Genomic DNA, 110,304 nt, shown 5'->3' on the forward strand with positions numbered 1-110,304 from the left:
AGAAGCCGTCGCAGGTCGCGCAGGCGCTGACGCCGCGGCCCAGCAGCGTCTCCTCACCGGGAACGCCGAGGTAGCGGGCGGCGGCACCCATCGCGAGGATGACGGCGTGGGCGTAGTAGGTCTCGCCGTTCGCGACGACCTTCTTGACCGTCCCCGTCAGCTCGACCTCGTCGACGTCCTCGGTGCGGATGTCGGCGCCGAACCGCTTGGCCTGCTCACGCATCTCGTCCATCAGGTCCGGGCCCATGATGCCCGCCCGGAAACCGGGGAAGTTCTCCACCTCGGTGGTGGTCATCAGGGCGCCACCGAACTGGGTGCCCTCGAACAGCAGCGGCTTCAGTTCGGCGCGGGAGGCGTAGACCGCGGCGGTGTATCCGGCGGGTCCGGAGCCGATGATGATCAGTTCGTGGACCGAGGTCGGAGTAGTCATGCGGGCCTTCCGGGAGGTGGTGGACGTTGTCTCGCTCAACACCAGAGTAGGGGGTGATGTTCCCGCAGCGACGCCGACCGGCGACGAACATCACTTCGGCGGGCGCCGAGGAGGTGGCCCCCGCGGGGCCGATGGTCGACAATGCGGGCGATGAACTCCACCGGATCGGGGGGTCGGCCCCGGAACCCCCGCATCGACGCCGACGTGCTGGCTGCCACCCGCGAACTGCTGCTCGAGGTCGGATTCGACCAGCTCAGCATCCGCGCCGTCGCGGCCCGCGCCGGTGTGAGCCGGGCCGCCATCGGACGCCGATGGGACTCGAAGGGGCAGTTGGTGCTCGACGCAGTGCTCGGAGTGACCCCCGACCTCGCCCCGTTCGAGGGCGCCGACCGGGAGGGCTGGATCCGGTGGGTGGTCACCGGCAGCTCGGAACTGTTCCGGCAACCCGAGGTCAGGGCGGCCGTCCCGGGACTGCTGGCCACGCTCCGCGACCACGACGAGCTGCGGACGACGCTGTGGCGGACCTTCGCCGGACCGGCCGTGGAGCTGTTGCCGGGGCCCGCGTCGACCGGTGGCGGCCCCGGTGACCCGGACACCGCGCGGGCACTGCTCGCCCTCGGCGCCGGAGCCGCGATGTTCCTGTCGCTGATCGCGCCGTCGGAGGACACCGACGAGGTGCGTGCCGCGATCCTGTCGATCCTGCTGCCGGTGGCCGACACCTCGGCGTGAGGGCCGGGTTCAGCCGATGTCGGCGCGAGCCAGGGTTGCGGGATCGTTTGTGCTGCAGGTGGATCCGACCACCAGAGCGGTGATCTTCGGGGCCTGCGGTCCGGCCGTCAGCAGAAGGGTGCCCGCAATCCCGCGGAGTTGAACGGGTCCCGATCCGAGCAGCTGGGTGTCCGCGTCGATTCCGTTGGCGCGCAGGCATTCCGACAACCGGGCAGGATCCGAGAGGCTACCGAGGTCGGTGTTGCCGAGCACGGTCAGTGCCGCGGCGGCGCCCAGGTCGTCACCCAACTGGACCGTCGCCGGATCGGCGAGCACCGCACCGGTCGGGGCGTCCGCGGACCGGTGCGGCTCCTCGGCGCTCGGCCGCAGCAGGGTGACACCGGCGATCGCGAAGACCACGAAGGCGGCAGCGACCGCGGCGGCGACCCGAACCGGGTTGCGCCGCCGGGCCGGCAACTCGCTGACCGATGCACCCGACTCGGCCACCCGTGGAGGCTCGGACTCCAGTGCGCCGCGGATCCTCGCGAGCACGTCGGGCGGAATCGGTGGCGGAGTGGACTGATCCGCGCGCAGCGCGCCGAGCTCGGCGCGGACCCGGTCCAGCGCGGCGAGGGTGTCGCGCGCGGCGGGATCGGCAGAGGCTGCCTCCCACAGGCGGCTCGCCTGCTCGGGGGAAAGCACGTCGCCGTGCAGATCGGCCAGTAGTTCGGGAGTGAACGGGGGGCGAAGCGCGTCACCCTCGGCGACCATGACACCTCCCGGCTGCGATCGATCTCGATTCAATCCTCACACACAACATGCTTCACACGGATTAGACCCCGGGCGCCCGGGTTTGGTTCCGTTCCGGCTTCATGTACTCGAGCTGCTGCGCCAGTTTCACGCGAGCCCGGGAACACCGGCTCTTGACCGTCCCCGCCGGAACGCCGAGCAGTGCGGCGGCCTCCGCCACCGAATGCCCCTCGAGGTCGACGATCACCACCGCTGCGCGCTGCTCCGGAGGCAGCATCGCGAGCGCATCCTCGATCGCCAGGACGGTCTCCCGGTCCGCTATCACGTCCCTGCTGTGCGCGGGCTCGGGATCGTCGTCGCTCAACGGCACGGTCGGCCGGGCCTTGTTGCGCCGGATCCGGTCGAGGCACGCGTTGACCACGATCCGGTGCAGCCAACTCCGCACGGCCGCGTCCTCGCGGAACGACCCGGCGGTGCGGTGCGCGGACAGCAGCGCCTCCTGCAGTGCGTCCGCCGCGTCCTCGGCCGTGTAGCTGGTGCGGCGAGCCGTCTGCCACAGATGGTCCTGATGTCTGCCGAGCAGTTCTGCAAATGCATGCGGGTCCCCAGCCGCATGCGCTGCCAGTAGCTGGGCATCCGTCAACCCCGCTCCGGCGATCCCCCTGTAGATTCGCACGCGCGATGCTAACCGACCGGGGGGTCTCGAGTCATTCGGGCGAGCCGTTGGCCGCGGGGCGGCCGAGGGATTGGCAGACGCGCCCTATCCCGCGGTGAAACCGACTTCCGCGATCGAAGTCTGGTTCTGGCCGCTGTCCGTACCGAGCTTGGTGATCCACACCAGCACCCGGCTGGTGCTGCCGTCCGCGGTCACCGGAATGTCGGTCACACCGTCGACGAGGGTGGCCCGTCCGATGACCTGGGTCTGGTCGAGCGTGGGGCGATCACTCGGCGCGCTGCGGATCTCCACGACGGTGCCCGGGCTCGGCGAGGTGATCGACACCTCGGACAGCCGGGCGGGATCGGTCAGCGTCACGAGCAGACCGACGCCGTTCTTGAAGCTCGGGAACTGCTCGAAGTAGGCGTCGGTGCTCCACTCGGTCTTCGGGTCACCGTCCACGGCGAGGCGGGCCGTCGTCGGATTGTCCGCGGACCCCTGCGGTGAGAACACGGTCGCGCCGGCGGGGGTCACCGGAGTCGGGGCCACCGCGGGCGCGGTGGCCGACGCCGACGCCGGCTCCGATGCGGCGGTGGTCAGGCCGATGTTCTGCTCGGTCAGCGGTTGATCGGAATTGCTGCCCGCGAACAGGTTCGCCAGCCACCAGCCGGCCAGGGCGAGCACGATCACCGTCAGCACCCCGAGTGTGGTCAGGGCGATCAGCATCCGGTTGCTGCGTGCTCGCTGGGACTCGGGATCGGCCTCGTCGGGCAGGCCGGGACCGCCCACGCCGGCCGGGCGCTGCCCGAGACGCAGGGCAGGCATCATGTCGGTCTTCTGGTCGACGACCGACGCCTGGTCGAGGATGTGCTGCACCGTCGCGGCGGTACGGATGCCGCCACCCTGCTCGAGCGCGCGGACCGCGACCGCGGAGATCTCGAACGGAACCTCGGGACGCACGACTCGCGGTTCGATCGGGGCGCCGTCGGAGGTCCGGTCGGCGAGCTTCATGCCGCCGACGGAGTTCACCGGACGGTCGTCGGGTGCCGGCGGCGCCGACCCCGATTCGGGTGCCGGTGCGGGTTCGCCGAGCGGCCAGCGCGCGGTGATCAGCGCGTACAGCATCGCGCCGAGCCCGCGGACGTCGGACGACGCGTCGGCGTCGGCGAGGGTTGCGGGGAACGCGAGGACGGCGTCGCCGTCGGCGGAGATCCGGACGCGGTCCGGGTGGTCGATCGACAGTGCGCCTCCGCCGCGGTGCGCGGCCTCCGCCGCGGACGCGAGCGCGCGAATCGCACGCGCCGCACCGACCGGCGACGGATTCGTGTCCGCCATCTCGCGCAGGGATCGGCCGGGTGTCCACTCGGCGACGACGATGCCGCCGGAGCTGCCACGCACGACGTCGAGGACGCGGGCGAGACCCGGCGAGTTGATGCGGCCCAGCCGCAGCGTTCGGGACAGCACCGCCTGCGGGCCCTCGGTGGCGGAGCTGTCGGCGCCGGCGCGCTGCTCGGCGTCGACAAACGTCAGCGCGACCTCGCGGTCCAGCTTCGTGTCGTGGGCCTGCCAGAACTTCAGGCCACGCGCACCGCCGTGCGGAGCGAGCAGCCGGTAGCGGCCACCCGCAACGGACGCGCCCGCGATCAGCTTCGGGCCGCGCGGTGCGCGGCGCGGCGCGCCACCGTTGCCCTCACCGACACGCAGCGGCGGCAACTGGGGCGAGCCGATCGGAATGACACCGGTGTCGACGGTGAGGTCCCGTTCCCGGCGGACCGGGCGGTCGGCGGCGCGCTTCGCGTCGTCCCTGTCTCCGGGCCTCGACTGGGGTGCGCGCTCTGCCGGGTGGGAGGAAGAGGATTCGGGTGCGCGCGGGGCCGGTGCCGAGGCCTCCACCGTGGAATTGCCGGCCTGGCCGCCGGCAACGTCTTCGTCGCTCACCCTCGCTCCTTCGTGCAGCTCGTTGGAATCGTCCGAGATCGGCGCCCCGGCACGCCGGGGACCAGGGTACGGGAGTTGTCCGCCGTCGCCGCGTTCCACCGGAACACGTCCGATCACCGGGAGCAGTTCGGTCTCGGCCTCGTAGATCGACACCGTGTCCGCGGGGGCGGCGACGCGCTGCTTCGGTGCCCGCCCCAGTACCCGCCTCGCCAGTCGGGAAACGGCCACCGTGCCCGCCACGACCTCGGGGATCCCGGCGATTCTCAGCAGGGTGAACGTCACGCCGAGCATGATCACGGCGCAGATCCCGACCTGTACGAAAGCGCCGGGGCCACCGAACCGGTCACCGAGTTCGTCGAGGCCGAGGAGCCGCTCGATCGTCAGCATCGCGATGCCGCCCGCGACGGAGGCCACGACCACCAGGACGGCGGTCTTGCCGACGTTCACCATCCGCAGCGAGCCGAGGCTGCGGTGCAGCAGCACCCCGCCGATCACCGCCCCGGCGGTGAACCCGAGGCCGTTGGCGACACCGAGCAGGCTGACGACCTGCTGATCGTCCGATGCCACTACCGGCGCGAGCATCGACAGCCCGACCTTCACCCCGGTGATGCCGAGGATGATCCAGGTCGGGGTCCATGCCTGCTCGCGGGCGTAGAACACCCGCAGGTGGATCAGGACGAGGGCGTACGGGATCAACGTGAACGCCGACCAGCTCACGGCGTGGCCGAGGCGTTCGGCGTCGGCGGCTCCGAAGTTGCCGTAGCCGAACAGGGCCTGGCCGACCTGCGGTCCGGCGAAGGTGAGGAACCCGACGACCGGGACCAGCGAGACCATCGTCAACCGGGTTGCCACGGACAGATCGTCGACGACGGCGGGCGTGTTCTCGTCGGCCGCGTTGCGGCTCAGTCGCGGCATGATCGCGGTGAGGACGGTGACGCCGAGAATGCCGTACGGCAACTGCAGCAGCAGCCACGCCTGCTGGTAGATGACCGGACCCGCGGAGTCCACGTTCGCGGCGATGCGGGTGCCGATCATCAGGCCGATCTGACTGATCAGGACGTACAGCACGATCGCGACGCCCATGCCCGCGAACGTCCTGAGGCGATTGTCGATCCCCCACAGCGGTTTGAGGCTGATGCCCTGCCGTCGGATGGCGGGCAGCAGCGTGACGACCTGCACCACGACACCGAGGGTGAATCCGACACCGAGGACGAACAGTCGCGTCGTGGTGACCTGGTCGCCGCCGGGCAGCAGCCAGTACAGACCGAGCACCACCAGCACGGTCAGGTTGTTCAGCACCGGCGCCCACGCCCCGGGCCGGAACACCTGGCGGGTGTTGAGCACGGCCGTCAGCAGCGCGGAGAGCCCGTAGAACAGGATCGCCGGCAGCAGCAGGTACGCGAAGTTGGTCGCGAGCTGGTCGTCGACCTTGCCGTCCTGCGGGAGGAACAGTCTGGTCAGCAGTGGCGCCGCCAGGACGGCGGCGACCGACACGGTGCCCAGCGTCGCGACGGACAGGGTGAACAGCCGCCGGACGAAGGCGGCCCCGTGGTCGTCGTCCTCCTTCTCCGCCCGCACCAGGACCGGCACGACGATCGCGGTCAGGACCGCACCGAGCACCAGCTCGGAGATCATGTTCGGCATCGTGCTGGCGACGGTGAACGAGCTGGCCGCGGCGGCGCCGAGCGACGTCAGCAGGAGCACCTGCTTGAGGAACCCGGTGATCCGGCTGACGAGCGTGGCGATCGCGATCGAGCCGGTCGACGCGATCAGCCTGCGGTTCGAGTTGTCGGGCTCGTACGAGGGCTCGTCGTCGTGCTCGGGTGCCGGCGGGGGTGCCTGACGCCCCTGCGTCGGTGTCGCCGGTGTCCGCGCCGACTGCAGTGCCGCTGTCGGTGCGGACTGCCGTGCCGCGACCCGCGGGTCCGGCTGCGGCGGCAGGTACCGAGGTTCCTGGGGCTGCGGCGGGTACGCGGGTGCCTGCCGTGGGTACGGCTGCGGCGGGTACACCGGAGTCTGCCGGGGATGCGGCTGCGGCGGATACGGACGCTGCGGCGGCTGCTGTGGTCGAGGCGGCACGGGTCCGGGTGCCGCGGCCGGTCGTTCCCACGGCGCCGCGGGCGACTGCCGGTGCTGCGGGCGGTCGGGGCGCGGCCCGCTCGCGGGGTCGGTGCCGACCAACGGCTGCGCCAGCTCCGGGTCGTTGCCCGGTGGTCGTCGCGTGCTGCCCGTCATCGGCCTTCGTACCCTTCGTCCGCCGGATCCGGCTGACCCCGGAACCGGTGCCAGAGCCGGCGTCCAGCAAGCAACAACAGTAGTGCGCCCGCACCGGCGGTGATCAGCGCCAGCACCTTGCCGTACGAATTGGACCGAACGGACACCGACGTCGACTCCCCGAGTTCGCGGCCGTTCGTGGTGGTCAACGCGACGTCGACGACCATCTTGCCGGTCTCGGTGACCTGCGCGGGGACCTGGAGGGCGCGGCTGCCCCGGGCGGGCAGCGGCTGATCGCCGATGTCGGTGATCGTCATGCCCGGCGGCGCCGACAGTCGCAGTCGGACGGTGATCCCGATCGGCAGGTCGTTCCGCGCGACGAAGAGCAGGGGGCTCTGCTCGGAGGCGAGGGTGTACGCGCCGCCCGGTGCCAGGACCGTCACCGAGTCGTAGACCCGGTCGAGTGCCGCGCCGACCTGGGTGACGCGCTGTTCGGCGGCGGCGGTCGCACGGTTCGGATCGCCTTCGCGGCGCCCCGATGTGCTCAGCGCCCGCAGCAGGTCCTCCTCGAGCGGGGCGGTGAACCGATCCGGCGTCAGCGAGGACTGCGGGTCGTACACGAGCGTCTCGGTCAATGCGTCGATCTCCGGCGCCTGCGCCGCGGCCCCCTCGACGACCGCGGCCGGAGCGCCGTCCGGGTCCGCCTGGTCGGGAAGCTCGAGGTCGGCCGCGGGTGGTGTCGCGGCCCGCTCGACCAGCTCGGGCAGCGTGCGTGGCGTCGCCAGCCCCGACCGCAGCAGCGTCGCGACCGTGGACAGCACAGCCCGCGCCTCCTCGCCGTCGGCCGACCACTGTTGCGGCGGCACCAGCGTCAGCGGACGTGGACTGGCGTCGGTCAGGCGTTCGGCCGCGCTGCGGCTCGTCAACGACGTCCAGGTCAGCGCGCCGAGAGCGTCCTGCAGGCGCGCGGTGCGGGAGTCGTCGGCGAGGTCGTAGCGGGCCGACTCGGGGGTGAACGTCGGGGTCTGCGGCGACGACCCGACCGCGGCGAGAGCGGTCGCGGCGGACACGTCGAACAGCGCGGCGTCCAGCGGCCCGCCGTTGTTGCCACCCGCGAGTGGCACCTTCGCCTGCGTGGTCGGTTCGGTGACCGCGTTCGCGGCGAGCAGGGTCACCGGCCCGAGCCCGGGCAGCGTCGTCGCGGCGGGGGGGTCGAGCACTCCGGAATCCGGCCAGGTCAGCCCGCGCAGCGAGGTCACGCCGAGGATCGCGTCGACGATGTCGGCGGGCCGCTCGAGTGCGCGGATCGTCAGTGTCGGGTCGGCGAGGCGGGCCAGCGCGGTCAGATCGGTCTGCGCGAACGGGACGGCAGTGACGCAGAGCCGGGACGCGAGTTGACGGAGCCGGTCGAGCCAGTCGACCGCAGCGCCCTGGCCGGTGCCCGCGCGCGCGGGTCCCGTCGGGTCGGCGGGGTTGTCGACGACGAGATAGTCGCGGGTCATGTTCGCGACGGTGATGAGCAGGTCCGGGTCGACGGCCAGGCACACGCTGTCGGACAGGCGGCGGTCGCGGTCCAGGTCTGCGGAGGTGGCGAACTCGGCGGCGGCGACGAGCTGTTCGAGTCGACCGCCCGGCGCGAGGGAGGTCGCGAGGTCGTCGTCGACGAGGCGGACCGGCTCGTCGGTCGATCCGGGGAGTCCCGCGGCGAGCCGGGGCCGGTCCGCGAGCGGCCAGAGCAGGGTCACCGCCACCGGATCGGTCGTGGACGGGGGAACCGGAGCGGCATCGACGTCGGTGGGATCGCTCGCGCTCGGGTCGCGGGGCAGTCCGAGGACGGGCAGCAGAAAGCGTGCGTCGTCGAGTCGGGCGGTGCCCCCGTACTCGGGTGTGCCGTTGACGTTCACCAGCAGCGGGTACACCCCGGGCTCGTCGATGTGCAGCGACAGGTCGTCCGTCGAGCGCAGCGGCAGCGACAGGGAGAAGGACGTGGACTGCCCGACGTCGAGCCGGTCGTCGACCTCGGTGAACTCGCCGACGATGTCGAACTCGTCCTGGCTGGCCTGCAGTACGGTCCGCAGCCGGTCGGTGGTGTCGACGGCCGGAGCCCGCTGCAACCGGACCTGGAGGTCCTCGACCGGCCGGTCCCCGATGTTGGTGAGGTGACCGGTGACCGTCACGTCCGGGGAGCTCGACGTGGTGACGGTGCTCGGCGACACCGTGTCGACGGACAGCGCGACGAACTGCTGCGGCGAGCCACCGGGCGCCGGGGTGGTGGTCTGGGCGGCGGCGACGGACGCGGTGTGTGCGAGCGGTGCGGCCACGGCCAGTGCGGTCAGGGTCGTCGCGGCGAGGCGACGCAGGGCCTTCCTCATCCGTTCTCTCGGGTCCTGTCGCCGAGGGGACGGTCCGGATCGGCGGGGTGGCTTCCGGTGTGCTCGTCGAGGTTCCCGCCCTCGGACAGGCGGGCGATCAGCTCCCCGGCGACCTCCGCGAGCCGGCGCTCGTCGGCGTAGGCGAGCCGCGATTCGAGTTCGGACAGGGGCACCCACGCGACCTCGGTGACCTCGACGTCCTCGTCGGACAGCTCCCCACCCTGGAAGCGCAGCAGGTAGTGGTGCACGGTCTTGTGGACGCGCCGGCCCTCGGTGACGAACCAGTAGTCGATGCTGCCGAGGGACGCGAGGACCGTGCCCCGGATGCCGGTCTCCTCGGCGACCTCGCGGATCGCGGTCTCCTCCGCGGTCTCGCCCTGCTCGATGTGCCCCTTCGGCAGCGACCACAACAGCCGCCCGCGGCGGTCGGTGCGTCCGATCAGTGCGGCGGACTGCTTCTCCACGGGGCCGTCGAGACCGTCGACGACGAGGCCGCCCGCGGACGTTTCGCGGACCGTGCGCATCCGCGGGTTGGTGCGGTCACCGTGCGCGCCGCGACGCCGCGGGTTGCGGCGACTGCGATTGGCGCGTTCGGCAGGAGACACCCAATCGATACTAGTTGTCTCCACAGGGTCACCGACGCGTCCCACACCGGCGGCGGTCCGGGGGATCGTCGCGGCGCCGCTCCCGGCTCGGCGGGTGGCACGGCATCGGTAAGCTGCACAGTCGTGGTTTCCCCAACTCCCGACGTCGAACGTCGTTCCCGGCTGCTGGCGGCCGCCTCCGTGACCCTGCGTGGTCTCGCGGACGTGCTGACCCCGCTCGGGGAGCGGTTCGCCGCCGCCGGTCACGAGCTGTACCTCGTCGGAGGCAGCGTGCGGGATGCGGTTCTCGGCCGCCTGGGAACCGATCTGGACTTCACCACCGATGCCCGCCCCGAGCAGGTTCAGGCCCTGTTGAAGGGTTGGGCCGACAACCAGTGGGACACCGGCATCGCGTTCGGGACGATCAGCGCCGCGAAGGACGACCAGCAGATCGAGATCACCACGTTCCGCACCGACGCCTACGACGGGGTGACGCGCAATCCGGAGGTCCGGTACGGGACCAGCCTGGACGAGGATCTGGTGCGCCGCGACTTCACGGTCAACGCGATGGCCGTCCGGATCGGCGCCGGGGGCGAGCAGGAGTTCGTCGACCCGCTCGGCGGGATGGACGCACTGCTCGCCGGTGTCCTCGACACCCCGGCCGCCCCGGAGATCTCGTTCAACGACGATCCGCTGCGGATGCTGCGGGCCGCGCGGTTCGTCTCCCAGCTCGGGTTCTCCCCGGCGCCGCGGGTGCACGACGCGATTGTGGCGATGGCCGACCAGATCGACCGCATCACCGCCGAGCGGGTCCGCGCCGAGCTCGACAAGCTGATCCTCGGCGAGTACCCCGTCGAGGGCATCGACGTGATGTGCGAGACCGGCCTGGCGGAGCGGGTGATCCCGGAGATCCCGGCGATGCGGTTGGAGATCGACGAGCACCACCAGCACAAGGACGTCTACCAGCATTCGCTGACGGTGCTGCAGCAGGCGATCGACCTCGAGGACGGCGACCCCGACCTGGTGTTGCGTTGGGCGGCGATCCTGCACGACATCGGCAAGCCGGGCACCAAGCGCAACGAGCCGGGCGGCGGCGTCAGCTTCCACCACCACGAGGTGGTCGGCGCGAAGCTGGTGCGCAAGCGGATGCGGGCGTTGAAGTACTCGAAGCAGATGGTCGAGGACGTCTCGCACCTGGTGTTCCTGCACCTGCGTTTCCACGGGTACGGCGACGGGCAGTGGACGGACTCGGCGGTGCGCCGTTACGTCACCGACGCCGGTGAGATGCTGCCGAGGCTGCACAAGCTGGTCCGCGCGGACTGCACCACCCGCAACAAGCGCCGGGCATCACGTCTGCAGGCCACCTACGACGATCTCGAGAGCCGCATCGTGCGGATCGCGGAGCAGGAGGACCTGGCGCGGGTACGCCCGGATCTCGACGGCAACTCGATCATGGCGCTGCTCGGTCTCAAGCCGGGACCGGACGTGGGGCGGGCGTGGACGTTCCTCAAGGAACTGCGCCTCGACCGCGGTCCCCTCTCCCGCGACGAGGCGGAGGCCGAGTTGCTGGCGTGGTGGGCGTCGCAGCCGCACTGACCGCCGCTCAGCCGCCGAGTTCGGCCCGCACGAGATAGACGTTGTAGCTGTCCCACTCCGACATCGTGAAGTAGAGGTCGTCCGCGGTGGACCACGGGTGGATGAAGCCGCCGTACATCTTCGGGTAGTCGGCGGAGCGCACGAGCGGGACGCCGGCGGTCCAGGTGCCCTGCGGGCTCGTGGCCTGCCGCAGGACGACGGCGCCGGCGACGGTGTCGAGGTAGCTCATCTGCCACAGGCCACGGGATTCGTCGTAGCGCACCGACAGTTCGGCGGCGGTGTCGCGCACGATCGGCGTCGGCCGCGACTCCCCCACCGGCGTCCACTGCCCGTCCACCCAGTACTGGTAGGCGGTCTTGTTGAGCAGCTGGTCCTTCGGCGTCCTGGCGACGGCGACGCTGCCGAGGCGGCCGTTGGGTGTGCCGAACAGGTACACGTGATCGCCCGCGGGGACCATGCCGGCGACCTGGAAGTTGTTGAGGCCGAAGATGTTCTCCCACCGGGCGTACGGGTCCTTGGTCCACGTCGACCCGTCGTCGTCCGAGTAGGCGATGCCGCCGTAGTTCGTGTACCACATGCCGGGGACGATGCTCCAGCGCCGGACCGACATGTAGCTCAGGTACTGCCGCTCGCCGATCGCGAAGCCCGAGGTCGGGATGGTGGTGGTCTCCCAGTTCTTGATCTTGCGGCTGCCGAGGATCTCGGCGGCGTGGCATCGGCTGTCCTGCACCATCGAGTCGATGGTGAGCCCGTCCGACAGGTCGGTGTCGGTGCTGTGCCCGAGGACGTTGGACCGCCAGTCGTCGCCGTTGGCGCCGGGCGGCGCCCAGTCGGCGCCGAAGGTGTCGCCGAACACGATCGACACCTCACCGGGCTTGGACTCCCACGTGATCCCGAGGTCGGTTCCGTCGACCTGCCAGCGCTTGTCGGTCCGGTTGATCGACCCCGGTCCGGTCAGCTGGGCGACCAGCGTCGTCGCGCCGACGGTCGCGGCGGGTGGTGCGGCCGTCACGGGTGCCGGCTCGACCGGGGGTGCCTCGGGAGCCGGCGCGGGCGGAAGTGGTTGCGCCGGGCCGGGAACGGGGATCGGGATGGGCTCGATGTCGGGCGCGATCGAGAACCGCGGGACCGACGAGTCGTCGGATCCGGTGGACCCGAACGAGGATCCCGAGGACGACGACCCCGAGGACGACGACCCCGAAGACCCGGAGCCGCCGGCCGACCCGGACGACCCGGAGCCGTCGGGACTCTCGGGCGCCGGGTCGGTCAGGTCGGGGCACGGGTCGGCGCAGGGGTCGGCGGGCAGCGGATCCTGCGCAACCCGCGTCCGGTCCTGTGGCGGGTCGGGCACGGGCACGGTGACGAGCTGCGGCCACGGATACCGGATGTCGATGTTGCCGGGCAGCGGGGAGCCCCCGGCATCGGCGACGGCCGACGGGTCGAATCCGGTTTCGCCGCATGCATTGATCGGTGCGCCCGGCGCCGCGCTCGCGGGCGGTGCGGCCACGATCGACCCGGACACGGTGACGGCAAGAGCGCCCAGCGACACTGCGATACGGCGGTACATCGAGTCCCCTCGTGGTCCCCGGTCGGATCGGACCGACCGTCCGGTCAATCTAACAGCGGGACAACCGGCCTTCTCGTCACGTCGTGCGTTCGGTGGACGGGTCGGGCGGGCTGTCCGAGCCTTCCGACTGCACGAACACGTTCGGGATCGTGGGCCCCGTCCGGGCACGGAATCGGCAGGACACCGTGAAGGATGGGCCCCATGGCACACGTACAACGGTTCGACCACGTCGGGATCACCGTCGCGGACCTCGACTCGGTGACGGCGTTCTTCGTCGGACTGGGTCTCGAGGTGGAGGGCACCGGATCCGTGCAGGGCGAGTTCGTCGAGACGGTCTGCGGAATCCCCGGCGCGCACTGCGAGATCGTCATGCTGCGGCCGCCCGGCGGCGGGTCCCGGATCGAGCTCTCGAGCTTCGTCACGCCCGACCACGTGCCCGGATCGCCGACGGCGATGGCCAACGAGCTCGGGTTGCGCAACGTGTCCTTCGAGGTCGGCGACCTCCGGGCGGCCGTAGACGCGGTGGCCGCAGACGGATACGGGCTCGTCGGCGGCATCGGCGAGTACGAGAACAGCGTGCGGATGGCCTACGTGCGTGGGCCCGAAGGGATCATCGTGTCCCTGTTCGAGCAGATCGGCTGACCGCGCGTCACCTGTCGATCCGTCGGAACCGGGCACCGACTCGCGGCGTCCTACACGTATGGACCTGGTGGAGTACGGATTCGGGACGGGCGTCGGCGAGGTGCAGATCTGGGAGTCGCCGCCGGACCTCGACCTGGGCGGTGCGGGTGGTGTCGACGCCGTCGCCCTCGACTTCGACGGCGACGGGTGGCGTGACGACGCGCTGTGGGACCGCGACGGCGACGGCCGTGCGGATGTGTCGGTCCTCGACGTGGGGGCGGACACGGTGCGGTACTTCACCGATCCCGACGGTCACGGGACCTGGGCGGTGGAGGTGCCGTACCCGGACGCGCAGACGGGTCCCGCATCGGTCGCCGGGCACGTGTCCGCTCTCGAAACCGTTGCTGCCGAATCGGACTCGGGTCGGTGGGCGCCGGTGGACTTCACCGATGACGGTTCCACGGACGACACGGCGGTGGACACGGACGGCGACGGTGTGCCCAACGCCGTCGTCGTGTCCCGCGGCGCCGCCGCGGAACTGTTCGTCGACTCGGACGACGACGGGACGATGGATCTGCGGCTGGTCGACTCGGACGGCGACGGACGGGTGGATCGCCGCGCGGACTCGGTGGTCGATCGCGACGCGGAGTCGGTGGTCGAGCACTGACGCGGACGGGACGCCGTGGCGCCCCGTCCGCCTGTGGTGACCCGGAGCGTGTGCCCCTACGAGCCGGTGCTGCCGGTGATCAGGCTGCTGCCCGCCACGCTGCCCTGACTGCTGCCGGTGAACAGGCCGCTGCTGCCGCCCTCACTGCTGCCGGGCGGGTTCGCGGTCGGCGGATACCGCCGGTCGACGATGTCGAAGGCGTTGGGTTGCCCGGCCCGGTACAGCGCGACGTCCGCGGCCTTGAACGGTTCCCACAGCAGCTGTCGGAACCGCGGGCTGATCTCGGCCGGGGCGTGGGCCGAACCGGAGGCGTGCAGGACGGCGTTCGCCGCGAGCCGTCCACCCTCGTTGGCGCTCTCCATCGACGAGACGTTCATCTGCGTCTTGATCCAGTCGCCGGCGAGGAACAGGTTGTCGATCGCGGTCGTCGCGTCGGGCCGGTCGTACCAGGATCCGGGGTTCTGGATGAAGATCGGGTCGTTGTAGGCGACCTGCGGGGTACCGGCGCCGGTCAGAGCCGGGTCGATCATCCACGAGTGGAGCATGTCGTCGGTGAGCCGCACACCGCCCTTGCCGTGGACGTGGGCCTTGATCTGCGCCCAGGACTCCCGAGCGATCTCCTCGAGGGTGGACTGGCGCGCGGTCTTCCCGTTGAGGGTGCCCGGTACGTCGAATTCCGAGACGATTGCGGACAGCACGTCCTCGACGGTCCCGTCGCCGTACGTGGTGAGGGGCCGTTTCCATACCTGTGCCTCGCTGATCGAGGTCAGCGACCACGGCGAGTCGACGTACGAGATGTGCCCGTTGACGATGTCGGCGCGTTCCTTCAGGAAGAACTGCAGTCCGACCATCCAGGCGTTCTGCAGTCGGTGGACGCCGGCCAGGGTGGGGTCGGCGGCGAGGATGTCGTCGGACAGGATCGCGCCGAACTTCTCCAGCGGGATCGCGGAGACGAAGTGGTCGGCCTCGACGGTCTGCGGTGCACCGGAACTCAGGGTGACGGTCGCGGACCGGATACCGGTGCCGTCGAGGGTGAGCGACGACAGCCGGGCCCCGGTGTGGAACTCGACACCGAGGGACCGCAGGTGCGCGATCCACGGATCGATCCACGCCTCGCTGGTGGGCCCGTTGAGTACCCGATCGTTGCCGCGGTCGTCGTTGTCGTTGTTGATCCCGAGCAAGGACCAGACGTACTCCTCGCCGACCAGCCCGATGGAGTGGGCGCTGCAGTTCGCGGACTTCGTAGCGACCAGCGACTTGATGAAGCCGTCGCCGAGGAAGCGGTTGTACTCGGGTGACGAGTTCTCCAGCTTCGCGAAGTCGGTCCACGTCATGTACTCCCACTGGCCGAGCTTGCGTTCGTCGCAGCTGGTGACGTACACGACGAGCCGTTCCGCCGCGAACAGCGCCTCGTGGGGTGGCAGCCGGAAGAGGGTCTGGAAGACAGCAACGCAGGAGTCGATGAACTGCTGGACCGACATCGGTGGCTGCGAGAAGGGCAGTGGAAGCGGGAGCGGGATGGTCAGGTTGGCGCGGTCCTGCCCGGCGATCATCGCGGCGTTGAGCCGGACGAGGTTGTCCCACACTCCGTTCCTGTTACCGGGGAAGGGGATTCGTCTCAGCGTGTCCGGAAGGTTGTGATAAAAGCCGAAGAAGCTCCGGAATCCGTGCTCGCCGGGAAGTGGTACCGCCCCGGAATCGGGTGCGTAGATGCTGCGCGTCTTGCCGCCGAACGCGTCGAGTGCCTCGTACACCGTGACCCCGAAGCCGCGTTCGGCCAGTTCGTGGGCGACGGTCAGGCCCGCCGGCCCGGCGCCGAAGACGGCGACCCGTTTGCCGGACGGTGACGGTGCGGTGCGTGCCCCCGCCGCTCCGGCCCGTCCGGGGCCGAGTGCGGTGAGCGCGCCCGCGGCCACAACCCCCGTCGCCGCGTGTTGCAGAAACTTCCGTCGAGATTGATGTCCCCCGAATGTCATCGAACCTCACAGTGCTCGGAGCGGCCAGAAGATCGGTCCGCTCAGGATCGGATACCGCATTTGGCGATAACAAGTTAACGCCAATTCTCCCCGGATGGAATAGCCTTCTGCCCCGCAATGTGGGACGAGCCGCGGAAATGTGCCCCGGTGTTCAGGACTGTCGACGGGAGTTGGCGCCGACGGCGACGAGTCCCAGCGCGTACACCGCGGCGCCGGCGAACACCAGGCCCGGGGTGTCGCCGTCGGGAGCGACGACGGTCGCGGCCACGGCGAGGGCGGCGAGGAACGCGATGTTGAAGACGGTGTCCTGGAGCGCGAACACCTGACCGCGCCGGGCGTCGTCGATGTCGATCTGCATCGCCGCGTCGCCGGTGAGCTTGACCGTCTGGCCGGCGACGCCGAGCAGGAACGCCCCGATCAGCAGGGCGCCCTGCGTCAGGGTCGCGATGAACGTCACCTGGACGACGAAAGCCGTTGTCAGACCGAGAACCACGGTGCGGGTGCGGCCGATGCGCGGGATCAGCAGCGGGGTGGCCACCGCGGCGAGCAGCATGCCTGCGGCGGTGGCGCCGACCGCGACCCCGAAGCCGGCGAGCCCGGCGGGCATGGCGTCGTCCGAGGTGGGGGCGCGCAGCAACAGCACCATGATCAGGGTGTCGATGCCGAACACGACTCGGTGTGCGCCGATGCCGATCATCGCCGTGGTCACCCCGGGGGCCTGCCACACCGCAGTGGCCCCGACTCGCAGGCCGGCGGCGACCGCCCGCACCGTGTCTGCTCCCGTCCCGGCGGTGGCCGTTCGGGTGCCGGGTCCGAGGCGTTGCGCCGCGAATCCGGCCGCCGCGACGGCGCCGACGAGAGACCCGAGTGCCGCGACCGCGACCGCGACACCCGAGCTGCGGTCACTGCTGCCGAGGATCCCGATCACCGTGACCGCCGCGCCCGCGCCCGCCGCCGAGACGCCGGACCCGACCGTAGCGAGAACGGAATTGGTTGACACCAGCCAGGATTGGCGGACCACATGGGGCAGGGAGGCGGACACCCCCGCGAGGACGAAGCGGCTGACCCCGACGGACGCGAGAGCGAGAAGCAGAATCGGAGTGTTCGGTGCACCGACCAGCAGGCAGACCGAGGTCGCCAGAATGAAGGTGCCCCGCAACAGGTTTGCCCACTTCAGGACGGCGCGCCGGTCCCAGCGGTCGAGGAGGGCGCCGGCGAACGGGCCGATCACCGAGTACGGCAGCAGCAGTACTGCGAACCCGGCGGCGATGGCGAGCGGGTCGGTGTGCCGCTCGGGGTTGAACAGGATCGCGCCGCCGAGGGCCGCCTGGAACATGCCGTCGCCGAACTGGCTGGCGAAGCGAACGGTGACGAGCCGGCCCAGGCCGGGCGTCGCCCGGATCGCGTGCAGCAGCCGCCGGTGGGCGCCTCCTGCGTCCTGAGTCTCGTCAGTTCTGCCCACCGCCGGACCCTACCGCGACCGGCGTGGCCAGCCGCTTCCGCCACCACGCGACGGTCGTGGCCATCGCCTCGGGCAGCGGGGTCGGCGTCAGGCCCAGCTGCCGTTCGCTGTGGGTCGAGTCCATCACGAACGGACGCTCGAACTGGTACAGCATCTCCGCGAGCTCCCGCGTCGGCCCGTGCACCCGGCCGAGAGTCCGCAGCGCCCACCCCGGCAGCACCCCGATCCCGGGGTCCGCGATGCCGGCGGCGTCGGCGACGGCCTGCACCATCTGCCGCTGCGTCACCGCCGGTCCGGTCGGGGCGTGCAGCACGGTGTTCCACAGCGCGCGGTCGTCGGCCGCGGCGATCATCGCGGCGGCGAGGTCGGGAACGTAGGTGAACGAGTGCGGGACGTCGGGCGAACCCATCACGCGGACCGTGCGGCCGGCCAGGACCGCCGAGACCATCCGCTCCCCACCGTGCGCCGTCAGCACGCGCGGACCGAAGAAGTCGGACGCGGCGACGCTGACCGTCGGGGTCGCGGATCGTTCGCGGGCCCGGAGGAGCTCGGCCCGGACCCCGGGCTTGCCGATGGTGGCGGTGCGCGGGGTCGACTCGGTGATGGGGCCGTCGACGGGCCCGTACGCGTACAGGCTCTCCGGGAACACCACGACGGCGCCGGCGCGGCCCGCGGCGGCGAGCACGGCGGCCTCGGTGCCGGGCAGTTCGCGTCGCCAGGCCGCGGCCGAGTACGCGGAGCCGTGGGTGCAGTGGAACACCGACGCCGCGCCGTCCAGTGCGTCGTCGAGTGCGCCGGGCACCGAGACGTCGACGCGGCGGCGTTCGATCGCGGGGTGGTCGGGTCCGGAGCCGGAGCGGGTGAGCAGCAGGACGCGGCCGCCGCGGTCGGCGAGCCGGGTGGCAACGGTCCAGCCGACGGGACCGGCACCGGTGACGACGTGGTACATGGGGTTCTCCTCTGGTCGGGGGCTCTCGTCGATTCGAGAGCGCTGCTCTCTTTTCGAGGATGAACCACCCCCGGGCCCGTGTCAAGAGCACTGCTCTCGAAAGTTGACAGTGCTCGCGCCCGGCGTCAGGCTGACACCGTGACCGGAACCCCACGGCAACGCGCCCGCGAACGCACCCTCGCCGACATCACGCGGATCGGCCGCGACCACCTCGCCCGCGACGGCGCCGCCGCACTGTCGCTGCGCGCCGTCGCCCGCGACCTCGGCGTCGTGTCGTCCGCCGTCTACCGCTACGTGGCCAACCGGGACGAGCTCCTGACGCTCCTCGTCGTCGAGTGCTACACCGAGCTCGGCGACGCGGTGGACGCCGCGCTCGCGGCCGCGTCGGACGACCCGGCGGCGAAGATGCGGGCACTCGGTCACGCCGTCCGGGACTGGGCGCTGCGTGAACCGGCGAGCTACGCACTCCTCTTCGGCAGCCCGGTGCCCGGCTACCGCGCCCCCGCGGAACGGACCACCGGACCCGGCACCAGGGTGATCACAGCCCTCGCCGGGATCATCGACGAGGCGTACCGAGCCGGGAAACTGCGTGAGGTGCACCAGTTTCCGATCGCCGATCGGTTCCGGACGGATGCGCAGCGGATTCGCAGCGAGCTCGATCTCACGCTGCCGGACGAGGCGCTCGCCCGCGGCGTGTTCGGCTGGGCGGCACTGTTCGGGGCCGTCGGATTCGAGGTGTTCGGGCAGTACGGGCCGGACACGTTCACCGACCCGCGGGCGCTGTTCGAGCACCACGTCGCGGTGCTCGTCGACACCGTGGGTCTCTAGCGTGGTCACGTGCTCGCGGTCACGGTGCAATGATTGTGCGGTGGATCCCGCAGACGAACCCGACGACCGGACGGCCTCGACGGAACCGGCGGTGCGTCCGGGCAGTCTGCTGGTCGCCGCGACCGATCTCACCGAGCCCACGTTCCGGCGGACCGTCGTCTACATGATCGAACACAACGACGCGGGCAGTCTCGGCGTCGTCCTCAACCGGGCCAGCGACACGGCCGTCCACGCCGTCCTGCCGCAGTGGGCGCCGCTGTGCGCTCGGCCGCAGGCACTGCACATCGGCGGACCGGTCAAGCTCGACTCCGCGCTGTGCCTGGCGACGCTGCGCACCGGCGCGAGCATCGACGGCGTGAGCGGGCTGCGCCGTGTCCACGGCCGCGTCGTCATGGTCGACCTCGACAGCGACCCCGACACGGTCGGCCCGCACGTCGAGGGGGTGCGCGTGTTCGCCGGCTACTCCGGCTGGACGATGGGGCAGCTCGACGGCGAACTGCAGCGCGACGACTGGATGGTGGTCTCGGCGTTGCCCTCCGACGTCCTCGGCCCGCCACGGGTCGACCTGTGGGCGCAGGTGCTGCGCCGTCAGCCGCTGCCGCTGGCGATGCTCGCCACCCATCCCATCGACGTCGCGCGCAACTGAACTGGGCCCGCGCGAACGCCTGCTGAACCGAGCCGCCCGGCGATACCGTGGTGGGCGGGAGGTGGCGAATGCCGCAGGACCAGGCGGAGTTGATGCGCGTACTGTACGGGGAACACGCTGCCGCCCTGTGGCGCTACGCGATGCGGCTGACCGGGGACCGGGTACAGGCAGAGGACGTCGTCCAGGAAACGCTGATCCGGGCCTGGCAGCGGCCGCACATCCTCGACCAGTCCGAGCGGTCGTCGCGGGCGTGGCTGTTCACCGTCGCCCGCAATCTGGTGGTCGACGAACACCGCAGCGCGCACGCGAAACGGGAGTTCGGGACGGACCGGCCACCGGAGCGGCCGAGTCCGGACGACACCGACGCGGCCCTCGATTCCTGGCTGATCACCGACGCCCTCGCCCAACTCAGCGCCGACCACCGTGCGGTCCTGCTGCGCGCGTACTACCGCGGGATGTCCACCCGGCAGATCGCCGACGACCTGGACATCCCCGACGGCACCGTGAAGTCGCGCCTGCACTACGCGCTGCGGTCGCTGCGGCTGGCCCTGCAGGAAATGGGGGTGACGCCGTGACCACCGACCGCGACACCTACGAACGGTGGGATGCCGCACACGTGCTCGGTAGCCTGGACGCCGACGACCGCCGGGCCTACGAGCGGCACCTGGCCTCCTGCGACACCTGCGCGATGGCGGTGGCGGAGGTTGCCGGCCTGCCCGCACTGCTCGGTCGGGTCCCCGCGCACCAGGCCCTGGAACTGGACAGCGCGAAGGATCCGTCCGCCGTGGTCGTCGCGTTGCGGGACGGGGCCGTCGGTGACCCGCCGCCCGACCTGCTGCCGCGACTGATCGCCCGGACGCGGCCACGTCGTCGCTGGGGCCGCGCGCTCGGGGTCGCGGTCGTCGCCGCCCTCGTGGTGGCGGCCGGGGTGGTCGTGGTCTCGGTGTTGCCCATCCAGCCGAGTGGGCCGTCGGCGAACGCTCCGCAGGGTCCGTCCGCGCCGGTGACGGCGCAGGCGATGGAGCCGGTCGTGCCGAGCCCGATCACCGCGGACGTCTCGGTGATCCCGCAGGAGTGGGGTACCCGCATCGACGTCGTCTGCCGCTACTCGGCTCCGCCCGGCGGCGGGTACGGCACCGAGCGGTCCGAGTTCGAGATGGTCCTCACCGACCACACCGGCGCCACCACCCGCCTGGCCACCTGGAGTGCCGCGGCGGGCGAGACGGTGACGCCGTCCGCGACCACCAGTGTGCCGATGCTGTGGATCGACCGCGTCGACATCCGCTCGGTGGCAACGGATCAGGTGCTGCTGACCAGCACCTTCTGATCGGGCCGGCATCGGTTCACAGCGAACTCACATCCCAGAATCAGTGTGATTCATACCCTGGGTCGGTGGCCGGACGCGACCTACCGTCTGCGAGGTACCCACGACTCGTCGTCGACGGAAGGCCCACCATGTCCGAAGCCACCCTGACCAAGCCTGCAGCCGCGCAGTCGATCTCGCGGCTTCGTGTCCCCGAGGTCGAAGAACTTCCCACCGGTTTGCAGAAGCAGATCGCGGATCTGACCCGCCAGCTCGGATACACCCCCAACTGGCTCCGGGCCCTCGCAATCGGTGGCGCGCACACCGAACGGTTCGTCGACTACCTGCTGCCCCTGCTCGACCGGAACTCCGGTCTGCTCACCTACGCGGACCGTGAGCTGCTCGCGACCGTCGCGTCGGGCGAGAACGGTTGCAGCTACTGCCGTCTCAACCACGCCGGCAGCCTCGGCGAGGCCCTCGGAGACCGGCGCCTCGGCACCCGGATCGCCCTCGACTACCGCGAGGTCCGCGAACTCACCCAGCGTCAGCGGGTGCTCTCGGAATTCGCGAGCAAGCTGTCCCTGCACCCGAACGAGGTGACGGACGCCGACATCGAGGGGTTGCGTGCACTCGGACTGTCCGACGAGGAGATCTTCGAGGCCGTGCACGTGGTGTCGTCGTTCGCCGCGGCCAACCGGTTCACCATCTTCCTGCAGGTCACCCCCGACGACCAGTTCTTCGGCTGAGGAGCACACGAATGTCCGCACCCACCGACCTGCGCATCTCCCGGTTGCGCGTCCCCACACCCGCCGAGCGGACGCCGGAGGTGGCCCGGTTCTTCGAGGCCACCGAACGCCGTGAAGGTCACATCCCGAACTGGCTGTCCGCATTCTCGTTGGGGCAAGATCACTTCCAGCGTCTGAACCGCTACCTCTTCCCGCTTCTCGAGGGCTCCGCCGATGCTCCCGGCCGGCTCACGCTGCGTGAGCGCGAGATCCTCGCGACCATCGTGTCCGTCGACAACGGCTGCGCGTACTGCCACACCCTCCACGTCGACGGGTTGGGCAAGGTGCTGGACGACCACTGGCTCGCGCATCGTGTGGCGCTCGATCACCGTGAGGTAGAGGAACTTTCGGAGCGGGAGCATCTGCTCGCGGATCTGGCACTGGTCCTGACCCGGACGCCCGGCGAGGTCTCGGACGACCGGATCGAGGCCCTGCGGGAGGTCGACCTGTCCGACGAGGACATCTTCGAGGCGGTGCAGATCGTCTCGATCATCAACGCGACCAACAGGATCACGCTCGCGCTCGGGGTGCTTCCCGACCGGCAGATCTTCGCCGACCACGGAGGGCACCATGACGGAGACCGTTGACCTGCAGCTCACCACCGACGCCGCGGGCCGGCGCCGCGTGCTGAGCGACGACCTGTTGGCTCGCCTGCACGCACGGGCCGCCGACTACGACCGCGAGAACCGTTTCTTCGCAGAGGATCTCGACGATCTGCGGGAGGCCGGCTACCTGCGTTCGGCGGTGCCGGTCGAGCGCGGCGGGCTGGGGCTGAGCGTCGACGAGGTCAACCACGAGCAGCGCCGGCTGGCGTACTGGGCGCCGGCGACGGCCCTCGGCGTCAACATGCACCTGTACTGGACCGGTCCGGCCGCGGACCGCTCCGCGGCCGGGGACACGTCGGTGGACTGGCTTCTCGACGAGGTCGCGGCGGGCAAGGTGATCGCCGCGGGACACGGCGAGCCCGGGAACGACGTGGCGATCGACGACTCCACGACCCGCGGTGTCCGGGTGGACGGCGGCTACCGGATCACCGGACACAAGATCTTCACGTCGCTCTCCCCCGCGTGGGACTGGCTCGGCGTGCACTTCCGCGACGACACCGACCCGGACGCGCCGGTGATCGTCCACGCGTTCGTGCCGCGGACCGCGGCGGGTGTGCGCACGGTGGAGACCTGGGACACCCTCGGGGTGCGGGCGACCGCCAGCCACGACACCCTCTTCGACGACGCGTTCGTCGACGAGCGGCACGTCGTCGACGTGCATCCCGTCGGCGGTGTGCCCGGGCCGTACGTGCAGGGCATCTTCCCCTGGGTGCTGCCCGCGCTCGGCAACATCTACCTCGGAGTGGGGCGGCGGGCACTGGACGTGGCGATCGATGCCGCGTCGACGCGCACCGCGCTCAGCCTCGGTGGTGCGGCGGTCGCGACGAATCCCTTCGTGCAGTACCACGTCGCGGAGGCCGAGCTGATTCTCGAGGGCGCGACGGGTCAACTCGACGATCTCACCGCCGCCCTGGCCTCCGGCCGCGACCTCGGCGACCGGGCGCTGCTGAAACTGTTCGCGGCGAAGGAGAACGGGACCCGGGCCGCGCGGGCGGCCACCGATCTGGCACTCGAGATCGCCGGCGCCGGGTCCATCCACCGGCGCAGTGAGCTCGAACGGCTGTACCGCGACGTCCGCGCCGGTGCGTTCCACCCGCCGAACAGCGACGCCGCGCGCGACTACATCGGCAAGTTCGCCCTCGGCCTGCTCTGAGCCGAACCCCGCAAGGCCGATTCCCCCGCCGGTTCGACGTCTCCGGAACCGGCGGGGAACCCGGCCGGTTCAGGCGGGCCGGGCGGCGTCGGCGAGGGAGTTGAGCGCGCCGGCCATTTCCTCGGCGCGGGCGGTGGTCACGGTGAGGCGCTGTCCGTCGGCTGCGGTGACGACCAGTGCCGGTCCGGTCTCGGTGACTACGCCGTAGTTGCCGCGCCCACGCACGCGCAGTCCCCAGCCGCCGAAGTCGCGGAACGGCGCGACCTCGGTGACCTCCGCGCCCTCGAGTTCGTCGACGCCGTACCCGAGGGCGCACATGCCCATGTTGAACACGTGCAGTCCGGACTCGTCGACGACGACCCGGTACCGCAGCAGCCCGATCACCAGCGCCGCGACCGGTCCGAACACCGCCAGCAGCCACCACGCGTCCGCCAGCCGGCACAACCCGACCGTGACCAGCCCGGCCGCCACGGCCAGCACGACGGTGTTGGGGGCGCCGAGTCCGATGCGATCGACGATCGGCAGTGCGAGCGGGCCGCGGGGCAGGCGCGGGTCGGGTCTGCCGGTCGCCGGTCGACGTTCCCGGTGGTCGCGCAGCAGCGACGCCCCGAGCACGCCGACCGCGCCGCCGACGAGCACCCCGACCGCGATCCAGGTGGCCGAGAAGCGGGCCTGATCCGGTGCAGCGACATCCAGGTGCGCGGACAGCAGACCGATCCACAACGCGAGCATCAGCCCGGTGACGGCCGATCCGATGATCAACATCGCCCTCCGCATCACCAGCAGCGCCTGGGCGAGGGCCGCGATCGCGCTGGCCCCACCACCGATCACGGCGATGACGATGGCGACGGTCCAGGCCGCGGATCCGGTGTCGGTGAAGCCGTCCGGTACGGCGCCACTGAAGTGGACGGCCAGCGTCGTGGGGAGGCGAGGGTCCCACACCCGGGCCGTCACCAGAACCGTGGCCGCAGCGACGATCGGGACCACGACGCCGAACACCACACCGGCGGGGTCGAACGACCTCGATTCGCTCATGCCCGCCGATTCAACCAGTCCGTGGACGGCCGGGGAGCGAACCCGCAGGGCTCGGTGCGGCCGGTGGGGCTCAGTGCGGCTGGCAGGCACCCTTGAGTGTGCAGGACCCGCAGGAGTCGACTCCGCAGTCCGCTGCGGCGGCCCTGTCGGCGGCCGATTCGCTGACGAGCGCGGACGTCGTGGCGGCCTCGGGCGCGCTGCCGCAGCCACAGGCGTCGCCGCAACCGGCAGGTGCGGCGGCCGCGGCCGTACGGGCACCGACGGTGCCGCCGTAGCCGGCGATCATCAGAGACGCGAGGACGGCGACCGCGGCCAGAGCCAGGCCGCCGAGGGTGCCGAGCGTCAGGGCGCCGATACCGCCGATGACCAGCAGCACCGCGGCCGCGGCCAGGGTCGGCGCGGCGATGCGGTTGGCGAGGCGGAAGGTCTCCTCGGACGCGAGGGTGTCGGGAGTGCGGACCCCCGCCCACCGGTTGCGCGGCAGGCGGCCGGTCATCCCGGCGGCCGCGACCCCTCCGACGACGACGGCGACGGCGAACAGCACGCTTGCGACGATGAGCACGACATCCAGGGTACGGCGGGGGCCGTCGGCGGGCTTCTCGAGGGTGACGCTTTAGGCTGGTGTCGGGAATCCCTGCCCGAAACCGGGTGCGGTGCCCCTGACAGCGGAGCCAGGAGTGGGCCGGGACCACGACCGCGGGCTCCATCAGCCCCCAGCGCAGAGAAGACAGCGAATCAGTGACCGAGTCAGTGCAGCAGCCAGGCGGCGACGCGACCCCCCAGCACCGTTACACCGCGGATCTCGCGGGCCGTATCGAGGCGCGCTGGCAGGAGCGGTGGCGCGAGCGGGGAACCTTCAACGCCCCGAACCCGGTCGGTGACCTCGCCGGCGAGCTGCCCGCGGACAAGCTGTTCGTCCAGGACATGTTCCCGTACCCGTCCGGTGCCGGCCTGCACGTCGGGCACCCACTCGGCTACATCGCGACCGACGTGTTCGCGCGGTTCCACCGGATGCACGGCCACAACGTGCTGCACACCCTCGGCTACGACGCGTTCGGTCTGCCCGCCGAGCAGTACGCGGTGCAGACGGGCACGCACCCGCGGACCACCACCGAGGCGAACATCGAGAACATGAAGCGGCAGCTGCGCCGGCTCGGTCTCGGGCACGACGAGCGTCGCAGCGTCGCGACCACGGACGTGGACTTCTACCACTGGACGCAGTGGATCTTCCTGCAGATCTACAACGCCTGGTACGACACCGACCTGAACCGGGCCCGCCCGGTCTCCGAGCTGGAGGCGGAGTTCGCGTCCGGCGCCCGCACCCCTGCCGACGGACGCGCGTGGGGCGAGCTGTCGGACGCCGAGCGCCGCGCCGAGATCGACTCGTACCGCCTTGTCTACCAGTCCGATTCGATGGTCAACTGGTGCCCGGGTCTGGGCACGGTGCTGGCCAACGAGGAAGTCACCGCCGACGGCCGCTCTGAGCGCGGCAACTTCCCGGTGTTCCGGAAGCACCTGCGGCAGTGGATGATGCGGATCACCGCCTACTCCGACCGCCTCGCCGACGACCTCGAGTACCTGGACTGGCCCGAGAAGGTCAAGTCCATGCAGCGCAACTGGATCGGCCGCAGCCACGGTGCGCGGGTCAGGTTCGCCGCGCATCGCGAACACGGCGCTGCGACCCCCGATTACGACATCGAGGTGTTCACCACCCGCGCCGACACCCTGTTCGGCGCCACGTACGTCGCGCTGGCTCCGGAGCACGAGCTGGTCGACCAGCTGGTCGCCGATGTCTACCCGGAGGGCACGGATCCGCGCTGGACCGGCGGCGCCGCGACCCCGGTCGAGGCCGTCGCGGCCTACCGCGCCGCGATCGCCGCGAAGTCGGACCTCGAGCGGCAGGAGAGCAAGGAGAAGACCGGTGTCTTCCTCGGCTCCTACGCCGTCAACCCGGTGAACGGGCACAAGGTTCCGGTGTTCATCGCCGACTACGTGCTCACCGGCTACGGGACCGGCGCCGTGATGGCGGTGCCCGGCCACGACCACCGCGACTGGGAGTTCGCCACCGAGCTGGGGCTGCCGATCCTCGAGGTCATCTCCGGTGGTGACATCACCACCGGTGCCTACTCCGGTGACGGTCCGCTGGTGAACTCCGGCTTCCTCGACGGGCTCCCGGTGGACGAGGCCAAGAAGGCCGTCATCGCGCACCTCGAGGCCGACGGCCGCGGCGTCGGCACCATCCAGTACAAGCTGCGCGACTGGCTGTTCGCCCGGCAGCGGTACTGGGGCGAGCCGTTCCCGGTCGTGTACGACGAGCAGGGTCAGGCCCACGCGCTGCCGGATTCGGCTCTGCCGGTGGAGCTTCCGGAGGTCGAGGACTACGCGCCGGTGTCGTTCGACCCGGACGACGCGAGCTCGGAGCCGTCGCCGCCGCTGGCGAAGGCGTCCGACTGGGTGAACGTCGAACTCGATCTCGGTGACGGGCTCCAGCGCTACCACCGCGACACCAACGTGATGCCGCAGTGGGCGGGCAGCTCCTGGTACCAGCTGCGCTACATCGACCCCACCAACCAGGATTCGTTCTGCGCCAAGGAGAACGAGCAGTACTGGATGGGTCCGCGTCCGGAGCTGCACGGCCCCAACGACCCGGGTGGTCTGGACCTGTACGTCGGCGGTGTCGAGCACGCGGTGCTGCACCTGCTGTACTCCCGCTTCTGGCACAAGGTGCTCTTCGACCTCGGGCACGTCAGCTCGTCGGAGCCGTACCGCCGCCTGTACAACCAGGGCTACATCCAGGCGTACGCGTACACCGACAGCCGCGGTGTGTACGTGCCCGCCGCGGACGTCGTCGAGTCCGACGGGAAGTTCTTCTACGAGGGCGCCGAGGTCAACCGTGAGTACGGCAAGATGGGCAAGTCCCTGAAGAACGCCGTTGCTCCGGACGAGATCTGCGAGGAGTACGGCGCCGACACCCTGCGCGTCTACGAGATGTCGATGGGTCCGCTGGACACGTCGCGGCCGTGGGCGACGAAGGACGTCGTCGGTGCGCAGCGGTTCCTGCAGCGCGCGTGGCGTGTCGTCGTGGACGAGGAGTCCGGTGCAGTGCGGGTGACCGACGCGGAGCCGTCCGAGGACACCCTGCGGGTGCTGAACAAGGCGATCGACGGCGTCAACGCCGACTACACCGCGCTGCGCGACAACACCGCCGTCGCGAAGCTGATCGAGCTGACGAACCACCTGACGAAGGCGTACCCGGACGGGGCGCCGCGGGCGGCGGTCGAACCGCTGGTGCTGATGCTGGCCCCGGTGGCCCCGCACGTCGCGGAGGAACTGTGGTCGCGGCTCGGGCACGAGACCTCCCTCGCGCACGGCCCGTTCCCGACCGCGGACGAGAAGTGGCTGGTGGAGGACTCCGTGGAGTACCCGATCCAGGTCAACGGCAAGGTCCGCAGCCGCATCACCGTTGCCGCGGACGCGGACGCGAAGACCATCGAGGCGGCCGCCCTCGCGGACGAGAAGATCGTCGCCTTCCTCGACGGCGCCGACCCGCGCAAGGTCATCGTCGTCCCCGGCAAGATGGTCAACATCGTCAAATAATCGGCGTGTCGGCAGCCCAGGATGAGCCTCTCACCTGGGCTGCCGCCGCTACTTGGCGTCCGCCTCCGGGGTGTCGGTCCCGCACTGGTCCCGCACCAGTGCCTCGTCGACCGCGACCCGTGTGCGCTCGTCCTCGCCGGGCCACAGATGCGCGTAGACCCCGAGTGTCGTCTCGGCTGATTCGTGCCCGAGGCGCTCCTGGACGGTCTTCACCGACGCGCCAGCGTGGATCAGCGCACTCGCGTAGAAGTGCCGCAGCGAGTGCCAGGTGACTTCGTCGGAGACCCCGACCCGTTCGCGGATGGTCTTGAGCGCCCCGCCGACCGTGGCCGACGACCACATCCGGCCCTGCGCGGTCCGGAAGAGCGGCATGGCCCGGTCATCGCTCGGGTTGTCACGGAGCTCCTCGGCCAGTGCTTCGATCGCGATGGCGGGCAGCGGGATCACCCGCCGGGCCGCTGGCGTCTTCAGGCGTGACCATGTGAACGTCGAGGTGCCGGATTTCGACTGTTCGACGATCGACGCCTCACGGCGCAGAAAGTCGACCGAGCGGATTCGCAGGCCTGCGATCTCACCCGCGCGGAGTCCCGTCGCCGCACCGACAACGATCATCCGTGCGAACGTCGGATGCGCGGGCGCGTGACCATCTCCGGACTTCCCTCCTTGACGTGCCGCGTCAGCAAGACGCCAGATGTCAGCGGCGGACACGAGCTCGCCACGAGTGACGGCATGCGCCGTGTCGCGCTTCGCTGAGCGCTTCCCCACCCCTGCCGCCGGCGACTTCAGTAGCAGCCCGTCGGAAACGACCATGTTGAAGAATCCGGCGAGCTGGCCCGACCAGTTCGAGACGGTGTTCTCCGCAACACCTTTGCATCCGGGCTTCCACGGCCGCCCCGTTTCCAGTGCTGTCTTCCAGGCCCGGATGTCCGACGCCTTCACCGCTCCGATCGGGGCATCCTCAAGGCGGCCGAGATTGCGACCGATGAGCTCGCGGATCTTTCGTGTGCCATCAGACTCGGCGGCCTTCTCCCATGCCTGCCAGAGTTGGCCGACGGTGACCTGCTGGTCCCGCGGGTCGATCCACTCACCGCGGCGCAGCTCGCGAAGACGCTCCCCGACCCATGCCGTGGCCTCCGCTTTCGTGTCGAAGGTCTTGCTGAGCTCGCGGCCATCGGCGCCGTAGTACCGACCGACCCACCTGACTTTGCCGTTACGTGTCCGCTTCTGGACCTTCATTAGGACCTCACCGCCTGCAACGCGCTGTGAAGCACCCGCGTACCTGCCCCTGTCATGCGCCCCATTCCGGACCGTCCTCGTCGGGCGCCTCGGCGACCTCGTCCCACCGGTCGCGCATGTCGCGACCCTTGGTGGATCGCTTGCAAACGATGGCTTTTTCTGTAGCGATCAGTGTCTCGATATCGATGTCGTTCTCAGGCTGTCCCACGTTTGGAGCCTCCTTCGGTGTAACGACTCAGTGCACCCAATCACAGTCTGTGAGAGCGGATTCGATCTGCGTTCGCTCGTCTGGCGTGAGCGATGCGAGGCGGACATTCAGCGTGTGGTGGTCGGTCCAGACTTCGTCCACGAGTTCCGCGCCGGCGACTCCCCGGCACCAGCGCAGCGCATCGATCAATGCGTCGATCGTGATCAGATTCCGGGCCGCCAACTTGTCGACAAGTGCCTCTTCGCGAGCGAGGAGCACCTCGTCAATCGGGGCGAAGTCGCGGTCGACGTGCTGAGTCTCGTGCTCGAGAGTGCTTCGCTTGGCTGCCTGGGTCAACCGAGGGTCGAGGTAGATCGTTGTCTCCCCGTCCCAGAACCCAGCGACGCCGTCGGGAAGGGTGTCGTCCCAAACAATGTCGATGTGCGGGTAGTGGTCTCGCAGCTTCCGCCACGGGTGATGCCGCTTACACACCTTCATCAGGCGTCTCCGGGTACATCTCCTTCTTTCGCCGAGATGCTGCGCCGCGTGCGCTCGTCAGGGGCGCACGCCGCTCTGGCAGCTTGTGCACCGTCGCGGATGGCTTCTTCTCTGTCGAACCGTGGGCTTTCAGCAGTCGGACTCGACGCGTGACTTCCTCTGTGAGCGGCACGATGTCGATGGTTCGAAGCAGCTCCTGCTCGCCGACCCGGACCTCTGTCAGGCCTGCTTCATCCTCGGTGATGAACTCGGCTTCGACGAGCGCCTCGAGAACGTTCGCGTGGTACGCCCGAGCGATCTTGACCACGAACTCGGGGTCAGCGTTGGCGCCCTTCTTCCAGCGGGAGAAGTTCGAGGCGCTGATGCCGGCTCGTTGCGCGGCCGTCATGGCGTTGTCGTCTCCCATGAGTCGCTGAAGGTAGATCCACCATCGGCTGTCTGTCATGGCCGCGACGGTACTTGCAACGTTGCAAGTCTGCAAGTCAATGCAGCACTGCAATGTGTACTTGCACAACTGAAATTCTCGAGTTATCGTCAGTTGCAGCAGCGCACACAGCGATTGCAGCACTCGAATAGGAGCAGGTCAAGTGCAGAAAATTTGTACAACCCGCATCCGTGACGAGTGGGTCGAGGAGCAGCTCGACAAGTACGGCACTTTGACCCGACTGGCAGAGAAGTTGGACGTCGATCTATCCACTGCGAGTCGATGGATGAGTGGTCGGCACGAAGCGTCGAACCGGTGCATCGGAACGGTGCTCATCAAGCTAGGCGTCGATTTCGACACGGCCTTCATTGCAACGGTCGAAGAGGCCAGACAGCGACGCACCCGCGTCGCGAAGCGACCCACTCGCACGGTCGCCGCGTAGCGGCCACGCACAAGATTCCCCCGCCAGGTCCACGCCTGGCGCGCTCTTTCATACCTTCACAGCGGAGAAAAACTGACCTGGCGAGCCCGTCGCTCATACACCTGCCCATTGGTTCAAAGGTGCATACCCGCAGCAACATTCGACACTGCGGAGGCAGCGCGACGACCGATGCCGCCAGGTCCCATGCGCCCGACATCCGGGCGCAAGTACGTCTCACGAGACCGAAGGAGACTGACATGAAGGTGCCACCTTGAGCACCGCCACCATCAGACCCGCCCTGACGGCGGGACAGATCGCCGAAGCGCTGTCCATGAATCCGACGTCGGTCTACCGACTGTTTGTCCGGAAGGACCACCCCCTCCCCCACGTGCGAACAGGAGACAACGCCATCCGGGTCCGCGCAGACACGTTCGATCAGTGGCTCCGCGAGGAAGAACAACTGTCTGTCGGACAGGTCGCGAAGCGGCGGAGGAAGTGACAGGCGCAGCCCACGAAGAAGGCCGCCAGCTGGTGCAACAGCTGACGGCCACGACAGAGATTGGAGATCACATGTCCTCGACAGACTACTCGACCCCGGGCCTCGCGCTGTTCGGCGAGCCCGTCACGGTCGTCGGCTACATAAAGCCGGACAACAACTTCCAGCAGGAGATCGCAAACGAGCACGGCGTGCTGTGCGTCGTCGCATACGCCGACCACCGCGAGGCCATCACCCTCACGGGAAACCTGCAGCTGGTGGCCGCATGAGCGATCTCGAGCTGTTCCGATACGAGTCAACCGAACTGCGTACCGTCGTCATAGATAGCGAGCCGTGGTTCGTCGCTACCGACGTCGCCCGGATCCTCGAGTACCGCGAGGCGTACGACCTCACACGGCGCCTCGACGCCGAGGATAAGGGTCCGCGCTCAATGCGGACCCCCGGCGGATTCCAAGAGGTCACCATCATCTCTGAGGCCGGGTTCTACGTCGCGATCCTTGGTAGCAAGTCGGCCAGGGCGAAAGCAGTCAAGCGCTGGCTGACTCACGAGGTGCTGCCGTCGATCCGGAAGACCGGGTCGTACAACACGGCGCCCGCGCTGACCGGGCCCGCGCTGATGGCGGCCGCGCTCGTCGAGGCACAGCAGACCCTCGCCGCGAAGGACGCGCAGATCGCGCTCGACGCACCGAAGGTCGCGTATCACGACGAGTTCGTCACCGACGCCGACCTTCTCAGCTTCCGCACCGTCGCCTCCACCCTCGACATCGCGGAGAACGTACTTCGCGGAGTCCTGATCGACCGCGGCTGGATCTACCGCGAGCAGGCGACGCGGTGGTCGGAGTCGAAGCAGTGCAAGGAGACGATCAACCGGTACTCCGAGTACGCGCACAAGAAGCCGTACTTCCGGCGGGTCGAGGAGCACAAGGCGCCGCGGTTCGCTGGCGAGGTCATGCACACGCTGAAGATCACCCCGGCCGGGGCCGAGGCGATCGCGCGGATGGTGCCCCGTTGGACCGAAGGAGACGCAGCGTGATGACCCCGGACCAACTCCGCGCGCTGGAAGATGGCCCGCTCAACGCGATCATCGGCATCATCGGCGCGGTCGGCGTGCTGAACGACATCGTGACGGCCGAGCTGTTCGATGCCGACGCGCGGCAGGCCGCGGCCGCCGAGCGCACTGACGCGACTCCGATCCCGTACTCGGTGGTCGACCCCCTCACGCGCGACGACGTACGCGCCGTCGCGCGTGAGGAGATGGACCGCGCCTACCTCGATGCCAGGTCGCCGGCCTTCCGCCGACTCCGTGAGCTGGACGTCGAGATGCAGGAACTAGTCAATCACGGTGATCGGAGCGCCAGCCGTCACGAAGAGCCGGTGCCAATCGCCTTCGTGGGACAGGGAGATGTAGGCCCCCTTGGCGCTCCCGTCGCTGACCTTCGTCAGCATGGCGGTGATGGCGTCGTACTCGGTGGGGTTGATCGAATAGGTGATCCCGTTGTAAATCAGGCTGGCCACGATGCTTCTCCCTCTGTTGGTGGTTGTGGTGATCCCACAGTAGGAGACGGGCAGGTCGCCGGGGATGCGTACACATCCCCGGCGGCTGTCTCCGATGGCCCGGACCCGCGGATCCACTGGAAGGTCGGGAAGGTCGCGAAGCGGCTCGACATCTCCAAGGCTGGGGTGCACGACCTGATCGACACCGGCCGGCTGGACTACCTCAACTTCGGCACCGAGACCGCGCCGAGGATCCGCGTCCACGCCGACGACCTGCAGGCGTTCATCGATCGGCACGCGTTGTGAACCGCACCGACTGGATCATCCTGGCCGCGATCATGATCACCGTGGCGGTGACGGTCGCGGTGGTGGCCGCCGTCAGTGTGCTGGTCGGCTACAGCTACTACGGGACCTAGACGTGATCGACTTCTTCGGAGCGGTCCTCGCTTTCACGCTCATCGTCTCGCTCGCAGTGTGGCGCGCCCGCCGCTGACCTGACCCCAAACCTCATTCACGCAGGACGCCACCTGCGCTGACCTTCCGCGCCCAAAAACACAGGGAGCCAACCATGTTCAAATTCTTACGGCGTAAAGCTGACCGCCCGTCCACCCCGCTCGACGTCCTCGGCGACGCCCCCGCGATGTGGCCGACCATGCCCGACGGCGACCCGGACTCCGACCTCGCCGGTGGTGTCCCGGCGTCCGAGCTGATCGCGCGCCTTCGCGCCGAGTACGCCGAGCAGGTGACGGCATGATGGCCAAGGTTCGCGACCTGCTCGTCGAGGCCCGGGCTCACCGCGACGCCGCATCCGAGGCGGTCCAGGAAGGTAGCCGCGCCGACGCGCTGTACCGGCTCGGCCTGCTCGACGCGCTGTTCGACCAGATCGAGCTGATCGCCTGATGGCCCGCCGATTCGATCCCGATATCGACGACCCGGCCGAGTAGTGGGACGACGAGGACCCCGGCGCTGCCGCCGACCGCGCGTACGACCTCACCCCCTACAAGAACGGAGAGACCGAATGACCGGCGTGGCCTGGGACTGCAACCACTGCAAGAGGACCCGGCAGGCGCCTTGCTACACCGCATGCCCGGAGGCTGACAGCTACTCGGCGGCCGAGTTCAAGGCGGTCCGCGTCCGCGAGTCCAAGAAGTCGATCGCCGAGCAGCTCGGGGGACGGCCGTGAGAACCAAGGCGTGCCTGGGCATGGACCCGGAGATCTGGTTCCCCGTGAACGGCGGGGCGGCCCCGGCGAGTGCCCGCAGCCGGCGCGACGCGGAGGCGGCCGCCGCGATCTGCCGACGCTGCCCCGTGCAGGAAGGGTGCGCGGACATCGCGCTCAAGACCGACGCACGTCACGGTGTGTGGGCGGCGGTGTGGCTCGACGACCCGGACGTTCCGTGGAAGGAGACCCACGCGACGCTCGCGCGCATCGCCGGTGTCGAGGTCCTCGAGGTGCCGCCGACGGCAGCCGATAGTCCCACCGAAGGACTGCCGGACAGCGTCATCCGCTACCGAGAGTGGCGGGCGGAGGGCGTCAGCAACGAGCGGATCGCGCAACGGCTGGGCGTGAAGGTCGAATCGCTGCGGGTCGTCGTGCGGCGGCACGGCGTCGACTGGATCGGCGAGCCGTGGGAGATCCGGCTGGCCGAGCGGCTGGACGAATTGATCGCGGCGGGTGAAGCGTTCTCGGCGAACGACTTCCCGAGGATTCCTGGGATTTCCGGACTGCTCAGCGGAGCCATGTACGGCGGTCGAATCAAGCGGGTCGGGTCGGTTCGGAGCGCGAGCCACGGCGGGAAGATCGGCGCGTACTGCGCTGTCGCGGAGGCCGGGGCGGTGGTGCCGGTATGAGCGACATCGTCGACGTCGCCGGGTTCTACGACGGCATCCCGGATCACGTGTACCACTCCGACAAGGGCTCGCTGTCGTCGTCCGGTGCACGGAAGCTGCTGCCGCCGTCGGCCCCGGCGATCTTCCGGTACGAGCGGGACCATCCGCCGGCACCGACGAAGGCGTTCGACCTCGGGCACGCCGCGCACACCCTCGTCCTCGGCGAAGGCGGCGAGCTGCGCATGATCCCCGAGGAGATCCTGTCGTCGAACGGCGCCGCGACGACGAAGGCCGCGAAGGAGTTCGTCGACCAGGCGCACGCCGACGGCGCCGTGCCGCTCAAGCCGGACGAGTACCAGCAGGTGCACGAGATGGCGGCGGCGGTGCGCACCAACCCGTACGCCGCGGCGCTGCTCGCGACCGGCGTGCCGGAGCGGTCCCTGTGGTGGCAGGACCCCGCCACCGGTGTGTGGCTGCGAGCCCGCCCGGACTGGACCACCGCGGGTGCCGATGGTCGGCCGATCCTCGTCGACTACAAGACCAGCACCAGCGCGAACCCGGACGACTTCCGGTCGTCCGCAGCGAAGTACGGGTACCACCAGCAGGCGCCGTTCTACCTCGACGGCATGTCCGCGCTCGGTGTCCACGACTGCGGGTTCCTGTTCATCGTGCAGGACAAGACCCCGCCCTACCTCGTGTCGGTCGTCGAGCTGACCGCGGACGCGATGCTCGCCGGTCGGGACCTGAACCGGCGCGCGATCGACATCTACGCCGAGTGCATGGCCACCGACACGTGGCCCGCGTTCGGCGACGGCATCCACCTCATCGACCTGCCCAAGTGGGCGTACTACCAAGCAGAGGAGATCCTCCGTGTCCGCTAGTCCAACCCGATACCAGCCGGTAGCCGCGGCGCCCGTCGCGCAGACGGGTGTCAGCCAGGCCACCGCGATCGAGCAGTCCCGCGCAGTCGCCGAGGTCCAGGCCGCGGTGTTCGTTGCGCAGCAGAACCGACGCAACAAGGCGTTCGCCGTCGCGGAGATGCGCGAGGTGTGCAAGCAGAAGTCGGTCGCGGACCGCGCGTTCTTCCGGTTCCCGCGCTCCGAGGGCACCGTGTCGGGCCCGTCGATCCACCTCGCCCGCGAACTCGCCCGCTGCTGGGGAAACATTCAGTTCGGCGTGTCCGAACTCGACCGCGACGACGTCAAGGGCGAGAGCGAGATGCAGGCGTTCGCCTGGGATCTCGAAACGAATGCGCGGAACTCGACGACCTTCATCGTCCCGCACAAGCGCGACACGAAGCAGGGTGTCCGGCAGCTGACCGACATGCGCGACATCTACGAGAACAACGCCAACAACGGCGCCCGCCGCCTGCGTGAAGCGATCTTCTCGGTCCTGCCCGGGTGGTTCATCGAGGAGGCGCAGGAACTGTGCCGCGCCACGCTGCAGGGTGGCGGCGGTGTTCCGCTGCCGCAGCGGATCGCGAACTCGATCGCCACGTTCGAGTCCATCGGCATCACCCGGGACCAGCTCGAGCAGACTGTCGGCCGCCCGTCCGAAAAGTGGACCGAGCACGACGTCACCGACCTCGGCATCACCTACACCTCGATCAAGAACGGCGAGCTGAGCAAGGACCAGGCGTTCAAGCCTCAGCAGTCGACCGTCGTGGTCGAGCCCGCCGCGATCGAAGAGGCGCTGGCCGAACAACAGCCGGAGCCGCCGCAGCAGCCCGCGGCGACCGAGGCGTCGGCCAAGGAGCCCGCCGCGACGAAGAAGCCCGGTGCCCGACCTGCCACCGCGACCGACCAGCGGAAGCTCGCCGAAGCGTTCCAGGAGGCCGGGGTGACCGACGACCAGATCGACTCGTTCCTCCGGACCCGACTCGGCCGCGACGTCAACGACGAGGCACCGATCACCCGCGACGAGGTCGCCGCGACCGTCCAGTTCCTCAAGGCCGGCGAGGAACCCGTCACCGAGACCACCCCCGAGTAGCGCCCATCACCCGAAGGGAAACCCATGTCCGACAACGAGAAGACACCGGACGACGAGAAGGTCGTCCGCCCGTTCGCCGACTTCCTCCGCGAAGCCAACCGCGGCCGCGTCCACGACGAGCTCACCACCCAGTTCCACGAGGTGCTCGCCGCCGTCAAGGACACCGGCAAGGTCGGGTCGATCACGCTGACGCTGAAGATCTCGAAGCAGAAGAAGACCAGCATGATTGAGATCTCCGACGACGTGAAAGCCAAGGTCCCGCAGCTGGATCGGCCCGCGCAGGTCTGGTTCCTCGACGGCAACGGCAACCCGACCCGCAACAACCCGGAGCAGTTGGCGTTCGAGTCCATCGCCCCGGTCCCGGACGCGAAGCCGTCCATCGCACCCATCGCACCCATCGCCAAGGAGGCCTGACCCATGACCAGCACCCACACCACCGAAGCCGCTGCCGTCGCCGAGATCGTTCGCGCGAGCTGGGACCGCGCCGAGACGATCGCGCCTCACACGGATTCGGTGCAGTCGTTCGTCACGCGGGACAACGAGCGCCGCGAAACCGACTCGTTCGAGCGTTACCTCGGCGTACCGCGGCGCCCGCGCGGCACGACGAGCGTGATCGACGTCGACAGCTTCGCCGCACTCGTGGAGCGACTCGGCACGCCCGACACTGTCCTCTTCGCGAACCAGCCGAAGAGCACCGTCACCGCGATCGTCAACTACGACAACGGGTGGCGGGACCACCGCCTCGCCCTGAACCTCGAGCTGTCCCCGGAGTGGCTGCACTGGGCCGGTCAGGACGGGAAGCTGCTGCGGCAGGTGCAGTTCGCCGAGCACATCGAGGACGGTCTCGCGTCGGTCGTCGAGCCGCCGGCCGCGGACCTGCTTGAGATCGCGCAGACGTTCCAGGCGAAGCGGTCCCTGCAGTTCGAGTCCGGCACCCGGCTGAACTCCGGTGACGTGCAGTTCCGGTTCCACGAGGAGACGTCGGCCGGCGCCGGACAGGCGGGCGACATCGCGATCCCCGAGACGATTCGGCTGCAGCTGCCGCTGTACCGGAACGGAGCGATCTTCCCGGTGACGGCCCGGCTGCGGTACCGCATCGCGCAGGAAGGCCTGGTCCTCGGGTACAAGCTCGACCGCCCGGATGACCTGCTGCAGGCCGGGTTCACGGAGGTGGTCGGGAAGCTAACCGAGCAGCTCGGCGACGAGTACCTGATCGTGCACGGCGTCGCACCCGAGCCGGTCCGGGAGATCTGACCCGCCCACACCGCACCGCCGGCCGGGCGGGGACCACGAACCCCGCCCGGCCCGCAGGCCCCATCCATCCCGGCACCAGGAGACCCGACCATGAACGGACCCGACGCAGGAAACGAGCTGGCCGCGCTGAAACGGAAGCTCGCCGACGCCGTCGAACTCGCCGACGAGTGGACACGCACCGGCCACAAGGTGCGCACCCGCTGCGCACGAGACCTCTTCCGAGTGCTGAAGAGCGACGCCTCGCCCAGAACCGTCCGGACAGCAGACGAACTCGATGCGCTGCCCGCCGACACCGTCATCCGGAACAGGCTCGACGAGATACTCGTGAAGAGCGGCGAACTCTGGTTCGAGCCGGGATACGACTGGGACCGCTTGGTGGACCTTCCCGCCCGCATCCTCTACCTCCCCGCCGACGAGGCGGCCGACCGGTGACCGCCGCCGACTACTGGCTGACCGTCGTCTGCCACCTGCTGACCGGGCAGCCGCTCGGCCTCCGCTACCTCGCCATCCCAGGAGTGCTCCGATGATCAACCCGCACGCCGACCCCGGGTCGGATCCCGCCGACGAGTGGACCCATCGAATCCGTCAGACCGTCAGCCGCCGGAACACCATCCGCGGCGTGCTCGCCGAAGTCTGGCGCGAACGCGATCGGCAAGACGAGCAGTGGGGAGAGCAGAACCACCCCAACGGCACCGGAGGCGCCGGCCACCGAGCCAAGGCCGTCGATGCTCGCCTGCGCTGCCAACTCGCCGCCGAGCTCGGCCTCGTCAGCTTCCGCGACATCCTCGGCGAGGAGGTCGCCGAGGCCTTCGCGGAATCCGATCCGAAGGCGCTGCGCGCCGAGCTGATCCAGGTCGCCGCCGTCGCTGTCGCGTGGGTCGAGAAGCTCGACCGCGAGGTGCAGTGATGGCGCACCCCGGCTGGTGGTGCGTCGTCGAGATCGGACAAGGCGGCGGAGTACCCGACACCCTCCACGGCCCCTACTGGGACGAGGACGAAGCCTCGTCGATCGCCGAGACGCTCACCGACGACGCACGGAAAGCCGGTCGCCGTGACCGCTTCTTCGCGTGCGCACTCAACCCCAGCGAGGAGGACTGATGACCGACCTCGACACCACCGCACTGCGCACCGCGGTTCGGCATCCACGCGTCACCCCGTGGGCGGCCGGGACAGTCCTCGCCCTGTGCGACGAGATTGACCAGCTGCGGGCGGAGAACGGTGCTGCCCGCGGTGAGGCGACGGCAATGGGGGCTTACGCCCGCGAGATGAAGCAGGGCGTGACCGTCCGAGACGCCGCCCTCGACCGCGTGCGGGCGCTACACCGGCCGGTCGAGGTTGAGCCGAGCGACACGATCTGCGGCGAGTGCTCATACCGGCTGTCGAACGGCAGGTACTTCGGGAAGGTCGAGGACTACCCCTGCCCGACGATCCGCGCCCTGGACGGTGCGCCATGACCGCGCACCCGACCTGCGTCCGCTGCGGACGACGCGTCCAGCACCACGGAATCACCTGCCACAACTGCCGTTTGGCTGAGAAGGAGATGAACGCATGAGCGAGAGCCCCTGGTGCTACCTCGACGCACCAGCCCTCACCGACCTGGACCTCGCCTCTGTGCTGGTGTGCGAGATCCTCGACACGCCATACCTCGTCGGGTCCTGTCTCGACCGGCCGGACTACCGGGACGTCGACATCCGAGTGATCCTCGACGACGCGAGGTTCGACGCGCTGTTCCCGCGGCCGGCCCTCGACCCGCTTCGGCACCTGATCGAGAAGGCACTCACCGAGCACTACGTCACGGCCACCGGTCTGCGGATCGACTTCCAGATCCAACGGCAGACCGAGGCGAACGCGAAGTATCCCGGCGTCCGGCACCCGCTCGGGGTGTACCCCATCAACAGTGGTGGCCGCTGATGGCCCGCACGTACCCCGCGAAGCGGGCCCGGATCGCGGTCGAGGAAGACACCGCCGGTGAAACCGTCGGTGGTGACACCTTCGTCCGGACGTGCCGCGTCTGCTTCAAGGTGATTGTCGCAGGGCAGCGCATCGTCGACGTCGAGGGCGAGTGGGCTGCGCACGCGCGCTGCGCCGACGCCGGGGAGGCACTGCCGTGATCGACACATCTGCACTACGGGCAGTAGCGAACGATGCGCTCCAGGATGAGAGCGCACGCGAACGGTGGTGGGGCGCACTCGCCGGAGTGCTCGCCGACGAGATCGACGGACTGCGAGCCGAACTCGCGACCCGCACCGAGCCTGAATCCAAGGAGGACGAAGTGAGCCCGAAGACATTCCGCAAGAAGCCTGTCGAGATCGAAGCGATGCAGTGGGACGGCGCGGTTCGGCCGCACCTCCCGATTGCGAGCTGGATCAGGGAGAACGGCGGGGTCTACCGCTGGTCTCCCAGCCTGGGCGGTCGCCAGTACCTCCAGATCGAAACGCTCGAAGGCGTCATGACATGCAGCCCCGGCGATTGGGTCATTCGAGGCGTCAAGGGCGAGTTTTACCCGTGCAAGCCCGACATCTTCGAGGCGACATACGAAGAGGTGTCCCATGTCTGACCCGACCCCCTCCCGCCTCGTCCCCGACGACCTGCTGCCTGCCGCGAGGCTGATCTCCTCCAAGAAGGACGGCGACAACTACGGCGGCTGGGGATCGTTCAAGCAGGGCCGAGGATCGCTGTGCTACGGAAACCGCGACGTGCAACTGGATGAGATGCGGCAGCGCGCAAAGCATCACGCGCACCTCGCCGCCGCATACGAAGAGCTGGCCGAATGGCTCGCCTACGGAGACGACGAAGACGGCAACCGGCGCGACGAGGACGCGGAGTGGGAACCATGAGCCAACTCGCACTGTTCGACGACGGCATCGACACCGAAATCCCCGCATGGAAGATCAATTCCAGCCACCTGGGCCGTGAGATCTGCATCGCGGGCCGCTGGGCGCGGCTGCGCTGGCTCCTCCATCACGCATCCCGAGGGACGGTGGAGATGCAGACCGTAGACCGCAACGGCCCCGGCCACTGCCTGGTGGATCGCGGGTACCTGGTCGGCGTACGAGCCGAGGAGGTACGGCCGTGACCGCAGTGGCTGACTGGTCGCACACGTTCAGCGCGTGCGAGTTGGAGCGCTCCGGACACTGCCTGGGTGAACGTCACGATCGGTGCGCTCACAGGAATGGGGGCCCGCAGGAGGGTGGCGTTGCTGGCCGCAGCTTCGTTGGAGTGCGGGTGCGCGGCCGGAAGCTGACCATTGAATGCCCACCGGGCTGGCCCGTCCTGCTCTCGCCGCACATCTGGCGCTGCTCGTGCGACTGCCACTCGAATCCACCGGAGCCAGTGGAACTGACGCTGTGGTGACCCGACCAACCTGACCGATTCCAGCCCTGAAAGGGGGTGACCCCCAACCATGTCCGCCCTACCGGTCGCCGAGCGCGACGAGTCACCTCAGCCGTGCGACAGGTTCGACTGGGAGCGCGTGGTGCGCCGCGTGTCCATGCCGTCCGGGGTGAAGTTCGTGGCCCTCGCTCTGGCGACCTACGCGGACGGCGACGGGTCACGGATCCGGCCGTCGAATGCGCGTCTCGCGGCCGTGCTCGAGAAGTCCGAGCGGACCGTCGAGAGGGGGATGTCGTGGCTCGTGTCGGCAGGGTTCGTCTCGATCACGGCGCACAGAAATCGGCATGCGGGGCTGGCGACCGAGTACCGGTTGTCGCTGCCGTCGGATGTGCTCGACCGGGTGGTGCTCGACGTGGAGGACCGGGCCGGTGGACCCGTCACGGGTGCCGGGTGATGGACACGTCAACCCGACATGGGTGTCGTGTGGACAACCTGTTGACAACTTGTGGACAACCCTGTGGAAGAACGCCTTTCAACCCGACATGGGTGACGGGTCGAGAAGGGATCAACCCGACACCGGTGACGTTTCAACCCGACACCGGTGTCGCCCATTACCCGACACCCATGTCGGGACACCAGTACATACACCAACCACTTACCAGTACAGAGAGAGCAGTTGGCTTGTGGATAAATCTCACCAGCGCGCGCAAGCGACCGACCCGACAACCCGATCCGCGACCATCCCGCTCCCGTGGTCGAAGCCCCCGATGTCGATGAACGACCGCATGCACTGGGCGCAGAAGGCGAAGCTCACGAAGACCATCCGCCAGACCACCGCGACCCTCGCCCGCGCGCACCGCATCCCCACCGGCCTCGGCCACGTGACCGTCGCCCTCGTCTACCGACCGCGCGCCAACCGCCGTCTCGACGCCGACAACATCGCCCCCGTCCTCAAGGCGGCCTGTGACGGTCTCGTCGACCACGGCCTCGTCCCCGATGACACCCCGCAGTGGATGACCAAGCACATGCCCGTCATCGCTCCGGCCCAGAAGGGCGCAGGAGGCGCGATGTGGCTCGAACTGACATGGGAGGACCAATGACCACCAAACAGCCCGCAGAATCGATCTCAGGCTCGAGCGAGATCCCGTACGACGAGATGCGTGCCATCCTCGGACTCCCCAAAGTCAAGTACGACGTCGAGCGGGAGCGCGTCCGCGCGTTCCTCTCCGGATCCGCCGGCCAGCCGTACTACCGCTGGAACGACGCCGCCGACCCGCTACGCATCCCCGACGAGGGATTCCGAATCGGATGGACCCTCCCCGCCGCACAGAACGTGCGCACCGGCGGCCGCGACAACCCGCAGATCCGCGGGTACACCGCGGACACCGTGATCGTCGACGAGCTCGCGCCCGGCGAAACACCGCAGCAGCACCGCCTCACCCTCGTTGCTGCCTTCGACCGCCTCACCGAGCAGATACGAAGCACAACCGAGCTCATCGAACGATTCATGAACGACACACGCCCACAGCAGAAGCCGCCTATGTGGGCCATCGACCCCGCACACACCCGACGCAGGAGGAACCGATGATCGTGCACAAGACCACCACCGGCCTCCGACGACCCTCGCCGTTCGATCGAGGCGGCAATGTCGGTGACTGGGTTGCCGCCGTGTCGCCAGTCCTGCATCCAACCCCCACGCTCTCGGAGTCCGGGTGGCGCAAGTTGCTGCACCTCATGGGATTCGCACTGCCTGAGGAAACCCAGGCCGACTACACACTCGCCGGACCCAAGGAGGCACCGTGACGCAGGCAATCCGAGCCGTCGCATCGCTCATCTGCTACGTGATCGCGATCGGGAACGTGGCCCAGGTGTCATCGTCGTGGAAGGCGGGCAGCTGGGGGTGGGTCGCATTCTACATCGCCGGGGCCGCCGCGCTCACCTACTGGGGCGGGCATCACTTCAGCGAAGCGGTGAAGCGGGAGGGTTCGTGACGCACTTCTTCCTCGACGAGGACGGTCAGGCGCGCCTACTTGGCCTTCTCGATGAGATCCCCGAGGTCGTGGATGCACTCGCAGGGCTCCGCGGCGACGGCTACCGGCAACGGATTTCGTACGAGCCGAAGGTGACGGGTGGCGGCGGGGAGGCGCCGCTGCCGTACGACACTGGCGCAGGGGATGCCGCCGACGAGCTGCACGCTGAGCTCGCATCGTGGGTGCGCCTCACGCTCGACCATCGCGGCCAGGAGTGGGGAGGCGGGTCGACGGCGCTCGCGCTCGCCCGTTGGCTGCGCGAGCACCTCGTTGCGCTGGCGATGACGCCTGGCAGCGAGGAGGCGCCGGCGGGCATTGGACGAGCCGTGCGCAACGCGCGCCGTGTGGCGCGAATGACGGCCCGGCCGGAGGATTGGCGGATGCGGTCGGTGCACGTCGCTCGCAATGCGCAGCTCAACGCTCGCGGGATCGAGCAGGCAGCGAAGGAGCTCGGCCCGGAGTATGCGCGCCTCACCGCCGACCGCGTGCGAAACCTGAAGCGACGGGACCGAATCAAGCCGATCCGGGAGATCGACGGCGAACTGATCTACCGTCTCGGCGAAGTGATGGAAGCGCACCTGGCAGCGAAGACGAGAAGGGGCACAGCATGACGATCGTGGAGTTCCTGCTCGAACGAATCGACGACGACGAGGAGATCGCCCTCGCTGCAGCCGGATGGGACTCATCCGGCCGGGTCCGCGACGCGGGTCTCTGGCACCGCGAAGGCGTCAACAGTGTGACCAACAGCTGGGGTCGGACGGTCGTGCACGGGGACGGCACACCACCGGAAGACTCACAGGCTGAGCACATCGTCCACAACGACCCGGCCCGCGTGCTGCGAGAGTGCGCGGCGAAGCGGGAAATCCTGGAACACCACCGCCCGGTGGACGCCGGACTGTCGCAGTCGAATGCCTGCTACGGCTGCGGCACCGCAGGCCCCTGCGGTGACTACATCGCGGAGGACATCAGCGACTGTCCTGTTCTCACTTCCCTCGCCGCCGTCTACTCCGACCACCCGGACTATGACCCGACGTGGAGCGCTTGACTCCTTGTCCGACCCCCCGTGATACGCTGCCGCTGAAAGCGAGTTGTGCCCTACCGGTGCAGCTCGCTTTTCGCGCATCCACCCCACGGTCACCCGGGACAACCAGGCGGCAGCTGCCGGATGGCGCGCACACCCTGGTAGTCCCGGCCCGTACGGAGCAGCCGCAGGCGCCCGACGGGAAACCCCGCCCACGCCCACTGCCAACGCGGTCGGTGTGGGCGGGCCCGAACTCTCGCCCTGTCGTTCACGTCACCACCCGCACGGCCAACTCTGGTCTTACGAACGTGCACCGGTGGAACGAAGCGGACCACACCCACACAGCCCCGTGACACGGGCCGGCGAGCTGCGCCAGGGCGAGACTCACTCCACCGCGGGAGGTCACGATGCAGACACCCCAAGACGAACTCGACGACCTCCGCATCCACTGCACCCGCGAACGCCGCGCCTGCAACATGCCCGCCGTCATCACGCTCACCGAACGCATCGACAACCTGATCCGCAACCAGACGAGGGAGACCCCATGAGCCAGACGCCCACGATCGGACGAATCGTCCACTACCACCACGGCGACGGCCGCACACTCGCCGCGATCATCACCGAGGTCTACGCCGACGCGCACGTCGCACTCACGATCTTCCAACCCGGCGCACTCCCGGGCTACGCCACGACCGGCACCGACCCGAGGTCCCCGATCGCGCGCATCCCGCACGCCGACGAGCCGACGCCCGGCCACTGGAACTGGCCGCCCCGCACCTGATGGCCGACGCGCGCACCACAACCGAGCGCGGGCTCGGACACGCGCACCGCAAGGACCGCGAACGCCTGCTTCGGGCACACGTCGACGGGACTCCGTGCTGGTGGTGCAACAGACCAATGCACCGAGACCCAGCGAAGAACTGGGACGGCCGGCCACTTGAAGCGGACCACAGCCTCGCCCGATCGAAGGGCGGCACCAAGGCTGACCGGCTCCTATGCAGCACCTGCAACCGATCCCGCCAGGACGGCAGCCGAGACCATCAACGTCCCGCACTCCGCGAACGACCGCGGCCGCAGGTATTCCCATGGCCTGACCTGTAAGCCTCCAGTCACCCTGCGACCCCCTACCGGAAATATCCGGAGGGGGTCGCCAGGTGACCGCATCTCATCCCAGTCACCTATCTCTCTCCGGCGTTTTTTCCACCACGCCCACCCCGCGACGGGAGGTGATGCCACGTGGCCACACAGAAGCCGCCTCTGCGTGCTGTCGCCGCCGACGAGACCGCGCCGCCGCCGTCGAAGCCGATGTCGGTCGTGCAGGCCGCGAAGTCCGGCACCCATCGGGATCTGCTGGTGGCGATGCGCGATCGGATCGCGGAGACCGTCACGAACGCGGGCTGCCCACCGCGTGACCTGGCATCGCTGACGAAGCGGCTGCAGGACATCGCGGACCAGATCGAGGCGATCGACGCTCGGGAAGCCGAGGAGGCCCCGGGCCACCGTCTGCGCGATCTGGAGGCAGCGTTGCGCGAGATCAATCCGGAGCACCCGCTACTGGCAGGCATGGTCGATGACCACTTCGACGCATCCGCCATCTGAGCGGAAGCTGTCCGATGTCGCTCGGCACCTGGTGATCCCGGAGGGGATCGTCACCTCGCAGTTCCCGCGGGTGTACCGACGCCTGCAGGACGTCGGTGTCTCGTTCGATCGATGGCAGCAGGGGTTCGGTCAGATCGCGCTCGGGTGCCGGGAGTCCGGGAAGTACGCCGCGTCGATCGGTGGCGTGGTCGCGTCGATCCCTCGTCAGGTCGGCAAGACGTACACCGTCGGCAACCTGATTATCGGAATGTGCCTGGTGTTCCCGGGACTGCGGGTCATCTGGACGTCGCACCACAACCGGACGACGACCAACACATTCCGGTCGATGCAGTCGATGGTGCGGCGCAAGAAGGTGTGGCCGCACATCGCCGCGAACGGGATCCGGACGGCGAACGGCGAGCAGGAGATCCGATTCTCGAACGGGTCGATCATCATGTTCGGTGCTCGCGAGCAGGGTTTCGGCCGCGGCATGGACGCGATCGACGTCGAGGTGTTCGACGAGGCGCAGATCCTCGGGGTGAAGGCGCTCGAGGACATGGTGCCAGCGACGAACGCGGCGCAGCATCCGCATGGCGGGCTGGTGTTCTTCATCGGGACGCCGCCGCGGCCTACAGACGATGGTGAGGCGTTCGGGTCGAAGCGGAAGAAGGCGATCACAGGTCTGACCAAGGACCAGGTGTACGTCGAGATCTCCGCGGACCCGGACACCGACCCGGACGATCAGTCGAAGTTCGCGACGTTCAATCCGTCGTATCCGCACCGCACTCCGTTGGAGGCGATGCTGCGGATGCGGGAGAACATTCCGGACGAGGACTCGTGGCGCCGTGAGGCGATGGGCATCTGGCCGGACGACGCCGAGGACGAGGACAAGCCTGTCGTCGCCAAGGACACGTGGTCCGGGCTGTACAACGGAGAGCCTCGGCTCACGGGTACGACCTGCCTGGCCGTCGACATGTCAACCGAGCGCGAAATCCGGGATCGCACCTGCTCGATCGTCGCGGCCGCGAAGACCGTCGGCGGCGCGCACGTGCAGATCGGGTATCACGGCAGCGCCGACACCCGCAAGGTCGTCGCGTTCCTCAAGGCGTGCGTCGAGGCCGGTGACCCGATCGCGATCGTCATCGACCCGAAGTCGACGGCGCAGGTGCTCGAGCAGCCCCTGCGGGCCGCGGGCATCGAGCCGGAGATGATGCGCGTCTCCGACGTGATGGCCTCGACTGCGGGGTTCCTCACCGCGGTCGACGAGGCCACCGTTTCGCACGACGACGACGAGCGGATGGCCGCGGGTCTCGCGGCCGCGAAGCTGCGGGAGATCGGCGACGGCGGCGGTATCGCCTGGGCACGCAAGGCCTCCGGAACGATCTGCCAGGTCGTCGCGGCGTCGAATGCCCTGTGGGGTCTGGGCCAGTTCGAACCGAAACGTTCAGTGCCGCAGGAGTTGGCGTTCGAGCCGACCCCGAGCGGTGGATCAGTGATGGGTGACCTGATGGAGGTGTCGTGGTGAGCTCCGTGGAGGCACCGTCGCCGGGTGAGATCGGCTATGTCGTCGCGAATCCCGACGGCGGATACCGGGCAATCGATCCGGAGGAAGCGTTCGAGCTGCGGTGGCCGCAGTGCCTGAAGACGTTCGACGCGATGCGCCGGCAGGACGCGCAGGTGCGCACCGTGCTCAAGGCGGTGACGTTGCCGATCCTGGCGACACAGTGGCGGCTGGACCCGGCCGGGGCGGAGCCGGAGGTGGTGGCCGACATCGGCGCGCAGCTCGGGCTACCCGTCGTCGGTGACGAGGGTGAGGGCGCGAAGCCGCGTCGGCAGCACCGGTTCTCGTGGCGCGAGCATCTGCGAATGGCGCTGCTCGCACTGCCGTTCGGGGCGATGTACTTCGAGCAGGTCGTCGACTTCGACGAAGAGATTCGCCGCTACCGGCTCCGCAAGCTCGCTCCGAGGATGCCCAGCACCCTCGCCGACATCCACGTCGCGCGCGACGGCGGCCTCGTCGGTATCGAGCAGCGAGCGCCCGCGGCCACCTGGGCGGTGCGGGCCTCGGACGCGGGACGGATCGTCATCCCGGTCAACCGCCTCGTCGCGTACGTGCACGAGCGCGAGGGCAGCAACTGGGGTGGCGAGTCGATCCTGCGCGCCGCCTACAAGAACTGGATACTCAAGGACCGCCTGCTCAAGCTCGAGGCGCTAACGATCGAGCGCAACGGCATGGGTGTCCCGGTCTACATCAACCCGGAGAACGCGACGCCGGAGGATATCGAGAAGGGCCGCCGGATGGCGAACTCCTACCGGGCCGGCGACGGCGCGGGCGCATCCCTTCCGTTCGGCGGCGACCTCAAGCTGCTCGGCGTGACCGGGCAGCTCCCGGACCCGCGTCCGGCGATCGACTACCACGATGCACAGATCGGCCGAGTAGCGCTGGCGCACTTCCTGAACCTCGACGGACAGGGCGGCTCGTACGCGCTGGCATCAACGCAGGCCGACCTGTTCACCACCGCGGTGAAGTCGGTCGCCGAGATGGTCCGCGATGCCGCGAACCGGTACATCGTCGAGGATCTCGTCGACTGGAACTTCGGCGAGACGGTCGCCGCGCCGCAGATCGTGTTCGACGAGATCAGCGAATCGTCGCTGTCCATCGCGAACGCCCTGCGCACCCTCGTCGACGCGGGCGTGATCATCCCCGACCGCTCGCTCGAGGAACAGGTCCGGCGCTGGCTCGACCTGCCCGCCAAGGACTTTCCGAACCCGAACCCGAGCTCGCAAGGCGACGTGCGCGACCTATTGCTGTCGGGATACCTGTCCGGCACCCACACGCCGCCCGAGCCAGGAAGGAGACGACCATGACCATCCGCAACGAACTCGGTGCGCCGAGTCGCTCGCGCGAATGGTGCCGGATCAACACGCAGTCCGGCGCCGCAACCGAGATCATGATCTACGGCGTCATCGGCAGCTACTGGATGGAGACCGACGCGCAGTCGGTCGCCAACCAGATCAAGGCCCTCGACACCGACGAGATCGTGGTCCGGATCAACTCGCCGGGCGGTGCCGCGTTCGACGGCATCGCGATCATGAACGCGCTACGGGCGCACGACGCGAAGGTCATCGTCCACGTCGACGGCCTCGCCGCGTCGGCCGCGTCGGTCGTGGCCATGGCAGGTGACGAGATCGTCATGGGCGAGGGATCGCAGATGATGATCCACGAGGCCTGGATGTACACCGAGGGCGACGCGGCAAGCCTGCGGTCCGACGCCGACCGACTCGACAAGCTGTCGGACTCGCTGACCGCGGTCTACGCCCGCCGGGCGCGTGGCGAGATCGACGAATGGCGCGCACTCGTCGCCGCCGAAACCTGGTTCACCGCAGAGGAAGCCGTCGCGGCCGGACTCGCAGACCGAGTCAGCGCCGACGCCCCCGAATCCAGTGAACTCGCCGCGACATTCAACCTGTCGCGATTCCGCTTCGCGGGCCGGGACCACGCCCCGGCACCGCGGATCCCCTCTGCCGAGGCGGTAGAGGACACCAACAGGAAGGAGGGCGACATGCCCACCCTCAAGGAAACCCTCGCCACGCGCCTCGGCACCGCAGCCGATGCCACTGACGAGACCATCGTGGCCGCGCTCGACGAGGCCCTGGCCGAGCAGGCCGAGGACCGCGGCGGCTCCGGAATCGAGGCCCGCGCCGGTGTCGTCACCGTCGACGCCGACCAGTACGCGGCCCTGCAGGCGGAGGTCGCCACGAGCCGCGAGTTCCGGGTGCGGCAGGAGGCCGCCGAGTCCCGCTCGTACATCGACACGGCGATCAAGGCGGGCAAGTTCCCGCCGGCGAAGGCCGAGCACTACGAGAAGCTGCTCGCCGCCGCACCGGCCGAGACCCGTGCACTGATCGACGGGATGCCGGCCAACGTGTTCCCGGTCGTCGAGATCGGGCACGACGGCGACGCCGTCAACCAGGACGACCACTCCGCCGCGCTGACCGCCGTCGCTGACCGCGTCGGATTCGGTCGCGCGGACCACTTCTGAGGAGACAACCACCATGTCGAACCCCACCCTCGGCGCTGGCCCGATCACGCAGAAGGTCGCCACCGCCGTCGAGAAGTTCCACGTCGTCAAGCTCGGCGCGACCGGAATCGCCCCCAGCGGCGCAGCCGATCTGCCGTACGGCGCGGTCGCACAGTCCGGCGCACCGGCTGCCACCCGTGAGGACAACAACCTGACCCACGGTCTTCCGAGTGTTCTCGCGGTGCACACCGTCGGCGTTCTCCCGCTGACGAAGGCGTCCGCCGTCGCATTCGCCACCGGCGAGCCGGTATACGCCGCGGCCGGCGGCAAGGTCGCCAAGACCGGAACCCAGTGCGTCGGCATCGCAGTCAAGGCGTCCGCCGCCAGCGACACCACCGTCCGCACCCAGCTCGCCGGGCCCTTCGTCCCGGCGCCCGCCTGATCGATCGAGAGGCACTGACCCATGACCAGGAACATCACTTCCGCCTACGACGGCGACACGCTCACCGTCGACTCGATGCTCAAGGATCCGACGTGGATTCCGCAGCGGGTCATCAACTACCTCGACGGCGCGTTCGTCGAGGCTGCGCTGTTCCGCAACGGCGGCTCGAACGATTCCGGTGTCGTCGCGTTCCGTGAGGCGGCCGATCCGTTCCTCGACGAGGACGCCGAGGAAGTCGCCGAGTTCGCCGAGATCCCGGTCTCGACGATCGGCGACGGCAAGGTCCGCAGCGTGATCGGCCAGAAGACCGCCAAGGCGGTCCGGATCTCGTACGAGATGCGGCACGAGAACAAGGTCGACCGCGTCTCCCAGCAGATCACCGCGCTGCAGCGCACGATGATCCGCTCCGGCGTGAACGCTGCCCTCGCTGCGTTCAACGCGGCGAACACGCCAAGCGCGCCGGCGTCTGCGGCGTGGACCGGCTCCACCGGCGACCCGGCGAAGGACATCTTCGACGCGATCGAGGAGATCCAGGCTGCGGGCTTCGAGGGCGACGAGACGAAGAACCTCGGCTACTCGCCGAACGCGATCCTCGCCCATCCGCGCGCGATCACCACGCTGATCCGCAACGACAAGATCCAGTCCAAGTACATCGGCGACCTCGCGTCCGAGAACCCGATCTACAAGGGCACTCTCCCGCAGACCATCTGCAGCCTGCAGGTGCTGCAGTCGCGGTGGATGGACCCGACCAAGGTGATCATCCTCGAGACGGGCGTGGCCGGGTTCTACTCCGACACCTACCCGCTGCAGATGACGCCGGTCTACTCGGAGGGCGGCGAGTCCGGTGCCGGCGGCCCGAACATGTCGTGGCGCTCCGATGCGTTCCGCAAGCGCATCCTCGCCGTCGACAACCCGGGTGCCGTCTTCACCATCACGGGGATCTCGGCCTGATGGCGCGGCACGAGATCGTCGCGAGCTTCTGGGAGGAGCCCGTCGGACCCCCGACCGGATACGTCCGGCACCGGCGCGGCGCGGTGGTCGACGTGCCGGACGAGCACGTGGCTCGGCTCCTGCGCATCGGCGCGATCGTGCCGATCGAGGAGGCCGCGACCGGCGACGACGGTACCGACGACGACGGTACGGCTCCCACGGGCGACGACGCGCCCGGCGTCGCCGATGACGGAGCGCCCGCTGATCCCGTTCAGGAAGACCCCACCTCCACGCTGGAAGCGGACACGTCCGTCGCGCAGCCCGACCAGCAGGTCACGGTCGCAGACCTCGAGCGCCCGAAGCAGGCAGCGTCCAAGGCCATTTGGGTCGAGTACGCCGTCGCGCGCGGCATGGACCGTGACGCGGCCGAGGAACTCGACAAGCGCGAGCTCATCGCCGAGCTGGACTGAGGGGGTAGGCCATGGCGGACTTCGTCGATGTCGACGACATCTTCCGCGGCCGCACCCGGACACCGGGCAGTGAGCAGGATGCCGCGGACCTGATCGCCGCGGCGTCCGCCTGGATCCGGGAGCAGAGGCCGGGCATCGCTGATGACGACCCCGCCGCGCGCGTCGTCGTCATCCATGTTGTCCGGGCCGCCCTGGCGAGCGACAAGTACGCCAGTCACGTCTCCTACTCGAAGACGGTAGGAGGCGTGACCCGGTCGGGCACCCTCGTCAATCCCGGAGAGCTGCTGGCATTCGAGGCCTCGCACTATCGGCTCCTCGGGATCTCGCAGGGAGGCGGCGTGTCGTACTACTTCGGAGGCTGCTGTGAGTGACCTCGGAAACCAGACCGTCCGGGTGGTGGAACGTGTGCGACGCAAGCGCGGCGTCATGGATGAGACCACGACGGCGGAGTACCCGGGCTGCTCGGTGCAACCCGAAGGGGCCGTGGAAGGCGTGCCGCTCGAACGGCACACCCGGTGGATCCTGTACGCGCCACCGGGGTTCCCGGAGTCCACCGAGAACGTCCTCGACATCGACGGCATCGGGCCGCGGCTGCACGTCGACGGCGATCTACAGACCTGGTACGACGACGACGGCATCGCCGACCACGTCACCGGCTACCTCGAAAGGTGGGTGAGCAGTGGCTGATCCGAAGACCGGGACCTACCGGTTCTCGTCGAAGGACGCGAAGGCGATCATGCGATCGAAGCACGTCCAGCAGGCGACGCGGCGCATGGCCGAGGTCGGGGCGAAGGCGTTCCGTGCCGAGGCCCGCCGGCACGCGAAGACCGGGAAGCTCGCCGAGCAGGTCCATATCGAACCGGCGCGGGGTTGGGATGGGCGGCCCGGGCAGCGGATCGTGTCGACTCGCCGCGGCAATCAGCCCGCGCTGCTGGGTACGAGGCGCTCGAAACCGGTGCGCGCGAGCGAGGCTGCGGTCCGCGCGATGAGACAGAAGCGGAGGTACTGATGGCCGTCGAGTTCGACGACACGCTGTTCCCGGACATCCAGGAGGTGCTGATGGTGTACCTCGCTCCGCTCGCGGAGACGGACACCGAGCCACCGCTCGACCCGGACGTCGGGATCGGCATCCAGATCAACCGTGTCGGTGGCGCATCCGACGGGATCAGCGACTTCCCGCGGGTGGCGATCACCTGCCACCACCCCGATCCGCGGGGCGCGTCGAAGCTCGCGCGGCAGGTCGCCAACAGGATGGAGTACATCGCCGGTGAGGCGATCGTCGTCGAGGACGAGCCGAAGCCGATCTGCATCGACTCGTGCCGCGTGGACACCCCGCCTGAGTCGGAGCCGTACGAGAACCCGGACGCCCGCACCGAGATCGCGTACTACGCGCTGAGCCTGCAAAAGCCCTGGCGGCGCTGACAACACCCACACGAAATTCACCCGAGGCCCACGACACGAACGTCGTGGGCCTTCATCATGCCCAGGAGGCATCATGGCCACATCCGTTGGCGAACTCGAGGTCTCGCGTCACCAGCGCGAACTGATCCTCAAGCCGAACCGTGCACACATCTACGGGATGGGCATGGAGATCGACCCGATCGAGTACATCACCGAGGGGACGGACTCCCAGCTCGCCGAACTCCCGGTCGGCGCATGGGATTTCGGTCTCCTCCTCAAGGACGACGCGATCACCCTGACCAGGGAGCTGGAGAAGTCCGATATCAACGCGATCGGCTACTCCAACCCGGTGCGGTCGGACTTCACCTCCGACATCGCCGGACTGCAGTTCACCGGCCTGGAAGCGAATCGGTACAACATCGAGAACAACCTCGGTGTCGACCTGTCGCAGATGGTCGCGGACCCGGAGACCGGTGAGATCGCGTTCGATCAGCCGGCCGTCACCGCGATCCGGCAGCAGCGGTACCTGACCATCACCCAGTTCAACACCGGGGACGATCGGATCTACCTCGGCCGCCTGTTCTACGCGGGCGAGGTGTCCGAGATGGGCGAGCAGACCATCACCGACGGTGAGGGCTCGCTGACCTGGCCGACGACCGTCAACGCGATGGTCGACACCGAGCACGGTGTCGCGGTCCGCCACTACTTCGGCGGCCCGGGTTGGAACCGTGTCCTCGAGGACGCCGGGTTCAAGCGGAACAGCCTGACGATCACGACCGCGTCCCTGCCTGCGGGCACCGTGAGCTCGGCGTACTCGCAGACGCTCGCGGTGACCGGTGGCGCCGGGACCAAGACGTGGTCGGTCTCGACCGGTGCTCTGCCCGCCGGCCTGGCGCTGAACGCGTCGACCGGCGCGATCACCGGCACCCCGACCGCGGCGGGCACGTTCAACTTCACCGTTCAGGTGGTCGACAGCCTGAGCATCGGCAGCGCGCTCAAGCCGCTGTCCATCGTCGTAAACCCTTAGTCGGCCCAGAGGTTGACGAAGATCCGCCTGGCTCCGGGCTGTACCTGATCAGCCCGGAGCCGTCGGAGTCCACATCAGCTGGGCTGTTCGACCTTCCCACCGGATTCATCGAAGACCCGCCCGGATCGGGCCTCTACACGACAGGAGCCTGATCATGGCAGACCCGAAGCTCATATCGTTCGACCTCGACGCCGGTGAAGGGCAGGGCCTTCCGCCGCTCGTGCAGGACGCTGTCGACGCCCGCGTCACAGCAGTCGGTAGTGAAATTTATGTGCGGCCGACCACGGTCGATCTGGCGAGCTTCCTGCTGCCCGACGAGGTGATGCCTGACGACGGCGTGACGAACGCACAGCCGCTGTTGCAGCGAGCTCTCGACGCTGCCGCTGCGATGTACTCCCTTGTCGGCCCGGTCTCGATTCAGCTCCCGGTCGGCAGATTCCGAATCAACTCCTCGGTCCGCTGGTTCAACGGCTACCACGTCGGATTCATCGGTCGCGGTCGCGCCAACACGAAGATTCTCCCGAACGGCGAGGCCGTGTTCGGACTCATGGATCCCAGTTTCACGGTCGGCAATTACCTGGACGACGTCACGTTTGCCGACATCACCATCGACTGCACCGCGCAGGTGAGCACCGCGAACAACGTCGGTGCGAAGGGCATTGCGCTGCGCTGGATGCGAAACGGGCGGTTCGAGCGTGTCCGGTGCATCAACACCTGGGCTACCAGCTTCGGCTGCGACTTCCTGCAGGACACCACCTTCGTGGAGTGCTCCGCGATCCGATCCGGTCGCGGAGTCACGGGCGGGCACGATTCGTTCGGCGCCGGGTTCGGCATCGGCGTCGGCAACTTCGCCGTCGAGTCCGTCACCTTCGTCAACTGCTACGCCGAGGACTCCTGGTCCTCCGGGTTCTTCATCGAGCGCCTTCTCGAAATCCCCGGCACACCCAGCGACTCCCGAGGCTTCTCCCTGACCGGATGCACATCGGTCGGCGGGTACAACGGAATGCGAGACGCGGGCGGCGACGGCGTCATCACCACGGGCTGCCACTTCCTCAACGCCTCGAACGCGGGCATCCACATCGACGGCTACATGGCATCCGGCCGCCACGGCGGACGCAACGGCATCGTGTCCGCGACGGTGATCCGAGGCAACGGTGTCGGTGTCCTGGTTGGCAATGCCGCCACTGGCGGCTACACCTTCGACAACTCGGAGATCTCCAGCAACGTCGGCGCGGGCGTGTCCGTAACCGGGCAGATCGGTTCCGGCTGGCGGTTCTCGAACACACGAGTCGAGAGCAATGGCGCGGGCGGCATCCTCATCGACGCGCCCCTTGCGGTCCGCCCCGAGTTCCTGCACTGCACCGTCCGCAACAACGGCACCGGCGACGGCATCCGCCTCGCGGGCGACGTGATCGAGGCGAAGGCAATCGGCAACACCATCCAAGGGCACCGTGGCATCGGATTCAGCCTGCCGGATGCGACCAAGTTCATGACCGACCCGTTCATCCGGGAGAACGTCGTCACCGAGAATTCGGGCGGGGCGATCGTCAACGCGAAGGCCACGAACGACGCCGCTGGCATCACCGCCAACCGTGAGGGCGCGAGCTTCGCGACCCTGACCAACCTCTTCACCACCCCGTCGTACGAGTCAGGTGTGACGCAGGTCGCGGCACTGTCCCGATTCGATGCGCCCACGCAGGTCACCGCAGGCGACGCGAAGTCCGGCGGCGCGTACGCCAGGCTCGCGGTGAACCAGGCAGGTTCAGCGACAGCCCGAATCGCCCGTGTGTCCGGCACACTCGCCGGTGCTTACACCCTGTCCGCGTGGGTCCGGGCGCCCAAAGAGGCAATCATCCGGCCATTCACGGTCGGTTACTGGGCCAGCAATGCGAGCCAGCGGACGTGGCACCGAGGAGGATTCCGGGCGACTGGGAGCTGGCAGCGAGTCAGCATGACCGTTGTCCTGCCGGCGGACGGCAGCCGACTGGACTTCGATATCGCACTCGACTCCGCCGCCGTCGGGATGAACCTCGATGCCGACGCCGTGATGGTCACCGCAGGCACCGCTCTGTGGCCGTACTTCGATGGCACCAGCGCGGGCGCAGCCTGGACCGGGACGGCCTATAACTCCACGTCCGTGCTGACGCTGTGACCGGAGTCGCCGCCCAGCTAGTTCGCGGACAGCAGGGCGCTTCTCAGGTCGGGCGCGAGCCCTTCGCTGTATGTCGCCGTCATGTGGCCGGAGTCGACATAGACGGGTGTCGTGCCAACGAAGGAAGGGCAATAGCCGGAGTCGGTGCAAAACCATGGCCGGGAGTCGGTGAGCCTAGCCCCGAACTTCGATGCAACAGTTTCCTCTGCCGCCTGCACAGTGAACCATTCAGTGCTGATCGCCCGAGTGCAGTCGGACGGGTCTCCGAACTTGCCAGCGCATTCCGCGAGGTTGCCTGCGCCCGGCGGGGAGGTGAGGAAGACAACCTTCGTCGGGTCGGGGACCCCCGACATCACCCGACTGAGGCCCTCAACCCACTCGGCCTCGGCAGCTGAACCTTTGGCCCCGCTCTGCAGACGAGTGACCGTCAGATGCGAGTCCGAGATCACGATCAGATCTGGGTTGAGGGCGCGCACACGATCCATTGACCAAGACCGATGCTCATCACATTCCGCGTAGTCGGCCTTGGACTTGACACTCGAGGTTGCATCCACCACAGCGGTGGCGCATCCCTCCATGGTGTACGAGTGGACTCGGTAGCCCTCTGGGCCGAGTGCGCCAATGAGTCCCGGTAGGTAGCTCACGGCGATGGAGTCGCCGAGGAGGACGGCGGTCAAGGGAGCGTCGGCGGGTCCGTAGACGCACTTGGACTCGTTGCTCGCACGCACGTTCAGGCATCCGTTTTCTGTCCACTGGGGAACGCGCAGATCGCCGAGCTTGTCGATCGGTGGATCGAAGTCGGGAAACTCGGTGGCACGAATAGCCGCCGAGATTGCAGCTGCTCGGGGCGACTGGGCGGCAGCCTCTGCTCCTGTCGCCTGAGTTGCCGCGCGCGATTGGGAGATGGGGGCAGCCGAAGGCGAAGCGGTGGCCGCGAGAGTCGTCGAGACCAGGCCGGCCGTGATTGCGATCAGCGAGAGAATCGCGATGGTCTGGTGGGATTCCTTCATTCGGAGGTTCTTCAACCGCCACCGGGACAGGTCGAGAACACGTCTGTCCCGCGACTCGGCTGTGGTCATCAGCCAGTTCGACTGGCGGATGCGGTCCTCGTAGAAGTGGTACGCGAGGATCGACAGACCGAACATCAGCAGCAGTGCGCCGACGTAGTAGTAGATCCCGGACGGTTCGATCAGTGATCCGAGAAGAATGATGATGGGCCAATGCCACAGGTAGAGCGAGTAGGAGATATCGCCGATGTAGACGCTGACACGGTTGGTCAGGATCGACAGGAATCGGTGATCGCCTCCGACGCCGGCGGCGATCACCAGCCCGGCGCCGAGTACTGGTACGGCGGCCCACGGCGCCGGGAAGCCCCCGCCACCCTCGCTGATCGCGAAGGCACCGACTGCGATCAGCAGCAGCCCCGCCCACGCCAGGAAGGGGCGGATCGCATCAGGAATTCGCTCGTACCAGGCGATCGTGATCGCCAGCAGCGCACCGACGCCCAGCTCCCATACGCGGGTGAGGGTCGAGAAGTACGCCCACGTCGGGTTGCTCGCGGTGTCGAACATCGAGTAGGCAAACGACACGACAACGACCACACCCATCACGGCAGCGGCCACCATACGGCGCGACCTGTGCGCGGCGATCATTCCGACGACGAGGATCACCGCCGGCCACACGAAATAGAACTGCTCCTCCACGCTGAGTGACCAGTAGTGCTGAAGGGGCGAGACCGGGCCACCAGCATTGAAGTAGTCGGTGCCCTCGATCCCGAACCGCCAGTTCGAGACGAAGAAGAACGCGGCGACTGCATCCCAGACCGTCGACTTGAACCGGGTATCTGTGAACACGAAGTACGAGGCAGCGATGGTTGCGACCAGCACGAGTGTCGCGGCGGGCACGATCCGTCGAACGCGCCGCCGGTAGAAGCTCGAGAACGAGATCCGCCCGGTCTTCTCCATCGTGTGCACCAGCGAGCCGGTGATCAGGAACCCCGAGATCACGAAGAAAACATCGACACCGATGAACCCGCCACTGGGCCAGTGGAACAGATGCGAGAGCACGACCAGCATGACCGCGACCATCCGCAGGCCCTGGATATCGAGGCGCTGATGCGCCTTCGGATCAGGTTTGCGGCGTCGGCTCTTGGGCCTGGACAGCAGCGAAGTAACCAATGGTCGCCCCCTCGGCAAAGAGTGATCGGCGTCGAGCACCTCTCGCCGCCGAAATCAGGCGAATCGTAACGGCTGGTCCGCATTGGTGCTTAGTAGGGATAACGAGACACAGGTATCTCCGTCATCCGTTCGAACGACGCCATACGCCGCCCATAAATGCACACGGTTCGTTGTGTTACAGGCAGTTTCATGTACGGTGTGCTCACCTCGAAAACGAGGACGGCCCCCGCGAGTGCTACCAACACTCCACGGGGGCCTTGCCACCACACCAACGCAACTGGAGTGATGACCGTGCCTGACGGTACCCGCAGCCTTGCTGTGTCCACCATCCCGACCTCCCGAAACGACCTCCTGGTCGCGGGGTTCCTCGCCCGCTACAGCGCGAGAACCACGTTCGAGAGCTACCGCACCGACCTGCGGATCTTCTTCCAGTGGTGCTCCGACCACGGACTCGACCCGATCGACGACGTGACCCGCCCGCACCTCGAGCTGTTCGCGCGCCACCTGGAGATCGACCGCGGGAACGCGCCAGCGACTGTGCACCGGCGACTTGCTGTCCTCCGAACGTTCTTCTGGATCCTCGAGGAAGACGAGGTCATCCCGAAGTCTCCGGCCAGGAACGTGCGGATGCCGAAGCTCCAGTACGACCGGACGCGGACGCTCGGCCTCACCAGGGCCGAGTTCGGTCGGATCGTGGAGTCGGCTCGATGGAGTGACGCCCCGGAGTGCGAGGAGGCGATGGTGACCGTCCTCGGCGTCCTCGGGTTGCGCGTCACCGAACTGTGCAGCCTCGACATCGAGAACTGCCGCGGGTACGAGAACGGCCACCGGGTCGTGCGGTTCGTCGGGAAGGGCGGGAAGCCGGCGACGATGCCGATGCCTGCACCGGTCGCGCGGACGGTCGACAAGCTCATCGGGGATCGAACCACGGGCCCGCTGTTCGTCCGCCGGGACGGCACTCGCATGACCCGACGGTCCGCCGCCCGAGTCGTTGACCGCCTCGGGAAGGCCGCGAAGATCGAGAAGCGGATCAGCCCGCACTCGTTCCGCAACACCATGATCACCGCCGCGCTCGACGCTGGGGTACCGCTGCGAGACGTCCAGCACGCGGCCCGGCACTCCACCCCGGCCATGACGATCCGGTACGACCAGAACAGGCACAGTCTGGACCGCCACGCCGCCTACGTCGTCTCTTCGTTCATCGCCTCCTGAGACCGACAACTACAGATCCCACCTCCCCGCGACCCCGCCCTCACCCGGCGGGGTCGCTGCATTTCCACAGACCCACCCGGCGGGGGTGTTCGTCACCCCTTGCACCGGGCCCGCCCCTCGCCGGGTGGGCTCCACCGGCCCGGTGTCCTGTCACATCCCCTTCGACGAAAGGCCTGGTGCACCCATGGCAATGAGACAGATCAACAAGGACGACTGGTCGCCGCGACTGCTGCTGTCGCGGGCGGGCCGCCCGTACACGCCGAGCTCGTACCGCGAGGAGCGCGAGCTGCTCGCGGAGGGCTACACCGTGGCGCCCGTCGCGCCGGCCGAACCGGACCCGGCACCCGAGCCCGCCGCCGAGCCGGAGCCCGCCGCCGGCGCCGAACCCGAGACTCCCGCCGACGCGGACGAGGCCGAGAAGCCCGCCGCCGACGCACCCAAGACCAAGACCACCCGACGCACCACCGGAGGCGCACAGTGAGCAAGGACCTCGACAACGTGACCCAGATCGACGACCCGAACGTCCGGCGGTACGGCGGCGAGCAGCGAGAGGCGAAGGAGCCGTTCAAGTTCCAGATCGGCGCCTCCCCGACGTTCCTCGTTCAGGAACCGGACGCCGACACCGTCATGGACATCGAGGAGGCCACGACGTCCCGGCGCGTTCTCAAGCTGTTCCTCGGTGACCAGTTCGACGACGTCGCCGACTTCCTCGGTCCGGAGCACCCGGACACGCTGATCGACCTCGCCCGGGATCTGTCCCGGCACTTCGGGCTGTTCGACACCGAGCAGGCGGTCAACCGAGCAGATCGGCGCAGTCGGGATCGGCGCCGCGGCGGCCGTCGCCACTGATCGATGACCCGCGACGACGGGTCGGCGGCCTCCTACTTCGAGACCCTCCTCGACGAGGCCGCCGGTCCGTTCGTCGTGCACCTGGACGACGACGGGCCTGCTCTCGTCATCGAGGCGCCCGCAGGCGACGACGTCGCCGACCTCGACATCACCGCCTCCGTCCACGACCAACTCGACCTCCTCGTCGGCGAGGACCTGGCCGACACCATCGCCGACCACTACGCGCGGCGGCCGATTTCCGAGCTCGCCGACCTCGTCGCCGACATCCGTGAGCACTTCGGGATCCTCCGTCCACCCGACTGCGGGTGGGCGGCGCTCGTCGACGACATCAACCGCTACGGCGCCGCGATCGAGAAGGATCTGTTCGCGAGCGGCAGCAACGAGCGGCTCTACGACTGGGTCCGCGACCACCTCGACAACCCGTGGAACCGGCTGTTCCGCCTGCTGCCCGCGCTGCCCGAGGGTGGCTGGTACTACGCCGCGATCGCCGACGACGACGAGCGCGCCCGGCAGCGGCTCGAGATGGAGCAGCGCGGCGAACTCCCGGCGCCGTCGAAGCGGCCGTCGCTGGTCGGGTGGACGCACGAGCGCGAACTGCTCACCGAGGCTGCGGAGCTGATGGCGCAGATCCTGCACGGCGTGTGGGGCGCCAGCCCGAAGTTCAAGGGCAAAGGCGGGAAACCCCCGAAGCGGCGCCTGCGGCCACAGACCGCCCGCGACCGCGCCGAGGAATACGCAGCCCTCGTCGAGCACGACGACATCTCTGCACAGCTGCTCGGCAGCCGCTACACGCGGCGCATCCAAACTCAGGAGGTGACCAGTGGCTGACGTGCAGTCGGGCCAGACCTTCATCAACGTGTTCCCGTCGATGGGCGGGTACTTCAAGCGGGTTCGAGCGGCGATCAAGAGCAACCCGATCAAGCACGAGATCGGCGTCGCCGTCGACCAGCGCCAGCTCGCCAAGGCGAAGGCCGAACTCGAGAACGCCACCAAGGGCGCGGCCGCGGCGCGGCGCCGGGAGGCCGCGGCGACCAACGACGTCGTCGCGGCCGAGAAGCAACTGCAGGCCCTGCGCAGCAAGGGTGTCACCGACGCCGGCCGACTCGCCGCCGCCGAGGACAAGGTCGCGAAGGCCAAGCGGGACAGCGTGTCCGCGGCCAGTGCGCTGCACGCCGCGGAGTCGAAGCGCTCGACGGCCTCGAACCGCGTCGAGCGGATCGAAGCTCGGATCGACAGCAAGCGCGCCGAGGCCGACAGTGCGTCGCTGCTGCAGCGGCTCTCTGCCGGGTTCGAGGCGGGCGGCCGCACGGCCGGTTCGAAGTTCGTCGGCGGCATGAGCGCGACGATGAACTCGAGCGGCCGGGGCCGCGACGAGGGCCGCAGCTTCGCGTCCGGGTTCGTCTCGGCGCTCGGCAGCGGAATGCGGATGGCGGCCACCGGATTCCTGTTCGTCAACGACGCGACCCGCTCCGTCATCAAGAACATCGGTATGGCCGCGACCGGTCTGGGATTGGCCGCGCGCGTCCTGAGGGGTTTCAGCGCGAGCCTGCTCGTCAGCACCTCCCTGCTGAAGATGATGACCGGCGCGGGTGTCGCCAAGCTCGCGGGTGTCCTCAAGCTCGCCGCCATGGCCGCCGGCGCTCTCGCCCGGGACATCGGTCGGGTCACTGCCGCACTGATGGTCATGGCGGCCGCAGCCAAGCTGATCGGCATCCTGACGCGGATCGGCCGCGCTCTCGGCATGGTGACCGTCGGGTCCGCGGTTGCGCTCGGCGCCGTCGCGGCGCTCGGTTCCGCTGTGGCCACGTTCGCCACCGGCCCACTGGTGGCCGGCCTCACCGCTGTCGCCGCGGCAATGGGGACCGTCGCGGCCGCCGCCGCCGGCATCCTCGGGCCCGCGATCGGCGTGGCGAAGATGGCGTTCGCCGGGCTGTCCGAGGGCGCGAAGGCCTGGGAGAAGTCGCAGCAGGCGGTCAGCTCCTCGTCGTCGCAGAGCGCGTCGGCGATGAAGGCCGTCGAGAGCGCGAAGAAGTCGCAGGTCCGCACCGCCGAGCAGGGTGCCCGGCAGATCGTTGACGCCGAGAAGCGGGTCGTCGACGCGCAGAAGGACGTCAAGGACGCGCAGGACGACGTCAACGAGGCCCGGAAGGAGGCGAAGCGCGACGCCGAGGGCTACGCGCGGACCCTGGCCGGCCTGGCTCTCGACGAGGAGAGCGCGACACTGGCGCTCGCCGAGGCGAAGAAGAACCTGAGCGAGACCAAGTCCAACAGCGACTCCGACAACCTCGACATCTGGCGGGCCGAACTCGGCGTCCGCGAGGCCCAGCAGGCGCTCGACGAGATCAAGGCGTCGAACGCGCAGCAGCGCACCGAGATCGCCGACGCGCAGGCCAAGGGCATCGAGGGTTCCGACCGGGTCGTCGAGGCCAAGGAGCGCGAGGCCGACGCTCAGGAGCAGCTCCGCGACGCCGAGGCGGACGCCGCGCAGACACAGAAGGACGTCGCCCAGGCCAACGCCGACGCCGCCGAGGCGGTCGCGGACGCCTACCAGAATATGGCGGACGCGCAGCAGTCGGCGGCATCCGGGGACGATCCGTTCGCGGCGATGATCGGGCAGCGGCTCGCGCCACTCCTGCAGGCGTTCAAGAACCTTCGCGAAGAGGTCACCGACCGCTTCAGCGGCGCGATGACCGGCTCGTTCTCCGTGCTCGGTGAACTGATCACCCGACTGACGCCGAGCCTCGGTGGACTGTCCACGGTCCTCGGCAACATCGGATCGCAGATCGCGACGTCGATCTCGAGCCCGGCCGCCGCGGCCGGATGGGACCGGATGATCTCCGGGTCGACGACCTTCTTCGGCAGCCTCACCCAGGGCGAGAGCGGGATCGGTTCGGTATTTTCCGGGCTGATCAGCGTCCTCGGAACCGCGGCGGAGACGTTCGGCAGCACCAGCCAGTCCCTCAACGACTGGCTGCTGACCATCGGCGAGAAGCTGCAGAACATCAGCGCCGACGACCTGCGCGGAACGTTCGACGGAATCCGGCAGACGTTCGAGAACATCGGCGCTGTTGCCGGTCCACTGTTCACCCTGCTGCGAGGCTTCGGCGCGGAAGCCGCATCCGGTCTCGCGCCGGGGATCTCGGCGATGGGTCAGGCGATCCTCGACTCCATCCCTGGGCTGATGGACATGGCGCGGGAGCTGATGCCCGCACTGGGCCAGGCGCTCTCGAACCTCGCGCCGATTCTGCCCGGTCTGGTGGAGGCATTCCGGCCGTGGGCGGATATCCTCGCGCTCCTCGCACCGCACCTGGCGACCATCATCGAGAAGCTGGTCCCGTTCGCACCGGTGCTCCTCGGTGTCGTCATGGCCGTGAAGGTCATCATGACGGCGGTCACCGCGTGGAACGCGATCATGTTCGCCGCCTCGGTCGTGCAGGGCGTGTTCGCCGCGGCAACCGGGCGCTCCGCTGCATCGCTGGGCACCAACACGGTCGCGCTGGCTGCGCACCGTGCCGCGCTGCTCATCGGGACCGCGGCGCAGTGGGCATTCAACGCGGCGATCAGCGCAAACCCGATCGCGCTCATCGTGATTGCGATCGCTGCGCTGGTCGCAGGCCTGGTCTACTTCTTCACCCAGACCGAGACCGGGAAGCGGATCTGGGAGGCGGTGTGGTCCGGCATCCAGACGGCGCTGTCGGTCGCGTGGGAGTTCATCAAGTCGGTGTTCGACAAGCTCGGTGCGATCTTCTCCTGGTTGTACGACAACGTCGTGCAGCCGGTGTTCACCGCACTGAAGGTCGCGCTCGCCGTCGTCGTCACGGCGTTCCTGCTGCTGTGGGAGGGCATCAAGCTCTACATCGAGATGGTCGGCAACATCCTCTCCTGGCTGTGGACCACAGTCGCCCAGCCCGTGTGGGAGGCCATGAAGGTCGGTCTACGGGCGCTCGGTGACTTCTTCGCCTGGGTGTGGAACTCGATCATCAAGCCCGCCTGGGACGCTCTCGGAACCGGGATCCAGTGGGTGTGGCAGAACGTCATCAGTCCCGCGTGGGAGCTGCTCAAGGCAGCGCTCGGCGTGATCGGCGACCTGTTCTCGTCCGTCTGGAACACCGTGATCAAGCCCGTGTGGGATGCCCTCGGCGCCGGAATCGAATGGGTCTGGGAGCACGTGATCAGCCCGGCGTGGGACGCGATGAAGACAGCGCTCGACAAGGTCGGGAGCTTCTTCGCCGAGATTGTGAAGGGGATCAGCGACAAGTGGGACAGCCTCAAGGGCATCCTCGCGAAGCCGATCAACTTCATGATCAACACCGTCTGGAATGAGGGAATCCTCAAGGCCTGGAACAAGGCTGCGGGACTCCTCGGTCTCGGTGAGGCTCAGCCGCTCGCCGGTATCCCGGAGCGTGCGACCGGTGGCCCGGTCTTCGGTCCCGGCACCGGCACGTCGGACGACGTGCTGATGTGGGGCTCGAACGGCGAGCACATGGTCACCACCGCGGAGGTCAAGGCGGCCGGCGGCCACAACGCGATCTACGCGATCCGCGACATGATCCTGCGCGGTATCCCGTTCGAATGGGATGGCGGGCAGATCGTTCGGCAGCTCGGCCGCGACAACGTCAACGCCTACGGCGCCCGCGTGGCGTCGAAGGGGTACGGCAACGTCGACCCGCAGGGCATGTTCGACTGGCTGCTCCCCGGCTACAAGGACGGCGGCGAGATCCGCCCGATGTGGCAGACGCAGCTCGAGAACGGCCACCGCGCAGCGAAGATGCGCAACGGCAACCCGTACACGTGGGGCTTCGAGGACTGCTCGGGCTACATGTCCGCAATCGCAGACGCCATCATCAACGGCGGTGACGGATCGTGGAAGTGGGCCACCGGATCGTTCCCCGGCGGCCAACCGTGGGTGCCCGGTCTTGGTGAGGGCTTCTCGGTCGGCGTGCACGACAACCCGGGCGGGCCCGGCGGTGGACACACCGCAGGCACCCTGACCGGGGTCGGCGGGTACTCGACGACCAACGTCGAATCCGGTGGCTCTCACGGGTACGTCGCCTACGGCGGCCCCGCCGCCGGCGCCGACGACCCGCAGTTCGCAGGCATGCACCCGGGCCTGTTCCATCTCGCCATCGGCGCGGACGGAGCGTTCGAGTCCGCGAGCCCCGGCGGCGGACCCTCGCCGGTCGGGAAGAAGTCGTTCGTGCAGCAGAAGATCGCGAGCATCTTCGACTTCTTCCTGAACCCGATCAAGGCCGGTATCGGTGCCGCGATCGGCACTCCGCCGCCCGAGTGGGTCGGTGTGCCGCCTGCGTACCTCGACAAGGGCCGCGACATGACGTCGAAGTTCCTCGCCGACAAGGTCACCGGTCTCGGCGATCTGCTCGGGTCGGTGTGGGACAAGGCGAAGGGCATCGGCGGACTGTTCCGCGATCAAGGCGGTTGGATCCCGAACGGGCTCTCGATCGTCCGCAACGAGACCGGAAAGCCCGAGGCGGTCCTGAACTGGGATCAGGTCCGGACCGTCGAGGACCTGATCGCGTTCATGGACGCGAACTTCGCCGCAGCCGGCAAGTACGCGGGCGAGATCAACTGGGGCGGTGTCGGTGCGCAGATCGGGACCTCGCTCCTCGCGGAGTGGGGCAACGACCTGCTCGGCATCGCCGGGTTCTCCTCGCAGTTCGAGGGGCTGCAGCTCGTCGACGAGACGGGCCGCAGTCGCTCGGACGAGCCGGGTGCACGCGACGAGGCCTCGTACGACGGAACGCCGGCCGAGACCGCGGCGACCGATCCGGTGACAGCGGATGCCGGCGAGGCCGCGGTCGACGCACCGCCTGCGGTCGAGGTGCAGGCGGAGCCGGAGTCCGTCGTCGACGCCGTGAAGCGCGCGTTCGCGCCGTACGGCTGGAACGAGGGTGAGCAGTGGGCCGCGGCCGACTGGATCATCGGCAAGGAGTCCAGCTGGAACCCGCTGGCACGCAACCCGTCCTCGGGTGCGTTCAGCCTGTTCCAGTTCCTCGGGTCGACGAAGGATCAGTACCTGCCGGACGAGAGCACCGACCCGTACACCCAGGGTGTCGCGGGAGCGAAGTACATCCGCGACCGGTACGGCGACCCGATCGCCGCGAAGTCGTTCTGGGAGAAGAACGGTTACTACGACCAGGGCGGCATGGCGCACGGCAAGGGGTACCTGCTCAAGAACGTCATCCGGCCCGAGCGGGTTCTCTCGCCGCGGCAGACGGAGGCGTTCGAGTCGCTGGTCCCGATGCTCGACCGGGTCCAGTCGGCGGCGACCGCGCCGGGTGACGTGCTCACCGGGGCGGATCGGGCCGCGCTCGAGCTCGCCCCGGTCGGTGGTGGTGACAGCTGGAACTTCAACGGCGAGCTCTCGCCCGCCATGAGGAGGGAGATCGACATCATGATCAACCAGCGTGACCGCCGCAGCTCGGAGTCCAGGAGGCGGTGGTGAACAACAGCTCGATCAGCATGGTCGGGTGGGACGGGTCGCGGCACCAGTACGGCGGCCCGTCCCGCGGTGCACGGGACGTGTGGATCCGGGACGGCCTCGATGCCCTCTGGGTCCCCGCGCCCCGCACCGCGACACGCACGTCCCGTGCGTACCAGCACGGTTCGACGCCGAGGGTGACGAAGATCGAGGAGCGGCTGCTCGACTTCCAGCTCCGGATCGAGGGCCGCACGCGGCGCGACTTCGAGCGCGCGTTCGCCGAGCAGATGGCGGTGTGGTCGTTCGACTACGACAACGAGGTCACGACGAAGACGGCGAGCGGCCAGCGCAAGATTCGACTCCGCCTCGACCGGGATCCGAAGATCGTCGGCCGGATGTCGATGCAGACCACCCGTATCGACGTCGAGATGGTCGCTGTCGCGTGCTGGCCGTACCTGACGTCGGGCACGAAGGTCATCAAGTGGGAACCCGGGACCGGGTCGCACGTCGGCACCTTCCCGATCTCGAACCCGACCGACGTGCCGCTGTGGCTGAAGTTCGAGGGCACGCCGGCGACGAAGTGGATTCTGCCGGACGGCCTGTCCGGGCGGATGGTGCCGATCCCGCCGCAGACCGCGGGGTGGCGGGTGCAGACCCGGCAGGACTTCCAGACACTGCGCGCGGCCGGGTCGGGGTTCGAGGTGTGGAAGGCGATGCGCGGCGTCAGCTTCCTGCACGAGATCCCACCCGGCACGCCGCTGACCGACCTGCCCGTGGAGGTGCAGGGCTCGACCGTGCCCGCAGAGCTCCGCATCCACATGCCGCGCTATCACGAGATGCCTTGGGGGTGATCGCCTGTGAGTTACGACCTCGACGCCGACCTCGCGGCGATCGACGCCCAGGAGCACGAGGAGGCCGCGCTCGCGCTGCTCCGGACTAGGGTCACGATCCACGACCGAGACATGGTGCTCGTCGGCGAAGTCGAGGGCGAGTACGACGCCGACTGGGAAACGATCTGCAACGAGGTCGGTGAGGCGTCCGTCGGTCTCGACGGCCGTGACGACCTCGCGCAGTGGCTGATCGACGGCCAGTCCCTCGACCACGACATGTTCCTGGTGTTCCGGTCACCATGGAAGAAGGCCTGCTTCAAGGTCTACGACATCGAGTACGACGAGGACGAGCACGGCAACGCGATCGTGCGTCCACTCGCGCGGCACATCCTCGATGAGCTGAAGCATCTGCAGTGCTGGCCCAACACGTTCGCCCCACTGTTCGCCCAGGTGCCGAAGGTCGACTTCCAGTGGGGCAACCCGATCAAGGTGATCAAGGGATACGCGCACCGAAACCTGCTGCGTGAGCAGCAGCCCGGGTGGATCCCGTTCTTCGACATCTGGGATGCCGGGAACTGGCAGGCGAACTTCGACAACGCGAAGTGGCCGATGGTGATGATCCCGTACATCGCCGAACGCGACGGCGTCGCCGAGTGGACCGCCCTCGGTTCCCGGATGGACGACTTCTTCGACCTCGTCAAGCCGACGCTCGACGACGGCGGCCTGCAGATCACTGGGGATCTGTGGGAGCCGGGTGACCCGCAGCCGTGCCCGTCGCACTTCACCCTCACCCAGACGACGTTCGTGTTCGACGTCAAGAGGCGGTCCACGATCCCCGGCATCACCGGCACGATCGTCGACCCGATCCTCGACCTGCTCCGCATCTTCGGATCGGACGGCACCTCGGACACCGTCACCATCGCCGACCCGAACGACGACCCCGACAACGCGGACCCGAACGGTCCGTGGGTCATCTTCCGCCGCGGCCAGCACCGCGGCCTGCGGTCGAAGATGGTGATCCACAAGCCGATCGAGCACACGATCATGACGGGCGGGAAGTCGCCCGACGCGATCAACCAGGGCGCGAAGCTGCTTTCGAACATCCTGCTCGGGTTGGTTGGCACCGCGATCGGCATGCCGTGGCTCACGCTCGGCATCTTCGACAAGGCCGTCGAGGATGTCATCCTCGCGTGGGCGAAATACTTTGACGCCGAACTCAAAGCGCGGATGGGACGGTTCGCGCACAAGTCCGGATTCGAGTCCGGCGGCGGTGTCGCAGTCTCGCCGTCCGGCCTGCAGACCGGCCGCGTCGGCCTGCACAAGGCACGCGGGTACGTCAGCTTCGCCGCCCAGATCGACGACACATCGCCGTACCGCGCCGGCCTGCACATCGACGACGGCCTGCGGTGCGGGTTCGAGATCGGCGACCGGGTCTGGCTCTCACACATCGCATCGATGCGACAGTCCTGGTCGCGGGAGAGCCCCGACCAGCCGTGGGACATCAGCGTCGGCGACTACCGGGCAGCGGACCCGGCCGGCACCCGCGCGCTCCGCGGCCTCGAGGCCGTCAGCAACACACTGCGCCAGCACAGCAGCGCCGTCTAGACCAGGAGGAACGTCATGACACCCGCCGAACTACAGGCAGCCCTACCACCCGGAATGCACCCGTTCGCGTACATGTTCATGCACCCGCCGACGAACGGCGAAGGCTCACCGGTCGCGCGACTCGAACCGGACGAGATCAACTCACTCGCCCGGCACGCCGAGCAGCTCGGGTTCCGGCCGGTCGAGGAATCGAAGATGCGGTACGAGCCACCGGCGACCGGCCCCATCCACCCGCAAAACCCCGGGCAGTGGCGGTCGACGAAGTGGCCGGAACCGCAGCGGACGGACCCGTACGCGAATCTGCGCGCGCAGCTCGCCGAGATCCCGGCGTCGGACCGCGCCAAGTTGCTCGAGGAGGACGGATCGTGACCACACGGCAACTCGAATACGACCGCAACATCATCCGGCAGGAGACCGGTTACTGGTGCGGGCCGGCATCGACCCAGGTGGTGCTGAACTCGCGCGGCATCCTCGTCGACGAGTCGGTCCTCGCCAGCGAGATCGGCACCACCTGGAACGGTACCGACTATGTCGGCCTGATCGAACGGGTCCTCGACGTCCGGGTACCGGACGCTCGATACACGTCGGTCGACATGCCGAACGACCCGCCCACCCAGGAACAGAAGGATCGACTGTGGCGCGACATCGTCCGGTCGATCGACGCCGGGTGGGGCGTGATCGCGAACATCGACGCCCCGCCGAGCAACTACCCGGTGGCGGTGCCGCCGTCGACGACCTCGCCCGCCTATTCCGGCGGTGAGGTCTTCCACTACTTCGCGGTGATGGGCTACGACGACGTCACTCGCGCGGTGTGGATCGCCGACAGCGGGTTTCCGCCCTTCGGGTACTGGATGAGCTTCGACCAGCTCGCCACCCTGATCCCGCCGAAGGGCTACTGCTACGCCGACGTCGAGCCCGCGCCCGTGGTGCTCGCCCCGGCTCCGGCCGGAATGACCGCCGACGCGTTGTCTCGCGCGATGGGCGGCTCGCTGCCGCTTGAGCGGTATGCCGAGCTGCTGCCCGCTTTCGTGAACGCGATGCGTGCCGCGGACTGCACCACCGTCGAGCGCGCGGCGATGTGGTGCGCGCAGATCGGGCACGAATCCGCGGGGCTGCGGTACATGGAGGAGATCGCCAGCGGCGACGCGTACGACACCCGAACCGACCTCGGCAACACCGCCGCGGTAGACGGAGACGGTCGGCTGTACAAGGGATCCGGTCCGATCCAGCTGACCGGCCGCGCGAACTTCCGCGCGTTCTCGCAGTGGTGCCACGAGAAGGGCTGGGTCGACTCGCCGACGTACTTCGAGGACAACCCAGCGCTCGTGCGCACAGATCCGCACTGGGGATTCCTCGCCGCTACCTGGTACTGGACCGTCGCCCGACCACAGCTCAACGCGCTCTCTGACGCCCGCAATCTCGAAGGCGCTACCCGCGCGATCAACGGCGGGCTCAACGGCATCGCCGACCGATCCACCCGATACCAGCGGTGCCTCGACATGGGCACCGCACTACTCCCAGGAGACGCAGGAGAAACCGTGTCCGAGTACATCAATCAGGCTGCAGTGCAGCTGCATCCATTCCCGGGACTGATCCGGCAGATCAACCGTCCGCAGAACGTCAACGAATCGACCCGCACCCCGGAGGGCCCGTGGCCGGGCGCGGAATGGGCGGACATCTGGAACGAGGTGGTATGGGACGGATTCGACATCCGTCCCGAGTACGCCGAGGTCCCCGACGACGTCGGCCGGTCTCTCGTCGCCCTCGTGATGACCATCGCTGCGCGGCAGGTCCGGGACACGAACGCGGAGAAGGCGCAGCTCGACCGCATCGAATCGAAGCTCGACCGGATCCTCGGAGGTAAGTGATGAAGAACTTCGCCAAGAACTACCCGGCCATCCGGCAGGTGATCTACGGGATTCTGACCCTGGTCGGCGCCATCGCAGTCGGGGCCGGGTTGATCACAGAGAGCCAGTCTGCTCAGTACCTCGGATATGGGGCGCTGGCCCTCACGACCCTCGGTAATGTGCTGGCGAGCTTCTTCGTTGACCGGGGGACGTCGCCCGCGCAGGAGCAGAAGATCGAGGCGGCAGTCACGTCCGGGATCGAGCGAGCAGCGCAGCAGGCGCAGCAGGCGGTGACGTACAACGTCAGCGCAACGGTGGACGACTTCGCCGACCGTGCGGAGTTCCTGCGCCAGAGCTACGTCGACCCGTTCCTCCGGCGGTAACCCGTGGAGCAGATCGCCGGGATCGCGGTCGCCGATCTCGGCCTCTCCGGGCTCCTCGCCCTCGCAGTGCTCCTGATCCTCGTCGGCGCGCTGATCCCCAGACCGGTGCACAAGGTGATCGTCGCGATCAAGGACGACATCATCAACGACCAGCGCGAACGTCTCCGCGAGCTGGAGCGGCAGGTTGACCGGCTCATCTCCGGCACATCGACGTCGGTGCACATCGCGGAGTCGATTCACGAGAAGGCGTACGAGAACCCGTCCGGGGCGGGTGATTCGTGATGTGGAGGTCATGGAGGAGCGTTCGCCGCGAAGCCAGCGTCGAGCGAGCTGCGGCCGCCCGCGAGCTCGAGGAAACACGTCGCCGGGGCCGAGAGGTCGTCGATCCACTCGTCGAACGCGCGGAAGCGGCCATGCGCCGCAATCACTTCGGCGAAGCAATCGAGCAGGCCATGGGCAGAAGGAGGCACGCATGATCAAGGCGACACTCGCTGTCGCTGCGGTGGCAGGCGGGGCGGTGATCCTCGCCTGCGCACCGGAGACCGAAGCCCGCGTCCTTCTCGTCGCGATGACCACGCTCGCATGGCTGTTCACCGCGGTCTACGGGCTCCGCTCTCCGTGGCGCGCGACCCGCGCCGGGCGGTCGGTGATGGCGACGACGGTCGCGCTGGCGCTGATCGGCACGCAGCTCGCGTCGGTGTGGTGGCTCGGTGACTACCCGGGCCGCGCGGAGGTGCGGTCGCTCGTGCTGCTCGCGCTCGTGCTGACGCTGCTGCACCAACTGCTGGTGCTGCGCCGGATTCAGCGGAAGGAGTGACGCGTGACCTCACCCGACAACTTCGTTCCCGGCTCGATCAACACCGGCTGGAACGACATGGGCGACCTCGCCGAGCAGCTGGGCAGCCAGGGCCTGATCGGGCTCCTGTTCGGCGGGTTCGCGAATATCCTCGATGCCATCTTCGGCACGGTCACCAACGACTACGTCGCGGAGATGCCGGTCGTCATGACCGCCGCGGACGAAGCCGCCGCGGCCGCTGCTCTGGCCGCGGCGAACGAGGAAGCGAACGTGGCCAACGCGTTCGCGATCGCCGAGGCGAACCTCAAGATCGGCACGAAGGTCGATCCGGAGTCGGTGCCGACCGATGTGCCGGGGTGGGTGACGCTGAACCCGGTGGAGGACGCGACGTTCCCCCGAGCCGATCTGGTTCCGATCCCGACGATCGTCAACGTCAACACCACTTCGGACGACGGCCAGTACGGGTACCACACCCACAAGCACAACGCGACGATCACATGGGCCGACCCCGTGTACACGACTGCGCTCAACCGCTTGGACATCGGCTACATCAACGCGACGCGGGCCCGAATCTACAACACCGTCGGCGTCGTCATCGCGGCCGGCGCCACGGCCGGGCTGGCGTCGTTCCGGGTGCACATCTTCAAGATGGGCAAGGACTCGAACGGCCGCCCGGACGGCAACCTGACCCGACTGTGGTCCTCGGCTGCGCTCGAGGCCACGTTCGGGTCGGCCGCGCAGGATGTGCGCGTGGAGGTCGGTACGGACATCATTGCCGCGAAGGGCGAGTGGTTCGCGGTGGTCGTCCATCAGACAAGCACCGGAACCCCACGGAACCTGCTCGGGAAGAACACCGCGTCCATCGCTGCCATGTCGGGGGTCTATCCGACCCGCCTCGGGATGAACAAGTCGAGCGTGACATCGATCCCGTCCACGCTGACCCCCGCGGAGCTCGACACCTCGTCGACGTGGATCCCGTGGGTGTGCCTCGGCCAGACCGCGGGCCTGATCAAGATCAGCCTGGTCGATCTGTTCGACCGCGCCGACGCGGCGACGCTCGGTTCCAACTGGGCGGTCTACGGCGTCGGCATGGACATCGTGTCCGGCTACGCCCGCTGCAAGCCGATCAACCACGGAAACTTCACGGCGCGCGTGGAGGACCACGCCCCGGCCGTGTCGGTGTCGCAGCTGTCCACGGACGCGCAGGCGTCGTCGGTGAAGATCACGGCGTTCGATCGAAGCCACGCCGACACCGAGGACAACCCCCGCTCGCAGGTCGCCGTGCGCTCCAATGCCGACGCGTCCCGCCGCGTCACCGCCGGCATCCGGTGGGGGCTGATCGAGATCCGCGCCTACAGCGCCGCGAACCCCGATGGCGTGACGAAGAACTCGACCACCTACACGTGGTCGGGCGGCGAGATCGTCGAGCTTCGGGTCAGCGACGACGGCAGCGGAGTTTCGACGTACATCGTCTACGTGGGCGCGACGGAGGCGGCGTTGTCGCCGGTGCTGTCGTGGCCCGACCTCAGCAGCGAGACGTCCCGCGGTGCGGCGTTCCGGCGTCCCGGGTTTGAGACCGCGCACACCCATCGCGGCGCGATCATCGGCCGCCTGTCCATCCCGTCTGTGGGGGTCAACGAGTGGAAAGCGAGAGACCTATGAGCACCACGTTCACTGTCGACGGTCTGCCCGGCGTCACGTTCACCGCCGCCTACGACCCTGCCCTGTCGTGGCTGACCATCGAGGGCCGCAACGACGCCGGAGAGCTGATCTCCGGGTCCGGCATCTCCGTCACACCCGAGGTTGTCGAGGAGGTCCCGGTGACGCCGGAGCCGATCGTGCCCGACCTCAATCCGGGATCGGCGGCGGAACCCGAAGGCGGTGAGTGATGGCATCCGAGTGGCGCCCAGCGAACGACCCACCCGAGATTCCCCTCGACCTCATCGCGCACGAGGACTTCGTGCGCACCGTCGCATTCAACGGGCCCGTGAACAGCTTCCCCTCGGGCACCGCGGCGGAACTCCGGTTCTACGAGAGTCCCGACCCAGACCTCGACCCGACCGCGACGTGGGCAGGGACGCCCGACGGCACCGAGATCGGGTTCGAGGTCGACTACCTCGTCGTCGACACCCTCGAACCACGCGGGTACTACCGCCTGTTCCTGATTCTCCCGACACCCGACAACACCGCGAACCCCACCCGCGAGCAGTGCCTCGCGCACGGCGACTACACCCGAAAGTGAGTGTGACGTAATGGCAATCACCAACCCGGCGACCCGCGAGTCCGCGGCACTGCACATCTCGACTCTCGGGACATGGATCAGCTTCCACACCGCGGACCCGGGCACGACCGGCGCGAACGAAGCGTCGGGCAGCGGGTACGCCCGCGTGCAGACCACGTGGGCCGGTGGCGCGAGCGACGGCAACGTCGTCGGCTCCGAGGTCGAGATCACCGTTCCGCCCGGCGCCTGGTCGTGGTGCGGCATCAACTCCGCGTCGTCCGCCGGCACGTTCGTCGAGAAGTTCTCGGTGCCCACGAACACCCTGTCGGCCGCCGGGAAGATCAAGGTCACGCCGACGATCAGCATCGCCTGATCATGGAGCGGCTCACGGTTCCGGCGCCCACAACGCCGGTGCTGCGGCTGCCCAGCCCGATCGAGTCGGCCCTCGTTCTCCCTGCCCCGACCGAGTCGACCGTGCGGCTGCCTGCACCGAGCGAGTCCGCGCTCACCCTCCCCGCCCCGGCAGAGTCGGTGCTCGTGCTGCCAGCAGATCTCGTGCCGGTCGTCCCCGGCATCGTCGCCGGAACAGTGAGCGGCGAGGCCACTGTCGCCGGAACCGCCACCGCGGTGGCAACCGCCGCCGGATCGGTCACCGCGGAGGCGTCCATCACCGGCGCCGCCTCGGCGATCGCGAGCGCCGCGGGCACTGTCGCGGGTGAGATCTTCGTGACCGGCACCGCGGTGATCCCCGTGACCGGCGGCATCTCCGGCGAGGCGACCATAACCGGCACCGCGGCCGCGGTGCTCGCGGGGACCGTTGCGGGCGAGGTGTCCGTCGCGGGAACCTCGGTCGCCGCGCTGTCTGGAGCGGTCACGGGCACTGGGTCGGTAACCGGCACGGCGATCGCTGTCGCCACCGCGGCGGGCACCGTCGCTGGGGAGGTGTCGATCACCGGCACCGCGGTCCGCTCCACTGTCCCAATGGGCATGCAGAAGTCCGGCAACTACACGCCCACCGAGGGCTCGTACACCACGATCACCGGTTGGGCGGTGCGATCGGGCTACCCTGACACCGTCCTGTCCGGCAACGGCATGGCCCTCAAGGCGGGCACGTACAACATCCAGGTCACCCTCGCGTTCAGCGACTCGAACAACGAGGTGACGCCGCGGATTCAGCGCGCGGGCACGACCGTCGCGACGGGCACGATGATCGACATCACCTCATCGCAGACCGCGACGTGGAACTTCGCGAACGTCTCGTGGCCCACCGACGGCCAGGTTCTCACTGTGCAGATCAATCCGGAGTACGACGACCAGGTGGTCGGCGGCACCGGCACCTACGTCATCGCGACGCCGGCATAACGAACGCCCCCACCCGAACCCGGGTGGGGGCGTTTTCGTCGTGTCAGCCCTCGGTGTCGCGGGACCGCGGCCGCCCGGCGACCCCGGGGCGGTCGCGCTGCCACTGCTCGACCTCGTCGGCCCACCAGAGTGGCGTCCGCTCGTCGAGGTGCCCGACAGACGCCGGCGCCTGCCCACGGGCGACGTACCCGCGCCACCCGGCCCGGGTGACGCCCGCGTGGTTGGAGCACTCGGCCGCCGTCCAGAGACGGCGGCCGGTGTCCTCGTCGATGATGATCGGCCTCACCGACGCGCCTCGATCGAGCGCTCCCGGATGATGACCGCCACCTGGACGACCAGCAGTAGGGCGGGGAAGATCCACGCCCAGGCGGGCACGTCGGCGATCACGAACACCACCGCCATGGCGGCGATGATGCCGAGTCCGGCTGTCTGCTTCATGGTGACCTCCTCGATGGTCGGGGATACGCTGGACTTCCCTCCAGGGTCCACCCCGGCTGTCGTAACCAGCCGGGGCGGCCTGGGGGCTTACTCGCCCTCCTGATCCTCCTCCTTCTCGCGCTTCCGGATCGGGTAGTCGATCAGGTGTTCCCTGACCTTCATCCCGGTCTGGATGCCTCCGAAGGTGGCGACCAGAAGGGCGATCCATTCGGGCGGGCTCATCGTGTTCTCCGTTCCGGGAGGTACTTCCTCCCTCTGGAACTAATATTACAACGCTCGCGCTGCTATTGCAACCCTGGCGATGCAGAAAGTTCCCAGAACAACGAAAGCCCCGCTCGCAGCGAGGCTTTCGTCCGGTCGACGTGCAGTTATCCGCCGCTCGCGCACTGCTGCGTCCACCCGGTCGTGCCGTCCGTGAACATGGTCGTCCCGTTCTGGTACATCGGGTACTCCATGCAGTAGTCGATCACCTTGCCGACGAGGGGCGCCGGGTCGCCGATCGGTGCGCCCGTGAATCCGATCGGAGGCGAGGAGGATTCGGCGGTGAGAGCGGCCGGTTGCGTCGCGGTAGCGACCGAAGTCGGCGGCGGTACCTCGGCAACCGCCGGCGGAGCCACGGCACCGCCGCTGTCACGCGCGACCGACAGATCCGCCACGCGGTAGGTCGGCCCCTCCAGCGAGTACTGCGGCCGATAGATCAGCGTGCCGTTCGGGTCAGACGCGTCGAGCAGCACCCAGCCCTCGTACGTCGAGGAGGGTGTGAACGATGTGTCGAACCCGTCCCGGTCTGCGGTGCACAGGTCCGAGTCGACGAACACCGACTTCGTGACACCCGCGGTGTTGACGACGGAGAAATCCCGCTCGGTCGTGCGCATGAAGGCCGTCGAATCGTGATCGGCCGGCGTCTCCACGCGGGCCTGGACCGCGACGTACGCGCCACGCGCGGGCGAGGGCTCGCCGTAGCGGTCGGTGCAGATCGGGTTCTTCTCGACATCGAGGATCGTGACCGTCCCCAACGTCCGGCCGTTTCGGTCCTGCACGTCGAACGGTGTTCCCAGACCGATCAGCTCCTGCGACGTGACAGGCGCCTCGACGACGGCGGTCGTGGTACCGGCGGACGTGGCGTCCGCCGAGTCGTCGCCTGAACATGCAGTCGCGAGTGCGGCGGTCACGATAGCCGCGACCGCGACGAGTGTCCGTTTCATGTCCGGATTCAACCAGATCGGACAGATGCCTCCGGCGCTGTCATTCAGACAATCGATACCGGCCCGGAACCAACTGCGTTCGCTTCGCGTCCAACAAGCATGACCGATGACGAACTGGACGCACTCGCGGCGGTGCATTTCGACGGTGACCCGGACGCGCTGGCTGCGGCCCGCCGCGATCCGGAGGCGGCCAAGGTGCTCGATGCTCTCGACCTTGTCACGTTGGAACTCCAGGTGCTCAGCGTCCAGCACCGCGCTGCGGGCGCTGCAGTTCTGAGCCGAGGCATGGGGCAACGTCACGAGCGATCCTGACGTTTGGCACTGTTGTGATGTGGATCTATGTGTGCGCACTGGTGCGCAGTTCACGGCCGCTACCGCGGCGAACTTCGGGATGGCAGGAGCTGACGATAGGGTCGTCCTCGATCTCTCCGGCGCTCAGTTTGTCGACCCGTTTGGGTTGGTAACGATAGCTTCCCTCGTTGAAGCAGCGAGAACTGATGGTGCAGAAATAGATCTCCGGCTTCCATACAGTTCGAACGTGCGCACCTATCTCTCGCGTATGCACCTCGGCCGCGCGCTTGGTGACCTTGGTGTCGCCTGCGACCTGCCTACGGTCAATGAGAACCCGCTGGGTGATCGAGTCCTTGAACTCGTACGTTTCGACCAGTACTCGGGAGCAGAGCAACTGGCCGAGAAGGTGCACAGCATTTTCTCCAGCGACCAGGATGAAGCGAAAGACCTCTACACGGGCATAACGGAGGCCTCGGCGAACGTGTGCGAACACAGCGGCCAATCGGGCGGCTGGGCAGCGCTCCAGCAGTACAGGGAGGGCTCCACCCATCGGGTCTGTTTCGCCGTTGCGGACAGCGGGCGAGGTCTGCGGTCAACGCTCTCAGCCCAACATCACGTCGAGGACGATGCCGATGCGCTGAGGCTTGCGATCACTCGCGGCGTTAGCGGAACCGGAAAGGCGAATCGTGGACTCGGATTGGAGAGCATCGTCACTCGTGCGCGGCAGCGAGGAGGCTGGGTCTACCTGTGGAGTGGACGCGCGACCGGCCTCACCGGGAACACCGCCGACTCGTTGTACCCGAAGACACGTAGCTACTCATACCCAGGAACGATCGTCTACGCTACTCTGACCTACAACATGGGAGGTGATCAGAAGTGACAACACTGCCACTCCCCCCTCTTGTTGGTACCCGAAAGCGCGCCCATACCCTCGCCGACCTGCTACCCGGTGACCTCGCTGGACTCGAAGTCACTGTGGATTGCCGCGAACTCGTTGCCGCAACTGAATCATTCGCTGACGAGCTCATCACGGTCGTGGTCGTCGAGCGCAACGCCAAGAAGATGTACTTCAAGAATGTTGGCGATTTCGACTTCGCCAACTGGGTGGATGCCCGCGCTGCCGCTCACAAGGTCAGCGGTCGAGTTTCGGTCGACCGGGGCATCGTGGACCGTAAGGCCCAGCGCTAGACAGTCGAATCGGCGACCTTTCGTACCCTCTCCATCAATTCTGTGTGCGCGTCGCTTACTTCTTGCTGGGTGGGCCCTTCCTCATCGGGCTCGTTGCGCGTGACAGCGAACTTAAGGGTGAGCTTGGCGCACTCCGTCGCATGGTCTCGCAGGTCCTTCTCTGCGATCAGGGCAACAGTGCGTTCGAACTTGCGGAGGGCGACTGTGAGTTCGCGATTCGCCTCTGGCGAAGGATCGTCCACATTGGCAGCCTCGATTGCACAGTCGAGTACTTCAAAATCCTTAATCAAGGATTCGAGGCGTGTGATCTTTCGATCTCCGCGGCGCTGCGTTCGCGAAAGGTAGAGACCCCCAGCTTGGGTTACGGCGGCACCGCTCACGCCGCCGATGACTCCGACAATCCCGGTTACCCAGGGCGAGACGGCTGCCTTCTCTTGCCCGGCCTTCTCTTGCCCGGCCTCCTCTTGCCCGGTGGGTTGAACCATCGTGGGAGCTGGGGCCGAAGGAGGGGCATCTGGAGTCGCTGGCAGGGTTACCTCAACTGTGGTGCCCACCGATGGGGGATCCTGCGCGCGAGCCTCGCCGATTGCACGCTGGGAGGCCGTAGCTGACGCCTCAATTGGCGCCGCGAGCACGGTGATCGCAACAGCTGCCAACGCTCCAGCAACGCACGCATGGCGCGCGAGTGCCGTCAACCCATACCGCCTGGCAATTTTCACTGGATCACCATAGGCGGACAGTCGCTGATTCAGCGGATACGAAACATGCGGGCCGGCGCTTCCCTCGCCGACCCGCATTCGCAGACGCTAGCATGCCTCGAACATGTGTGCGAGTAAAACTAGGCTCGACGCATGGCCGGCCACTCCGAACCCGCGCCGCCTGGCTGCCCGAACGGCCACCTGCTCGGCCCGGGCCGCGTCCTCGTCGGCTGGGTCCACTGCGCGTGCACGCCGCACGGTGGGCACCGCACCCACGAGTGTCGGGAGTGCGGCGCCGTCCTCTATCGTCCGCCGTGCACCGGCCCGCAGCCGCAACGCGACCGGTGGGCGACTTGATGCGGCCGGCGCGCGTCATCCTGTCGCGCTGACGGTGGTGAGTGCGGGTGCTGCGTCGGCGGCGCGCCAGCGCCGCACGCTCGCCTCGCTGGTGCCGACCTCCGCGGCGGCGGCCCGGTTCGACCACCCGGACTCGATGAGCTCGAGGGCACGTCGGCGCATCGCGTCGCGCGGCACCGCGGTGGGCTGCGGCACGTCGAACAGCGTCTCGTCGCACTGCGTCGCGCTGCGTCGCTGCTGTTCAGGGGCGGGTGGCATATTCTCCGGCATGTTTTCAGCCGGTTCTGACGCGTCGATCAGCACCTCGCCTGGGTGCGTCGCCTCGTCCGCGGCGGCGCGCGTCGTGTCTGCGTCGCGGTGCAGCTGCACGGCGAGGTGCGGTGCGACGAGCAGGCACAGCGGCGGGATGATCGCGACGGCCGCGCCAGCCCACGCGGGCAGCGGGCCGGGCGGGAGGAGGTGCGCCGCGGCGCCCGCGACGATCGACACCGCGCTCGACGCGGCGAGCAGCGACCACGCGTAGCGCCGCGACGACCGCAGCCGCATCACGGCGGCGGTCGCGACGACAGCGAGACCGTCGACTACGAGCGGCCACACGTGCGCCATCGTCGCGCCGTACCCGGCGCGGCCGGCCAGCTCGGCGAGCGCCGAGTACGACAGCGCGAACGCGAGCGCCGCGATGGCGTACGTGGCAGCGGCAGCGAAGCGGGTCACGACTGGTCTCCTTCGAGGCGGATGCGGGTGGCGAGCGCGCGGACGTCGTCCTGCAGCTGCCACAGCGCGCGAGCGTAGGAACGGGCGGCAGGTTGGCCGGGCGTGTGCAGCTCGTTGGTGAGCCGGGCGTCCGCCGCAGCGAGGAGCGCGTCGAGCTGGTCGGCGATCGTCATGCCGTCACCGCCTGGGCGCGGCACTCGCAGCGGCGGATCGGGCGGCCGGTGTCTGGGTCCTCGACCCATCCCTCGACGCACTGACCGCACAGCGGCGCCGCGGCGGGGCGGGTCGGGCGCGGCAGAGGCATCGCCTGCCACAGGCGGATCCAGCCGTGCACGTGCACTGTGGGGTTCTCGGGGCGATGGGCGCGCTTCGCTGCCTCGACGAGGGCGGGGATGCCATGAAGGTTGATCATCGCGCGGATGACGCTGCGCTGGCCGGCCTTGATCCGGGCGTACGACGCAGGCAGCCCGGCCGCGAGCGTCGCCGCTTCGAGGGCGGTGAGCGCCTGATCGTCGGCCGCGAGGATCTCCCTGGTCTTCTCGGACAACGACGACAGCACCCCGGCGTCGCACTGTCGCGCGCTGCGTGCAGTACGCGCGGGGTTGTTGTTGGTCTCAGTCCTTGGTGACTCAGTCCTTGTAAAGGCGCCCGCATCTCCGGCTTCGGCCACGCGGGTGACCGGCTTCTTGGGCGCCGGGATGACCTGGGATTCCGCGACGTCGACGGGCTCTTCATAGACGGTCTGCACGGTGCGAATCTGGCCGGTGCGGGGGTCGCGCACCTTCTCGGTCACGAGGTAGCCGAGCTTCTGCAGTTCGCGCATTCCGGAGCGGACGGACTCGCGGCCATTGGGGGATGCGTCGGCGATCGCCTGGGATCGAGTGCTCCAGTCGGCTGGCTTGCTCAGTAGCCAGATGAGGATGCCGCGAGCGTGGTAGCTCAGCCGGGCGTCGTTGATGACGGAGTTGGTGAGGATGGTGAAGTTGTCGGCGCGGCGCGGACCACGCTGAATCCCACCTTGGGTATGGGTATGCTCTGACACGTCGAACTCCTACTTAGTTCGGCCATGCCCCGGGAGTGTTAGCGCACTCGCCGGGGTCTCATTTTCTGTTGTGGTGACGCTGACTGTACATGGCCGCGGTCCCGCACTGGTCCCGCACTGGCACCGAAAGCTGTCGAAAAGCGGTGAACCCTGAGAACCCGGGTAGCGCTGTGAGCTGCATCGATACGATTTCCCATCTCAGAAACGAGGGCAGGAAAGATGGTCAACATCGTCAAGTAGGCGCAATCGCGCACCAGCAGCGACGCCGGCTTGTACCCTCGGTTTCTGGAACGTGTTCCAGAAACCGAGGGGAGACGGGCATGGCGCCGTCACGGGAGAGCATCCAGGCCACCATCGAGGCGTACGTGAAGTCGGTGGCCTCGGGCACCGTCGACGACGTGCTGGCGCTGTACGCGCCGGGTGCGACGGTGGAGGACCCCGTGGGCAGCGACGTCCGCACCACCGAGGCGGCGATCCGCGAGTTCTACGGCATCATCGCGCCGCTCGAGCAGACCGCGGAGCTGGGCGTCGTGAAGATCGCCGCGGACCACGCCGCGTTCAACTTCACGCTGACCACCCATCTGCCCGAGCAGAAGGTCGACATCTCGGTCATCGACGTCATGACCTTCGACGACGACGCGAAGATCACCAGCATGAAGGCGATCTGGGGTCCGGAGGACATGGTCACCCGCTGACCCCTCCCGGCGTCCGCGCGAGTGTGCACCTACCGTCGCAGCCACTCGGCGGACGCGCCGATACCTGCACACTGGGCGTCGGCGGGTGCGGGGCGGACGCGCGGTGCCCGTCCGGTCGGGCAGGGGCGGGACCGGCCGTCGGCCGGGCGCGGTGACAAGGCGGGGGCTCTAGGGTCGGTGCATGCTCGATCCACTCTCCTCCTGCGTCCCCGGAAGTTGGCGTCACGGCGACGTCGAGGTGCTGAGAAGTCGTGTTCCGCAACACGGCACGACCCTGAACGCGATGCGGTCGGGGCGCGGTCTGACGGTGACGCACCGGCTGCGTCCGTCCGACCTGTCCGACCTCCTCGCGACCCGCGTCGCGGCCGAGTTGGACCTGAGTACGCCCGAGGACTTCGAGGCGGTGATCGTCGGCCTCGTCCGCTCCACCGTCAGTGACCCGACGCGGGCGTGGACGCTCTACTACAACAACTCGCTGCGCGAACTGCTCGCCGGCACGGCGCCGTTCGCGCGCGTCCACGAGTACGGGGCCGACCTGGTGCTCGGTGACAGCGTCGTCGACCTCGGCTCCTGCTTCGGGTTCTTCGCCCTGCGGCTCGCGCTGGCCGGGCACCGGGTGACGGCAACCGACATCTGCGACGGCACCATGCGACTGCTCTCCACCGTCGCCGCGGAGCTGGGAATCCCCATCGACACGCGGGCCTGCGACGCGGCGCGGGTGCCGTTGCCCGACGACGCCGCGGACACGGTCACCGCCATCCACCTGCTCGAACACGTCGACGCCGACCTCGGGGCACAGATCGTCGCGGAGGCCGTCCGGGTGGCCCGTCGCCGCGTGGTGATCGCCGTGCCGTTCGAGGCGGAGCCGACCACCTGTCACGGCCACGTCCGCACCTTCGACGTCGACGCACTGCACGCGCTCGGCGCCGCCACCGGACACCGGTACGACGTCACCGAACACCACGGCGGCTGGCTGGTCCTCGACCTCTAGCCCGCCGCGAGTCCACAATGGGCGACGCGCCGGAAGCTGCACACTCGGCCGAACGCCCGAGGGCCGTCAGATCAGCCCGCGCTTGCTCGCCTCGTACACCGCCTCCGCGCGGCGGGTGACGCCGAGTTTGCGCATCAGGTTGCTGACGTGGAACTTGACGGTGGTCGCGGAGATGAACAGCTTCTCCCCGATCCCGTTGTTGGACAGTCCCTTCGCCAGCAGTCCGAGGACCTCGATCTCGCGGTCGGTGAGCTTCTCGGACTGCACCCCGGTCCGGCCGAGGGACTGCACGACCGTCGCCGCGGTGCGGGAGTCGAACGCGCTCTCCCCCTGCGACACCGCACGGATGGCGCGGATCAGTTCCGTGGTGTCGACGTCCTTGACGACGTAGCCGCGCGCACCGGACTGCACCGCCTCGAGGACGAGGCGTTCGTCGAGGAACGTGGTCAGCACCAGCAGGCCCATCCGGGGGTGCGCGGCGGACAGTGCGCGGCACAGCACCAGGCCCTCGTAGTCGGAGCCGGCGCCGAGCTTGAGGTCGATCAGCACGACATCGGGGTCCAGTTGGGCAGCAACGGATTCCGCGGTGGTGCGGGTGTCCGCCTCGCCCACGACGTGCAGGTCGGGTTCGCGGTCGAGCACCGAGCGCAGACCCTGGCGGAGGATGGCGTGATCGTCGACGAGCAGGATCCGCACCTGCCGGGTCGAGGTGGAGCTCTCTCGGGTGCTGGACGGGACGGGCATCACAGGGCCTCCATCGGTAGCGTGACGGCGACGCGGACACCGCCGATCCGGGCCCGGCGGACGGCGAAGTCGCCGCCGAGTTCGCGTGCGCGGGTGGCCATGTTCGCCAGTCCGCGGTGATGTCCGTCGGGGTCGCCGGCCACCGCGTCCCGCAGTGCGGTGCGGATCCGGGCCGGGTCGCCGGTGCCGTCGTCGTCGATGGCCAGGGACACCTCGTCGGGACGGTACGTCAGGCGCAGGACGGCACGGGTGGCGTTGGCGTGCATGGCGGTGTTGAACAGGGCCTCGCCGGCGATCCGCAGCAGTGCGTGCTCCGCCCCGCCGCTCAGCTCGACGGGTGTGCCCGCGACCCGCAGTGTCACCGTCAGGTCGGTCGGCATCGGCACGACACTGAGTTGCTGCAGCATCTCCGGCAGCGACGCGGTCGCGGCGTCCGGCGTGTTGTTGAGGGTGAAGATCGCCGACCGCAGTTGCTCCACCGCGCGGCGGGTCATCTCCTTCGCGAGGTCGAGACGCTCCGTGCGTTCCGCTGCCGGAATGTCGCTGCGGCACACCTCTATCTGCATCCCTGCCGACAGCACGGCCTGGGTGACGCTGTCGTGCAGTTCGCGGGCGATCCGGCGCCGCTCGTCGTCGAGGATCTGGTGCCGGTGGGCGGCGTCGAGTTGTCGTTGCGTCGCCTGCAGTTCCGCGTTGCGTACCGCGAGATCCGATGCGGTGCGGCGGGCCTGGCCGTAGGCGTGTTCGGCGCGTTCGAGTGCGACGGTGCCCCGCTGGAACAGCGCCGAGTTCTGCAGGGCCACCGCGGTCTGGCTGGCCAGGATGTTCAGGACGGAGGCGTCGGTGCCGTCGAGGGTGCGGTCGGGGGTGGTCCAGGCCGCGATCGCGCCGACCACGCCGCCGTCGAGGATCAGGGGCACGTGGACGTGGTGGTTCTCGAACTCGGGGAGGGCGCCGTGCCCGGACGATCCGGTGCGGATGCCGTCGAGGCAGTCGAGCACCATGTCCGGCAGCGGTGGACCCTCGACGTCGTCGACGAGGAACGGCGTCGCGTCCGGACCGAGCACCAGACGTCGGGGTCCGGCGTCGGGCAGGGCGCCGTCGGTGAGCGCGAACACCACCCAGCGCGCGCTCAGGTGCGCGCGGGCCGCCTCGGCGACGGCGCACACCAGCGTCTCCGGGCCGTCGACGGTCCGGACCAGGGCCCGCGAGATCAGGTCGAGCGCGTGGACCACCCGTTCGAGCCGTTCCGCCGCGCCGCGGTACTGCGGGTAGTAGCTGCTCTTGCCGGACCGCAGTCCCGTCAGGACCGCGAGATCCGGTGCGGCGGCGTCCGGGTCGGTCGTCACGGTGCGCCGCCTGACCCGATCACATTGCCGCCCGGTACAACTCGACCATCTGAGCATGGGTCGCGGTGCGCGGGTTGGTCGCCATGCAGGCGTCGCGCAGTGCGAAGCGGGCCAGCCGGTCCAGATCCTGCTCTCGGACCCCGAGCGCGCCGAGACCGTGCGGCACCCCGACGTCGCGGGCCAGGCGCTGCACCCGGTCCGCGACCGCCAGGGCCGCCTCCTCCGGTGTGCCGCGGTGCTCGTCGAGGCCGAGGCTGCGGGCGATCTCCACGTAGGGCGCGGCGTCGCTGGACGCGTTGAACCGGATCACGTGCGGCAGCAGGATCCCGTTGATCACGCCGTGCGGCAGATCGAGCAGCCCGCCGACCTGGTGGCTCATCGCGTGCGCGGCACCGAGAATCGCGTTCGTGAACGCCAGCCCCGCCTCGAGACTCGCCTGCGCCATCGCGGCGCGGGCGTCCATCTCGGCGGGGTCGGTGATGGTGTGCGGCAGGTTCTCGGTGACCATCGCGACGGCGCGCAGCGCGTGGTGGTCGGTCAGCGGGTTGTGGGCCAGCGAGACGAACGCCTCGATGCCGTGCGTCAGCGCGTCGAGACCGGTTGCCGCGCCGAGCCATTCGGGCATCGTGGTGAGCAGGCGCGGGTCGATGACGGTGACGTCGGGGACGAGGGAACGCCCGATGATGGTGATCTTCGTGCCACGCGCGGTGTCGGTGACGATGCAGAACTGGGAGACGTCGGCGCCGGTCCCCGACGTCGTCGGGATCATCACCAGCGGTGGGATCGGGACCACCGCCCGGTCCACGCCCTCGTAGTCGAGGATGTGGCCGCCGTTCGACGCGAGCACCGCGATGCCCTTCGTCGCGTCGATGACGGATCCACCGCCGAGCGCGATCAGGACGTCGCACCCGTGCTCCCGGTACCGCTCGTGGCCGGCGGCGATCTCGTGGTCCTTGGGGTTGGGGGTGAGGTCGTGCCAGACCGTCGCGGTGAGCCCGCACTCGCTCAGGCAGTCGAGGAACTCGTCCACCCAGCCCGCGGCGAGCAGTCCGGCGTCCGTCACCAGCATCGGCCGCGTCGCGCCGAGTCGAGCCGCCGCGTACGCCGCCTCCTGCAGGGAGCCGACGCCGAACACGATCTCGGGGGCGTGGAACTTCACCGTGCGGGCAGCGCCATGGCCGGGTGCTGACGGGGGCGTGGTCCGCGGCTGGCGGGGATATGCGACTGACACCGGCGACGCTCTTCTCATCCGACCACTGTGACGCAGCTTACAACTGCATGCTCCACAGTACCGATCCGGCTGCCGGGCCCCCACTCACCTTCGGGTAGGTCGGTACCTACCCGAATGGGCAGGGCCAGTGGTGGGGGGTGGGGGGGCGGGGGGGGGGGGGGGGCGCCCCCCCCCGCCGCCCCCCCCCCCCCCCGGGGGGGGGGGGGGGGGGGGCCCCCGGCCCCGCGCCCCCCCCCCCCCCCCCCCACCACTGCGGCGAAGCCGCATCAGGAGAGGGCGTGCGCGAGCTCACCCGCCTTCGCGACCAGCTGCTCGGCGTCCCGGGCGATGACGACGCTGTCGCAGACCTGCGCGTACTCCCCCATCGCGCACGTCGCCTGCGTCCAGTACCGGCGCGGTTCCGGGGTCACCCACGCCAGTCGGTGCACCCGCCGCCGCAGCACCGCGAGCTGGTCCGCCTTCGGGGGCAGTCCGTTGCAGCGGGCGTCCCCGACCACCAGGACCGCGGTCCGCGAGTCCAGCAGGTCGGTGCGGCCGCTCAGCAGCCGGTCCAGCAGCTGCCCGTAGTCGCTGGACGCCTCGAGGTCGATCCGCGGGTCCGCGAGCACCGCGGCGAGCGCGTCGTCGCCCCCGCTGCGCAGCAGGACGTCGGTGACGTCCACCGGGTCGTCGACGAACGCCATCACCCGGCAGCGGTCGGCGCGCCGGTGCATCGCCTGCGCCAGCCGTAGCGTGAACGCCGTGACCGGACGCACCGACAGCGACACGTCGGCGAGGATCAGCAGCCGGACGCGGTCCGGGACGGGCGTGCGGGTCACCAGACGGAACGGGACGCCGTCGGTGCGCAGGCTCGCGCGGGTGGTGCGGCGCATGTCGAGACCGCCGCGACCGCGGCGGCGCGGGCGGGGTCGTGGGGCGCCGCGCATCCGGCGCAGCACCTCGTGGCAGGCCAGGTCGACGTCGGCATGCAGGTCACGCTCGACTTCGAGCGTCCCGGCCAGCGCGGCCGCGCCCGGCGTCAGCCCGGCCTGTGCGGCCAGCGCAGCGACGAACGACTCGACGGCCTCCGTCAGCCGGGTCAGCTGCTCCTCGGTGAGCACCTCGTCGTCCCCGGTGGCGTCCCGGTAGGTGCGGGACGGGTCGTAGGCGTCGAGCCACGCCAGGATCGACGCCGGGTCGTCCCAGCTCAGCGTCCCCGACACCACGGCACCGGACGCGTCCGCGAGCTGCCCGACCGTCGCGACCCCGGCCCGGTCCACCTCGACGGTGTAGGTGACGCCGCGCCGTCCCGCGTCGGTCTCCGTGGACACGGTCAGTTCGGTGTTCGGTGCGGACACCGTGACGTCGTCGTCCTCGGTGTGCGGGTTGAACCCCATCGGCGACTCGGCGGAGTCGAAGTACTCCCCGACCTCCGCGACCCGCTCGTTGTACTCGGCGTACCGGCCGATGTCGGAGTCCTCGGAGATCGCCATCTCGTCGGGTAGTCCGCCCACCGACTGCTGGTGCGCCAGCCCGGGCCCGTCGCCGTCGGCGCCCCGGCCGGGTGCCCCGTGGAACAGCGCGTCGAACGCCGCGTCGAACCCGGACTGTTCGTGGGCGTACTTCGCGCAGGTCGAGCGCAACGCCGCCCGCAGCCCGTCGCGGTCCCGGGCGCCGAGCAGACCGAGCACCCGGCGCACCTCGATCACCTCCGCCGGGGACGCCGACACCCCCGCCCGGCGCAGCAGCCCGCCGAACATCGCGGCGACCAGGTCCAGCAGTTGCCGTGTGCGCACCTCCCGCCCGGGCGACGCGCCGGCAACCGAGCAGTCGGCGGACATGGAGGCGGACACGGTCACCGCCCCCGCACGCGCGCGCCGCCGCGTTCGGCCCCGCCGGTGCCGCGGAACGCCGCCGTGGTGGTGTTGGCGGGCGCCTCCGCGATCGTCACCGGCCGGGACGGGCGGGGTTCGGCCACGGCCGGCGTCTCCGCCTCGCCGTCGAGACGGGACAACGCGACGTTCCGGTCGCTGGTGTACTTGAGCAGCGTCGCGTACAGCACCCGACGGGTCTCGTCGGAGACCGGTTCACCGGCCGCGGTCAGGAGCGTCGCGGCGCGGCTGGCGTCGATCACCTCCGAGATCGACGGGCTCTTGCGCAGCGGTAGGTCGCGCAGCGTCCGCGCGAGCTCGACGACGTCGGCGGCGACGCCCGGCTCCACCTCGGGGGCGCGCGCGGTCACCACCTCCCGTTCGCGCTCCGGTGTCGGGAACCCGAGGTGGAAGTGCAGGCAGCGTCGCTTGAGCGCAGGCGACAACTCGCGAGTGTCGTTGGAGGTCAACACCACCCACGGTGTGGACCGTGCCGTGACCGTCCCGATCTCCGGGATGGTGACCTGCTTCTCGGCCAGTACCTCGAGCAGCAGCGCCTCCATCGACTCCTCGGTGCGGTCCACTTCGTCGACGAGCAGGACCACCGGTTCGTCGGAGAGCACCGACTCGAGAAGCGGTCGCACCGACAGGAACGCCTCGGAGTACAGGCCGAAGTCGCGGTCGGCCAGGTACCGGGACGCGGAGTCGAGATCGGTCAGGTGCGCGGTCGCGTCGGTGATCCGGTCACGCAACATCTGCACGTGCAGAAGCTGTTTCGCGTAGTCCCACTCGTAGAGGGCGCGGTTGTCGTCGAGACCCTCGTAGCACTGCAGGCGCACCAGTCTGCGTCCACTCGCCGCGGCGAGAGCCTTCGCGAGCTCGGTCTTGCCGACGCCGGCCGGGCCCTCGAGCAGGAGCGGCCGATCCAGTGCCGTCGCCAGGTGAGCGACCGTCGCGAGGTCGGTGTCGGCGATGTAGTGCTGCTCGCGCAGCGCGTCCCGGAGGGCGTCCGAAGACGGGAAGGTTCGAGGTTCCGGATGGATGTCCGCGTGCGTGCGGCTGGCCGAAGTCATTGCAGCGCTCCGTCTCTGCGCTTCGCGCAGTGGTGCACTTTCGGAGGGCGGGCCGTCCGAAAATGCACCACTGGCGGTCGCGCCGGTTGCAGGGTCAGTAGGTCCCGTTGATGCAGTGGCCGACGACGGGGATCATCGACTCGACCGTCACCTCGCGCGGGTTGCCGGGCGTGCACCAGTCGTCCTGGATGTGCTCGGAGATCGCGCGCACCGTCTTGTCGTCGCCGGAGATCGACTCGCCCCGACCGGTGTACTTGCCGGTGTTCATCTGGTTCTTCTCGTAGGTGTCGGTGCGCACCGACGCGAAGTTCTCCGGGATGCCGACGTCGCGGGACAGCCGGATCGCCGCCTCGACCGCGGCGTCCGCGGCCTGGACCGTGGTCATGTTGCGGGTGTCGACGCCCATCGCGGTCGCGAGGCGGGCGTAGTGCTCGTACCGCGACGGCAGGTTGTACTCCCACACGCGGGGCAGGGCGATCGCGTTGTTGAGGCCGTGGTGGCTGTCGAAGAACGCGCTCATCGCGTGCGAGATGGAGTGGATGATGCCGAGTCCGCCGGAGTTGAACGCCTGCGCCGCAATGTACTGCGCGTTCATCATGCCCTCGCGCGCCTTGAGGTTGCGCGGATCGAACACCGCCTCGCGCAGGTTCTGGGCGACCAGTTCGGTCGCGTACAGCGCGTTGCCCAGCGACGGCGCGAAGTCGAGGCGGGAGACGTACGGCTCGCTCGAATGGGCGAGGACGTCGAAGCCGCAGTACGCCGTGAAGTGCTGCGGCAGTTTGTAGTACAGCAGCGGGTCGTCGATCGCGAGGGTGACGATGGTGGCCTCGTCGAAGCCGACCCACTTGTGCGGGTGGTCCATGTCGGAGGTGTCGGTGATGACGTACGCCCACGACGTCTCGGAGCCGGTGCCCGCGGTCGTGGAGACCGCGATGTGCGGCGGGTTCTGCTTGTTCGTGGACTTCGCGAAGCCCTCGAATTCGTTGATGTTGCGGCCGTCGTGCGCGATGACGACCCGGGCACCCTTCGCGGCGTCGTGGCTCGAGCCGCCGCCGATGGAGATGATGCTGTCGCACTTCTCCGTCTGGTACAGCGCCGCCGCCTCCATGACGTTGTAGTCCTTGGGATTCGACTCCACCTTGTCGTACAGGACCACGTCGAGGCCCTGGTACTCGAGCTTGCCGATGATCTCCTCGATGATGCCGGAGCCGCGCAGGCCGGAGGTCATCAGCAGGACCCGCTGGAAGCCGAGGTTCTTCGCCTCGACGCCGATGATGTCGTGCGCGCCGACGCCGAGCAGGGCGCGCGGGAAGGGGTGGAACTCCTTGATGGGGAAGTCCCAGATCTGGTTGAGCTCGATGGCCATCGCGATCTCCTCGTGTCCGGTGCGCGTATGTGACGCGCGTCTCACTCGAGAACTCTGGCCTCGCCCGGTCCGGGCGGGAAGCGGTCCGGGGCGGAACCGTCCGATCGTGGTCGGCGAACTACCCGGTCGGGCAGGTCGGTGCCCTGTCCCGCTCGGTCGGCCGCCGGTGGATCGCCGAATGTGCACCTACCGTCGCATCCGCCGGGAGGCGGCAAGCACTTCGTGCAGGAAGGTGCCCCAGGTGCACACTCGGCGGAAAGCGGGCTGCGCGCGCGACGGGGTCAGGCGGCGCGGGCGAAGGTCGCCCAGGCGCGGGCCGCGACCCGTCCGTTCGGCCCGACCGCGGTGAGGACGACGTCGACGCGGGCCTCGCCGTCGGCGGTGTACTCCTGCACCACCTCGCCCGAGCAGGACAGCGGCTCGTCCGCGACGTGGCTCAGTAAGCGGGTTCGGAAGCGGCGCACCGACTCCGGGCCCAGCCAGTCGGCGGCGTAGTTCGCGAGCTGCCCGACCGCGGTGTCGCCGCCCGCGCCCCGGGTCCACGCGTCGGCGACCAGGCGGCCGTCCGCGTCTCGGTACTCGGTGAGCCGGTCGTGGTCGCCGTCGCGCACCGTCACGGTCAGCAGGTCGCCCGCTCGCGGTGGCGCCCCGAAGAACCGGCAGTCGCGTTCGGCCGTGACCGCCGCGTCGGGTCCGGTGCCGCACAGGTAGGTCGGTGGCACCACGGCTCGTTCCGTCCGGTAGGCGCGGTGGGTGCACCCGGTGGCGTCCGCGAACGCGCGGATCCGGTCGGGGTCGACGGTGAACCGGCCATCCGGTACGGCGGTGAAGGGTGTCATCTGCGTTACCTCCGATCGGGGCCGACGTTAGTCTCCGGCCGGCCCGGGGAGGGCGATGTTCCCGCTGATCGGGAGCCTGCCCGGCAGCCGTGCCGGGACATCGGCGAAAGGCTCCCGCTGATCGGGAGGGCCTCCTGATATCTGCGCGCCGGCCCCTCGACTATGAGGCACATCACACCCGTTCGGGTCAGCCCCCTGCGCGAGAGAAGAGGTAACGATGGCGCCGCAGACCACCACCGCCACCGACGACGAGGTCAGGATGATCGAGGCGGCCGCCGCGCCGACCCGGTTCGCCCGCGGATGGCACTGCCTGGGCCTGCTGAAGACCTTCCGGGACGGCAAGCCGCACCAGATCGACGCGTTCGGGACGTCGTTGGTGGTGTTCGAGTCGGAGTCCGACGGCAAGCTCAACGTCCTCGACGCCTACTGCAGGCACATGGGCGGCAATCTCGCCCACGGCACCGTCAAGGGTGATTCGATCGCGTGCCCGTTCCACGACTGGCGTTGGGGCGGCAACGGCAAGTGCACCGGCATCCCGTACGCGCGGCGGGTTCCGCCACTGGCCCGCACCCGCACGTGGCCGACCCTCGAGCGCAACGGTCAGCTCTACGTCTGGCACGACCCGCAGGGCAGCAAGCCCACCGACGAGGTCACGATCCCGGAGATCGAGGGCTACGGCTCGGACGAGTGGACCGACTGGACCTGGAACTCGATGGTGATCGAGGGCTCGCACTGCCGCGAGATCGTCGACAACGTCGTCGACATGGCGCACTTCTTCTACGTGCACTACTCGTTCCCGCGCTTCTTCAAGAACGTCTTCGAAGGCCCCGTCGCCACCCAGTACATGAGGTCGACCCCGCGCCACGACATCTCGGTCGGCACCAGCTACGACGACCCGAACTCCACGCTGCGATCGGATGCTTCGTACTTCGGCCCCTCGTACATGATCGACTGGCTGTGGAGCGACGCCCAGGGCATGACGATCGAGACGGTCCTGATCAACTGCCACTACCCGATCGACGAGAACTCCTTCGTCCTGCAGTACGGCGCGATGGTCAAGAAGCCGGCAGGCGTCTCGGACGAGCAGGCCGAAGCGATGGCCAAGCAGTTCGCCGAGGGTGTGGAAATGGGTTTCGAGCAGGACGTCGAGATCTGGAAGAACAAGGCGCCCATCGACAATCCGCTGCTGTCCGAGGAGGACGGCCCGGTCTACCAGCTGCGGCGCTGGTACAAGCAGTTCTACGTCGACGTCGAGGACGTCACCGAGGACATGACCAAGCGCTTCGAGTTCGAGATCGACACCGACCGCGCGGTGAAGAGCTGGGAGGCGGAGGTCGCCGAGAACATCGCCAACGGCGTCGTCCCGCTCCAGTCCAACGCCTGACCATCACAAGCACTTTCGACACCAGAGGACGATCATGACCCACCAGGTACTCGACAACATCGTCGAGATCGCCGACCAGCTGCGTGACCAGGCCGCGGAGGCCGAACAGCTCGGCAAGCTGCCCGACGAGACCGCGAAGAAGCTCCGCGCCGCCGGACCGATCAAGCTGCTGCAGCCCAAGCGGTACGGCGGATTCGAGGCGCACCCGCGTGACTTCGCGGAGACCGTGATGAAGGCCGCGTCCCTCGACCCCGCCACCGGCTGGGTGTGCGGCATCGTCGGTGTGCATCCGTGGCAGCTCGCCTTCGCGGATCCGAAGGTGCAGGAGGAGGTCTGGGGCGCCGACAACGACACCTGGATGGCGTCCCCGTACGCGCCGACCGGCATCGCGCGGCCCGTCGACGGCGGCTACGTCTTCAACGGTCGTTGGCAGTTCTCGTCCGGCACCGACCACTGCGACTGGATCTTCCTCGGCGCCATGCTCGGTGAGCCGGACGGCACCGTCGCGATGCCCCCGACGATGCTGCACATGATCCTGCCACGCAAGGACTACGAGATCGTTGAGGACTCGTGGAATGTGGTGGGCCTGAAGGGAACCGGATCCAAGGACGTCGTCGTCAAGGACGCGTTCGTTCCCGACTACCGGGTGATGAACGGCGACCACGTCATCGACGGCACCGCGCAGCGTGAGTACGGCGTCACCGAGACGCTGTACAAGATGCCGTGGTCGACGATGTTCCCGCTGGGCATCTCGTCCGCGGTGGTCGGCATCGCGGAGGGAGCGCTCGCCGCGCACCTCGACTACCAGCGCGACCGGGTCGGTGCCCAGGGCACCGCGATCAAGGACGACCCGTACGTGCTGTTCGCGATCGGCGAGGCGGCCGCGGACATCAACGCCGCCCGGCAGGAACTGCTCACCAACGTCGACACGATCTGGGACCTGGTCGAATCCGGCCGGGAGATCGACTTCGCGACGCGTGCGGCGGTGCGCCGCACCCAGGTCCGGGCGGCGTGGCGGGCGGTGCGGGCCGTCGACGAGATCTTCGCCCGTTCCGGCGGCAACGCATTGCGGGAGGACAAGCCGCTGCAGCGGTACTGGCGGGACGCCCACGCGGGCCTCAACCACGCGATCCACGTGCCGAGCACCGTCTACCACGCGTCGGCGCTCAGCTCGCTCGGTGTCGAACCGGCGGCGAACCTCCGCTCGATGATCTGACGCACCGACCCGAAATTCACAGAAGGACAACGACATGACCGATGTAAAGGGACTGGGCTACGTCACCGTCTCCACCAACGACATGGACCGCTGGCGCACCTTCGCGTTCGACGTCCTCGGTTTCGCGGAGGGCAGCGGCCCGAATCCGGATGCACTGTACCTGCGGATGGACGAGCGGGCTGCCCGCATCACGGTGGTGCCCGGCGCCACCGACGAGATTGTGACCATCGGGTGGGAGGTGCGTGACCACGCCGCGCTCGTGCGGGTGCAGCAGCGGGTGGAGGCCGCGGGCATCGCCGTCAAGCCGCTCTCGGTCGAGGAGGCGGACGCCCGGCGGGTCGAGGAGGTCGTCACGTTCCAGGACCCGACCGGCGCGACCCTCGAGATCTTCCACGGCGCGGTGCTCGACCACAGTCCGGTCGTCACCCCGTTCGGGGCGAAGTTCGTCACCGGCGCACAGGGTCTCGGCCACGTGGTGTTGCCGACGATGGATCCGAACGGCAGCTTCGAGTTCTACACCGAGGTGCTCGGGTTCCTGCCGCGTGGCGCGTTCCGGATCCCGACGCCGCCGGAGGTCGGTCCGGTGCGGATCCGCTTCCTCGGCGTGAACGAGCGGCATCACAGCCTCGCCCTGTGCCCCGCCCCGCACGGCGGCGCCCCGGGACTGATCCACGTCATGGTCGAGGTCGACACCCTCGACGCGGTCGGCCGGGCGCTCGACCGGGTCGTCAAGGACGGCTTCTCGGTGTCGTCGACGCTGGGCAGGCACACCAACGACAAGATGGTGTCCTTCTACGTCCGTGCTCCCGGAGGGTGGGACGTCGAGTTCGGCACCGAGGGAATGCGGGTAGACGAGACGTACTACTCCGCGGAGGAGATCACCGCCGACAGCTACTGGGGCCACGACTGGTCCGGTGCCGAGCCGCTGGCGGCGATGTAGGAGCCGACGTCCCTCGCGGGCGGTCCCGACCTCCGGGGCCGCCCGCGAGGCGTATCCGAACCAACCGAGAGGTGCTGTGATGGCGAGTAATTCAGACGAGATCGGTCCGCGGTCGGCGACCACGATCGAACACTGGGACCACGAGGCGGACGTCGTCGTCGCCGGCTTCGGCGTCGCCGGTGCCGCGGCCGCGGTCGGTGCCGCGCAGGAGGGCGCCAACGTCCTCGTGCTGGAGCGGACCGGAGGCTGGGGCGGCGCGGCCGCGATGGCGGGTGGCTTCGTCTATCTGGGCGGCGGCACGCCGCTGCAGAAGGCGTGCGGGTTCGACGACACCGTCGACGCGATGAAGGCGTTCATGACGGCCGCGCTCGGCCCTGGCGTCGACGAGGAGAAGATCGACGCCTACTGCGAGGGCAGCGTCGACCACTACCACTGGCTGGCCGACGACTGCGGTGTGCCGTTCAAGGAGAGCTTCTGGGGCGAGCCGGGCTGGGAGCCGCCGGGCGACGACGGCCTCCAGTACACCGGCGGCGAGAACGCCGCTCCCTTCAACGCGACGATCCCGCCCGCCCCGCGCGGACACGTCCCGCAGATGCAGGACAAGCACGTCAGCGCGGAGAAGGGCGGCGGCTACATGCTGATGAAGCCGCTGACGGACAAGGCCGCCGAACTGGGAGTGCGGTCACTGTACGACATGCGGGTGCAGCGCCTGGTGACCGACGAGGCGGGCGTCGTCGTCGGGGTCGTCGCCAAACGGTACGGCACGGAGGTGACCGTCCGGGCCCGCCGGGGCGTCGTCCTCGCGACCGGCAGTTTCGCCTACAACGACACCATGGTCCGGTCGTTCGCGCCGCGGCTGGTCGGCAGGCCCGCCGCGTCCATCGAGGAGCACGACGGTCGCGCCATCCGGATGGCCCAGGCCCTCGGCGCGGATCTGGCGCACATGGACGCCACCGAGGTGGCCTTCTTCTGCGACCCGCAGTTGTTCATCCGCGGCATCCTCGTCAACGGCCGAGGGCAGCGCTACATCAACGAGGACACCTATCCCGGCCGGGTCGGGCAGGCCACGCTGATCGAAAACCACAACGAGGCGTTCCTGATCATCGACGAGGTGGCGTACGAGGAGGGGATGTCGCGGCCCACGGCGACGCAGCAGCTGCGGCACCAGCCGAGGTGGGTGGCCGAGACGGTCGAGGAACTCGAGGCCGAGATCGGTTTGCCCGCAGGGTCGTTGCAGGCCACGGTCGAGTTGTACAACCGGCACGCCGCCGAGGGGACGGACCCGTTGTTCGGGAAGAAGCCGGAGTGGGTGAGGCCGATCGGCTCCCCGATCGCGGCGATCGACCTGCGCGGCATGACCGGCGGCTTCACCCTCGGCGGCCTGCGCACAAGCGTGAACTCGGAGGTGCTGCACGTCTCCGGGGATCCGATTCCCGGCCTGTTCGCCGCCGGCCGTTGCACCTCCGGTGTCTGCGCCGGTGGGTACGCCAGTGGTGCCTCGCTCGGTGACGGCAGCTTCTTCGGCCGCCGCGCCGGACGGGCGGCGGCCGCCTGCTGAGGCCGCTGAGCTGCGTCGAACAGCCCCGGATCGATGTGTCGGTCCGGGGCTTTCCCGTGCCCGCGGAAAAGACCCAGCGGTTTGATGTGACAGCGGACACAGCACGTGGTATCAATAGGCATATTCCTAATAGGAATACAGCGGTCGGAAAGAAGTCGCCGGCTGCCCCCTCACCTCGGAGGCCTTTCGATGACCCCTCAGGTCGACTCCAACACCCCGAGCGCAGTCCTGGACCGCGTCTCGCTCGTTCTCGACGCGTTCGACGGCCCCGGCCGTCTGACCCTCGCGCAGATCGTGCGCCGCACCGGACTGCCGCGTTCGTCCGCGCACCGCATGCTCGACCGCCTCGTCCAGCTGCGCTGGCTGCGGCGCCAGGGTCGTGACTACGAACTCGGCATGCGGCTGCTCGAGCTCGGTTCCCTTGCAGTGCACCAGGACCGGCTGCACCGCGCGGCCCTGCCGCTGCTGCACGAACTGCACCGGGTCACCGGGTATGCCGTGCACCTGGCGATCCTCGACCGAACCGACGTCGTCTACCTCGAGAAGATCGGTGGCCGGTTGGCCGCCGCGATCCCGACCCGCGTCGGCGGACGCCAGCCCGCGCACTGCACCGCGGTCGGCAAGGCGATGCTCGGCTTCGCCGACGACGCGCAGCTCACCGAGGTCGACGCCGCACTGTCCACGCGCAAGACGAAGTACTCCATCTCGACGCCGGCACAGCTGCGCACCGAGCTCGCGAAGGTCCGGGCCCACGGCATCGCCTACGAGCGTGAGGAGTCGCTGCCCGGATTCGCCTGTGTCGCAGCACCGATCGGCAGCATCGGGGAAGCCGTCGCCGCGGTGTCGGTGTGCGGCCCCGCCACCCAGATGGGACGCGACCACCGGCTGGCGGCACCGGTGCGCATGACGGCGCTGGGAATCTGGCGCAGCGTCGAGGGCGGACCGGTCCGGGTGCAGCCGACGCTGCAGCAGCACCGGCCCCTGGTCGGGGGGCCCACCGCCGGTCGCCTCGTACCGCCGGCCCGTGGCGCACTGCAGACCGCGTGAGCCGCGACTCGGACGGTTACGGTCGAATCAGAGCGAATGTGTACACCACATATGGGCAGCGTCTGTTTGATTGGAGGCGCGGATGAACTCAGACATGCAGGGTGGGTCGGTAGACGAGCTCGTGGATCCGGCCGTCGAGCGTCCGGCTCTCGATGAGCTCGAGGTCGAAGTCGGCCGCATCACGGAAGATCGGGTCGGCACCGGTCCGGCCGGTGATCACCGGGAACAGCGTCACCTGGAGGCGGTCGACCAGGCCGGCGGCCATCAGCGCCCGGTTCATCGACAGGCTGCCGTGTGAGCGCAACGGGACCTCGGACTCCTGCTTGAGCCGGGCGACGACGTCGACGGCGTCACCGCTCACGACGGTCGCGTTCGGCCAGTCGAGAGGACCGTGCAGGGTGGTCGACACGATCGTCGCCGGCAGGCTCCTCATCCGGGTGACCCACGGGTCACGCACCGACTCCTCGGTGCCCGAGGCAAGCAGCTGTGTGAACGCCCGATAGGTGTTGGCGCCGAAGACCATCCGCTGCTCCACCTCGTACAGGGCGAGGCGGTGGTCGAGCAGTTCGGGGCCTTGCTTGCCCCAGTAGCCGCCCCAGTCGCCGCCGCTGACACTGCCGTAGCCGTCGAGGCTGGCAAAGACGTCGAACGTGTACGTGACGGTCATGATGCTCTCCTCGGGTGCGGTGGATCGGGTGCGTGAATACAGACGGGAAATCACAGCGAAACTCATCGCCGTTCGCCTCCGTCGATCTCGCGGCGCCCTCGGGTTGAGTGCACCATTCTCCACGGACACCTCGAGAGGGACGACACCCTTCCGCCAGGGTCCGAGTCCCGAGGCGACGACTGTCGTTGCCAGCACCCTGCGGCTCCGGCCACGACGACGCTCGAACCGCGACCAGATGGGAAACGTCGGGCACACCCGAGCGGCGGATACGAGCCGACCACCCACGCCGTGGCGGCGCCCCAATGCACCGAACCTGGCCGCCGCTTGGCTCCACCCCTACCCTACGACGCCCGGCCGAAATCGTGGCCCAATACCACTGCTGCAGTTGCCAACCCGACGACCGGGCCGTCGTCTTCGCCTGCACCGTCTGCGGCGAGGGGCCCATCCTCGCCGGCGAACTCGCCGCTGCTGCCGGCGACGGCCTGCCCGAGCCTGTACAGCGATGGCTCCCCACAACCAGGTGACACGACGTCCACGCTGCTGTGTCCCGATCACGTGGGACGGGACACAGCGGCACTGGCTGAGTCGTGTACCGGACGGTACGGGTCCTGCGGGGCGGGTGATCACTTGAACCGAACCCTTCAAACCAGGACCCGGCCTGCGCCCGCCTACGCGCTCGAACGGTCGGGCCGGCAGACCGAGGCATTCGACCCTGTATGGACGCGGACTGCAGCAATCGTCCAACAGTCCGTTGGATGGTTGCCGTCGGGGCGTGTCACAGTCCTACTCGACAAGCGCGATGATCGCGATGAACGCAACTGGTTGGTTCCCAACGTCCTCACCACCCAGATCTTCGGGGGCCTGCACCGCAGGTTGCGCCACTGTCCAGGAGCTAACGTGCGACGTTACTCGGGGGCGGTAGCCACCATCAATGCCGAACCGACCGTCCTGCACCGGTGCGGTCAGTCAGGACAGACATCGGGGCCGGGGCGTGCACAGTGTCGCATCGGTCGATCGGCCGGCAGCGGACGAGTGTCCAGTCGTGCGGCGGCCGTATACCCCTGCCGGATCCGCCCCCCCGGTCGAGATGGTCGGCCAGGAGAAACACCCGAGCACCTCTCGGCGATATTCAGGGCAGGTCGGGGAAATCTCCCAGAATCCACGAGGTGAAATCACATGATGGGTAGCGACGGCGGCTCGGTCGGAGTCGACTTCAACCTGGCACTCCAGGCGTTCCTCAAGTGGCTGAGCGTCATGTTCGGCATCGGCGGAGGGATCGGGATCAGCTGACAGAAGGAATCGGTACCGAAAACTGAAATGCAAAGAATGGCTTCCGAACGTCCCGGAGGTCATTCTTGTTGCGCCACAACAGCCGATCCATACACGCCTACGTGGGACGTATCGCGCTTAGCGGGAATATTTTTCAGGAAGTTCGCATTCGTCATCCGGTGTCCCGCTCAGACCGAACCGGCCATCCCGGCCGTGGCGGCTCGAATGGGGATGTTTGCGGAGAAGTCGGGGAACCCCTGTCGGTTTGCTGAGAATCGTCAGGAGCGCACCGTCGAATGGAGGCCCGATGCAGAGCGGTGAGAACACAGTGGCCGCCGAGAAGGCCGACATTCTGGCCCGGGTGTGTGCCGCACTCGGCGGCGACTTCTCCGGTGCTTCGACGGGATGGGACGGACTCGCCGAATGGTTCGTATGCCATCTCGAACACCACTCGGGGCTCGCTCGGGATCCGTACCTGGGAAGGTGGCTACGGGCGACCAGGGCTGTCCAGGAGGAACTTGGCCGGTCTTGACCCCCAGACGACCAAGGCATTGGTTGACGTACTTCCGGCTGTCGGCCGGGTCCGGTGACGACCGGTTCCCGTACCGCGCCGACTCTCCGCGACTACGAGGGCTGTTCCTCACTCGCCAGGCGCGGTGCGCGTGCTGACCGGCGGCAGAGTGGGCACGGTCCACGGTGGGTTTCGGGCAGCCGTCGCAGATCTGCGCCGAGAGAGGGTTGCCCAGCGCAATCACTTCGACGATGCGGAACTCCTATCCTGCCCGGCATGCTCATCGCCGCGGCGGCCGTTGCTCTCGTGTTGACCCTGTTGCTGTTGATGATGATGTAGCGCCGGGGGCGCCGTGGATCCAGGGTGTCCGGTGTGGGGTGAGACATTCTCATGTTGCCCAGACAGGAACAGCACCTGATCGATCTGGCTCCGCGACTTCATCCCGCTGCTCGTCGAACGACATGCCGACAGGGAACTCGGCATCGTTCCGCCGGCCCGGCGATAGACACCCGGCGGTTGCGGGCCGGGCCGTGTAGGCGACCCTGCAGCACCGAGCTGTAGCGCACTCTCGTACCCCGTCCGGGTGCCGGCGTTCGCCGCGGCTGGATGCCAGCGTCCAGTGCTCGTATCAGACGCCGGCGTACAACGACGATTCTCGAACTCGACAGACCCACTCGCCGCGGTATCCCACCGCTACGCGGGTGCCACCTCGATGCGGCGGGTGGCCACCGTTCGTGGTCGGCCGCTGGAAACGTCGGCCTGACGGGCAGCGTCCGCCGGGCGGCATGTCGAGGCATCCGGACAGCGCATGCCTTGAAGCCCCACATCTGCCCGACCGACCTACGAGTCACGGGTGCCCAAGGCGCCCAAGGTGTTTCCGCGGGACGGTGTCGAACGTGTCGGCCGGGATCGGTGGCTCGTGTTTCCGGTGTCGGTGTGGGGGTAGTCGAGGGCGGGAGTCCGCGCGACTCGAGGTCGAGCGCCGTGTCGCGGGACTCGACGGCAAGGAGAAATCGACCATGAAGTCCGAAACGAAAACGGCTCTGGCAGCGGGCGTGGGCGCGGGATACGTCCTGGGCCGGACCCACAGGATGAAGCTGGCGTTGATGCTCGCCGGCGGTGCGCTCACCGGGCGGCTGCCCACCGGACCGGGCGGGCTGATGAAACAGGCCACGGGCGCACTCGGTTCCTCGACCGAGCTCGGCAGGCTCACCGAGTCCGTCCGCGGCGAACTCGCCGGCGCGGCCCGCGCTGCCGCGGTGGCGGCCGCGGCGAATCGAATCGACGCATTGAGCGACCGACTGCAACACCGCGGCCCGGCATCGACGGACCCGGGGCACGCGGACGACGAGAAGCATCGGCGGAAGAACCGCCCGCGGAGGAAAGCACCACCTCCGGCGGAGGATCGGGAAGACGAGTTCGACGACGACGTCGGGTACGAGGACGACCACGAACCCGAGGACGACGACTACGACTACGAGGACGAGCAGGACGAGGACGAGCAGGCCGGTGGGACCGGATCCGGTCGCCGCCGAACATCGGCCGAGCGTTCATCCGGACGTCCCCGGACCCGGGCACGGTCGGACGAGGATCCGGAGCCGGCGCCGCCGCGGCGTCCGGGGCGTTCCGAGAGCCGCACAGCGGCGCGCGCGCCCGTGCGTCGTCGCTCAGGAAGGCCGCAGTGATGACCGGGGCCGTCGAACGGGCGACCGGCAGGCTCGGGAAGGTCGCCAAGGATGCCGTGGGCACGGTGGGTGCAGCAGCGACGGACACCGTCGGGGCGGTCGGTGACACGGGCAGGTCCGCCGTGGGTTCGGCGATCGATCTCGGGCCGCTGCAGCAGTCCTTGGGGCTGCTGGCGGGGACGGTGGCCGACCGTGCGGTGTCGACGCTGACCAACAAGGTCGGTGGCGTGACCGAGCGGTTGTCCGAGTACGCCGAGGGGTCCGGAGGCACCCTGCTCGCCGCCGTGACCGGCGCGAGAAAGCTCGCCGAAGGCAAGTCGCCGCTGTCCGCCGTGATGAGTGCCGGCCTGGTGAGTGTGAAGGATCTGGCGGCTCGCACGATCGAGAACGTCAAGGACTTGCTCACCGGAGGGAAGGGGAAAGGTAAGAGCGGCAAGAAGTTCAAGCTCACCAACATAGTCGAGCAGATCGACGTCGGGGTGCCGGTGCAGCTCGCGTACGACCAGTGGACGCAGTTCGGTCAGTTCCCGACCTTCATGAAGAAGGTCGAGCGGGTCGAGCAGGTGTCGGACGAGAAACTCGCCTGGACGGCCAAGGTGTTCTGGTCCCGCCGGACCTGGCAGTCCACGATCGTCGACCAGGTCCCCGACGAACACATCATCTGGCGTTCACGCGGCGCCAAGGGATACATCAACGGGGCGGTGACCTTCCACGAGCTCGCCCCCTCGCTCACCCGCATCGTCGTGGTCCTCGAATACCACCCCCACGGTGTGTTCGAGAAGACCGGGAACATCTGGCGCGCCCAGGGCCGCCGGGCACGACTGGAACTCAAGCACTTCCAGCGCCACATGATGACGCACACCGCCCTGCACCCGGAAGAGGTGGGCTGGCGCGGCGAGATCCACGACGGCAAGGTCGTCGAGACCGCACCCGAGGAGGGTGACGGCGACGACACCGACGACCGGGACACCGACGACCGGGACACCGACGACCGGGACACCGACGATCGCGTCACCGACGACCGGGACACCGACGATCGCGTCACCGACGGTCGCGTCACGGGCGAGGATGGCGACGATTCCGGGGAACCGCCGCGCCGTCGCCACCGCGGACCCGCGCGCGTCGAGGGGCACAGCACATCCGGGAACGCCGCTGACCGGCGCGGATCCGGCAGGCGCGAATCACCCCGGAAACAACAAGGACACAAGACAAGGGAGCATCAACGATGACGATTGCAACGCAGGGCGGCGGCGGCGGAGGACTCGGACGGCCGAGTTCCTCCGGCCTGGCCGACGTCATCGACACGATCCTCGACAAGGGACTGGTGATCGACGCGTTCGTGCGCGTCTCGCTCGTCGGCATCGAACTGGTGACGATCGACGCCCGGGTGGTCATCGCCAGTGTCGACACCTACCTGAGGTTCGCCGAGGCGGCGAACCGACTCGAGATGTCCAAGAGCGAGCCGGTCGGCCTGCCCGGTCTGGTCGGTGGACTCGTCGAGGGCGGCGCGAAACACAAGACGAAAGGAGCGCTCGAGGCCGCGGGTGAGAAGGTCGCCGGTTTCCTCGGTGAGGTCCAGGACAAACGCGAGCAGGCCGACCGGACGCCGAGGCGGGGGCAACAACGATGACCAGGCCCGACGACACCGACACCGGCTCGGGGACCGCGACCTACGTGTACGGCATCGTGCCCGCGGACGTCGAGACGAACCCGGACGTATCCGGTGTGGGAGATCCCCCCGGCCAGGTGACGACCGTACGTCACAACGACATCGCCGCGCTGGTCAGTGAAGTGCCCGTCGAACGTCCGCTCGGCACACCCGACGACCTGCAGGCCCACGCCCGCCTGCTGGACGGGTCGGCCGCAGTGACACCGGTGCTGCCGCTGCGCTTCGGGACCGTGATGACCGACCACGATGCGGTGACCAGCGAACTGCTCGCCCCTCACCACGACCAGTTCCGTTCCACCCTCGACGAATTGGAGGGACACGCACAGTACGTGCTCCGGTTCCGCTACGTCCAGGACGCCATCGTGAACGAGATCCTCGACGACAGCGCCGACGCCGCTGCCCTACGTGAGCGGATCCGCGACAAGCCACCGGAGGCCACCCGCACGGAACGTATCGCTCTCGGTGAACTGATCAGCCATGCCGTCGAGGCCAAACGCCACGCGGACACCGCTGCGGTGCTCGGCGCGATCGAACCGATCGCGCATGCGGTCACCACACGACCGCCGACCGACGACTACGACGCCGCGCACCTGGCCGTGCTCCTCGACCTGGCCGCCGAAGACGATCTGGAGAAGACCGTCGACGGTCTCGCACGCCAGTGGGCCGACCGCACCGAGGTGCGGGTGTTGGGCCCGATGGCGGCCTACGACTTCGTGATGACCAGCGCACCCACGCCCGAACAGTGAGCGCCGAGGGTGCGACACCGCCGAGAGGGGTCCGCCGGCGCCGTCACATCCCCTTCCACAGGGGTTTGACGGCGCCGTGCGGGGGAACCCCGCGGACCCACGAGGGCAAGCACGCCCTCCGGGGGCGCGTCCGGCACGAACAGTCGGACGGAAAGGCAGGCGACGACATGGGTCTCTTCTCCGCAATCCTGGGACTTCCACTCGCACCGCTGCGTGGTGTCATCTGGCTCGGCGAGGTGATACAGCAGCGGGTCGAGCAGCAAATGACCGACCCCACCGTCATAAGACGAGAACTCGAAGCCATCGACGAGAAGGCCCGGGCCGGCGAGCTGTCACCCGAAGAGCAACGCGCCGCCCAGAGCCAAGTGCTGGGGCGCCTCATTCCCCAACCCGCCACTCCCGCTCCCCCCGCGGACGAGCGGTCCCCCGGCGACGACTGACCCGCCCCGTCACCGTTCCGGCCCGCCCGGCGGCGGTCACTGGCGGCGGTGCAGGGGCATGGACCCGTCCACCGGTATCACTCCAGACAGTGGCGCCGACGCAGCATCTCGCGGCGTTCACGCATGCCGATCGTCTCGATTCGGGCCCTGGTCTGCAGGTGCTGTCGCGTCCGCCGCCGATCCCGAGCCACTTCAAACCGCGCGGGTGCGGTGCGGGCATACAGCGCCCGAGCCCGCTCCGCGGCGAGGTCATCGCGTAAGACGTGGGCGGCAGCCCTGTCGCAGCCCACGAGGGCCTGCTCGTAGAGCAGACGCAACGGTGCCGTCGGGTCGAGCCGATGCACGCCGACCTGATCGATCACCTCCAACGGGACACGCGCCGTCCGGTATCCGAACCGTGCCATCACGCGCACACACCCCAGCACCATCGGTACCGCTGACATTGCCGTGGTCACGGCACGAGGAACAGCAGCAAGGCCACCACGAGCATCATCGTCGCGGCCACCGCGAGCATGTCCGGCAGCAACCCGAATTCGGAGTCGTGAAACGGATTCTGCACCGATGATCACCTCACACTTCCGGGCCTCGATCTGAAGATACTCCTGGATAGTGTGTGCAACACACGCCGAGCGAAACAGGCTTCCCGGCAGGTGACGGGCCACCCCGCAGCCCGGACCGACCTGCATATCCCCGCGGGTTTTCGCCGCGGACGCCGGGGGAACAGCCGGGAGTGGAGGAACCGACACGAGGCCGATGGGACACCCCAGATCACGGAGCTCCCGACGAGGTGAGAACAATGGCAACAACACGATCAACCTGCGCGCGGCCGCCGTGGCAGCGGCAGTCACTCCCGCGCTGATGCTCGCGGCGCCGACGGCTACCGCGTCGCCAGCAGTGAGCGCCGGGGCCGCTGGCGAAGTGTCGGTATCGGTTCCGGCAGGAGAGAACTGGAGCTGCGTCGGCGTAGGTTCGACCTTCGGCATCCGCGCCGGCGCATTCGGAGTCGGCGTCGGCAAGATCGGCGGATTCGCCAAGGGAAACGTGACCGTCCTCTGCCTCGGCACCGCGGCGCCGTTCGTCATCGTCGCCACGGTATCCGTCAAGTAGCGTCGGCGGGCACATCTCCGCTGGGACATCGCCTTTCGACAATCCGCGCGGCAACACCATCACACTGTCCGGCAGCCACCGCCCACTCCACGACGACACAGTGACCGCCTCACGTGACCGACCTGGTTGGCCACGTCCAACACCCTTGACGTCACGAGCCCACCACCCCTCGTAGGTGAACGTGACTCCCGGCTGCTCGGTAGCGGGACGTGCACCATGACTCCCGGCTGCACCGGGACCCATCTGACTGCCGGTGCGGCCTGCGCCGCACCGGCAGCACCGATCAGCAGTCCTGCTGCGGCTGTCGAGATCACGAGTTGTCGTATGCACTCACCCATCTGGGTTCCTTCCCCTGTCCGGGCGAGATCGAGTATCCGCTCACGGAACGGACGCAGCTCCTCATCCTCGGTTCCACTCATACGGCGATCAATCTTGATTCAGGCAGCTGGTACGCCGTCGCCGAGACGCCGCGCACTGTCTTCAGGTATCACTGTCTGAGCGTTAACGCCCGGCCTCTGCCCTCGATAACCCCCGTGCGGTGTTCGCCTCGCCGAGGCACGAGCACCACGCGCGGCCCGGATGTGTCCCCTCGACGCACACCCGGCCGGGATCAATACCCGCGGGGTTCCTTCCCCCGAATCCGGGCCGGTGATCGAGTTCGAGCTCGTCGGGTTCGCCGCCTGATGATCAGACATGCCGTCTGTATAGGGACACGGCCCACACACACGCCCGCGGCCTGTATCTCACAGGACGATGGGACCGGGCGACGTCGGTCATCGGCTGCTCCAGCGGCGGGCAGATCACCAAGGCGTACGGGTAGGCGACCCCGCTGATGAGGTAGGGCGCGAGGGCCAGGCCGCTTGGCCTGGTCAGTCCGAACGGCAGCGCGGGAGGAGAACGACGTCGCATAATCGGCGTTACCCGCACTCAAGCTGATTTTGACTACCGTAATGTCGTGCCCGGTTCGGTTGGTCAGCACGCCACTGTAAGTGAACCTTTGAACAACCCCACCCTGAGGGACTTCCACTTACACGATGGGTCGATGGGTCGACAATTCTGCAAGGTCATGAAACCCTTTGGATACCAAGAAGTATTCCCCGTGGATCCCTGGGGCAATTCGAGAATTCTGTTCCCGAAGAAGAGATATTCCGTTCGCTAAAGTTATGGACAGTCGTAGGCGAGGGTGGCGATATTTATCCATCGGGACCTTCTCGAGAGCATTAGATTGATTCTTGATTTCCAAAAGAGCCAAGTATTCGCAACCGTGGAGCAGGCCACCGTTAGTGCGAGGAAGAAGGAAGGCAATCCCAAGAATATTGCCCACCCGCCGCCTGAAACCCTAAGCATCAGGAGTGCACTGGTTGTAGGCGAAATTATCAACCAGCCGACGGCAATTGCTATATCGCCCGATGTCCCGCCGAAGACGACGTCAGGGCGCCGTTCAGTCCAGGTCGGGGTGCGCCTCGTGCGTCTGCTGCTCGACTCGGCGCCATGCACCGGGAACGGGCTTGGGGAAGTTCACCTCGTCGCCGACCATCGCGGACTGTAGCACCGCGTGGGCCTCGTCGATGTCCTCGATGAGCCTCTCCGCCAGTTCCTTCTCGGCGGCGTAGTACCGTTCGGACCAGCGCAGCGCGATCACCGAGTACGCCCAGGCCGGCTGTTCCGCGGCGCCCGACGCGTCGGCGGAGGCGCGGCGTTGCATTTTCTCCACGTACGCGATGTGCTCGCGCAGGATCTCCTTGAGCCGCTCCGGCTCGTTCAGGTGACCAAGCCAGATACGAAGCATCACACCGTGTTTGAGTATCGGCGGGTCAATCGGTGCCTCGTTGGCCCACCGGCTGACGGCGGTGGTGCCCGCCTCGGTGATCGTGTAGAGCCGGCGGCCGCGGACCCCGTTGTCGTGTTTGACGCGGGAGGTGACGAGGCCGTGCTTCTCGAGTTTCTTGAGCTCCGTGTACACCTGGCTGAACGACGGGCTCCAGTAGAAGAAGCGGATCGACCAGTCGGCCCACTTCTTCAGTTCGTAGCCCGAGAGCTCCTCGCCGAAGGCGAGCATGCCGAGAACCGCCCAGCTCGTCGCCGGGAGGGCGGGCAGCTCGGACTCGGGAGCCGATTCGGGCGAGGACACAGACAAATGCTAGCAATCGGTCATCCGTCGACTGCAGAGTCGACGCCCACTGACCGGGATCGGGGGTGGCATAGTGCCTGGTGGCGCCAGATCCTGTTGGGGCCCGTTCTCGTCAGGAGGAAACACATGAGCGCAAAGCCCACCGCAGTCGCCGACCACGCCGAGCTGTCCGGTCCCGACGCCGCGACTCTGCGCCAGGTCATGAGCCACTTCTGCACCGGCGTGGCGGTCATCACCGCCCACGACGGTGAGCGCCCGCTCGGCTTCACCTGTCAGTCGGTCGTCTCGCTCTCCCTCGAACCGCCGTTCGTGTCCTTCTGCCCGACCAAGACGTCGACGAGCTGGCCGCTGCTGCGGGACGCCAGGAACCTGTGCATCAACGTCCTCGCCCACGATCAGAAGGACATCTGCTCGGCGTTCGCCGTCAGCGGCGCGGACAAGTTCGCGGGCGTGTCCTGGTCACCTGCCCCCAACGGTGCGCCCGCCATCGCCGGCACCCTCGCCCGCATCGACGCGACGCTCGAGGTCGAGCACGACGCCGGCGACCACACCATCGTCATCGCCCGCATCACCGACCTGACGGCCGACGTCGACCGCAAGCCGCTGCTGTTCTTCAAGGGCGGCTTCGGCGACTTCGCCGCGCACTGACCAACACCGCACGAGGTCGTACATCCCGCCCCGAGGTCACCGACCGCCGAGAGCGCGCAGGGCGGGGCGGGACGCCTTGCCCGACGGCGTCCGGGGCATCTCGTCGAGCAGGATCACCGCCGTCGGCACCTTGTACCCGGACAGCAGCTCCCTGCAGTGGTCACGCAGGGTGCAACCGTCGACCGGTGCGATCGGCACGACGTACGCGACGGGGCGCCGGCCCAGCCGCTCGTCGGGCACGCCGAGCACCGCGACCTCCCCGACCGCCGGGTGGGCCGCCAGCACCGACTCGATCTCCGCGGGATAGACGTTGAACCCGCCGACGACGAACATCTCCCCGATCCGGTCCACCACCCGCAGGGCGCCGTCGTCGTCGAGCACCCCGATGTCGCCGGTGTGCAACCAGCCGTCGGCGTCGAGGACGCGCGCGGTCGCGTCCGCGTCGTCGAGGTAACCGGACATCACGTTGAACCCGCGCACCAGCACCTCCCCGGCGCGTCCGGGTCCGACGTCGCGGCCGGATCCGTCGACGGTCCGCATCTCGATCCCGGGCAGCGCGGGTGCGGCCAGGCCGTCCGGGCCGCCCGGGTGGGGTCGCTGTGCGGTCACCGTGCCCGCGGCTTCGGTGAGTCCGTATCCCGTTGCCACCGAACCTATTCCGAGAAACATCCGGATTCGGTCCAGCAGTTCGGCGGTCACCGTCGCGGCACCGGTCACGGCGAGGCGCGGTGCGGGATCGAACGGCGGTGCGGTGCCGTCCCCGATCAGGTCCGTGAACAGGGTCGGCGGACCCGAGACGACGGTGATCCGCTCTGCTT

126 protein-coding genes (1 of these 126 only partly in view) are annotated in these 110,304 nt (G+C 68.7%); 89 read left to right on the plus strand and 37 right to left on the minus strand.

Annotated features, from left to right (window positions below; genetic code table 11):
* Positions 1–430 (minus strand): NAD(P)/FAD-dependent oxidoreductase (locus tag ACFYVR_RS15660; protein WP_387474614.1); only part of this gene is annotated, 430 nt, incomplete at its 3' end.
* A 150-nt stretch (positions 431–580) separates the two neighbouring features.
* Between ACFYVR_RS15660 and ACFYVR_RS15665 the strand changes: the two genes are divergently transcribed.
* Positions 581–1,159, plus strand: a complete 579-nt coding sequence (locus ACFYVR_RS15665; protein ID WP_387474616.1) for a helix-turn-helix domain-containing protein — start codon at positions 581–583, stop codon at positions 1,157–1,159.
* Between the two features lie 9 nt (positions 1,160–1,168).
* Here the strand turns inward: ACFYVR_RS15665 and ACFYVR_RS15670 are convergent, their stop codons facing one another.
* From ACFYVR_RS15670 to ACFYVR_RS15690, 5 genes are all read right to left on the minus strand, one after another.
* Positions 1,169–1,909, minus strand: coding sequence for a hypothetical protein (locus ACFYVR_RS15670; protein WP_387474618.1), 741 nt, complete (start codon positions 1,907–1,909; stop codon positions 1,169–1,171).
* 61 nt (positions 1,910–1,970) lie between these two features.
* Positions 1,971–2,564 carry an RNA polymerase sigma factor SigM gene (sigM, locus tag ACFYVR_RS15675; RefSeq protein WP_387474620.1) on the minus strand — a complete coding sequence of 198 codons (594 nt, stop codon included), beginning with the start codon at positions 2,562–2,564 and terminating at the stop codon, positions 1,971–1,973.
* An 84-nt stretch (positions 2,565–2,648) separates the two neighbouring features.
* Positions 2,649–6,716, minus strand: coding sequence for a murein biosynthesis integral membrane protein MurJ (gene murJ / locus ACFYVR_RS15680; RefSeq protein WP_387474622.1), 4,068 nt, complete (start codon positions 6,714–6,716; stop codon positions 2,649–2,651).
* Complete coding sequence (locus ACFYVR_RS15685) at positions 6,713–9,067, minus strand: DUF6049 family protein (protein WP_387474624.1); 2,355 nt, start codon at positions 9,065–9,067, stop codon at positions 6,713–6,715. Before ACFYVR_RS15685 ends, murJ begins: the two co-directional genes overlap by 4 nt.
* Positions 9,064–9,738 (minus strand): NUDIX hydrolase, encoded by a 675-nt coding sequence (locus ACFYVR_RS15690; protein WP_387474998.1) that lies wholly within the window; start codon positions 9,736–9,738, stop codon positions 9,064–9,066. The genes ACFYVR_RS15685 and ACFYVR_RS15690 overlap by 4 nt, the downstream gene beginning before the upstream one ends.
* A 57-nt stretch (positions 9,739–9,795) precedes the next feature.
* Between ACFYVR_RS15690 and ACFYVR_RS15695 the strand changes: the two genes are divergently transcribed.
* Complete coding sequence (locus tag ACFYVR_RS15695; RefSeq protein ID WP_387474626.1) at positions 9,796–11,247, plus strand: CCA tRNA nucleotidyltransferase; 1,452 nt, start codon at positions 9,796–9,798, stop codon at positions 11,245–11,247.
* A gap of 7 nt (positions 11,248–11,254) precedes the next feature.
* Here the strand turns inward: ACFYVR_RS15695 and ACFYVR_RS15700 are convergent, their stop codons facing one another.
* Positions 11,255–12,814, minus strand: coding sequence for a DUF4185 domain-containing protein (locus tag ACFYVR_RS15700; protein ID WP_387474628.1), 1,560 nt, complete (start codon positions 12,812–12,814; stop codon positions 11,255–11,257).
* 201 nt (positions 12,815–13,015) lie between these two features.
* On the opposite strand from ACFYVR_RS15700, the gene ACFYVR_RS15705 reads away from it, so the two are divergent.
* Both ACFYVR_RS15705 and ACFYVR_RS15710 read left to right on the plus strand, forming a co-directional pair.
* The gene (locus tag ACFYVR_RS15705; RefSeq protein ID WP_387474630.1) at positions 13,016–13,456 is read left to right on the plus strand and encodes a VOC family protein; all 441 of its coding nucleotides are present in this window, start codon (positions 13,016–13,018) and stop codon (positions 13,454–13,456) included.
* Between the two features lie 58 nt (positions 13,457–13,514).
* Positions 13,515–14,102 (plus strand): hypothetical protein, encoded by a 588-nt coding sequence (locus ACFYVR_RS15710; protein WP_387474632.1) that lies wholly within the window; start codon positions 13,515–13,517, stop codon positions 14,100–14,102.
* 56 nt (positions 14,103–14,158) lie between these two features.
* Here the strand turns inward: ACFYVR_RS15710 and ACFYVR_RS15715 are convergent, their stop codons facing one another.
* The 3 genes from ACFYVR_RS15715 to ACFYVR_RS15725 form a co-directional block, all read right to left on the minus strand.
* On the minus strand, positions 14,159–16,078 hold the full coding sequence (locus tag ACFYVR_RS15715; protein WP_387474635.1) for an FAD-dependent oxidoreductase: 1,920 nt from the start codon (positions 16,076–16,078) through the stop codon (positions 14,159–14,161).
* A gap of 151 nt (positions 16,079–16,229) precedes the next feature.
* Entirely contained in the window at positions 16,230–17,540 is a 1,311-nt protein-coding gene (locus ACFYVR_RS15720) for a hypothetical protein (RefSeq protein ID WP_387474637.1), read from the minus strand.
* A complete protein-coding gene (locus ACFYVR_RS15725; RefSeq protein ID WP_387474639.1) occupies positions 17,527–18,489 on the minus strand; it encodes an NAD-dependent epimerase/dehydratase family protein in 963 nt (320 codons plus the stop codon). Before ACFYVR_RS15725 ends, ACFYVR_RS15720 begins: the two co-directional genes overlap by 14 nt.
* A 138-nt stretch (positions 18,490–18,627) precedes the next feature.
* Here ACFYVR_RS15725 and ACFYVR_RS15730 point away from each other — a divergent pair, with 138 nt between their 5' ends.
* From ACFYVR_RS15730 to ACFYVR_RS15760, 7 genes are all read left to right on the plus strand, one after another.
* Complete coding sequence (locus tag ACFYVR_RS15730) at positions 18,628–19,317, plus strand: TetR/AcrR family transcriptional regulator (RefSeq protein ID WP_387474640.1); 690 nt, start codon at positions 18,628–18,630, stop codon at positions 19,315–19,317.
* Positions 19,318–19,357: 40 nt separating this feature from the next.
* Entirely contained in the window at positions 19,358–19,963 is a 606-nt protein-coding gene (locus ACFYVR_RS15735; RefSeq protein WP_387474642.1) for a YqgE/AlgH family protein, read from the plus strand.
* A 68-nt stretch (positions 19,964–20,031) separates the two neighbouring features.
* Positions 20,032–20,538, plus strand: coding sequence for a sigma-70 family RNA polymerase sigma factor (locus tag ACFYVR_RS15740; protein WP_387474644.1), 507 nt, complete (start codon positions 20,032–20,034; stop codon positions 20,536–20,538).
* Positions 20,535–21,290 (plus strand): anti-sigma factor family protein, encoded by a 756-nt coding sequence (locus tag ACFYVR_RS15745; RefSeq protein ID WP_387474646.1) that lies wholly within the window; start codon positions 20,535–20,537, stop codon positions 21,288–21,290. The genes ACFYVR_RS15740 and ACFYVR_RS15745 overlap by 4 nt, the downstream gene beginning before the upstream one ends.
* Before the next feature lie 128 nt (positions 21,291–21,418).
* On the plus strand, positions 21,419–22,012 hold the full coding sequence (locus ACFYVR_RS15750) for a peroxidase-related enzyme (protein ID WP_387474648.1): 594 nt from the start codon (positions 21,419–21,421) through the stop codon (positions 22,010–22,012).
* A gap of 11 nt (positions 22,013–22,023) precedes the next feature.
* Positions 22,024–22,638 (plus strand): peroxidase-related enzyme, encoded by a 615-nt coding sequence (locus ACFYVR_RS15755; protein ID WP_387474650.1) that lies wholly within the window; start codon positions 22,024–22,026, stop codon positions 22,636–22,638.
* Positions 22,622–23,809 (plus strand): acyl-CoA dehydrogenase family protein, encoded by a 1,188-nt coding sequence (locus ACFYVR_RS15760; protein ID WP_387474652.1) that lies wholly within the window; start codon positions 22,622–22,624, stop codon positions 23,807–23,809. The genes ACFYVR_RS15755 and ACFYVR_RS15760 overlap by 17 nt, the downstream gene beginning before the upstream one ends.
* A gap of 69 nt (positions 23,810–23,878) precedes the next feature.
* Here the strand turns inward: ACFYVR_RS15760 and ACFYVR_RS15765 are convergent, their stop codons facing one another.
* Together ACFYVR_RS15765 and ACFYVR_RS15770 are read right to left on the minus strand one after the other, a co-directional pair.
* Positions 23,879–24,844, minus strand: a complete 966-nt coding sequence (locus tag ACFYVR_RS15765) for a DUF1648 domain-containing protein (protein ID WP_387474654.1) — start codon at positions 24,842–24,844, stop codon at positions 23,879–23,881.
* 70 nt (positions 24,845–24,914) lie between these two features.
* Complete coding sequence (locus tag ACFYVR_RS15770) at positions 24,915–25,406, minus strand: SdpI family protein (RefSeq protein ID WP_387474656.1); 492 nt, start codon at positions 25,404–25,406, stop codon at positions 24,915–24,917.
* Between the two features lie 176 nt (positions 25,407–25,582).
* Between ACFYVR_RS15770 and leuS the strand changes: the two genes are divergently transcribed.
* Positions 25,583–28,441, plus strand: coding sequence for a leucine--tRNA ligase (gene leuS, locus ACFYVR_RS15775; protein ID WP_387474658.1), 2,859 nt, complete (start codon positions 25,583–25,585; stop codon positions 28,439–28,441).
* Between the two features lie 48 nt (positions 28,442–28,489).
* On the opposite strand, the gene ACFYVR_RS15780 is transcribed toward leuS, so the two are convergent.
* From ACFYVR_RS15780 to ACFYVR_RS15795, 4 genes are read right to left on the minus strand one after another with little or no spacing between them, the layout of a single operon-like run.
* A complete protein-coding gene (locus tag ACFYVR_RS15780; RefSeq protein WP_387474660.1) occupies positions 28,490–29,677 on the minus strand; it encodes a tyrosine-type recombinase/integrase in 1,188 nt (395 codons plus the stop codon).
* Positions 29,678–29,729: 52 nt separating this feature from the next.
* Positions 29,730–29,885 (minus strand): hypothetical protein, encoded by a 156-nt coding sequence (locus tag ACFYVR_RS15785; protein WP_387474662.1) that lies wholly within the window; start codon positions 29,883–29,885, stop codon positions 29,730–29,732.
* Between the two features lie 27 nt (positions 29,886–29,912).
* Positions 29,913–30,362, minus strand: coding sequence for a hypothetical protein (locus ACFYVR_RS15790; RefSeq protein WP_387474663.1), 450 nt, complete (start codon positions 30,360–30,362; stop codon positions 29,913–29,915).
* The gene (locus ACFYVR_RS15795; RefSeq protein ID WP_387474665.1) at positions 30,349–30,807 is read right to left on the minus strand and encodes a hypothetical protein; all 459 of its coding nucleotides are present in this window, start codon (positions 30,805–30,807) and stop codon (positions 30,349–30,351) included. Before ACFYVR_RS15795 ends, ACFYVR_RS15790 begins: the two co-directional genes overlap by 14 nt.
* Positions 30,808–31,478: 671 nt before the next feature.
* Here ACFYVR_RS15795 and ACFYVR_RS15800 point away from each other — a divergent pair.
* The 43 genes from ACFYVR_RS15800 to ACFYVR_RS16010 all read left to right on the plus strand — a co-directional run bounded on the left by ACFYVR_RS15800 (position 31,479) and on the right by ACFYVR_RS16010 (position 56,676).
* Positions 31,479–31,706 carry a hypothetical protein gene (locus ACFYVR_RS15800; protein WP_387474667.1) on the plus strand — a complete coding sequence of 76 codons (228 nt, stop codon included), beginning with the start codon at positions 31,479–31,481 and terminating at the stop codon, positions 31,704–31,706.
* 71 nt (positions 31,707–31,777) lie between these two features.
* On the plus strand, positions 31,778–31,972 hold the full coding sequence (locus ACFYVR_RS15805; RefSeq protein ID WP_387474669.1) for a hypothetical protein: 195 nt from the start codon (positions 31,778–31,780) through the stop codon (positions 31,970–31,972).
* On the plus strand, positions 31,969–32,736 hold the full coding sequence (locus ACFYVR_RS15810; protein ID WP_387474671.1) for a BRO family protein: 768 nt from the start codon (positions 31,969–31,971) through the stop codon (positions 32,734–32,736). Before ACFYVR_RS15805 ends, ACFYVR_RS15810 begins: the two co-directional genes overlap by 4 nt.
* On the plus strand, positions 32,733–33,503 hold the full coding sequence (locus tag ACFYVR_RS15815; RefSeq protein ID WP_387474673.1) for a helix-turn-helix domain-containing protein: 771 nt from the start codon (positions 32,733–32,735) through the stop codon (positions 33,501–33,503). Before ACFYVR_RS15810 ends, ACFYVR_RS15815 begins: the two co-directional genes overlap by 4 nt.
* A 262-nt stretch (positions 33,504–33,765) precedes the next feature.
* Positions 33,766–33,951, plus strand: coding sequence for a hypothetical protein (locus ACFYVR_RS15820; protein WP_387474675.1), 186 nt, complete (start codon positions 33,766–33,768; stop codon positions 33,949–33,951).
* Positions 33,948–34,097: a hypothetical protein gene (locus tag ACFYVR_RS15825; protein WP_387474677.1), complete on the plus strand. Its 150-nt coding sequence runs from the start codon at positions 33,948–33,950 to the stop codon at positions 34,095–34,097. Before ACFYVR_RS15820 ends, ACFYVR_RS15825 begins: the two co-directional genes overlap by 4 nt.
* A gap of 118 nt (positions 34,098–34,215) precedes the next feature.
* Positions 34,216–34,380 (plus strand): hypothetical protein, encoded by a 165-nt coding sequence (locus tag ACFYVR_RS15830; protein ID WP_387474679.1) that lies wholly within the window; start codon positions 34,216–34,218, stop codon positions 34,378–34,380.
* Positions 34,377–35,048, plus strand: a complete 672-nt coding sequence (locus ACFYVR_RS15835; protein ID WP_387474681.1) for a WhiB family transcriptional regulator — start codon at positions 34,377–34,379, stop codon at positions 35,046–35,048. Before ACFYVR_RS15830 ends, ACFYVR_RS15835 begins: the two co-directional genes overlap by 4 nt.
* Positions 35,045–35,908, plus strand: a complete 864-nt coding sequence (locus ACFYVR_RS15840) for a PD-(D/E)XK nuclease-like domain-containing protein (protein WP_387474683.1) — start codon at positions 35,045–35,047, stop codon at positions 35,906–35,908. The genes ACFYVR_RS15835 and ACFYVR_RS15840 overlap by 4 nt, the downstream gene beginning before the upstream one ends.
* Positions 35,898–37,016: a hypothetical protein gene (locus ACFYVR_RS15845; RefSeq protein WP_387474685.1), complete on the plus strand. Its 1,119-nt coding sequence runs from the start codon at positions 35,898–35,900 to the stop codon at positions 37,014–37,016. The genes ACFYVR_RS15840 and ACFYVR_RS15845 overlap by 11 nt, the downstream gene beginning before the upstream one ends.
* 24 nt (positions 37,017–37,040) lie before the next feature.
* Entirely contained in the window at positions 37,041–37,430 is a 390-nt protein-coding gene (locus ACFYVR_RS15850) for a hypothetical protein (protein ID WP_387474687.1), read from the plus strand.
* Between the two features lie 3 nt (positions 37,431–37,433).
* The gene (locus ACFYVR_RS15855; protein ID WP_387474689.1) at positions 37,434–38,270 is read left to right on the plus strand and encodes a DUF2303 family protein; all 837 of its coding nucleotides are present in this window, start codon (positions 37,434–37,436) and stop codon (positions 38,268–38,270) included.
* Between the two features lie 90 nt (positions 38,271–38,360).
* Positions 38,361–38,702, plus strand: coding sequence for a hypothetical protein (locus ACFYVR_RS15860; RefSeq protein WP_387474691.1), 342 nt, complete (start codon positions 38,361–38,363; stop codon positions 38,700–38,702).
* Between the two features lie 91 nt (positions 38,703–38,793).
* Entirely contained in the window at positions 38,794–39,177 is a 384-nt protein-coding gene (locus ACFYVR_RS15865) for a hypothetical protein (RefSeq protein ID WP_387474693.1), read from the plus strand.
* A complete protein-coding gene (locus tag ACFYVR_RS15870) occupies positions 39,177–39,368 on the plus strand; it encodes a hypothetical protein (protein WP_387474695.1) in 192 nt (63 codons plus the stop codon). The genes ACFYVR_RS15865 and ACFYVR_RS15870 overlap by 1 nt, the downstream gene beginning before the upstream one ends.
* Entirely contained in the window at positions 39,368–39,724 is a 357-nt protein-coding gene (locus tag ACFYVR_RS15875) for a hypothetical protein (protein WP_387474697.1), read from the plus strand. The genes ACFYVR_RS15870 and ACFYVR_RS15875 overlap by 1 nt, the downstream gene beginning before the upstream one ends.
* Before the next feature lie 94 nt (positions 39,725–39,818).
* Positions 39,819–40,181, plus strand: a complete 363-nt coding sequence (locus tag ACFYVR_RS15880) for a hypothetical protein (RefSeq protein ID WP_387474699.1) — start codon at positions 39,819–39,821, stop codon at positions 40,179–40,181.
* Positions 40,181–40,381 (plus strand): hypothetical protein, encoded by a 201-nt coding sequence (locus tag ACFYVR_RS15885; RefSeq protein WP_387474701.1) that lies wholly within the window; start codon positions 40,181–40,183, stop codon positions 40,379–40,381. The genes ACFYVR_RS15880 and ACFYVR_RS15885 overlap by 1 nt, the downstream gene beginning before the upstream one ends.
* The gene (locus ACFYVR_RS15890) at positions 40,378–40,827 is read left to right on the plus strand and encodes a hypothetical protein (RefSeq protein WP_387474703.1); all 450 of its coding nucleotides are present in this window, start codon (positions 40,378–40,380) and stop codon (positions 40,825–40,827) included. The genes ACFYVR_RS15885 and ACFYVR_RS15890 overlap by 4 nt, the downstream gene beginning before the upstream one ends.
* The gene (locus tag ACFYVR_RS15895; RefSeq protein ID WP_387474705.1) at positions 40,820–41,107 is read left to right on the plus strand and encodes a hypothetical protein; all 288 of its coding nucleotides are present in this window, start codon (positions 40,820–40,822) and stop codon (positions 41,105–41,107) included. The genes ACFYVR_RS15890 and ACFYVR_RS15895 overlap by 8 nt, the downstream gene beginning before the upstream one ends.
* Entirely contained in the window at positions 41,104–41,346 is a 243-nt protein-coding gene (locus ACFYVR_RS15900) for a hypothetical protein (protein WP_387474707.1), read from the plus strand. The genes ACFYVR_RS15895 and ACFYVR_RS15900 overlap by 4 nt, the downstream gene beginning before the upstream one ends.
* Positions 41,347–41,673: 327 nt before the next feature.
* Positions 41,674–42,057, plus strand: coding sequence for a hypothetical protein (locus ACFYVR_RS15905; protein ID WP_387474709.1), 384 nt, complete (start codon positions 41,674–41,676; stop codon positions 42,055–42,057).
* Between the two features lie 313 nt (positions 42,058–42,370).
* Positions 42,371–42,703, plus strand: coding sequence for a hypothetical protein (locus ACFYVR_RS15910; RefSeq protein ID WP_387474711.1), 333 nt, complete (start codon positions 42,371–42,373; stop codon positions 42,701–42,703).
* Positions 42,700–43,191, plus strand: coding sequence for a hypothetical protein (locus ACFYVR_RS15915; protein ID WP_387474713.1), 492 nt, complete (start codon positions 42,700–42,702; stop codon positions 43,189–43,191). Before ACFYVR_RS15910 ends, ACFYVR_RS15915 begins: the two co-directional genes overlap by 4 nt.
* Positions 43,188–43,406: a hypothetical protein gene (locus ACFYVR_RS15920; RefSeq protein WP_387474715.1), complete on the plus strand. Its 219-nt coding sequence runs from the start codon at positions 43,188–43,190 to the stop codon at positions 43,404–43,406. Before ACFYVR_RS15915 ends, ACFYVR_RS15920 begins: the two co-directional genes overlap by 4 nt.
* Entirely contained in the window at positions 43,403–43,594 is a 192-nt protein-coding gene (locus ACFYVR_RS15925; protein ID WP_387474717.1) for a hypothetical protein, read from the plus strand. Before ACFYVR_RS15920 ends, ACFYVR_RS15925 begins: the two co-directional genes overlap by 4 nt.
* Positions 43,591–44,244, plus strand: a complete 654-nt coding sequence (locus ACFYVR_RS15930) for a hypothetical protein (RefSeq protein WP_387474719.1) — start codon at positions 43,591–43,593, stop codon at positions 44,242–44,244. Before ACFYVR_RS15925 ends, ACFYVR_RS15930 begins: the two co-directional genes overlap by 4 nt.
* Positions 44,241–44,678, plus strand: coding sequence for a DUF6221 family protein (locus ACFYVR_RS15935; RefSeq protein WP_387474721.1), 438 nt, complete (start codon positions 44,241–44,243; stop codon positions 44,676–44,678). The genes ACFYVR_RS15930 and ACFYVR_RS15935 overlap by 4 nt, the downstream gene beginning before the upstream one ends.
* 383 nt (positions 44,679–45,061) lie before the next feature.
* A complete protein-coding gene (locus tag ACFYVR_RS15940) occupies positions 45,062–45,202 on the plus strand; it encodes a hypothetical protein (RefSeq protein WP_387474723.1) in 141 nt (46 codons plus the stop codon).
* Positions 45,199–45,435, plus strand: coding sequence for a hypothetical protein (locus ACFYVR_RS15945; RefSeq protein ID WP_387474725.1), 237 nt, complete (start codon positions 45,199–45,201; stop codon positions 45,433–45,435). Before ACFYVR_RS15940 ends, ACFYVR_RS15945 begins: the two co-directional genes overlap by 4 nt.
* A gap of 455 nt (positions 45,436–45,890) precedes the next feature.
* A complete protein-coding gene (locus ACFYVR_RS15950; RefSeq protein WP_387474727.1) occupies positions 45,891–46,253 on the plus strand; it encodes a hypothetical protein in 363 nt (120 codons plus the stop codon).
* Positions 46,225–47,757: a terminase gene (locus tag ACFYVR_RS15955; RefSeq protein WP_387474728.1), complete on the plus strand. Its 1,533-nt coding sequence runs from the start codon at positions 46,225–46,227 to the stop codon at positions 47,755–47,757. Before ACFYVR_RS15950 ends, ACFYVR_RS15955 begins: the two co-directional genes overlap by 29 nt.
* A complete protein-coding gene (locus ACFYVR_RS15960) occupies positions 47,754–49,100 on the plus strand; it encodes a DUF935 family protein (protein WP_387474730.1) in 1,347 nt (448 codons plus the stop codon). Before ACFYVR_RS15955 ends, ACFYVR_RS15960 begins: the two co-directional genes overlap by 4 nt.
* Positions 49,097–50,275 carry a head maturation protease, ClpP-related gene (locus ACFYVR_RS15965; RefSeq protein WP_387474732.1) on the plus strand — a complete coding sequence of 393 codons (1,179 nt, stop codon included), beginning with the start codon at positions 49,097–49,099 and terminating at the stop codon, positions 50,273–50,275. The genes ACFYVR_RS15960 and ACFYVR_RS15965 overlap by 4 nt, the downstream gene beginning before the upstream one ends.
* Before the next feature lie 13 nt (positions 50,276–50,288).
* Positions 50,289–50,696, plus strand: a complete 408-nt coding sequence (locus ACFYVR_RS15970; RefSeq protein ID WP_387474734.1) for a DUF2190 family protein — start codon at positions 50,289–50,291, stop codon at positions 50,694–50,696.
* Between the two features lie 21 nt (positions 50,697–50,717).
* Positions 50,718–51,647, plus strand: a complete 930-nt coding sequence (locus ACFYVR_RS15975; RefSeq protein WP_387474736.1) for a hypothetical protein — start codon at positions 50,718–50,720, stop codon at positions 51,645–51,647.
* The gene (locus tag ACFYVR_RS15980) at positions 51,647–52,096 is read left to right on the plus strand and encodes a hypothetical protein (protein WP_387474738.1); all 450 of its coding nucleotides are present in this window, start codon (positions 51,647–51,649) and stop codon (positions 52,094–52,096) included. The genes ACFYVR_RS15975 and ACFYVR_RS15980 overlap by 1 nt, the downstream gene beginning before the upstream one ends.
* 11 nt (positions 52,097–52,107) lie before the next feature.
* Positions 52,108–52,467, plus strand: a complete 360-nt coding sequence (locus ACFYVR_RS15985) for a hypothetical protein (RefSeq protein WP_387474739.1) — start codon at positions 52,108–52,110, stop codon at positions 52,465–52,467.
* Positions 52,460–52,783, plus strand: a complete 324-nt coding sequence (locus tag ACFYVR_RS15990; RefSeq protein WP_387474741.1) for a hypothetical protein — start codon at positions 52,460–52,462, stop codon at positions 52,781–52,783. Before ACFYVR_RS15985 ends, ACFYVR_RS15990 begins: the two co-directional genes overlap by 8 nt.
* A complete protein-coding gene (locus ACFYVR_RS15995; protein ID WP_387474743.1) occupies positions 52,776–53,105 on the plus strand; it encodes a hypothetical protein in 330 nt (109 codons plus the stop codon). The genes ACFYVR_RS15990 and ACFYVR_RS15995 overlap by 8 nt, the downstream gene beginning before the upstream one ends.
* A complete protein-coding gene (locus ACFYVR_RS16000; RefSeq protein WP_387474745.1) occupies positions 53,105–53,518 on the plus strand; it encodes a hypothetical protein in 414 nt (137 codons plus the stop codon). The genes ACFYVR_RS15995 and ACFYVR_RS16000 overlap by 1 nt, the downstream gene beginning before the upstream one ends.
* Before the next feature lie 73 nt (positions 53,519–53,591).
* The gene (locus ACFYVR_RS16005; RefSeq protein WP_387474747.1) at positions 53,592–54,524 is read left to right on the plus strand and encodes an Ig domain-containing protein; all 933 of its coding nucleotides are present in this window, start codon (positions 53,592–53,594) and stop codon (positions 54,522–54,524) included.
* A 154-nt stretch (positions 54,525–54,678) separates the two neighbouring features.
* Positions 54,679–56,676: a right-handed parallel beta-helix repeat-containing protein gene (locus ACFYVR_RS16010; RefSeq protein WP_387474749.1), complete on the plus strand. Its 1,998-nt coding sequence runs from the start codon at positions 54,679–54,681 to the stop codon at positions 56,674–56,676.
* 17 nt (positions 56,677–56,693) lie between these two features.
* Here ACFYVR_RS16010 and ACFYVR_RS16015 read toward each other — a convergent pair whose 3' ends face one another.
* On the minus strand, positions 56,694–58,892 hold the full coding sequence (locus ACFYVR_RS16015) for an acyltransferase family protein (protein WP_387474751.1): 2,199 nt from the start codon (positions 58,890–58,892) through the stop codon (positions 56,694–56,696).
* A gap of 246 nt (positions 58,893–59,138) precedes the next feature.
* Between ACFYVR_RS16015 and ACFYVR_RS16020 the strand changes: the two genes are divergently transcribed.
* From ACFYVR_RS16020 to ACFYVR_RS16070, 11 genes are all read left to right on the plus strand, one after another.
* Entirely contained in the window at positions 59,139–60,065 is a 927-nt protein-coding gene (locus tag ACFYVR_RS16020; RefSeq protein ID WP_387474753.1) for a tyrosine-type recombinase/integrase, read from the plus strand.
* 184 nt (positions 60,066–60,249) lie between these two features.
* A complete protein-coding gene (locus tag ACFYVR_RS16025; protein WP_387474755.1) occupies positions 60,250–60,546 on the plus strand; it encodes a hypothetical protein in 297 nt (98 codons plus the stop codon).
* Entirely contained in the window at positions 60,543–60,914 is a 372-nt protein-coding gene (locus tag ACFYVR_RS16030; RefSeq protein WP_387474757.1) for a hypothetical protein, read from the plus strand. Before ACFYVR_RS16025 ends, ACFYVR_RS16030 begins: the two co-directional genes overlap by 4 nt.
* Before the next feature lie 3 nt (positions 60,915–60,917).
* Entirely contained in the window at positions 60,918–61,742 is an 825-nt protein-coding gene (locus tag ACFYVR_RS16035; RefSeq protein WP_387474759.1) for a hypothetical protein, read from the plus strand.
* On the plus strand, positions 61,735–67,377 hold the full coding sequence (locus tag ACFYVR_RS16040) for a hypothetical protein (protein WP_387474761.1): 5,643 nt from the start codon (positions 61,735–61,737) through the stop codon (positions 67,375–67,377). The genes ACFYVR_RS16035 and ACFYVR_RS16040 overlap by 8 nt, the downstream gene beginning before the upstream one ends.
* Positions 67,374–68,204: a hypothetical protein gene (locus ACFYVR_RS16045; protein ID WP_387474763.1), complete on the plus strand. Its 831-nt coding sequence runs from the start codon at positions 67,374–67,376 to the stop codon at positions 68,202–68,204. The genes ACFYVR_RS16040 and ACFYVR_RS16045 overlap by 4 nt, the downstream gene beginning before the upstream one ends.
* A 6-nt stretch (positions 68,205–68,210) precedes the next feature.
* Positions 68,211–69,788 carry a hypothetical protein gene (locus ACFYVR_RS16050; protein WP_387474765.1) on the plus strand — a complete coding sequence of 526 codons (1,578 nt, stop codon included), beginning with the start codon at positions 68,211–68,213 and terminating at the stop codon, positions 69,786–69,788.
* Between the two features lie 15 nt (positions 69,789–69,803).
* The gene (locus tag ACFYVR_RS16055) at positions 69,804–70,157 is read left to right on the plus strand and encodes a hypothetical protein (RefSeq protein WP_387474767.1); all 354 of its coding nucleotides are present in this window, start codon (positions 69,804–69,806) and stop codon (positions 70,155–70,157) included.
* Entirely contained in the window at positions 70,154–71,656 is a 1,503-nt protein-coding gene (locus ACFYVR_RS16060) for a C39 family peptidase (protein WP_387474769.1), read from the plus strand. The genes ACFYVR_RS16055 and ACFYVR_RS16060 overlap by 4 nt, the downstream gene beginning before the upstream one ends.
* On the plus strand, positions 71,656–72,018 hold the full coding sequence (locus ACFYVR_RS16065; protein ID WP_387474771.1) for a hypothetical protein: 363 nt from the start codon (positions 71,656–71,658) through the stop codon (positions 72,016–72,018). The genes ACFYVR_RS16060 and ACFYVR_RS16065 overlap by 1 nt, the downstream gene beginning before the upstream one ends.
* Before the next feature lie 3 nt (positions 72,019–72,021).
* Positions 72,022–72,300 carry a hypothetical protein gene (locus ACFYVR_RS16070; RefSeq protein WP_387474773.1) on the plus strand — a complete coding sequence of 93 codons (279 nt, stop codon included), beginning with the start codon at positions 72,022–72,024 and terminating at the stop codon, positions 72,298–72,300.
* Positions 72,301–72,308: 8 nt separating this feature from the next.
* On the opposite strand, the gene ACFYVR_RS16075 is transcribed toward ACFYVR_RS16070, so the two are convergent.
* The gene (locus tag ACFYVR_RS16075; protein WP_387474775.1) at positions 72,309–72,488 is read right to left on the minus strand and encodes a hypothetical protein; all 180 of its coding nucleotides are present in this window, start codon (positions 72,486–72,488) and stop codon (positions 72,309–72,311) included.
* A gap of 2 nt (positions 72,489–72,490) precedes the next feature.
* Between ACFYVR_RS16075 and ACFYVR_RS16080 the strand changes: the two genes are divergently transcribed.
* From ACFYVR_RS16080 to ACFYVR_RS16105, 6 genes are read left to right on the plus strand one after another with little or no spacing between them, the layout of a single operon-like run.
* Positions 72,491–72,835, plus strand: coding sequence for a hypothetical protein (locus ACFYVR_RS16080; RefSeq protein ID WP_387474777.1), 345 nt, complete (start codon positions 72,491–72,493; stop codon positions 72,833–72,835).
* A 3-nt stretch (positions 72,836–72,838) separates the two neighbouring features.
* Entirely contained in the window at positions 72,839–74,476 is a 1,638-nt protein-coding gene (locus ACFYVR_RS16085) for a hypothetical protein (protein WP_387474779.1), read from the plus strand.
* Positions 74,473–74,703: a hypothetical protein gene (locus tag ACFYVR_RS16090; RefSeq protein ID WP_387474781.1), complete on the plus strand. Its 231-nt coding sequence runs from the start codon at positions 74,473–74,475 to the stop codon at positions 74,701–74,703. The genes ACFYVR_RS16085 and ACFYVR_RS16090 overlap by 4 nt, the downstream gene beginning before the upstream one ends.
* The gene (locus ACFYVR_RS16095; RefSeq protein ID WP_387474783.1) at positions 74,703–75,056 is read left to right on the plus strand and encodes a hypothetical protein; all 354 of its coding nucleotides are present in this window, start codon (positions 74,703–74,705) and stop codon (positions 75,054–75,056) included. The genes ACFYVR_RS16090 and ACFYVR_RS16095 overlap by 1 nt, the downstream gene beginning before the upstream one ends.
* Before the next feature lie 10 nt (positions 75,057–75,066).
* Positions 75,067–75,408: a hypothetical protein gene (locus ACFYVR_RS16100; RefSeq protein WP_387474785.1), complete on the plus strand. Its 342-nt coding sequence runs from the start codon at positions 75,067–75,069 to the stop codon at positions 75,406–75,408.
* A gap of 2 nt (positions 75,409–75,410) precedes the next feature.
* Positions 75,411–76,397 (plus strand): hypothetical protein, encoded by a 987-nt coding sequence (locus tag ACFYVR_RS16105; protein WP_387474787.1) that lies wholly within the window; start codon positions 75,411–75,413, stop codon positions 76,395–76,397.
* 43 nt (positions 76,398–76,440) lie between these two features.
* On the opposite strand, the gene ACFYVR_RS16110 is transcribed toward ACFYVR_RS16105, so the two are convergent.
* The 4 genes from ACFYVR_RS16110 to ACFYVR_RS16125 all read right to left on the minus strand — a co-directional run bounded on the left by ACFYVR_RS16110 (position 76,441) and on the right by ACFYVR_RS16125 (position 78,040).
* Complete coding sequence (locus tag ACFYVR_RS16110) at positions 76,441–76,683, minus strand: helix-turn-helix transcriptional regulator (RefSeq protein WP_387474789.1); 243 nt, start codon at positions 76,681–76,683, stop codon at positions 76,441–76,443.
* A complete protein-coding gene (locus ACFYVR_RS16115; RefSeq protein ID WP_387474791.1) occupies positions 76,680–76,835 on the minus strand; it encodes a hypothetical protein in 156 nt (51 codons plus the stop codon). Before ACFYVR_RS16115 ends, ACFYVR_RS16110 begins: the two co-directional genes overlap by 4 nt.
* 87 nt (positions 76,836–76,922) lie before the next feature.
* Positions 76,923–77,057, minus strand: coding sequence for a hypothetical protein (locus ACFYVR_RS16120; protein WP_387474793.1), 135 nt, complete (start codon positions 77,055–77,057; stop codon positions 76,923–76,925).
* A 146-nt stretch (positions 77,058–77,203) separates the two neighbouring features.
* On the minus strand, positions 77,204–78,040 hold the full coding sequence (locus tag ACFYVR_RS16125; protein WP_387474795.1) for a hypothetical protein: 837 nt from the start codon (positions 78,038–78,040) through the stop codon (positions 77,204–77,206).
* 99 nt (positions 78,041–78,139) lie between these two features.
* On the opposite strand from ACFYVR_RS16125, the gene ACFYVR_RS16130 reads away from it, so the two are divergent.
* The 3 genes from ACFYVR_RS16130 (at position 78,140) to ACFYVR_RS16140 (ending at position 79,519) form a co-directional block, all read left to right on the plus strand.
* Positions 78,140–78,352 (plus strand): hypothetical protein, encoded by a 213-nt coding sequence (locus ACFYVR_RS16130; protein WP_387474797.1) that lies wholly within the window; start codon positions 78,140–78,142, stop codon positions 78,350–78,352.
* A 226-nt stretch (positions 78,353–78,578) separates the two neighbouring features.
* Positions 78,579–79,211 carry a hypothetical protein gene (locus ACFYVR_RS16135; RefSeq protein ID WP_387474799.1) on the plus strand — a complete coding sequence of 211 codons (633 nt, stop codon included), beginning with the start codon at positions 78,579–78,581 and terminating at the stop codon, positions 79,209–79,211.
* The gene (locus ACFYVR_RS16140; protein WP_387474801.1) at positions 79,208–79,519 is read left to right on the plus strand and encodes a hypothetical protein; all 312 of its coding nucleotides are present in this window, start codon (positions 79,208–79,210) and stop codon (positions 79,517–79,519) included. Before ACFYVR_RS16135 ends, ACFYVR_RS16140 begins: the two co-directional genes overlap by 4 nt.
* Here the strand turns inward: ACFYVR_RS16140 and ACFYVR_RS16145 are convergent.
* The 4 genes from ACFYVR_RS16145 to ACFYVR_RS16160 form a co-directional block, all read right to left on the minus strand.
* Positions 79,516–80,004, minus strand: coding sequence for a hypothetical protein (locus ACFYVR_RS16145; protein WP_387474802.1), 489 nt, complete (start codon positions 80,002–80,004; stop codon positions 79,516–79,518). The two genes, ACFYVR_RS16140 and ACFYVR_RS16145, sit on opposite strands and share 4 nt — an antisense overlap.
* Positions 80,005–80,589: 585 nt before the next feature.
* Complete coding sequence (locus tag ACFYVR_RS16150; protein WP_387474804.1) at positions 80,590–81,288, minus strand: DUF2637 domain-containing protein; 699 nt, start codon at positions 81,286–81,288, stop codon at positions 80,590–80,592.
* Complete coding sequence (locus ACFYVR_RS16155) at positions 81,285–81,461, minus strand: hypothetical protein (RefSeq protein ID WP_387474806.1); 177 nt, start codon at positions 81,459–81,461, stop codon at positions 81,285–81,287. Before ACFYVR_RS16155 ends, ACFYVR_RS16150 begins: the two co-directional genes overlap by 4 nt.
* Complete coding sequence (locus ACFYVR_RS16160; protein WP_387474808.1) at positions 81,458–82,330, minus strand: replication protein; 873 nt, start codon at positions 82,328–82,330, stop codon at positions 81,458–81,460. The genes ACFYVR_RS16155 and ACFYVR_RS16160 overlap by 4 nt, the downstream gene beginning before the upstream one ends.
* 320 nt (positions 82,331–82,650) lie before the next feature.
* Between ACFYVR_RS16160 and ACFYVR_RS16165 the strand changes: the two genes are divergently transcribed.
* A complete protein-coding gene (locus ACFYVR_RS16165; protein WP_387474810.1) occupies positions 82,651–83,025 on the plus strand; it encodes a nuclear transport factor 2 family protein in 375 nt (124 codons plus the stop codon).
* Positions 83,026–83,206: 181 nt separating this feature from the next.
* Positions 83,207–84,016, plus strand: coding sequence for a mycofactocin oligosaccharide methyltransferase MftM (gene mftM / locus ACFYVR_RS16170; protein ID WP_387474812.1), 810 nt, complete (start codon positions 83,207–83,209; stop codon positions 84,014–84,016).
* 66 nt (positions 84,017–84,082) lie between these two features.
* On the opposite strand, the gene ACFYVR_RS16175 is transcribed toward mftM, so the two are convergent.
* The 7 genes from ACFYVR_RS16175 to ACFYVR_RS16205 form a co-directional block, all read right to left on the minus strand.
* Positions 84,083–84,760, minus strand: coding sequence for a LuxR C-terminal-related transcriptional regulator (locus ACFYVR_RS16175; RefSeq protein ID WP_387474814.1), 678 nt, complete (start codon positions 84,758–84,760; stop codon positions 84,083–84,085).
* Complete coding sequence (locus ACFYVR_RS16180) at positions 84,760–86,109, minus strand: GAF domain-containing sensor histidine kinase (RefSeq protein ID WP_387474816.1); 1,350 nt, start codon at positions 86,107–86,109, stop codon at positions 84,760–84,762. Before ACFYVR_RS16180 ends, ACFYVR_RS16175 begins: the two co-directional genes overlap by 1 nt.
* Positions 86,110–86,128: 19 nt before the next feature.
* Entirely contained in the window at positions 86,129–87,340 is a 1,212-nt protein-coding gene (locus ACFYVR_RS16185; protein ID WP_387474818.1) for an iron-containing alcohol dehydrogenase, read from the minus strand.
* 266 nt (positions 87,341–87,606) lie between these two features.
* Entirely contained in the window at positions 87,607–89,079 is a 1,473-nt protein-coding gene (locus tag ACFYVR_RS16190; protein ID WP_387475000.1) for a VWA domain-containing protein, read from the minus strand.
* A 95-nt stretch (positions 89,080–89,174) separates the two neighbouring features.
* Entirely contained in the window at positions 89,175–90,263 is a 1,089-nt protein-coding gene (locus tag ACFYVR_RS16195) for an AAA family ATPase (protein ID WP_387474820.1), read from the minus strand.
* 94 nt (positions 90,264–90,357) lie between these two features.
* Positions 90,358–91,629 (minus strand): NDMA-dependent methanol dehydrogenase, encoded by a 1,272-nt coding sequence (mdo, locus tag ACFYVR_RS16200; RefSeq protein WP_387474822.1) that lies wholly within the window; start codon positions 91,627–91,629, stop codon positions 90,358–90,360.
* A gap of 281 nt (positions 91,630–91,910) precedes the next feature.
* Positions 91,911–92,468 (minus strand): hypothetical protein, encoded by a 558-nt coding sequence (locus ACFYVR_RS16205; protein ID WP_387474824.1) that lies wholly within the window; start codon positions 92,466–92,468, stop codon positions 91,911–91,913.
* Positions 92,469–92,685: 217 nt separating this feature from the next.
* On the opposite strand from ACFYVR_RS16205, the gene ACFYVR_RS16210 reads away from it, so the two are divergent.
* The 5 genes from ACFYVR_RS16210 (at position 92,686) to ACFYVR_RS16230 (ending at position 98,613) form a co-directional block, all read left to right on the plus strand.
* Entirely contained in the window at positions 92,686–93,852 is a 1,167-nt protein-coding gene (locus tag ACFYVR_RS16210; protein ID WP_387474826.1) for a Rieske 2Fe-2S domain-containing protein, read from the plus strand.
* Positions 93,853–93,886: 34 nt separating this feature from the next.
* Positions 93,887–95,068 carry an acyl-CoA dehydrogenase family protein gene (locus ACFYVR_RS16215; RefSeq protein ID WP_387474828.1) on the plus strand — a complete coding sequence of 394 codons (1,182 nt, stop codon included), beginning with the start codon at positions 93,887–93,889 and terminating at the stop codon, positions 95,066–95,068.
* A gap of 34 nt (positions 95,069–95,102) precedes the next feature.
* Positions 95,103–96,008, plus strand: a complete 906-nt coding sequence (bphC, locus tag ACFYVR_RS16220) for a biphenyl-2,3-diol 1,2-dioxygenase (protein WP_387474830.1) — start codon at positions 95,103–95,105, stop codon at positions 96,006–96,008.
* Between the two features lie 79 nt (positions 96,009–96,087).
* Positions 96,088–97,566, plus strand: a complete 1,479-nt coding sequence (locus tag ACFYVR_RS16225; RefSeq protein ID WP_387474832.1) for an FAD-dependent oxidoreductase — start codon at positions 96,088–96,090, stop codon at positions 97,564–97,566.
* A 189-nt stretch (positions 97,567–97,755) separates the two neighbouring features.
* Positions 97,756–98,613: an IclR family transcriptional regulator gene (locus ACFYVR_RS16230; protein WP_387474834.1), complete on the plus strand. Its 858-nt coding sequence runs from the start codon at positions 97,756–97,758 to the stop codon at positions 98,611–98,613.
* 88 nt (positions 98,614–98,701) lie between these two features.
* Here ACFYVR_RS16230 and ACFYVR_RS16235 read toward each other — a convergent pair whose 3' ends face one another.
* Entirely contained in the window at positions 98,702–99,280 is a 579-nt protein-coding gene (locus ACFYVR_RS16235) for a dihydrofolate reductase family protein (protein ID WP_387474836.1), read from the minus strand.
* Positions 99,281–102,079: 2,799 nt separating this feature from the next.
* Between ACFYVR_RS16235 and ACFYVR_RS16240 the strand changes: the two genes are divergently transcribed.
* The 5 genes from ACFYVR_RS16240 (at position 102,080) to ACFYVR_RS16260 (ending at position 105,600) form a co-directional block, all read left to right on the plus strand.
* Entirely contained in the window at positions 102,080–102,745 is a 666-nt protein-coding gene (locus ACFYVR_RS16240; protein WP_387474837.1) for a hypothetical protein, read from the plus strand.
* Positions 102,745–103,974, plus strand: coding sequence for an SRPBCC family protein (locus ACFYVR_RS16245; RefSeq protein ID WP_387474839.1), 1,230 nt, complete (start codon positions 102,745–102,747; stop codon positions 103,972–103,974). The genes ACFYVR_RS16240 and ACFYVR_RS16245 overlap by 1 nt, the downstream gene beginning before the upstream one ends.
* Entirely contained in the window at positions 103,971–104,375 is a 405-nt protein-coding gene (gvpJ, locus tag ACFYVR_RS16250) for a gas vesicle protein GvpJ (protein WP_387474841.1), read from the plus strand. The genes ACFYVR_RS16245 and gvpJ overlap by 4 nt, the downstream gene beginning before the upstream one ends.
* A complete protein-coding gene (locus ACFYVR_RS16255) occupies positions 104,372–105,160 on the plus strand; it encodes a GvpL/GvpF family gas vesicle protein (protein ID WP_387474843.1) in 789 nt (262 codons plus the stop codon). The genes gvpJ and ACFYVR_RS16255 overlap by 4 nt, the downstream gene beginning before the upstream one ends.
* Positions 105,161–105,327: 167 nt before the next feature.
* Positions 105,328–105,600 (plus strand): gas vesicle protein GvpG, encoded by a 273-nt coding sequence (locus tag ACFYVR_RS16260; RefSeq protein WP_387474845.1) that lies wholly within the window; start codon positions 105,328–105,330, stop codon positions 105,598–105,600.
* A gap of 77 nt (positions 105,601–105,677) precedes the next feature.
* On the opposite strand, the gene ACFYVR_RS16265 is transcribed toward ACFYVR_RS16260, so the two are convergent.
* Entirely contained in the window at positions 105,678–106,004 is a 327-nt protein-coding gene (locus tag ACFYVR_RS16265) for a hypothetical protein (protein ID WP_387474847.1), read from the minus strand.
* A gap of 349 nt (positions 106,005–106,353) precedes the next feature.
* On the opposite strand from ACFYVR_RS16265, the gene ACFYVR_RS16270 reads away from it, so the two are divergent.
* Positions 106,354–106,707 (plus strand): hypothetical protein, encoded by a 354-nt coding sequence (locus tag ACFYVR_RS16270; RefSeq protein ID WP_387474849.1) that lies wholly within the window; start codon positions 106,354–106,356, stop codon positions 106,705–106,707.
* Positions 106,708–108,148: 1,441 nt separating this feature from the next.
* On the opposite strand, the gene ACFYVR_RS16275 is transcribed toward ACFYVR_RS16270, so the two are convergent.
* Positions 108,149–108,766, minus strand: coding sequence for a PadR family transcriptional regulator (locus ACFYVR_RS16275; protein WP_387475002.1), 618 nt, complete (start codon positions 108,764–108,766; stop codon positions 108,149–108,151).
* Between the two features lie 198 nt (positions 108,767–108,964).
* Between ACFYVR_RS16275 and ACFYVR_RS16280 the strand changes: the two genes are divergently transcribed.
* Positions 108,965–109,486, plus strand: coding sequence for a flavin reductase family protein (locus ACFYVR_RS16280; RefSeq protein ID WP_387474851.1), 522 nt, complete (start codon positions 108,965–108,967; stop codon positions 109,484–109,486).
* 36 nt (positions 109,487–109,522) lie between these two features.
* Here ACFYVR_RS16280 and ACFYVR_RS16285 read toward each other — a convergent pair whose 3' ends face one another.
* Positions 109,523–110,304, minus strand: the 3' portion of a protein-coding gene (locus ACFYVR_RS16285; protein ID WP_387474853.1) for an AMP-binding protein. 811 nt of this gene lie beyond the right edge of the window; 782 of the gene's 1,593 nt are visible here — the last part of the coding sequence; the start codon falls outside the window, past its right edge — the gene reads right to left on this strand; its stop codon occupies positions 109,523–109,525.

The sequence above is a fragment of the Rhodococcus sp. NPDC003318 genome, assembly GCF_042879035.1.
Lineage (GTDB): Bacteria > Actinomycetota > Actinomycetes > Mycobacteriales > Mycobacteriaceae > Rhodococcus_G.

Excerpts from the sequence above, each read along its gene's own strand:
- ACFYVR_RS15665 (WP_387474616.1), top strand. The coding sequence starts at position 581 with ATGAACTCCACCGGATCGGGGGGTCGGCCCCGGAACCCCCGCATCGAC.
- ACFYVR_RS15670 (WP_387474618.1), bottom strand. The coding sequence starts at position 1,909 with ATGGTCGCCGAGGGTGACGCGCTTCGCCCCCCGTTCACTCCCGAACTA.
- murJ (WP_387474622.1), bottom strand. The coding sequence starts at position 6,716 with ATGACGGGCAGCACGCGACGACCACCGGGCAACGACCCGGAGCTGGCG.
- ACFYVR_RS15685 (WP_387474624.1), bottom strand. The coding sequence starts at position 9,067 with ATGAGGAAGGCCCTGCGTCGCCTCGCCGCGACGACCCTGACCGCACTG.
- ACFYVR_RS15700 (WP_387474628.1), bottom strand. The coding sequence starts at position 12,814 with ATGTACCGCCGTATCGCAGTGTCGCTGGGCGCTCTTGCCGTCACCGTG.
- ACFYVR_RS15705 (WP_387474630.1), top strand. The coding sequence starts at position 13,016 with ATGGCACACGTACAACGGTTCGACCACGTCGGGATCACCGTCGCGGAC.
- ACFYVR_RS15710 (WP_387474632.1), top strand. The coding sequence starts at position 13,515 with ATGGACCTGGTGGAGTACGGATTCGGGACGGGCGTCGGCGAGGTGCAG.
- ACFYVR_RS15715 (WP_387474635.1), bottom strand. The coding sequence starts at position 16,078 with ATGACATTCGGGGGACATCAATCTCGACGGAAGTTTCTGCAACACGCG.
- ACFYVR_RS15725 (WP_387474639.1), bottom strand. The coding sequence starts at position 18,489 with ATGTACCACGTCGTCACCGGTGCCGGTCCCGTCGGCTGGACCGTTGCC.
- ACFYVR_RS15740 (WP_387474644.1), top strand. The coding sequence starts at position 20,032 with ATGCCGCAGGACCAGGCGGAGTTGATGCGCGTACTGTACGGGGAACAC.
- ACFYVR_RS15750 (WP_387474648.1), top strand. The coding sequence starts at position 21,419 with ATGTCCGAAGCCACCCTGACCAAGCCTGCAGCCGCGCAGTCGATCTCG.
- ACFYVR_RS15755 (WP_387474650.1), top strand. The coding sequence starts at position 22,024 with ATGTCCGCACCCACCGACCTGCGCATCTCCCGGTTGCGCGTCCCCACA.
- ACFYVR_RS15760 (WP_387474652.1), top strand. The coding sequence starts at position 22,622 with ATGACGGAGACCGTTGACCTGCAGCTCACCACCGACGCCGCGGGCCGG.
- ACFYVR_RS15765 (WP_387474654.1), bottom strand. The coding sequence starts at position 24,844 with ATGAGCGAATCGAGGTCGTTCGACCCCGCCGGTGTGGTGTTCGGCGTC.
- ACFYVR_RS15780 (WP_387474660.1), bottom strand. The coding sequence starts at position 29,677 with ATGAAGGTCCAGAAGCGGACACGTAACGGCAAAGTCAGGTGGGTCGGT.
- ACFYVR_RS15790 (WP_387474663.1), bottom strand. The coding sequence starts at position 30,362 with ATGAAGGTGTGTAAGCGGCATCACCCGTGGCGGAAGCTGCGAGACCAC.
- ACFYVR_RS15795 (WP_387474665.1), bottom strand. The coding sequence starts at position 30,807 with ATGACAGACAGCCGATGGTGGATCTACCTTCAGCGACTCATGGGAGAC.
- ACFYVR_RS15805 (WP_387474669.1), top strand. The coding sequence starts at position 31,778 with ATGTCCTCGACAGACTACTCGACCCCGGGCCTCGCGCTGTTCGGCGAG.
- ACFYVR_RS15810 (WP_387474671.1), top strand. The coding sequence starts at position 31,969 with ATGAGCGATCTCGAGCTGTTCCGATACGAGTCAACCGAACTGCGTACC.
- ACFYVR_RS15820 (WP_387474675.1), top strand. The coding sequence starts at position 33,766 with ATGTTCAAATTCTTACGGCGTAAAGCTGACCGCCCGTCCACCCCGCTC.
- ACFYVR_RS15825 (WP_387474677.1), top strand. The coding sequence starts at position 33,948 with ATGATGGCCAAGGTTCGCGACCTGCTCGTCGAGGCCCGGGCTCACCGC.
- ACFYVR_RS15830 (WP_387474679.1), top strand. The coding sequence starts at position 34,216 with ATGACCGGCGTGGCCTGGGACTGCAACCACTGCAAGAGGACCCGGCAG.
- ACFYVR_RS15840 (WP_387474683.1), top strand. The coding sequence starts at position 35,045 with ATGAGCGACATCGTCGACGTCGCCGGGTTCTACGACGGCATCCCGGAT.
- ACFYVR_RS15850 (WP_387474687.1), top strand. The coding sequence starts at position 37,041 with ATGTCCGACAACGAGAAGACACCGGACGACGAGAAGGTCGTCCGCCCG.
- ACFYVR_RS15855 (WP_387474689.1), top strand. The coding sequence starts at position 37,434 with ATGACCAGCACCCACACCACCGAAGCCGCTGCCGTCGCCGAGATCGTT.
- ACFYVR_RS15860 (WP_387474691.1), top strand. The coding sequence starts at position 38,361 with ATGAACGGACCCGACGCAGGAAACGAGCTGGCCGCGCTGAAACGGAAG.
- ACFYVR_RS15865 (WP_387474693.1), top strand. The coding sequence starts at position 38,794 with ATGATCAACCCGCACGCCGACCCCGGGTCGGATCCCGCCGACGAGTGG.
- ACFYVR_RS15870 (WP_387474695.1), top strand. The coding sequence starts at position 39,177 with ATGGCGCACCCCGGCTGGTGGTGCGTCGTCGAGATCGGACAAGGCGGC.
- ACFYVR_RS15875 (WP_387474697.1), top strand. The coding sequence starts at position 39,368 with ATGACCGACCTCGACACCACCGCACTGCGCACCGCGGTTCGGCATCCA.
- ACFYVR_RS15880 (WP_387474699.1), top strand. The coding sequence starts at position 39,819 with ATGAGCGAGAGCCCCTGGTGCTACCTCGACGCACCAGCCCTCACCGAC.
- ACFYVR_RS15885 (WP_387474701.1), top strand. The coding sequence starts at position 40,181 with ATGGCCCGCACGTACCCCGCGAAGCGGGCCCGGATCGCGGTCGAGGAA.
- ACFYVR_RS15895 (WP_387474705.1), top strand. The coding sequence starts at position 40,820 with ATGTCTGACCCGACCCCCTCCCGCCTCGTCCCCGACGACCTGCTGCCT.
- ACFYVR_RS15900 (WP_387474707.1), top strand. The coding sequence starts at position 41,104 with ATGAGCCAACTCGCACTGTTCGACGACGGCATCGACACCGAAATCCCC.
- ACFYVR_RS15905 (WP_387474709.1), top strand. The coding sequence starts at position 41,674 with ATGTCCGCCCTACCGGTCGCCGAGCGCGACGAGTCACCTCAGCCGTGC.
- ACFYVR_RS15910 (WP_387474711.1), top strand. The coding sequence starts at position 42,371 with ATGTCGATGAACGACCGCATGCACTGGGCGCAGAAGGCGAAGCTCACG.
- ACFYVR_RS15915 (WP_387474713.1), top strand. The coding sequence starts at position 42,700 with ATGACCACCAAACAGCCCGCAGAATCGATCTCAGGCTCGAGCGAGATC.
- ACFYVR_RS15920 (WP_387474715.1), top strand. The coding sequence starts at position 43,188 with ATGATCGTGCACAAGACCACCACCGGCCTCCGACGACCCTCGCCGTTC.
- ACFYVR_RS15935 (WP_387474721.1), top strand. The coding sequence starts at position 44,241 with ATGACGATCGTGGAGTTCCTGCTCGAACGAATCGACGACGACGAGGAG.
- ACFYVR_RS15940 (WP_387474723.1), top strand. The coding sequence starts at position 45,062 with ATGCAGACACCCCAAGACGAACTCGACGACCTCCGCATCCACTGCACC.
- ACFYVR_RS15945 (WP_387474725.1), top strand. The coding sequence starts at position 45,199 with ATGAGCCAGACGCCCACGATCGGACGAATCGTCCACTACCACCACGGC.
- ACFYVR_RS15955 (WP_387474728.1), top strand. The coding sequence starts at position 46,225 with ATGACCACTTCGACGCATCCGCCATCTGAGCGGAAGCTGTCCGATGTC.
- ACFYVR_RS15965 (WP_387474732.1), top strand. The coding sequence starts at position 49,097 with ATGACCATCCGCAACGAACTCGGTGCGCCGAGTCGCTCGCGCGAATGG.
- ACFYVR_RS15970 (WP_387474734.1), top strand. The coding sequence starts at position 50,289 with ATGTCGAACCCCACCCTCGGCGCTGGCCCGATCACGCAGAAGGTCGCC.
- ACFYVR_RS15975 (WP_387474736.1), top strand. The coding sequence starts at position 50,718 with ATGACCAGGAACATCACTTCCGCCTACGACGGCGACACGCTCACCGTC.
- ACFYVR_RS15980 (WP_387474738.1), top strand. The coding sequence starts at position 51,647 with ATGGCGCGGCACGAGATCGTCGCGAGCTTCTGGGAGGAGCCCGTCGGA.
- ACFYVR_RS15985 (WP_387474739.1), top strand. The coding sequence starts at position 52,108 with ATGGCGGACTTCGTCGATGTCGACGACATCTTCCGCGGCCGCACCCGG.
- ACFYVR_RS16000 (WP_387474745.1), top strand. The coding sequence starts at position 53,105 with ATGGCCGTCGAGTTCGACGACACGCTGTTCCCGGACATCCAGGAGGTG.
- ACFYVR_RS16005 (WP_387474747.1), top strand. The coding sequence starts at position 53,592 with ATGGCCACATCCGTTGGCGAACTCGAGGTCTCGCGTCACCAGCGCGAA.
- ACFYVR_RS16010 (WP_387474749.1), top strand. The coding sequence starts at position 54,679 with ATGGCAGACCCGAAGCTCATATCGTTCGACCTCGACGCCGGTGAAGGG.
- ACFYVR_RS16020 (WP_387474753.1), top strand. The coding sequence starts at position 59,139 with ATGACCGTGCCTGACGGTACCCGCAGCCTTGCTGTGTCCACCATCCCG.
- ACFYVR_RS16025 (WP_387474755.1), top strand. The coding sequence starts at position 60,250 with ATGGCAATGAGACAGATCAACAAGGACGACTGGTCGCCGCGACTGCTG.
- ACFYVR_RS16035 (WP_387474759.1), top strand. The coding sequence starts at position 60,918 with ATGACCCGCGACGACGGGTCGGCGGCCTCCTACTTCGAGACCCTCCTC.
- ACFYVR_RS16055 (WP_387474767.1), top strand. The coding sequence starts at position 69,804 with ATGACACCCGCCGAACTACAGGCAGCCCTACCACCCGGAATGCACCCG.
- ACFYVR_RS16065 (WP_387474771.1), top strand. The coding sequence starts at position 71,656 with ATGAAGAACTTCGCCAAGAACTACCCGGCCATCCGGCAGGTGATCTAC.
- ACFYVR_RS16080 (WP_387474777.1), top strand. The coding sequence starts at position 72,491 with ATGATCAAGGCGACACTCGCTGTCGCTGCGGTGGCAGGCGGGGCGGTG.
- ACFYVR_RS16090 (WP_387474781.1), top strand. The coding sequence starts at position 74,473 with ATGAGCACCACGTTCACTGTCGACGGTCTGCCCGGCGTCACGTTCACC.
- ACFYVR_RS16095 (WP_387474783.1), top strand. The coding sequence starts at position 74,703 with ATGGCATCCGAGTGGCGCCCAGCGAACGACCCACCCGAGATTCCCCTC.
- ACFYVR_RS16100 (WP_387474785.1), top strand. The coding sequence starts at position 75,067 with ATGGCAATCACCAACCCGGCGACCCGCGAGTCCGCGGCACTGCACATC.
- ACFYVR_RS16105 (WP_387474787.1), top strand. The coding sequence starts at position 75,411 with ATGGAGCGGCTCACGGTTCCGGCGCCCACAACGCCGGTGCTGCGGCTG.
- ACFYVR_RS16115 (WP_387474791.1), bottom strand. The coding sequence starts at position 76,835 with ATGAAGCAGACAGCCGGACTCGGCATCATCGCCGCCATGGCGGTGGTG.
- ACFYVR_RS16120 (WP_387474793.1), bottom strand. The coding sequence starts at position 77,057 with ATGAGCCCGCCCGAATGGATCGCCCTTCTGGTCGCCACCTTCGGAGGC.
- ACFYVR_RS16125 (WP_387474795.1), bottom strand. The coding sequence starts at position 78,040 with ATGAAACGGACACTCGTCGCGGTCGCGGCTATCGTGACCGCCGCACTC.
- ACFYVR_RS16130 (WP_387474797.1), top strand. The coding sequence starts at position 78,140 with ATGACCGATGACGAACTGGACGCACTCGCGGCGGTGCATTTCGACGGT.
- ACFYVR_RS16145 (WP_387474802.1), bottom strand. The coding sequence starts at position 80,004 with ATGGTTCAACCCACCGGGCAAGAGGAGGCCGGGCAAGAGAAGGCCGGG.
- ACFYVR_RS16155 (WP_387474806.1), bottom strand. The coding sequence starts at position 81,461 with ATGACGATCGCCGACCAGCTCGACGCGCTCCTCGCTGCGGCGGACGCC.
- ACFYVR_RS16165 (WP_387474810.1), top strand. The coding sequence starts at position 82,651 with ATGGCGCCGTCACGGGAGAGCATCCAGGCCACCATCGAGGCGTACGTG.
- mftM (WP_387474812.1), top strand. The coding sequence starts at position 83,207 with ATGCTCGATCCACTCTCCTCCTGCGTCCCCGGAAGTTGGCGTCACGGC.
- ACFYVR_RS16175 (WP_387474814.1), bottom strand. The coding sequence starts at position 84,760 with ATGCCCGTCCCGTCCAGCACCCGAGAGAGCTCCACCTCGACCCGGCAG.
- ACFYVR_RS16190 (WP_387475000.1), bottom strand. The coding sequence starts at position 89,079 with ATGTTCGGCGGGCTGCTGCGCCGGGCGGGGGTGTCGGCGTCCCCGGCG.
- ACFYVR_RS16195 (WP_387474820.1), bottom strand. The coding sequence starts at position 90,263 with ATGACTTCGGCCAGCCGCACGCACGCGGACATCCATCCGGAACCTCGA.
- mdo (WP_387474822.1), bottom strand. The coding sequence starts at position 91,629 with ATGGCCATCGAGCTCAACCAGATCTGGGACTTCCCCATCAAGGAGTTC.
- ACFYVR_RS16205 (WP_387474824.1), bottom strand. The coding sequence starts at position 92,468 with ATGACACCCTTCACCGCCGTACCGGATGGCCGGTTCACCGTCGACCCC.
- ACFYVR_RS16210 (WP_387474826.1), top strand. The coding sequence starts at position 92,686 with ATGGCGCCGCAGACCACCACCGCCACCGACGACGAGGTCAGGATGATC.
- ACFYVR_RS16215 (WP_387474828.1), top strand. The coding sequence starts at position 93,887 with ATGACCCACCAGGTACTCGACAACATCGTCGAGATCGCCGACCAGCTG.
- bphC (WP_387474830.1), top strand. The coding sequence starts at position 95,103 with ATGACCGATGTAAAGGGACTGGGCTACGTCACCGTCTCCACCAACGAC.
- ACFYVR_RS16225 (WP_387474832.1), top strand. The coding sequence starts at position 96,088 with ATGGCGAGTAATTCAGACGAGATCGGTCCGCGGTCGGCGACCACGATC.
- ACFYVR_RS16230 (WP_387474834.1), top strand. The coding sequence starts at position 97,756 with ATGACCCCTCAGGTCGACTCCAACACCCCGAGCGCAGTCCTGGACCGC.
- ACFYVR_RS16235 (WP_387474836.1), bottom strand. The coding sequence starts at position 99,280 with ATGACCGTCACGTACACGTTCGACGTCTTTGCCAGCCTCGACGGCTAC.
- ACFYVR_RS16240 (WP_387474837.1), top strand. The coding sequence starts at position 102,080 with ATGAAGTCCGAAACGAAAACGGCTCTGGCAGCGGGCGTGGGCGCGGGA.
- ACFYVR_RS16245 (WP_387474839.1), top strand. The coding sequence starts at position 102,745 with ATGACCGGGGCCGTCGAACGGGCGACCGGCAGGCTCGGGAAGGTCGCC.
- gvpJ (WP_387474841.1), top strand. The coding sequence starts at position 103,971 with ATGACGATTGCAACGCAGGGCGGCGGCGGCGGAGGACTCGGACGGCCG.
- ACFYVR_RS16255 (WP_387474843.1), top strand. The coding sequence starts at position 104,372 with ATGACCAGGCCCGACGACACCGACACCGGCTCGGGGACCGCGACCTAC.
- ACFYVR_RS16260 (WP_387474845.1), top strand. The coding sequence starts at position 105,328 with ATGGGTCTCTTCTCCGCAATCCTGGGACTTCCACTCGCACCGCTGCGT.
- ACFYVR_RS16265 (WP_387474847.1), bottom strand. The coding sequence starts at position 106,004 with ATGGCACGGTTCGGATACCGGACGGCGCGTGTCCCGTTGGAGGTGATC.
- ACFYVR_RS16270 (WP_387474849.1), top strand. The coding sequence starts at position 106,354 with ATGGGACACCCCAGATCACGGAGCTCCCGACGAGGTGAGAACAATGGC.
- ACFYVR_RS16275 (WP_387475002.1), bottom strand. The coding sequence starts at position 108,766 with ATGCTCGCCTTCGGCGAGGAGCTCTCGGGCTACGAACTGAAGAAGTGG.
- ACFYVR_RS16280 (WP_387474851.1), top strand. The coding sequence starts at position 108,965 with ATGAGCGCAAAGCCCACCGCAGTCGCCGACCACGCCGAGCTGTCCGGT.